Here is a 115,343-nt window from a genome sequence, read left to right as displayed (position 1 = left end):
GTGCATTGGATCACGATTTTCGTGCATTGAACCTTGGGTTTCGTGCATTGAGCCTTGAGTTTCGTGCATTGAACTCGGTCCGCCCCTCTAGTTGTGCATAGGATTCTTGGTTTCGTGCATTGGATCACGATTTTCGTGCATTGAGCCTTGGGTTTCGTGCATTGAAATTGGCGCACCCTTCTGTTTGTGCATAGAATTCTTGGTTTCGTGCATTGGATCACGATTTTCGTGCATTGAACCTAGGGTTTCGTGCATTGAACTCGGTCCGCCCCTCTAGTTGTGCATAGAATTCTTGGTTTCGTGCATTGGATCACGATTTTCGTGCATTGAGCCTTGGGTTTCGTGCATTGAACTCGGTCCGCCCCTCTGTTTGTGCATAGAATTCTTGGTTTCGTGCATTGGATCACGATTTTCGTGCATTGAACCTAGGGTTTCGTGCATTGAACTCGGTCCGCCCCTCTAGTTGTGCATAGAATTCTTGGTTTCGTGCATTGGATCACGATTTTCGTGCATTGAGCCTTGGGTTTCGTGCATTGAACTCGGTCCGCCCCTCTGTTTGTGCATAGAATTCTTGGTTTCGTGCATTGGATCACGATTTTCGTGCATTGAGCCTTGAGTTTCATGCATTGAACTCGGTCCGCCCCTCTGTTTGTGCATAGAATTCTTGGTTTCGTGCATTGGATCACGATTTTCGTGCATTGAGCCTTGAGTTTCATGCATTGAACTCGGTCCGCCCCCTCTGTTTGTGCATAGAATCCTTGGTTTCGTGCATTGGATCACGATTTTCGTGCATTGAACCTTGAGTTTCATGCATTGAACTCGGTCCGCCCCTCTAGTTGTGCATAGAATTCTTGGTTTCGTGCATTGGATCACGATTTTCGTGCATTGAACCTAGGGTTTTGTGCATTGGATCACGATTTTCGTGCATTGAACCTAGGGTTTTGTGCATTGAACTCGGTCCGCCCCTCTAGTTGTGCGTTGAATTCTTGGTTTCGTGCATTGGATCACGATTTTCGTGCATTGAACCTTGGGTTTCGTGCATTGAATTTGGCCCACCCTTCTAGTTGTGCGTTGAATTCTTGGTTTCGTGCATTGAGTCTTGGGTTTCGTGCATTGTGCTTGACGTATTTCCACCCGAGCCACGCGCAAATAACTTAGTTCGACTAGCAGCTAACATTATGACAGCTTTTTGCCATTTCCATGATATCCGTCTCAAATTGTGACAAATATCATACACTTTTTTCTTTTTTAGTTTTCATCGAATCTTCTATGCTACTATAATAATGCTTTCATTTTTGTCTATTTTGTAACAAATTATTGTCGAAAAGAGGAATTCATCATGGTTTCATCAAAAATACATCAAGAATCATCTCATCTGTCGGTGCGTAATTACGCAACAATCGGCATTTTCAGTGTGCTTATGATTATTTTGGCGATTGCCGTGGCCATTCCGGCAATGTCCGTAGTCTATTTCTCAATGTTCATCAGCAGTCCGTTGATTGCCTTTCTGTCTGCACCTCTATTTACTTTTATGGTCTTGAAAGTGCATAAGCGTGGAACTGTCTTGGTCTACTGTCTGATCATGGCAATTCTGTATTTGATCAGCGGAACGCCTTATCTCGCTGCATGGTTTGTCCTTTCCGCTATTCTGGGCGAACTCGCTATGACCGGACATGATGCGTATAAAAATTTCATTCGAATCACGATCAGCTGGATCATTTGTTCGCTGTTCCGTGCGACAAACGGGATGATCGATATTTGGTTTTTCTCTAAGCAATATCTTGCTTCCGGTGTCAGCAAGGCACACTTTAATCAGGTTGCTCATTATTACTACTCAGTGCCATGGGTCATTTTTATCCTGCTGCTGACTGCCATTGGCGCCCTGCTTGGCGGACTTGTGTCGGCGAAGCTGATGAAGAAACACTTTGTGAAAAGTGGGCTGCTTCGATGAGACGTTCCGCTCTTCATGTGGATTTCCGGGCAAAGCTGGCCGTTTTTGCGCTGATGTTCGTGCTGTCTGCCCTGCTCACGCATGATGGATCGGTTTGTCTTGCCATGCTTTTCATGATGCTTTACCTTTGCGCGCAATCCTTTTACCGCGCAGGCATTATCTATTTTTTTGCCGGATGCGCAATTGCTCTTCTGCGCAGTTTATCCGGATCTGAGGGAATCACCATTTTTCTTCCCGATGTTCTGCTTTTCGCAATCTTGCGTATTTCGCTCGTCATGATGGCTGCTTTTGCAATGGTACGTATGCCGCCTGGGGAAATTACAGCGGCATTTATGAAAATGCGGCTGCCCTCAGCTCTCGCATTGCCAATCACGTTCATGCTCCGCTTCGCACCGACCGTCCGTGGAGAATTTCGGACTGTACTGGCGGCGCTCCGCATGCGTGGTCTGTTGTCTTTGGCTCATCCGCTGCGGGCATTCGAATATACACTGATCCCAATGATTACTCGCAGCTCGGTCATTTCAGATGATTTAGCCGCTTCTGCTGAACTGCGTGGGATCTCCAATCCGGGAACACACAGCTCGCTGCGGTTGATTCGTTTTCGACTGATTGACGGCATTCTACTCATTTTAGCATTCGTTTTTTCGGCGATCTGTCTCTATGTTGACAAGTGGGTGATGATTTGATTGAACTTCAACAGGTTTCATTTTCTTATGGGAACGAGCCTCCGGTTGTTCGCGATCTGAATCTTACTGTAAATAAAGGAGAGCTTGTCGTCATTACCGGCAAAAGCGGCTGCGGGAAAACAACGGTTACGCGCATCATCAATGGCTTGGCGACACACTTCTATAAAGGTGAACTGAACGGCCAGGTTGTGATTGACGGTAAGAACCAACGCGACCTTCCCTTTTGGGCCATTGGGAAGCGGATCGGTGCTGTGCTCCAGGATCCGAGCAGCCAATTCTTCGCAGATCAGGCCATTGACGAAATTGCCTTCGGCTGTGAAAATTACGGACTGGAGCGTCATGAGATGCAGCAGCGTATTTCTCGTGCTGCTGAGAAGACAGGAAGCACTGCGCTGCTTGATCAGCGGCTTCATGATCTTTCGAGCGGTCAGCAACAGCGGCTGGCCATCGCCAGCATCTATGCGATCAATCCGGATACCTATGTATTCGACGAACCATCCGCAAATCTTGATTCAGAGGCAGTTGATCAGCTGTGCCGATTGCTAGCCGCACTAAAAAATGAGGGAAAAACCATACTTATTGCCGAGCATCGTTTGTTCTATTTAACCGAGATCGCTGATCGAATTCTGTATATGGAAAACGGTGTAATCACTGAGACTTTTTCCTCAGCAGAGCTGTCCCGCCTGAACCATGACGATTTGCGCCGACTCGGTCTGCGCTGTGCCAGCCTGCCCGATCTGAATACAAGCGAGCGAAGTACAAATAAGGAAGAAGCCATGGTGATTGAACACCTTTCTTTTGCCTATAAAAAATCACCGGTCATTCACGACTTCAGTCTGCGCATCGGCAAAGGCGACGTGGTCGCTCTCATCGGTCCGAATGGCGCCGGCAAAACAACATTGGTAAAAATTCTGAGCGGATTGATTACGGAAAAATCAGGCCGCATTCTAATAAACCACCGTTCGACTGGTCGCAGACTGCGAAGACGGCACGCTTTTTTTGTCATGCAGCATGCTGACAGCCAGCTGTTCGCCGAAAGCGTGCTTGAAGAAATCCGACTCAGCGCACAAGTTCCTGAACAGGCAGAAACTCTATTGCAATCGTACGGGCTGTTTCCGTTCAAGGATGCTCACCCATCAACATTATCCGGCGGTCAAAAACAGCGATTGCTCCTTGCTGTCGCTGAGAGTATGGAACCCTCAATCCTAATTCTCGATGAACCGACCAGCGGACTTGACGGGGAAAACATGCGGCTGCTTGCAACAAAGCTGCGTCAATTGGCCGCTCAACGAAAAACAGTGCTTGTCATCACGCATGACAAGGAATTCATTACACTGGCATGCACGCGTCTTATTAGGATAGAGCATGGCAGGAAAGTCACTGATGCAGCGATTATACGTTAAAATGCGCCGGAAACGGCGCGTTTTTTATACTATAAGTATATAAATTTTAAGGAAAATGGTATAAGTGCAACTAAGTCTTCGCCTTCGTCAGAGGCTTGGCGAAGCCAAGTTTTCTAATACCGATTCCGTTCCGCGCCTCTTGATCTTGTTTTTAACAATTCACCTAAAAACAAGGTCTGCTCGTCTTGCTTCGAGCCAAGTTGTTAGACGCTCATGTTGATGAATGCTACACTAATCGTGAATAGCGAAAGGAGCGATCATTATGAAAATCGGTTTTATCGGCAGCGGCAATATCGGCCGAACCGTTGCCTCTTGCTTTCTCCGTGCCGGTCATTCCGTTGTGATGTCCAATTCCCGCGGTCCGGAAACACTGTCCGACTTGGTCAAAGAATTAGGTCCTAAGGCAAAAGCTGCCACTGCGGAACAAGCAGCACATGAGGGTGACTTGATTGTTGTGACGGTACCGCTTTATGCGCTTCCTAAATTATCAACCTCCGGAACGGATGGCAAAGTAATTATTGATACCATGAACTATTATCCATTCCGAGATGGGCATATCGCATCGCTTGATGACGGAACGGCAACGACCAGTGAATTGACGGCGGAACATTTTCCGAATGCACGCGTAGTCAAAGCGTTCAACTCAATCATTGCTTCAGAAATTCAAACAACTGCCAAACCGCAAGGCGATCCGCAACGACGAACGCTCCCGATTGCCGGAAACGACGCGGAAGCAAAGAAAACAGTCATCGACTTGATTGAATCCATTGGTTTCGATGTCTATGACGCCGGCGCGCTGCATGAAGGCTATCGTTTTCAAAATGGCACTCCTGCTTACTGTGCCCGTGCGAACCGTGACGAATTGATTCATCTTCTGCAACAAGCGTGATTTCTATCTAGTTGACATAAACTAAAGGCGGCACAGCGAAAAAAAATCGCTGTGCCGATTTTTAACGTCCTGGATAAAATGTGATTTGGCATCCATTCTTCGGTTAGGCGCGATTATTTCTGGATTGACTTGAATTTTCCCCCGATTGATGCCGAATTTGTCCTGATATAAGTTGCCATGGGCTCGATTCCCGGAATAGATGCACTTTTCCCCAGATTGGCCTGAAGTTTTCCCGGATTAAACTGTTTTTTCCCTGATTCATTCCGAGTTTGATTGGATAAAAGTCGCGGACACACTCGATTCCCGGATTAGGTGTACTTTTTCTCTGATTGTTTCGGACTTTCCCCCGATTAAATTGATCGTTTCCCCAATTAATTCCGAGTTTGTCCGCATGAATTTTTGCGCAAGTAAAAACCCCCTCGTTAGAATTTCTGCGAGGGGGCTGTTTATTTATTTTACATCGCCTTAAGCCGTTCGATTCTGCTTTCGGTTGATGGGTGAGTCGCAAACCAGTTGGTTTTCTTACGTTTCTTGCCAAACGGATTGGAAATGTACATTGAAGCCGTTGCATCCTTAACATGCTTCATACCTTTGTCATCACTGCTGATCTTGGTCAGTGCGTTGATCAACCCCTGCGGATCGCGTGTCAGTTCCACCGCCGATGCATCGGCTAGATATTCACGGTTGCGCGATACCGCGAGCTGCACGAATTGCGCGACGAGCGGCGCGAGAATGATCAGGACAAGGGCAATAATCATGAAGATCGGATTCGATTTTTCATTATTACGCTTATTGCTCCGGCCGCCGCCCCAGAAAAACATACGCTGGCCGATGTCTGCCACAACAACGATTACGCCGACAAGCGCAATACAGAGTGTCATTAAGCGAATGTCGTAATTTCGAATGTGGGAAAATTCGTGTGCGGCGACTGCAGCGATCTCTTCACGGTTAAGACGTTCGAGCAAGCCGCTCGTAAATGCAATGACGCTGGACTCCGGTTTCATGCCGGTCGCAAATGCGTTCGGCGATGGATCATCGACAATGTAAATTTTCGGCATTGGAACGTTCGCCGCAAGCGCCAGCTCCTCAACCACGTTAAACACCATTGGATTGTCGCTTTTCTTGATCTCTCGCGCGCCAGCCATGCTCAGAACTTGAGCACGAGCACTTGCAAACGTAATGGGCACATAAAATGCGAGTACCACCGCCGCAATGATCGGTCCTGAAAGCATGTCCCCGTTCAGAAAATAGCCGACCGCCCAGCCGATCACAAGGACAAGAAAACAGAAAAAGGTGAGCAGCACGAGCGTTTTTCGCTTATTTTGTTGGATTTGTTGATAGAGCATGAGCAGCCTCCGTTAAAAGGTAACCTTAGGCACGTCGCGTTCAGCCTCAGGGATTGTGAGCAGCTCTTCTCTTTTGAAGTTGAACATTCCGGCGATAATGTTCGATGGGAACGATTCACGCTTGATGTTATAATCCTTCACCGTCTTGTTATACAGCTGACGGGAATAAGCAACCTTGTTCTCTGTTGTCGCCAATTCTTCCTGGAGCTGCAGAAAGTTCTGATTCGCTTTCAAATCCGGATAGGATTCTGCTAAAGCAAAAATTGACTTCAACGCACCTTCAATCTGGTTATCCGCTTCAATTCGCTGCTGCGGCGTCCCGCTGATCAAACCATTTCGTGCTTCAATAACCTGATTCAGCGTTTCTTTTTCGTGCTTCGCATAGCCTTTAACCGTTTCCACGAGATTCGGGATCAGGTCATGGCGCCTCTTTAGCTGCACATCAATCTGACTGAACGATTCCTGCACCCAGTTGCGGAGCTTGACCAAACCGTTGTATTGAGCAATAAAATAAATCACGATAATTGCTAGGATGGCAATAATAATCCATGTTGTCATAAGTTCCCTCTCCTTTTTTTCTGTTGATTTAAGTATAGCATTTGAATGTCATCCATAGCCTATTCATGTAATAATTCCTATAAGAATAGGAAAAAACAGCTCCTCACGGTGTAAGATGCTGCTCAAGTTATGCTTCGTTTTCTTTTTTTTGAAAATACTCGATCATCCATGAGGGTACTGCATGCTTACGTTGTACAACGATTTTTCCACTTTGTATGATTGCTACTGTAGTCGGCATACCTCCAGTATTATCAATCAAAAATGACTCATCCAAAGCATCAATAAGTTTAAGAAAATGGTTAATTGACCGATCTTTTCTGCGAAATACATCTGCTTTGGGAATATTATGTCCTCCATTTTCAACACGATATTTAATTCTTCTTAAATTATACGAATCGTCTTGTAAAAACAAAAAGAACATTTTGATGGTAAATCCTTTTTCTTTTGCAGTCAAAATTTGATTCACTGCAAGTTTCCCAGATAGCGTTGTTTCCATTGAAAAGTTTATTTTCTTTTCAATACACTCGTGAATCATTTGAATTGTTTTTTTCCCTGCTTTTATTTGAGGATTATTCACATGATTTAATTTCATATTTTTGGCTATTAAGTCGGTGTCAACATTGATGTCGGAATCCATTTTATCCAAAATTAAGCTCCGAAAAGTACTTTTACCACTTCCGTTATTTCCGGCAAATACGTACAGTGTGCACATAAAGTTAAGCCTCATTAACGATTTTAATCGTTCCATCCGGATATTCTTCAACCATTTGTCCATTTTTCTTATAAACAATCGGTGTATTATTGGCCTTGCCGTCGATACGTGCACGATCAATGATGTATGGAACCATTCGAAGGATCTCTTTGTCTCTAGAATCAATATTTTTGTTCAAAGTAAACGACCTCCGTTCTCTTAACATGCTTTACTTAAGTATATCCTGTTTTTCTGCAGAATCCACAATAGAAAGAATAAGACGGCTTCTCTTTGCTCAAGCCGTCCTTTTTAAAAAATTATTCCAAACAAAAGTCCTTAATCCGCTCGCGATCGGCACGCGTGATGCCGAACTCTCGTTCCAGGTACTTGCCGAACTTGCCGTAGTTGCCGAAAATGGAGCCAATTGATGCGTCCAAATATTCTTCGTGCAACAAAAAGCCTTCTTCAAAATCTTTCAGTTGCTTGCCAGATACATAGTGTGCAGCCTCGGCAAACGTTTCCTGGTGATAAGCAACCAAGGTTTTATTTGAGAACAGGTAATCCTCCATAATGGTTTCGAAGGAAACGCCAAGGGTTCGCAAAAGCAGCATTGCGCCAACCCCGGTCCGGTCACGGCCGCCGGCACAGTGGTGAAGCACTGGCAGATTCTCTTCCGGTTTCTTAAACAGCTGCATCAATCGTTTATACGAACCGTTCTGAATCGGCATTTTCCGATAGACTTGCGCGAATTTTTCACGTGTAAATGTTTTATAAAAAAGCTCCGGATCCCACTCTTCTCTAGCGGTTGATTTATCTTCGCCGTTTACCGCAATCCGTTCATGCCGTTCATTTCCGATTTGAGGATCCGGTTTAATAATAGCCTCTGCTTTATCACGGTAATCATAGATGAGTTTGAGATTCAAAGGCTTAAGATTTTCTTTATCGCCATTCGTCATTCCGGTCAGTTCCGCAGAACGAAAAAGAAGTCCCTTTTTCACTTTCCGTCCGTCTCGTGCTTTTATTCCGCCCATATCGCGAAAATTATATACACCTTCAAGCGGCAGCACGCGCTCCATCAATACATTGCTTTCCATCAGCATCCCCTCTTCCCATTCAGCTTCTCTTTTTCATTTATTTTATCATAGTTTGTTATTCAGTTTGTTGCGACAATGCTAACGATCTGTCAAACTTTTATTTACTTAGTCTTTTTAAATGGAGATGGTGCAACCTGCGCGTACTTCCTATTGACCGGGTTCAACAATTGCGCAAGAACCGTATTTTGAAACTTATTCCTTGGGTTCATCGAATGGTTCTTAAAGCGACAAAATAACAGGAGGTAAAGAATGATCTTTTTCGAAAAGTTCTTTAACTGGTTGTTTTTTATTGGAATTATTCTGCTTTTCGGCCGACTGCTGACGCTGATTTTCCGGTTGATGCATGTGCCGTTTACAACCTTTTTCAAGGATTACAGTGTCATTTCTCTGGTCATTTTAATCGTTGGCGTGATTGGCTCTGAACGAATGAAAGGAATGAAGAAAACGAAAAAGTAACGTGCTCAGTCGAACTCTGCGACCCAATTTTGATCGCTCGCCGCTTTAAAGCACAGCTTGATTTGTTCCGAAGTATTCTTTTCCTCAGCTAGCGGCGGTAGTTCGTCAATCCCGAAATATCCGATCTCGGTTGTCTCGATGTTTTCCTCAAATTTTCCGCCGATCAGCGAGCAAAGTACGAACACTTTGCAGACGCCATAAGCATACACCGGAAGATTATGTGCATTGCGGTCTTGAACGGCAATAAGCCGGATCGGAACGACGTCCAGTCCAGACTCCTCCTTCACTTCCTTGACCGTATTCGATTTAATCGATTGATCCACATCGACCCATCCTCCGGGCAACGACCATGTGCCGGCATTCTCTTTCACCAGCAAAATCCGGTTATCTTGAAAAATCGCCGCACGTGTATCAAGCTTCGGTGTTTGATAGCCGGTTTCATTGCAGAAAATCGCTTTGACATGGTCGAGCGAGAAACCGGTTTTCAGGCTCAGCATTTCCGCTGCAATTTCGCGAATACGCGCGAATCGTTCCTGATCAAAGCGATCCTTTGAATAGGCGAGACCGGCCTGTGCCAGGGCTTGAAGCTCCATCGCCCAGTTCAGCCAAGGTTTATCGCTAAATCGTTCGCTGTTTCTCTCATTCATGCAAATCCCTCCAATGGGTATGTATCTATGAAAAGCGGAAATAATCGTGTACGATGATGGAAAGCACTTAACTAATTTTGAAATGAGGAATCAGGATGAACAACACTGATAAATTTACCGGCAAGGCTTCCATTTACGCACGCTTCCGTCCCGACTATCCGCAGTTGCTGCTGGATGATCTGCTTCTCCATCCGAGTGCGCAATTTACGGTGGCCGACATCGGATCAGGCACTGGCATTCTGACCAGACAGCTGCTCGATCGCGGCGTCAAGGTGATCGCTGTTGAACCCAATGAAGATATGCGTACCGCCGCGGAGACATCGCTTAGCGCATATTCTCAGTTCACATCAGTCTCCGGCAACGCCGAGCACACGCAACTTCCGGACCATTGCGCGGATCTGGTCACGGTCGCACAGGCGTTTCATTGGTTTGACGTCAATGATTTCAAGAAAGAATGCTGCCGCATTTTAAAGCCGGATCAAAAAGTTGCCCTTATTTGGAACAGCCGCATACCGAACGCACCGCTCATTAAAGAAACCGCGAAAATCTGCAAGACATTCTGCCCAAATTTTCGCGGCTTCTCCGGCGGTATTGATGGTGACCGTTCAAGTTTTTTACGCTTTTTCCGAGATGGCGAGTATTCTGTTAAAACCTATAGTCACCCGCTCCGGTATACGCTCGATGCCTTTATCGGCCGGCATTTATCGGCTTCCTATGCCCCTAAGCCGGACGATGCAAGCCGCCAGCCGTTCGTTCAAGCGTTGACGGAACTGTTCTCTCGTTATGAACAAAACGGTGCTGTTTCGTTTCCGAATGAAACACGATGCTATTATGGATGCGTATAAAGATCAGCCGTTTCCTTCTGAAAATTCCGGATAAAGTGACATACCACCATCCACAAAAATAGTCGTACCGGTCACATAACTTGATTCATTTGAGGCGAGCCAAGCCGCTGCGGCCGCAACTTCTTCCGGCTTGCCGATATAATTGATTGGAATCAGGTTCAGGGTACTTTGTTTTTGTTCGGGATCCGCAAACTTTTCTGCGTTGATTGGCGTTTGAATGGCACCGGGTGCAATTGCATTGACTCGAATGCCGCGTTTGGCGTATTCCAAAGCAATTGTTTCCGTGAACAGTTTGACGCCTCCCTTGCTGGCGGCATAGTGTGCAAAAGTCGGCCACGGAATTCGTTGATGAACGGAAGACATGTTGATGATTGTGCCTTTTTTATTGTGTGCCAAATAATGGTTGATCGCTGTCTTCGCACCGAGGAATACTCCGGTCAGATTGACATTCATAACCTTCTCCCAGTCTTCAAGACTGAGCTCATGCGTCTGTGCCCGATTTTCCATCCCGGCATTATTAATCCATACATCCAATCCGCCAAAATGTTCTACTGCTGCATCCAGCAAGGACTGGACGCCGCTCTCGGTTCCCACATCCGCTTGCACTGCAATGGCTTTCCCACCGGCCTTGTTTAATTCTTCAACCGTTTGTTCTGCCTGCCCGCTGTCACTGTTGTAGTTGATGACCACCGACATCTTTTCTTCGGCTAATCGGCGCGAAATTGCATTCCCAATTCCTTTAGATCCGCCTGTGACAACAGCTGTTTTTCCGAATAGATCTGAATACATAGTGCTCCCTCCAATTTTTCGTGTTCCTTTTATTGTGAGAAAAATCAGCGGGAATATCAAGTCAGACCGGTTGGCGATATTTACGCAGCCTCAAGCAGGCGAGCCAATTTAGTTTATTTTATTAAAACATGGAGACTATAATAATCTCTGTGAACATGATGGATGTTTCTGACTGTGACCGAGTTGTACGCGAACCTAGGAAGCACTCAATTCGGATCTATTTCAACATGAAGGAAGAGGAATTAAGTCATGAATCAGACCATGAACAAGGAACAAGTTAAAGAAAACATTTTATCCGCATTTCAATTCAGGCACGCCTGCAAGCAATTCGATCCGGCAAAGAAAATCAGCGATGAAGATTTTCAGTTCATTTTGGAAACCGGTCATTTATCGCCAAGCTCATTCGGTCTTGAACCGTGGAAATTTGTCGTCGTACAAAATAAAGAGCTGCGCGCCAAGCTTGCCCCGGCAGCTTGGGGGGCAACCGAAAAGCTGAAGACTGCAAGTCACTTTGTGCTGATTTTGTCTCGGCTGCAATCCGGACTGGATGCACATTCCGAGCACGTTCAGCACATGATCAATGACATTCAGCAATGTCCGTCGGATGTTGCCAAAATGATGACCAATGCGATCGCTAATTTTCAAAAGGTGGATTTCACCCTGGCTGAAAATGAACGTGTCTTCTTCGAATGGGGTTGCCGCCAGTGCTATATTGCGCTTGGTAATATGATGACTGCAGCTGCTGAAATCGGCATCGATTCCTGCCCAATGGAAGGCTTCAACAAGGATCAGGTGGAAAAAGTCTTAAGTGAAGAAGGCATTATTAAGGGCAACGATTTCGGGATTGCCTGCATGGCGGCTTTTGGTTATCGCGCCAAGGACCCACGTCCGAAGACAAGACAGCCGATTGAGGACGTTGTCGAGTGGAAAAAATGACTTTTATTATAGAAGAAACCTGCGTGGATTCGTTTGCGCAGGTTTTTTTTACACTTCAAGAACAATCCTTTGACTTACTTTTTGTAAGAAAATAAACTATAGCTATCAACTGAAAGAGGTGGGACCATGACCTATTTATATAAAATCAGTAAGCCTAAAACAATGACCGAAATGACGCCGATTCTTTTTACCATGCATGGTGTCGGCTCCAATTATCACGATCTCAGCTCCATTCCCGGAGATGGTGAGAAAAATTTTGTACAGATAGATGTACAAGGCGACCGGCCATATGGCTCCGGATTTACGTACTATGTGCCCGACTTTTCACGACAGACTGAAGAGGAAGTGATTAACGGCACCTTGCATGATCTTGATACATTCTTTGATGAAGCGATTCAAAAAGAAGGGCTCTCCGAAAAACAACCGAGATATTATCTTGGCTTCAGCCAAGGTGCCATTTTGGGCCTGTCCTACACTCTGCTTTATCCTGAAAAATCGAGTGGTGCTGTGATTTTGAGCGGTCGTCTGCCCGGTTATGTCGCTGAAGCTGCCCGAACAACAGAATTTGGCACGCAGCCAGCTTTCTTTGTCGGACACGGACAGTTTGATCCTCTCTTTCCGGCAAAAATCGGTCAGGCGACGCAGAGCTTTCTCGAAGGTAAGAAGCTGAGTGTCACCTATAAAGAGTACCCCACTGCTCATGGTGTCATTATGGATGAAGTCAACGATATTCAGAACTGGCTGAAGGCTCAGTTCGAGGCATAAGGTTGAACCCCCATTCGAGAACAATTCGAATGGGATTTTTTTAGCTTTTGCCAGAATGACAACCAGCCAAAAGTGTCACTGTCCAGATTCGATCAGTGTCACTCTTTTCTGTTCGATCATATCGCGCTGCTGCTTCAGATCGGTAATTTGCGCGTCTAAAGTGCTGAGCAGGCTATTGGTTTGCTGCAGAATCTTTCTAGTCTGCGATTCTGAGTTCTGAATCTTGCTGTGCACCATCCAATCGGTCACGATGTTATCAAAAAAGTAATCGGCGAAGTTCAGGAGTTGATCATTTTCGAGATCGGTTAGCGCAGTATCGGTAATGTCGCTCAATTCGTTTTGGAACTGTCTCAGTGCTTGCTGCGCTTCATGAATATCGCCATGCGCGTCATCCATCTTTTCATGTTTTATCGCTGTCGAAATGAAGCCCCCACCGAACATGTCCCAGTTCGACCAACCTTCCGCAGATCCTAACGATTTAAGTGCGCGTTCAAGCGCGTTGCGTGCCTGATTTCCAGCAAAGATCGCCTCACCATATTCTTTGATGCTGGCGCGAAGCTCCGCCTCATGGTCCATTAATTTGTACAGCTCCTCACCTAGCGGTGATTGGGCGTCATGAATCAGTTGCTCTTTTCTCTGCATCCACTCTGAATAGCGCTCATCCGCATTTCGCACGGATGCTAACTGGCTTTCTAGCTCAGCCATTTCTTTTTTCATATCCTCCGAAGTGCGACAAGCCTCCTGATACTTCAGCTCTGCCGCCACTGCTTCCTGCTTCTCCTTATCAATTTTTTCCAGTTTTCGTCCAATAATTGAATAAAGAATAGCGGGCACGCTGAACGACTCCATACGCTCTACATCTCTTTGTTCCTTATGAAGCATGGATTTAAGCATATGCACTTTTATTTCCTGCTGCTCTGCCTCATCCTGCAGACGCCCAAGCTGATCTTCCCATTTCCGTTTGTACTTCACTTGTTCTTTGATTTCTAGAAGTTCTTTGTCGAATCGATCAAGCATTGCGATTTCCCCCTTTTAATAATGAATCAGTGTTCCCGCAAGTCGAAACAGCAACGGAATAGCCAATAGCAAAAGTGCAGCCATGATCCCTGTTGCGCCAATTAAATCGGCAAGTGACAAGAGTTTTATTTGAAAAACTCTTGTGATCAGAAGCCCATTCACCGGCACAAGCACCAAGAGTCCTGTCATCAATCCCGGCGAATATCTTCTTTCAAGAATCGTTGATGGCAGATGAACAAGGAAAACGTTGAGGATCATTGCACCGACATAACCAAAATAAGCATATTTCAAAAACCATTGATCGGGATAGAAAAGATAGAAAGCCGTGATCAAAACCGCAAGAGCTGTGACAAAAAGAACAGCGAACAAAAATTGATCTTGCGTAGGCTTTGGTTGCCTTTTTATTTTCGACGGCTGCGCAGATTTTCTCACAAGCCAAATGGCTTCCTCAGCATTATGAAGGAAGAAGGCAAGTATGAAAAGTAGTAAAAGATATGAGGACATGGCGGCCTCCTAAAAGTTAGTAACCGGCTGCAAGATACTTGAGAGTGCGGACATCCAATCATCATCAAAGTCGTTGATTCCATTTTATTCGTTATGTATTGCGAGGGTCCTATATGAAGTGACAAGAATTGTGCGATAGGTATAGATTTTCATTTGTTAGCTTTCTTGTTTTTCTTTGCTTTCCACTCGGAATCAAGTATTCCGTACACGACATGATCCACGTAATGATCGTAAAGCCATTCGGCTTGGCGGATGCAGCCTTCTTGCTTAAATTCGAGCCGTTCAGGCACGGCACGACTCTTTTTATTGCCTGAAGCAGCGCGAATTTCCACCTTGTGCATTCCGAGTTCATTGAACGCGTAATCAGTCATTGCGGCAGCCGCGCGTGTCATGAGCCCCTTTCCTTGGTAACCGGCACCAAGCCAATAGCCAATTTGCGCAGTCTTGTTCATCATATTCAATTCATTGAACCCGATCACTCCGGCAGTCGCTCCATTGAACAGAATGACCGTTGTCAAGCTGCGATTCTCACCATAACCTCTTTGCGCGCCTTGAATGAACGCACGCGTATCGTTAACGGTTCTTGTCATATCCAGCCAAGGCAGCCATTCGCGCAAATGATCGCGCGACTTATCGGTCATCTCAAAGATTCGCTCTGCGTCACCCAGATCAATGAGTTTCAATGAGATCTCATTATCAATTTTATGAAGGAACATAGGACGCATCCTCTCATTTTTTTCTATTGTATCATCACTTGAACGACAATATGGTTTAGAATGGAAAAAAAAGCACTGGAGGAATCTAATGAAAATAGTTAGATGGGTAATTTTGTGCGTACTGCTTTTGTTTGCTGGGGGCACACTTTTATCTAAACATGAACCGCCAACTGCCATTGTCACGGTGAATCATGCTCGGATAGAAACGGTAGAAAAAAATTATAATTGGTACTATGGATTATTCTATCTTAATCGAGTATCCGGTCATTCAGACATTATATTTAACATGTTGCACACCAAAGTGATCAAACCAGGCACAAAAGCGAAAATTAATTTTGCCGATCATTCCAATCCAAAGCTTATGGCGTACATCTGGCGTGACCGTAAAACTGGACCGGAACTGGCTGTCCACAAAAGTCAAATCACACTTCCGAAAAAACCAGGAACCTATGTTATCCTCCTCCAATCACAATGGACGCGCGGCAGTTCTGATTATGTATTCTCTGTTAAGGTACAATAACGGACTTTATTTAAAGGAGATTTCTATATGAACGAGCATCCGAAAAAAAACGTCATCTTCATAACGGGTATGTCCGGCACCGGAAAATCCACCACGTTGATTGAACTGGCGCGCAGAGGATACACCGTTGTCGACACCGACTATGATGGATTCAGTATGGAGGTGCCGCTTGCCGGTGGGCAGGGTTTTGAACAGCTGTGGCATGAAGAGCGCATAAACGAGCTTCTTTCAAAGCATGATGAAGGCATAGTGTTTATCTCCGGCTGCGTCCGCAATCAGAGCAAATTTTACCCTCAATTCGATGTCATTGTACTCTTGTCTGCACCTCTCGAAACCATCCTTGAGCGTGTCAAAACGCGTAATAATAATCCCTTTGGAAAAACGTCAGAAGATCGAGAACGGATCATAAGTGACTGTACCGCAGTTGAACCGCTTCTTCGTGCCGGGGCCACTTTGGAAATCAATACGCAAAAACCAATTCATGCTGTTGTTGATGAACTTGAGGCAATCGCTAAAGCCATTTACTAACACATTTATAAAAACTCAGTAGAACGCGTCAGGTCTTTACTTCCGCAGGATACGGTAGCTTTCGTGTTGCGTGCAGGACGTGATGTTTTCGCGTTCTTAGCGAAAGTTTCTTTGCTACAAATGCAGTATTGAATCATCCACCTTGTGCTTGAACAGACATCTCGATTTCAAAAGGCAATGTGTCCTTAATTAAGTAACGAGTAAAATAAGCGGAAATTTTCCGCTTATATGCATCATGGCACTTGCTTCGCGGGTAAATAAGGGTAATTTTTCCGGTTATGCAAAGAAAAAGCCTCCATTTTCACGTTCTTCGGTTCGATAAGCGGAATTTCTCCGTCTATTTATGCAATTTTTTCATTCATTTTCTAATTAAACGGAATTTCTCCCTTTATTTCTCAGATTGGGCGCTACCTGATCGTCCACACCATTCGCTAACGCATGCATAGAAAAAAAGCGGCCCAAGCATTCGATTTGAATGCCAAGCCGCCTTTTTTGTTTCATCTATCTATTTTTCAGATCACATAGTCATTTTTATTTTTTGTGCAGCATCTCATATACTTGCTTCACATCTTTATCGCCGCGGCCGGAGAGGTTGACGATGATGCTTTCATCCTTCGGCAGCGTCTTTGCAAGTTTCATTGCATAAGCTACGGCATGCGCGCTTTCCAGCGCCGGAATAATTCCCTCAACCTTAGAAAGATTCAAGAACGCATCAAGCGCTTCTTGACCGGTCACAGTCACATATTCACCGCGGCCGGATGCCTTCAAATAGCTGTGCTCCGGTCCGACGCCTGGATAATCCAGGCCAGCAGCAATGGAATAGGTTGGCTTTGGATTATTATTTTCGTCCACCAGGGCGTAACACTTAAATCCGTGGATAACCGCCGGCACTCCTTCAGCAATGCTTGCTGCTTCAATGGGCTCCACACCGACAAGACGGACACTCGGTTCGTCAATGTAATGGGCAAACGCGCCGATCGCGTTGCTGCCGCCACCAACGCAGGCAACAACTGCAGTCGGCAGCTTGCCTTCTTTTTCCAAAATCTGACGTTTCGATTCCTCACTGATTACCGATTGGAAATGGTGCACCATCGTCGGATAAGGGTGCGGCCCGACCGCCGAACCAAGCAGATAGTAGGTCGTCTCATGGTTTTGAACTAAGTCGCCTAATGCAACATCAACGGCATCCTTCAGGCGTCCTTGCCCTTTTTCTACAGGAACGACTTCGGCGCCAAGCAGTTCCATCCTGAAGACGTTCAATGCTTGGCGTTCGGTATCATATTTACCCATATAAATCGTACATGGCAATCCAAACAGAGCGGCTACAGTCGCCGTTGCGACACCATGCTGTCCGGCACCGGTCTCGGCAATAATCCGTTTTGCGCCCATCCGTTTCGCCAGTAAAATCTGGCCGATTGTGTTATTAATTTTGTGCGCGCCAGTGTGATTCAAATCTTCTCTTTTCAGATAGATTTTCGCGCCGCCCGCTTGTTCCGTCAGATTCCTCGCAAACGTCAGCGGATTTTCACGCCCCACATATTCTTTCAAATAATAATGCAATTCCTCGTTGAATTCAGGATCATCCTTGTACCTGTCGAACGCTTCGGCAATCTTCGCCAAAACCTTCTGCAATTCCTCCGGTACATAGCTTCCGCCGAATTCACCAAATGTTCCTGCCTCTGTTACTACGCTCGTGCTCTTACTCATCTCTACTCAGCTCCTGTTCTTTTTTTCGCATCTGCCCTATGGAAGATGCCGAAAATGTAGTGCTCTATAAGTTTCTGATAAATTGCTGATAAAGTCAAGGTAAATTAATTGACTGGCACAAATTTTCCAAACTTTTGCATCAATCGTGATACTGCACGTCTGCGTTCTCTGATTCACGCGTAAAGCCTTGAAATCTGGTTCCTTGAAAATCAAGCATGCCACGATCTCCTTCGGCTAGTTCACCGTATTCAGAGCCGTTTAGGCGAAACTCCATCCGATCTCCGCTTTCGACTTCAAATGTGGCATAATAGTTTGTGGAAACCATTGTTTGATTTCCGCCTGAAGTCTGTGTTCGTTTCGCCACCACCGAGGCATGTACGCGGAGTCGTGGTTTTTGCTCATTCGAAGACCACGTCGCCATCCCTTTTACAGCACTTACTACGATGATTGCAATAACAGCGAAAAATCCAATGTAAAACAAAATCTGCATGCCTTGAAAACTGGCATCAAATGAATTGCCAATCATAAAATAACCTCCTGGCTTGGATTTGCACGTTCTCTTTTGGGGTATTAGGATATGAGCTTAAATCATATTTTTTCCATTATAGCAAAAGATTTTATGTAAACGGCTTAGCAAAAAAGAAAGTTAGGGTGTTTGTAATGATTCAAGATAAATACTTGAACTTAAAATTAAGTGAGCGCGGCGCAATCATCAGCATTATTACCTATCTCGTTCTATCAGCACTGAAATTATTTGTCGGTCTCACCATGGGATCACGGGCACTCAGCGCCGACGGATTTAATAATGTGACCGATATTGTTGCATCAGCTGCCGTGCTGGTCGGCCTGCGTCTTTCCCAGCGTCCGGCAGACAGCGACCATCCATACGGTCATTGGCGCAGCGAAACCATTGCTTCGTTGTTTGCCTCTTTTGTCATGATGGCTGTTGGCGTTCAGGTATTCTTCGACGGTGCAAAATCAATTTTTACAGGGCATGAGGAAAGGCCGGATCTTCTCGCTGCATGGGTCGGCTTATTTTGTGCCGCGGTCATGTTTTTCGTTTACGCGTACAATAAACGATTATCCATGCGGACAAAGAGCGCGTCCGTGCTGGCGGCAGCTAAAGATAATTTGTCTGACGCATGGGTCAGTGTCGGTGCGAGCGCCGGTATCATTGGCACGCAGCTCCATCTTCCATGGCTTGATTCGGTTGTCGCTCTTTTGATCGGCGTCCTGATCTGCAAAACGGCGTGGGATATTTTCAGAGAGTCATCCTACAACCTGTCCGACGGCTTTGACGATGAACTCTTAAGCTCGTTTGATCAGATTGTTCATTCTGTCTCGGGCGTTGAAGGTGTTCGCGATATCCGTGGCAGGACCTATGGTAACAATACGGTCATCGATTTAGTCATCGTTGTCCATCCGGACATGGGGCTTAGGGAAGCACACCAAATCTCATCGCAAGTCGAGAAAGTGCTGATGGACAAGTACGATGTTTTTGATGTACATGTTCACGTTGAGCCGAACGAACAGAATTAATTTGGAATAGAGGAACCCTCCATCATGCCTTGTCATACGGTATAGCGTTTAGCCCATTAAAAATGGAGGATGACGCGCATGCAAGTAAATCCATCTGATCCCGCTTTCCGCTTATCCGCAGACTCGACAAAAACGATCACAGAACGGCGTGATACAAAAAATTACATCAGCCAATTGTTCGGTCCGCAATTTCCGGAAATAAAAAACGGTTTTTTTAATGCCCATATGACCCGTGGCATCATTATTCAGCCTCACTGGCATCCCAATGCTTCAGAAATGGTCTACATGATCAGCGGTTCCGTGATTACGTCGGTGTTCAACCCCTTCACGCAAAAGTTGATGAGTTATCAAATCGGTCCCGGCGAGGTTTCGATGCTTCCGAGGGGCTGGTTTCACTGGATTATCGCTTTGACTGATGATGTCCATCTGCTCACTATTTTTGACGTGCCCACTCCTGATGTTGTTTTAGGTTCTGATTTTCTGCGATTTACACCGGCAGAGGTGATGAACCGAGCTTATTGTATTGACCCAACTGCCTACGCGCAAACCGTTGCGCCGATTCGCAAGTCAACCATTCTCGGTCCCCCAACAGACTGTGCAAGCGCCAATGTACCGAATGCCCATCCCGTGCAGCCGAGCACCCAGCAGCACCAGAGTTATTTTGCCGGTCCCGCTGCAGCGAATCCGAATCCGAGTACGTTCTCATAAGATTAATGCGGGTGAGGAATTTCATTAATAAGAAAAACCGAGCAAAAAAACGCCCGGTTTTTATTCTCCATCCATATGTGATTGGTTTGTGTTTTTACGGTGCTGAATCATCGCTTCGGTTGCTCGCTGGTACGCGATCAACAGGACCGCACCCGCAGGCGTCTCGCACCTCTGCTTTGATTCTCGGCCAAGACACTTGTTTATCCGTTTAAATACGGGGCAAAATTTTATACTTTTTTTACTTGTAAGAAAAACCGGGCAAAAAACGCCCGGTTTTTTATTAATTCCAGCAGATGGCGAGCATTTTGACCAGCATCTCCAAGGACAGGTGAAACGAATGATTTGCGATATGAACACATCAAAAATGATTCGACTTTAGTCAATTTCTGCGTACTGCTGAACAAGCACATCCATCGGTACTCCGTCTGATAATGCACGCAAATACTCGGTTGCGGGATTGGTCATCCGATCAGCTCGGTCATAAAGCGGTTCTAAAAAAATCGATTCTTTTTTGCCACGTCTTTCAAGACCGATTTGAGCAAGATCAAGAATGGACAGGATCAAATGTTGCAATTGATCTCTGTCAATGAATTCCAACATCATCCCCTTGCAGAAGGCCTTACGCAGCGCCTCAGCATCCTGCCCATGACCGTATAAGACATGATCTTGCGCAAGCAGTTCTTTTAGTTGCGGAAGCATTTCAACAAGACCAACATGAAACGCTGCTACGGTCATGTTATCCTTGATAGGCTGGCAGCAGCAGCTGCGAAACTCAATGGTACCGCGATACGTTAAATCTTCCAGCTTGAATGTTCTTAGATACTGCAAATCTTCAATTTCCGGTGTAAAAGCGATTTTTTGATAGTCTGAACCGTTCCAAAATTCACCAACCCGATCACCGCCGCTGAAATAGTCAGAGACAGGAGTCGGCGTAAAATTAATATAGATTTCATTCCGCATCACACAATAAATGCTCTCCTGCTGCATATAATCAAGCAAATCCTCTACGGAAGTCAAATTCTGCTTATAAAAACCAACGTTCTTCGGATTCAGCCCATGCATACTGTTTTCCCACAACATATCACGAACGCAAATCGCATTGCCTTCTTCCTCAGGCATGACCGAATTCGAAAAGAGCAGTGCCTTAATCGGTTCCAGCTTTTCGAACGTTTGAATGGTATCTAACAATTCTGATTCGTAAATATCAATTTGCACTTGCGATGCATTGGAAAACATTCCAAAATTAGGATAGGTATGAAAGAAATCGGGATGCGTATAGTGCTTATAGAGTCCTAAAAAATGATACAGCATCCGATAACGTTCATTAGGAATTGGGGTGCTGTGGTTACTATTACGATAAGGATTTACACCCATTCCTGTCAGCGAATGACGAAAAGGTCGAAGAAAGCGGTTGATAAAGCGATAGTACGTGCTGAACCGCTCATTTAAAGCGAAAAGGTCTCTTCCCTTTCCAAGTGAAATCTCCAATGTGTTGTAAGAGCAATCATACGATAGTGAATCACCAAATTCGAGATTCTCAAGCAAATAAACATGTCCTTCATCATCTCTTCCCAATGCTTCCATGTGAAAACGATCGGCAAAGGCTGAGGTCAGTTGGTGTACCACTGAAAAATTGACGGGCTGCGCATCCATATGAATAATTGGCATTTCAATTTCAATGCCAATAGATCTTTCTCTCTTGTCAGTAGTTGGCGTAATATAGCGATCATACAAGGCGTTTATGATGACAGATTTGTTCATTGTTTATTCTCCATCTTTTTGATTGAACATTTCACCAACAGTCTTGATTTATAAACAGCATCAATTCAAATAAGATCTACGACACCCCAACCCAGATATACCATTTCAATCAACATTAACTATTGGTTGACGTATAATTATACGTCATAGTATTTACAGCCTGTTCATCAACTATCATTTCTCCATAAAAATCAGCCCACTCAGTCCTTACTGCACCATGCGAGGATCTTTATAAAAATGTTCCCGTTCTAAGATGATCCGCACCGTTTACAAATCTTTAATAAAAGAAATCGTTCGATTCGCTTCGTGAAAGCCGGCTTCAATATGAAACGAATAGCCGGGCTGATTCGACAGCTCCGTGTCCGAACCGATTTGCTTGCAGCCCTTGGCCTTCGCCCACAGCTCTGCTGCTTCCACCAAATTTTGTGCAACACCCTTTCGTCTGAAGTCTGACTTCACATAAATTCCTTCTATATATCCGGTTAGACTCGCAACTGCTCTCTCAACATAACCCTTTCGGATCGACATATGGATAAACGCAATAAATGATCGTTCTTGTTTGATCATGTAAAACACATGATCAGCGGAATGAAGCTGCTCCTGCGTTTTCTCAAGCAATTGATCGCGCGTGTCATGCGGCCACAATTCGAGCTCCAGATCGACGAGTGCGTCCAATTGATTCATCGTTCCTTTAAAAATTTCCATAGCCCATCGTCTCCCCTAACTTTCTTTTCTCTTCATTTTATCGTGAAATCAGAAATGCGAAAGCGGAAAGCAATAATTTCTCTGTTAATTCCTGCTAAGTTGCCTCTCTTCGGTTGAACTTTTGATGGCGTGGGGTCAACTTTCCGAGTGTTCGGTTGAACTGCTTCTTTTCGGTCTAACTTTCTCACTCTTTGGTTTAACTTTTTATGCATTCGGCCTAACTTTTCGAGTGTTCGGCTCAACTTTTTCTCTCTTCGGTTGAACTTTCACTTGTTTATCACTTTTCCTATAGATTTGCGATTTTATTCAGTCATTAACGTAAAAGAGGCCATCCGCAAAGGACAGCCTCTTTATTCAGTCCACATTTAAGACAAATTTTCACTTTCGTGCGATTTTGCTTCATTTTTCACTAGAAATGAAACGACAATCAAGATCACCATAATGGCCAGACAGGTCAGCGTTCCTACCCGATTGGCTGCATTGAGGACGAATGTCACAAAGATTAATGACAGTGAAACCAAGCCGACAATGGTCATATACGGGAATCCGGCCATTTTGAAAAACGGAAGCTGTTTATAGCTAGGGCGCAGCTTCAATTCAGCCGCGCAGATGGCGATCCAGACAAGACAAATGGTGAATCCGGGAATGCTCATCAATTGATTGATAATCTGACTTGGCGATAAGTACGCCAGCACAACACCAATAGCCAGGAAACTTGTCGTCAACGCAATCCCGCCAAGCGGCACACCACTTTTTGACAGCTTGCGCACAAAGCCTGGCGCTTCGCCGCGTTCAGCCATGGCATACAGCGTCCGCGTTGTCGCATAAATTCCTGAATTTGCTGCCGAAAGCACGGCTGTCAGCAACACAAAGTTCATCAAATGCGGTACGCCGGGCAGACCGACTGCTTCAAACACTTGAACGAACGGACTGCTTTCCGTGGCAGAGACACTGCTCCACGGCATCATGCCGCAAATAATGATGATCGGCAAAATATAGAACATGATCACCCGAGATACAACGCTCTTTATGACCTTCGGCAGAACATGTTCCACGTCTTTGGCTTCCGTTACCGTCAAACCAATCAATTCGGAGCCGCCATATGAAAAAATAACAACGAGAAGTGCAGAAATCATTCCGCCGAACCCGTGCGGGAAAAAGCCGCCGTAACCGAACAGGTTCTTCATCGGATTGGCCGGACTCGGAATGATGCCAAACAGAATCAACAAGCCGAGAATAATAAACACGATAATCGCACCGATTTTGATTCCGGCGAACCAGAATTCGAATTCCCCATATAAACTGACTTGAAACAAATTAATTCCGACAATGAACAAGCCGCACAAGCCCGCGAGTATCCAAAGCGGGACACTTGGGAACCAGTACTGAAGAAAGCTGCCCGCTGCAAGCACTTCAACAACGGTCACAATCATCCAGTTGATCCAGTACAGCCAGCCGATCATGATCGACGTGCGGAAACCGAATGCTTTATGCATCAAATGCTGCATGTTCAGCCCCGGATAAGCGATCGCCATCTCCGCAAGTGCCACCATAACAATAAACAAAATCAGACCGCATACCAAATAAGCGATCGTAACACTCGGGCCGGCGATATTCAGGGTATCGCCGCTTCCTTTAAAAATACCTGTGCCGATCATTCCGGCCATAGCCATAAGCATAATGTGGCGCGGCAATAATCCGCGCCGGAGTGATTCCTTCTTTCCTTCTGTTGCAGCCATTTTTTCTTATCCTTTCTCTCTATGGTTTACAATCCCGCTTTAAAGTGATAAAGCGGGCGGTATTTTCAATTATAGTCGTCTCCCTTCGACTGTCAAGATCCCATTTTTTCAAAGAGTCACTCCAAGTCAAAGCCCTTTCCTCTTACATAATCTGTCCAGAAGCCACGTGGCAAATCCGCTGTGAGCATCCGCATGTTTTTTTCCGACCGGGTTCATTCGAAAAGAGAAGCGTCCCGATAATAAGAAAGAGATTTATTTCTCGACATCTCAGGATGGCGAGCTGGTGGCTGATTGTCATCAGGCGATGCACATGGAAATGGATCGGCAAGGTATGGCATTAATGAACGAGTACACAGCGGATGACCTTAATTTAATCGCCGGCTTTCTAGAAAAATTGGCATCTCTTCGCCGACCTTAATCATAGAAAAATTTCATACTTTTACCGAATGGGGTGAGTGATTTGTCGGGTGTCCTTTATAAAAAAAGTCAGCGCCCACGTCAGAACGCAAAATCCGATTGCGACAAGAAACGCGGCATTCACACCATTCAATGCTGCATCCGTTTTGAGTAAATGGAATAAAGCCGGATCAGATCCATAGATGCTCTTTTCCGGCAATTCGCTTTTAGTTACATCGGACATCACACTGATCAGAATGGCGGTACCGATTGAACCGATAATGGTACGAATGGTATTGGTAACTGCTGCCCCATCGCTCATAAGCACATTAGGTAATGTATTCATGCCTGCAGTAGTCATGGGCATCATGACCATGGAAATGCCAAGAAAACGTACCGCATAGAGAATGATGATCGCACCTAATTGTGTGCTCATCGTCAGAAAAACGAAGGGAATCGTCCCCAGCGTTAACAGCCCCATACCTGTAATAGCAAGCTGACGAATGCCGATTTTATCGAAAATAACGCCGGACACCGGAGACATGAGGCCCATGACAAGAGCGCCGGGCAGCATCACAAGGCCGGAAAAAAAGGCACTTTCTCCCCGCACATTTTGAATATAAAGCGGCAGCACAAGCTCTGCACCGAACATGACGACCATCAAGATTCCACCGACAACAACAGAAAGGCTGAACAGTGGTGATCGAAAAACACGTAGATTCAGCATGGGATTGTCTATGGTCAGTTCTCGATAGATAAAACCAATAAGACCGATTGCTCCAAATGCGAGCGCTGCGATTACAATCGGCGAAGACCAGCCGTGATGACCAACACTGCTGAATCCATAAAGCAAACCCCCAAAGCCTAAAGTTGACAGCATGATTGAGACAAAGTCAATGCTCTTCTGTTCAAGAGGAACAATTTTTCGCATGGCTGCCGGCGCAAGGAGTGCCGCCAACAGTGCAATAGGAATAAACGCACAAAAAAGAACACGCCAGTTGAAATGGTCGATGATCAGTCCGGCACCCGTTGGTCCGATCACACGTGCAAAAGCAAGCACAAGACCGTCCAGCCCCATCGCCACTCCTCTCTTACTCTTTGGAAAAATGAGCAGAAGGATTGTCTGCATTAAGGGGATCATGATGCCTGTTGCAACCGCCTGAACCAGACGCCCAATTAAAAGCGTCGGGAAATTAGGTGCGGATATAGCCAGAAAGGTTCCAGCCAGAAAGATCAGCATCGCGGCCATATATAGCTTTTTTGAACTGACGCGATGCATCAGCAACCCCGTAATCGGAATCATAATTCCATTCATCAACAAGAATCCGGAGGTGAGCCACTGCCCGGTGTCCGCATCAATATGAAAATCGCGCATAATACCCGGAAGGGCCGTTGTGATGGCCGTATGGTTGGCAACAACACAAAAAGTACCGACAAGCAGAATAACGATCAAAAAAAATCGATTGTACGGTTTTCCGTCGCAATCGATACTGCGCATAGATTCAGTCATTACATCATTCTCCTTCAAAAAATCCGCACCTATTCTTCATTCTTATTTTTGTAGTATGGCTCATTCGGCACCTGTTCACTCATTGCAGCAACGAATACCAAGCGAATCCCATGAAACAAAAAACACCCACCTTTAACGGTGAGCGTTTCCTGTTGGTGCCGTCCCATTCAAGATTGGAGTCGGCTTTTATTTTTTCGCTTGCTTCTTTTGCATTTCTTTTTGCATTTTCTTCAGTTCTTTGACACTCATCACCTGATGATTTTCAGGAACATAGAAAACATTTTGCGTTGAAACGAGAACATTTTTATTTCCGCTGAACGCAAACAATTTCTTATAAAAATCGTTTTTAAACACGCGCCGTTTCTTCTCAATCGCAAGATAAGCCGACTGATCCGTATTCTTCACCGCATTTTTGTCGGTGATTTGCGTATGCTTCATTTTCGGCTTGCCCTGCTTCTCCGTATTATAGATGTAAATCCGATCTTTACCCGCATCTTGATGAAGCAGCATAAACGGAACCTGCGGATTCGCTGCCGCACCGGTTGCAGAGTAGATCGAAACTTTTTTTGTAAATACCTTCGTCTTCATTCCGAAATGGCTATGCTCGTTCATAACCAACAAAGTCTCACTGCCGAGAAACACGATCAAAGACAGAGCAACTAAAAGATACTGAAGCCATCTATGCTTTGAGAACAGCTTTGAACCGCTCGTGAAGATGAATATGACGAAGAGTATAACACTTATAATTAACGTATATAAAATCACATCATCACTTCCCATTTCATAAAATCAGATCTATTCAATTAATCTGCGCCTTGAGCCGCCGGATTCTTCTCCTTGCCTTTAATGAAAAAGGTCAGAACAAGCGTCAGCAGGCAGAAGATAATGGCAACCATGAATGCGGTGTTCATGCCATTTAGTGCGGCATCAATCGATTTATGCATGAATTGTGCCGGATCGGTGTGCTTCAAACTGCTGCTTGGCGCGTTGTGCTTGGTCACATTGGTTAGAATACTGATCAGCACAGCCGTTCCAATAGAGCCGGCCACCGTACGAATTGTATTATTGACCGCGGTGCCATGGCTCATCAGCGAGTCAGGCAACGCGTTCATCCCAGCCGTTGTTACCGGCATCATGACCATGGAAATTCCTAAAAAACGTACGGCATACAGAACAATAATGGAAGCATAGCTCGTATGCTGCGTCAAGAACATGAACGGCAAGGTTCCGGCTGTGAGCAGAAAAATTCCGGTGATCGCCAATTTGCGTGAACCAATCCGGTCGAAAATCAAGCCGGTAACCGGACTCATCAAGCCCATGATGATAGCGCCAGGAAGCAGGATCAGCCCTGAATGCAGAGCGCTCTCGCCCCTGAGGTTCTGAATATAAAGTGGGAGTACCAGTTCCGCACCGATCATTGCCATCATAACAATGCTGCTGATGACAACCGACAGCGTGAAAATCGGCGATTTGAATACTTTCAGCTCCAGCATCGGTTCCTTCATAACCAGCTGCCGCCAAATGAATAGAACGATAAAGATGCAGCCGACAATAAGCGGCCATATCACTCGGCCATCCGACCAGCCATAGTTACCGACACTGCTGAAGCCATAGAGCATACCACCGAAACCAATTGTCGATAAGACAATGGACAAGTAATCAATCCGCGGATTCGTAAGCGGTACAACTTTTTTCATAGCCGCGAAGGCAAGTACAATGACTAATGCCACAATCGGAATCATCATGTAGAAAAGTACGCGCCAGTTGTAGCTGTCAACAATCCATCCGGAAAGCGTCGGGCCGATCGCCGGTGCAAAGGCGACAACAAGTCCGCCAAGCCCCATGACAATACCGCGTTTTTCTCTAGGCACAATTAATAGAGAAATGGTCTGCATCAGCGGCATCATAATTCCTGCACCCGCAGCCTGAATAATTCGGCCGGTTAAGAGTAGTGAAAAATTCGGTGCGACAGCCGCCGCAACCGTTCCAAGCAGGAAAATGGTCAAGGCACTGATATACAGAACCCTGGAATTGATTTTATTAATAAGCAGCGCGGTAACCGGGATCATTACACCGTTCATCAGCAAAAATCCTGAGGTCAGCCACTGTCCAGTCGCTGCCGTGATATCGAAATCTTTCATGATATCAGGGAGCGCTGTCGCAAGCAACGTCTGGTTCAAAATCGTACAGAACGCACCGATCAGCAAAATAATAATTAAAAAGGTCCGATTATACGGTTTTCCGTTAATATCAACGGTCGTATTTTTTTGGGTCATGCATCTAACTCCTTTACTTAATTCAGATGAATTTTCATTGCAATTCGTCTCAATTATTTTTACACAATTTCTCGCACATCAACCAAACAGCCGAATTGTCCACAGTCGATGGTACCCCCCGATTATGAACTTAATATGAATGATGCAATTTTTTTCATTAGTTAAGGAAAATTATTTCGATCTATGAACAAGAAAAAAATGTGATCGAGTCAAATTGCCTATGACTTTTCGTATTGGCACGGCTCTGAGCCCGCGTTTGTGCATGGGGATCGTTGGTTCGTGCATTGAGCTCTGAGTTTCGTGCATTGAACCCCTTTTTTCGTGCATTGACTTGGCTCTGAGCCCGCGTTTGTGCATGGGGACCGTTCTTTCGTGCATTGAGCTCTGATTTTCGTGCATTGAATAGGTTTTTTCGTGCATTGACCCGGCTCTGAGCCCGCGTTCGTGCATGGGAACCGTTCTTTCGTGCATTGAGCTCTGAGTTTCGTGCATTGAATGGGTTTTTTCGTGCATTGATTCGGCTCTGAGCCCGCGTTCGTGCATGGGAACCGTTCTTTCGTGCATTGAGCTCTGGTTTTCGTGCATTGAATGGGTTTTTTCGTGCATTGATTCGGCTCTGAGCCCGCGTTTGTGCATGGGGATCGTTCTTTCGTGCATTGAGCTCTGAGTTTCGTGCATTGAACCCCTTTTTCGTGCATTGATTCGGCTCTGAGCCACGTTTGTGCATAGGGACCGTTCTTTCGTGCATTGAGCGCTAATTTTCGTGCATTGAATGGGTTTTTCGTGCATTGACTCGGCTCTGAGCCGCGGTTTGTGCATGGGGATCGTTCTTTCGTGCATTGAGCTCTGGTTTTCGTGCATTGAATGGGTTTTTTCGTGCATTGACTCGGCTCTGAGCCCGCGTTCGTGCATGGGGATCGTTGGTTCGTGCATTGAGCTCTGAGTTTCGTGCATTGAATGGGTTTTTTCGTGCATTGACTCGGCTCTGAGCCCGCGTTCGTGCATGGGAACCGTTCTTTCGTGCATTGAGCTCTGATTTTCGTGCATTGAATGGTTTTTTTCGTGCATTGACTCGGCTCTGATGGGGATCGTTGGTTCGTGCATTGAGCTCTGATTTTCGTGCATTGAATGGGTTTTTTCGTGCATTGATTCGGCTCTGATGGGGATCGCTTGCTTCGCTTTGCCATGCTTCAACTTTCACAATCGCTTATCCACAAGTCGATAATTTATAATTTTTTTCTAGACAAAAAAAGCCTCCTCCCTGAATTAGGAGAAGGCACTTCATTTTATTTAGTGTGCGAATCCGGCAAGGTACTGCTCCGGAACGGCTGTTTCTTTATGAAGCTTGGCAGCGGCTTCCAAAGTCCAGTATGGATTTCTCAGCATGCCTCGGCCAACAGCAACGAGATCGGCTTCTTCATTGCCAATTACTGCATTCGCCAGCTGCGGATCATCCAGCCGTCCGACCGCGATGACCGGCGTGCCGACAGCTTTCCGAATTTCCCGAGCAAACGGTACTTGATAGGCGGCGTGTGTCCCCGGTTTTCCTGCTGCAGCGATTGGACCTTCGCCGCCGGCACTGACATGAAACAGGTCGACACCCGCTTCCTTATATGCCTTGGCGATCGGAATGCTGTGCTCCAGTCCGTATCCGCCGTTCACATATTCAATCGCAGATATGCGCATGATCAGCGGCATCTCTGTAGGCATTTCCTTCTTAACCGCTTGAACAACCTCTGAGCCAAACCTCGACAGATCCTCGCCATATTCATCCGTCCTTTTGTTGGTAAAAGCAGATTGGAACTGATGAATCAGGTAGCCATGCGCGCCATGCAATTCGATTGCATCAAATCCGGCCTTAACCGCCCGCTTCACAGCTTGTGCGTATCGGCCGGGCATCGCCTTGACCTCATCCGTTGTAAGTGCACGTGGCGTTTTATACTCATCATTGAATGCAATGGCAGACGGGGCAACCGGTACCGGAGCATCCTGCGCTTTGCGCCCAGCGTGCGCGATTTGAATCGCGACCTTCGCACCGTACTTGTGGCAAGCGTCGACAATCCGTGCAAGTGCCGGAATTTGTTCGTCGGACCAGAGCCCAAGATCGTTATCAGTGATCCGTCCATCCGGCTCGATATCGGTCATTTCGATAATGATGAGCCCTGCGCCGCCAATCGCCCGACTGACATAGTGCACGTAGTGCCAATCCGTTGCAATCCCATCCTTTTTTTCAACGGAATACTGACACATCGGCGGCATGACAACACGATTCTTTAGTTCCAAGCCTTTAAACGTCCATGGTGTAAAAAGATCAATCAATGCAGGTCACTCCTTAGTTAATTTTATCTGTGCGAATCTGATCCGTTCCGGTACGGTCTTAATCACGAATCTTCCTGATTGGATCAATGCGCGAATGCGGGCTTCAATAAATACATCACTGACCCATTGATGCTCCCTCACTTCCCCAATGACTGTTCCTATTAAGCGGACACAAAGCATACCTGATTTACAATCAGCTTGACGGCTTAGATCAGTTGCTGCCTTGATAATCTCACGGTCAAAATAGCGATTGGAAACTGCTTGAACATGATTATCTTCCCAAATTCGGAGCAAATCTTCAGTCTGCGAGAGTCTCATCCACTCTTCATCAAGCCTGGAGCGATCCGAATCGCTGAGCGGCACTTGATGCCCATACTTTTTAAACAGCATTTTGAGTATATCGGGTGCCATCTCCCCAATGTGTGAGTAAATGGCACCGCCACCTTCTTCTTCGAATTTTCTTTTAAAGTATGCGGAAGGATTGATGACACGCAATTCATTGGATCGTCCTTTTAAGAGATGAACAATAAAAAAAAGCGCTGTTTGTTCCCAGGCATTGTCAGAGGCCCAGATTATAATCGGCACGTTTTCATGAATGGCACGAATCGCCGCAACAGCAACACTAATTGGGTGTTCTTCTTCTTCATTATCCTCTACGAAATTCTGGCTGATCCAGTCTATTCTTCGACGCATTCCATTTCTTTTATCCAACTGTCCCAACGGTCCGATTGAAAGATCAGAGGATAGAGCGATAATTTTACCATGTTTTACGTTCAGGCTGCTTAGACCAACTTTTAAACTCCCTGCCGCTGATTCACCGCAAACAATATGCACCTGGTTCAAATCCTTGTCATAAAGCGGCTCCTCCGGTTCCAGGTCGATAAACTCATCATAGATGCGGCGGAGTTCATTGAGGAGCGTATCTTGCGCTTTTTTTGACTGATCTGCAGTAGCAATTTCTTTAAAAAGAATCATCAACAAACTCTTGCTTTCTTTCTCATTCAATTGGCTGACACATCGTCGCAAATGTTCGATCATTGAAGTCGTCTCCATTCTAACAAATCATTGAATACTTACCAAACGTAAAGACTTGAAAAAAGCTGAATGCCAAAATGGTCATTCAGCTTTTAACTATTTATTTCGCATAGCTCTCTTCGATGGTGCGAATTCGATCATAGAGAAAATCATTAACCGGTGTCGGAATCCCGTGCTTCTGTCCCAGTTTGCGAATGGTACCCGCAAACAGATCGACCTCGGTCGGGCGATGCTGCAAGGTATCCTGCCGCATCGAAGGCATTCCTTCAGGATTCAGAGCATCATTGATTTTCAACCAACCAGCGATCTCACTTTCTTGAAGCGGCACCCCTTCAGCATTGGCGACTTTGACCACTTCCTTCATCGCGGCGATGACTGTTTCACGCGGCTTGCCCGGCACCTGTATCCCGCCGTAATTGGTCTCGAAGACAGCAGTCGACTGATTTACACCTGTATTGACCATCAATTTGCTCCACATTTTATGGAGGACGCGGTCAGGAATTTCATAAGGAATTCCCGTTTTTTCAAACAGACGGGCCAGGTCGTCCACCTTTTCACTGCGCGTGTCGTCGGCTTCTCCAAAACTGACGAATCCTATATTCTTGTAGGTCAATTCATTGCCGATTTTCGAAGCATCCATACCGGCGACAATACAATAAAGCAGTTGATCAAAGCCAAATGCCTCACCGATCATCTGTTCACTAGAGATACCGTTCAACACGGAAAGCAGGACCGTCTGCTTACCGATTTGGTTTCCGGCACTTTCAATCGCACCTTTAAGCCCGGTGTATTTCACTGCGAAAATCAATAGATCAGCAGGATCGCCTTGTTCGTTTGCATCCACATAGTGAAAATCACATAGCTCCCCATTGCAGTAAATACCTTCTCTTTTGTATCGCGCGATTCGGTCATGATCGGCAACAATCCGTACCGCATCCTTGCCTAAATGATCTGCCATTTGTTTTCCATACATAATTCCTAACGCGCCGAGCCCAATAATCGCTACCGTCTTGATCTCCATTCCTCTTCCTCCGGATCGGTTTGAATTTTTCTGTAAAGTTTCTTTACATCTGATTATAAACGTTTCAATCAATAGCTCACAACTGATCAGCCATACATAGAAAATGGCGCGAATTGCCAAACTATCTTTAAAAAATGGATGAAGGGTTTGAGACTCGTGAATTTTATGATGCGTTTTATTGACTTCCATCCAAGCTGGCTGTGGAAAGCCGTTGTCATTATTCTGTTTGGCATTTTGTTGATTCGGATTTCAGGGCGAAAATCGATTTCACAAATGACTATTCCACAAACGGTCATTATGATTTCTATTGGGACATTACTCGTCCAACCCATCAGTGGGAAAAGTGTTACCCTTTCCTTTGTCATCGGCGCTATATTTGTATTCACTCTTTTTTTGATAGATCTTATTCAATTGAAATGGGACTGGGCAGAATCCCTCTTTTCCGGACACGCTAAAATCATTATAAAAAATGGAAGACTGCGTCCGATTCGTCTGAAAAAAATGAAGATGACGGTGGATCATATTGAGATGCAACTTCGGCAGATGGGCATTGAACGGATTGAAGATGTCGAGATGGCAACCGTTGAACAAAGTGGACAAATCGGCTACTTGCTCGTTTCCGGTCAGAGACCGGCAACAAAAGCAGATATTGCTGAACTTCGAGACGACCTGAATGTCATCGCTCGGGCGCTCAAGGTTCAGCTGCCGTCCGCACAATCGGAAAAACAGCCGGAGGCTAGCCTGTTCACTGAGATTGAGCTGAATCACAAGCGGCCTATTCCACGAAAATTGCACTGACTACCTCATCGTTCACTTGCCTGAGAGCCGTTTTTCACGATACACTTAGGTGAACGAAAGGGGCAAAAATCGTGAGCAGCAAATTGTCGATCAGCCAGATGGCGGAAATTCATAACATTTCGAGACAAACGCTCATCTATTACGATAAAATAGGCTTGTTTCAGCCAGACAGCAAGGACACCAACGGCTACCGATACTACAGCGTGCGACAAATCCCCTTTCTAAGAGAAATCTGCTTTCTAAAGTCAATTGGTGTGCCGCTGGATGAGATCAAGCGAAACATTAAAGGACGCGATGTAACTAGCGCGCTGACCCTTCTTACGTTCCACGAAAAAAAGATCAATGAAAAAATTGACGAGTTACTCAGCATACGTCGTTCCATCAAAAACCGATTGTCGGTTTATCAAGATGTTGATCAGAGCAAGGAAGAACTCTATCGCCCGGTGATTGAGCAATTGCCTGAACGCAAAGTTGTCTTTGTGCCCTTCGACAGTGAAGTCGACAGACCAACATTGCATTTGACGATGATGCGTGCCTGGCGCTTGTTGCATGAACACGGCATTACGCCCTCGGGACGTTTTGGCACACTGATTAAGCACGAAATGATGACCGGTGATACGCCGTTCAGCCAAGCCGGCGTTTTCATTGAAATTCCCGATCAAACGGCTAAGGTCTCAGAAACTATAACACTCCCGAGCGGATCCTACGCTTGCATGTATAAGTATGGAATGCCATACGATTTAAGCTATGCCCGACATCTTCTCGAATGGATCGCAGAGCATAAATTTGAAGTGACCGGTCCAATTATTGATGTCTGTTTGCTTGATGCCACCTTCTACGCAAGTGAACACAATGCCGACCTGTGCCAACTGCAGATTCACATTCACTAAGGTAATGTGAATCGAACGCTGGTGATTAAGCTCGCACCTCCGGCCTTAGGTTGAATTTTCGACTCGTTCGGTTTTACTTTTCCGTTCTTAGGTTGAACTTCTCATGTTCGGTTCTACTTTTCCAATCTTAGGTTGAACTTTCGACTCGTTCGGATTAACTTTTCGCTTATTAGGTTCAACTTCTCATGTTCGGTTTTACTTTTCCGGTCTTAGGTTGAACTTTCGACCCGTTCGGATTAACTTTTCGCTTATTAGGTTGAACTTCTCATGTTCGGTTCTACTTTTCCAATCTTAGGTTGAACTTTCGACTCGTTCGGTTCAACTTTTCGCTTATTAGGTTGAACTTCTCATGTTCGGTTTTACTTTTCTAATCTTAGGTTAAACTTTCGACTCGTTCGGTTTTACTTTTCCGATCTTAGGTTGAACTTCCCCGCCGTTCGCTCTCATTTTTTCTTTTCATAGTTCGTATGCGAAAAACAGGAGTTTCTCTCAATAAGAAGCTCCTGTTCTCTATTGTTTTTATCCGTTCCAGCGTCGGGATCGCGCATTTGGGATGCCCAATTGATCGAGAATTTTCATCACATGATGGTTGACCATATCGTCCAATGTTTTCGGATGATTGTAAAAGGCGGGCATTGGCGGCACGATGCGCACGCCGAGCCGCGCAAGTTTCAGCATGTTTTCCAAATGAATTGCGCTGAGCGGTGATTCGCGAGGACAGAGAATCAGCTTGCGATTTTCCTTAATCATAACTTCGGCTGTGCGCGTGATCAAACTGTCTTCATAACCATTGGCAACTGCGCTCAGAGTTTTCATACTGCATGGAACAATGACCATGCCGTCGGTTAGAAACGAGCCGCTTGAGGTTCGTGCGCCAAGATTCCGATTGTCATAGAGCTCATCCGCCAACTTTTTTACTTCATTAAATGCGTAGTCGGTCTCGATCTCCAAGTTATTTTTTGCCCAGTCACTCATAATCAGATGTGTTGTCACATCTTCTGCCTGATGCAGGGCTTCAAGCAGCTTCACCGCAAAAATGGTGCCAGACGCTCCGGTCACGCCAACAATAATGTTCATTGGTCATCTCCCCGTTCGTTCAATTGTACGCACAAGTCATTGGCAAGCGCCATAGATAGTACTTTTACCTGATCAATTTCCGGTTTGGTAATCTGATCCACATGAATACCGCAGCAGATCACAAAATGTCCGCTAAACCTTTGGCTCAACACTTGGGCAATCGGTTCGGTCACAAAACGCTCCTTGTGCGTACCGAAAGCGAGTGTTTGCGCATCCATACCTTTGGCAGCGATCGTCACAACGCCTAAATGTGGCCGGTCGCCACCCGTCAGCATCACGCATAGATCCTGGCCCATTCTTATTGCAGTTAAATCAATCGTGATGCGTCCCGACTTTTTCGTCAACCGGATCATTTGAACAGCTCCGGTGCGAATCGACTTGGGTCAACATCCATGAATTTAGCGCGTTGAAATTTATTCTTCAAATGATAAGGAACTGTGCAATCAAAAATGGTCTTGCAGGAGATGCCTTTATCACGAATGTACGGATTGTATTCCGGATTCTGAGTCGGATCGAGCGGATGACAGCGGACACCTGGAATAAAAATGGTATCGACATCTCCCTGATAACGCGTGTTCATCGCCCAAAGTACATCGCTCGTATCAAATATGTCGACATCCTCGTCCACGAGCATGACATGCTTCATTTCAGAAAACGCGGCAAAGGTCAGAAGTGCCGCTTGACGCTGACGTCCTTCATCGCTCGGCTGTGTTTTTTTAAATTGCAGAATCGCCATGTATTTGCCGCCTCCTGATGGATGGCAGTACACATTCAACACCTTGCCCGGCATTGCGCGTTCTACCATTTGCAGAATGCTCGCCTCGGTCGGAATTCCGGCCATGTTCACATGCTCTTCGCTTGGCCCAATCACGGTTTGCATAATCGGATTCTTACGATGCGTGACCGCCTTCACTTTGATAAGCGGCACTTGAGCGACTGCCGGACCCGTATAGCCCGGAAATTCAGGCATCGCTTTACCGGTATTTGTATTTTGATCCTCCCGCACATAGGCTCCAGGAATCAGCTCGCCTTCAATCACATATTCCGCATTGGCAATCGCTTTTTCATCAATCGTGAGACATGGAGTAAGCTCCACCGCCTGATTGCGGATCGCTCCAGCGACACTGAGCTCGTTGTAGCCAAGCGGAGTGGTCGGCGGTTCGAAACAAGCGCCGATTTCAACTGCAGGATCGACACCGATGCTGATGGAAATTGGGAGCGGACGCCCTTCTTTTTCCGCCTTTTCACGAAAGACACCGAGGTGGCGCGCACCCGGAACAAAGTACATTGAAATTTCATTCTTGCTTTGGAGACACAGTCGATGAATCGTGACATCCGAATCTCCGGTCTGCGAATCCGACGCATAGCACATCCCCATTGTGACGTACGGCCCGGCATCCTCTTCCGTATTCGTAGGTGCCGGAATCAGCTTGCGAATATCGAATCCCGGCTCATCCGCATAATGTACGACTTCTTGGCATTTCGGCTTTTCATTGATGACAACCGGCTGAATCGGATTCTTGACTGCTTCATTGAGTAGAAAACCGAGGCGCTCCGGCTCCGTTCCAAGCATCATCGCCACACGTTCACGGCTGGCTAGCAAGCCAATTAAGACACGTGCATCCGGATGCCCTTTCACATTATTAAAAATCATCGCAGGTCCTTTTCTCGTTGGACGCATCACGGTTCCGCCCGCACCTACATGACGGTAGACACCGGAAATTTCCGCCTGCGGATCAACTGGTTCATCCGTTTCAATGAGCTGACCGGACACCGACTTTAACAGCTCCAAAGCCGACCGCATATCCGTAATTTTTGCTTCTTTCTCAACCACACGAACTCACTCCTTTTTTGTAATTCATGAATCACACAAAATTAGTCCGTGCTCATTTTACAGTGTATAGCAGCTATACAGTCAACTACGCTCCGTATGGTACAAAAAAAATGCCGCGGCTGATTTCCCGCGACATTCTTATTCTCATCTTAATTAATTCGTTTCTTTGCTTTGCTCTGATTTGTTCTTCTCTTTAAAGAGTCGTTCCCGAAGGCAGTTCATTCATCTCTTTAATTTTCGCCAACAACAATTTTTCCGATCATCTTGCCACTTTCAACCAATTGATGTGCTTCGCGCAGATTTTCTGCGTTCAACGGTGTCAGCTTCTTTGTTACGGTCTGCTTAAGGACACCATTGTCCAGCAATTTCGCAACTTTTGTAAGCAGATTATGCTGCTCAATCATGTCCTCGGTTTCAAACATCGGACGCGTGAACATGAATTCCCAGCTAAACGTGATACTCTTAGGCTTAATCAAGTCCAGATTAATGCCGTCTCCGATTTCCACAATGGAGCAGATATGGCCTTGCGGTTTGATCACGTCATACATGTTCTGCCAATGTCCCTTCGTGTCGTTCAAGCAGAGAATGGCATCAACCGTATCAAACGGAAGCTTCTCAAATTCATCTTTAAAGGATTGTCTGTGATTAATGACCTCATCTGTGCCAAGATCTTTTACCCACTTAATCGTTTCCGGCCGTGACGCCGTAGCAATGACATGAAGGCCAGCCCATTTGGCAAGCTGAATGGCAATCGATCCGACGCCGCCAGCACCATTTATAATGAGCAACCGTTTTCCAATATTTTCCTCATGATGTTCGGCGCTAAACGGCAACCGAGCAAATAGAGCTTCATAAGCAGTAATACTTGTCAAAGGTATCCCTGCTGCAGTCAGAAAATCCAACGTTTCCGGCTTATGTGCAACAATTCGTTCGTCAACTAGATGCTGGTCGATATTCGTTCCTTTTCGCGTAACATCCCCTGCGTAATAGACTTCATCACCCGGTTTGAACAGGGTCACCTTTTCCCCCACTGCCACTACGATGCCACTCGCATCATAGCCGACGATCCGTGCGCCGTTCGTTCGTCCGTTCTGCGCATTTCGCACTTTCGTGTCAACCGGATTAACAGATACAGCCTTTACCTGAACAAGAAGATCATGCCCTGTCGGCTGTTGAACAGGAATCTCTATAGGAACAATACTGTTTGAATTTGAAATATCTGTTGTTTCAAATGTGCCGAATGCTTTCATCAAATCTCTCCCATCCTCATTTCGATTACACTTATAGTATAATGGCACTAAAGCGGATCGGGTAGAACGCACAATGTCGTGACGTAGAAACAAGAATGTAACCTAGGAGGCTTATTAATGCGGAATCGAAAAGCAGGATACGCCTGCAAACATTGCCCTGTTGAAACAACCCTTGATATCATCGGCGGGAAATGGAAAGGCGTCATCCTTTATCATATAATGACGAAAACAAGACGATTTAACGAGATGCGCCGTCTCATGCCGGGTGTGAGTCAGCGTATGTTAACGCTTCAGCTTCGCGAATTAGAAAAAGACGGTGTCATTCATCGAGAAGTATTTCCAGTTGTTCCACCAAAAACAGAGTACTCGCTCACTGCGTTTGGGGAAACCTTGAAACCGATTATTCAAGAGATGAAGCACTGGGGCGATCATTATGAACAGACTCATCAGGACCTCCTAGAAAAATAAGGCATGCGATGCTCTTGACTGAGCACGGGCATAGCCTTATTTATTTTTGTCTAAAATTTTGTCTAAAATTTTGTTTAAAAGATGAGCAAAACTTGCTGTACTTTACGTGTGTCACGTTTTTCCTATTCGTTTAAATCACCTTATGCTCGATTAGAGAGGCATTTCAAAATCCGGATGCTGATTTATTTACTTGAATCAAGGGATCATCTTTCTTTGGGAGCATACTTTCTGAAAATAAATGATTTCATAGACGAATGACATCTTTATTGTTATACTTAATATATAACAGATAGAACAAGAGGCGATTACTGATGCTCCTTTCGATCGATTTCGGTTCTGACCAGCCGATTTATATGCAAATACGCAATGGAATTGTCAACGGAATCGCTTCCGGTAATTTGAACGACGGTGATCCACTGCCTTCTGTCCGTACTCTAGGAGCAGAAATCGGTGTCAATCTTCATACCGTCAATAAAGCCTACCAATTACTTCAAAGCGAAGGGTTTATTGAAATTCAGCGGCGGCGCGGAACCTTTATCAAAGCCGGAGATGCAGCACAAAATGCGGCTGAGTTTCTGGAAAACTGCGGTGATCCGTTGAAAACACTTGTCTCTGAGGCGGTTACACGCCGCGTTGATCGAGCCGTGCTGCATCAAATGATTGATCACATGTATGACGAACTGGAGGGTAATGAATCGTGAACGAAAACATCCTCATTCTTATATGCACCTATGTCCTTGTCGCGTGTCTCATGATTATGCAGCCTTGGTTTTCAAGAAAGAATGTTCTGTTTGGTATCGTTTTTGCCAATCCTTCAATCTGGAGAGATGCTCAGGCAGCATCGATTCGTCGCCGCTACCTAGTTAGATCTGCCGGTACTGACCTTGCGCTGTTCGTTATTCTTCTTTTTCTCTCATTTATCCTAACCGATGAAAAGTGGCTCTTTGGATTTAGCATGGTTATGCTCGCTCTCATTGTAATCGATTCGTTTCTCTTTGTTCTTGCCAACCGGCAGACTCGAAAATTGAAGCAGAGTATGGCTCCGGATGCCCAACTAACTACAAAAAAGATTGTTGTTGACCTGGGCAAAAGCGACCGAGAAACCGTATTGTCTCTCAAATGGGTTCTTCTCTTGGTTCCGGTCTTCGTTGCCACCCTCGCTGTCGTGTGGTTCGGTTATCCGTACATGGCTGACTCAATTCCGACGCATTTCGGAATCAGCGGACCCGACCGATGGGCACCAAAATCATGGCATACCGTACTGTCACCGGTGGCATTGGAGCTGATGCTCGGCGCTCTTGTTCTCTTTACTCGGCGCGCACCCGCGTCAGTTAAAGGAAATCCAAATGCTACTCCGGGTTATGCGCAGTATCGAAAAATGATGACTCTTTTGCTGATCATTTTTTGTCTGTTATCAGAGATTCTGTTCTTTCTGGTTGTTCTCAGCTTTATCACGCCGATCAGTCCGCTGTGGTTTGCAATTCTATCACTTGTTAATTTGGGATTTTTGATTACGATGATTTGGCTCTATATACGCTTTGTTCGCAGCAAACATGTATCGGGGCCGATCCTTGATGACGACGGCAAGTGGATTTGGGGCATCTTCTATTTTAATCGCTCCGATCCCTCGATTTTTGTGGAAAAACGAGTCGGAATTGGATTCACGGTCAATATGGCTCGTCCGATTGCGTGGATTGTCCTAGTTGGGATCATCCTCATCACCATCCTGCTCTCTCGATAAACAGGACGTTCAAAAATTAGCGTTACGATTGGAGTGAATGTAATGATTCAAGACTACCTGCCGTTCCTGATTCCGATTATTGCTCTCGAACTCATTCTTGCCCTCACTGCACTGATTCATATTTTCCGGCACCGATCATTCAGATTCGCAAATCGATTCATTTGGATCGCTATTGTCCTTTTTGTTCAAATCATCGGTCCAATCATCTATTTTGCAATCGGCAGAGGCGAAGATTCATGAACATCTTAGAAATGCGCCACATCAGTAAAAATTTTGGCAAGCATCTCGTCCTGAACGATCTCAACTTCACTGTTCCTGAGCACTCTATTTTCGGTCTGATCGGAAAAAACGGTGCGGGAAAAACGACGGCAATGAAGATGATCATGGGCTTCCTTAAACCAACCAGCGGAAAGATTCTTGTTTGCGGAGAGAACGTTGCCTACGGAAATACGGCAACCAACCGTTTTATCGGATACCTGCCTGATGTACCTGAGTTTTATGGATATATGACTGCTAAAGAATACTTAGTTATGTGTGGCCGGATCACCGGTCTTAAAAAGCTTCAGATCCATGAGCGTGTACAGGAGCTGCTGCCGTTGGTCGGTCTTGACGGAATCAAGCGGGAAATCCACAGCTTTTCAAGGGGCATGAAGCAGCGGCTTGGGATTGCACAAGCATTATTGAACACACCGAAATTGTTAATTTGCGACGAAGCAACATCGGCGCTCGATCCACAAGGAAGGAAAGAAATTCTTGACCTTTTGTCTGTTGCCGCCGATCAGACAACAGTCATCTTTTCAACACATATCCTATCTGACGTGGAACGTATTTGCGACTCGATCGGGCTGTTGCATGAAGGTACGCTCGCTCTGCATGGGAAGCTGTCCGAGGTTAAAAATACGTACCGGAAAGAAGCCGTACGCATTGAAACCATCGATGAAGTACAGGCCAGGCGTCTGTTTGAACACCTGCGCACGCTCTCCTTTATTCAATCTGTTGAAACCAGTCAATGTGCGGTAACGGTGCAGTTGCATGATCCACAAAAGAACGGGCTCAAAATTATTGACCTGCTCTCTGATGAGCAAATACCGATTACGAATTATCAACTTCTTGAACCGACGCTCGAAAATGTCTTCTTGGATGTGATCAAATGAATGGATTCACTGCATTTTTCAAAAAAGAACTGCTTGAAGCGATTCGAAATTACAGAGTCCTTATTTTGTTTTCAGTGACCGCTATTTTCGGTATGATGAGTCCTCTGACTGCCAAAATGATGCCCGACATTCTTGCAAATGTTGGCGTTGAGGGAATGGTTCTCAAGATTCCGGAACCCACATTCATCGATGCTTTTACTCAGTTTTTCAAAAATTTCTCGCAGATGGGCACAGTCGTATTGCTTCTTGTCTTTGGTGGTTTGCTGTCTCAAGATCTTGCCAAAGGGACATTAATCATCCCGCTGTCAAAAGGACTGTCCCGCCATGCGGTCATCCTTGCCAAATATGCTTCCGCTTTGACTTTGTGGACATTAAGCTACGCACTTGCCACTCTGATCAATTACGGCTACACGCTGTATTTTTTTCAAACCATTTCTGTCAGCCATTTGTTTTTCTCGCTTTTCTGCCTCTGGTTATTCGGTGCCTTTCTTCTCGCATTTCTCCTACTGGCAAGTGTCGTCACGCGAGGAGCATTCGGTGGACTTCTTGTAACCGCTGCCGGGCTGGGGATTCTACTCATCTGCCAAGCTATTTTCAGAATGGATCCGTTTAATCCTTTGAAGCTCGTTTCAGAAAACGTTGCCTTATTGACAGGCAAAGCAGCGTTTGATCAGTTACTCAATACCGCTTGGAGCACCTGCGCCCTGATCCTGAGTACGCTAATTCTCGCCATGATGTTGTTTAAGAAAAAAAGCATATAATTTCCGATTTATGCATTACCTTTTTTAAAGGTATTCAAAAAGAATGAGATACAACTCACCTTGGGTACTCACATAAATCTAAAATAACCATAGCCTATAACGAGAAAAAAATAGGTGGTGACTATTCGTGTTTTACGATGATCAGCAGTACCGACAGATCGGCCAAGGCAGCACCTCTTCTACATTTACTTCTGCCGTTCTCGATGCCGTGAAAGGTGAGGCAACGGCTGTCGATTTCTATGGACGTTTGGCTGAAGCAGCACCAAACGAGCAAATGAAGGCAGATATCCTTAGGATTCGTCAAGATGAACACGATCATTTTCAATTATTCAGTTGGCTTTACGTTCAGTTGACTGGCAATCAGCCGGTCTATCAAATCACGCCGGTCCAGTTTCAATCCTTTTCGGAAGGCTTGCGCATTGCTTATCGTGATGAGCTGGAAGATTACGAGACATATCGGAATCTCTATTTAACACAGTCAGACCCGACGGTTCGAAACATTTTATTACGTGCATTTTCAGATGAGATCAAACATGCAATCCGTTTTGGGTTCATGACAACCAATTTAGCTTAACCATTGCAAGTCCGTAAACCCCTGCCTTCTTCCCACGAACATGGAAAACGGCAGGGGTTCTTTACAGAACGTTTATCCATACCTCAACTCATCAATTAAGCTATAATATAAGCTATTAAGAAGAACTTTTATCCATAGAGCTGCTCGGCCATTTTGCAGAAGGAGATTTCCTATGCTTCACATTCAAAATATCACGTTCCCGGAAACCGGACGGGTCATCGTCATTTCCGACATTCACGGCGATTTGAGTCTTTTTCAGGAACTGCTTGAAAAAGTTCATTATAGTACGGAAGATACGCTGATCATCAATGGCGATTTGTGCGAACGAGGTCCTAACAGCTTGGGCGTAATCCGCTTTGCCAGAAGACTGACCGAGGAAAATACCAATGCCTATATAACCGAAGGAAACTGCGACCGGCTGATTCATCATGCCTTCGATCATGATCCGACATTCTTTGGTCATCTGGAACGAAATCCGCATTCGATCATGAATGAATGGCTGCAGGAACACGGACGGACCTATGCCGATTTTAATTCGGTCACAGAGTTGGCGAATTTTTACCATTGCAACTGTGGTGAGGAAATAGACTGGCTGTTTTCCTTGCCGACCGCTCTGGAAGCCGATCATTATTTGTTTATTCACGCGGGGATCGACGACATTAAGGATTGGCGAGAGACGAGCCACCGATCAGCCACTGCGCTCCCTCATTTCTATACACGCAAGCATCAATGCGCGAAGACTGTGGTCGTCGGACACTGGCCGGTCGTCAATTATCGCGCCGAATCCGTCACTTGCCACAATCCGATCATTGATCCCGATAAGCGGATGATTTGCATCGACGGCGGTAATCAGGTGCGTTTCGACGGACAGCTGAATGCCCTGATCATTGAACGCCATCCGCAAGGTGATCGGATCACCTACACCTATGCGGATCATTTTCATCAGACTGCAACCGTTCGAAAAGCTTATACTGCTCCGACGGATTTCATTGGCACGCTGAACTATCCGAACTATGAGATAAGACTGCTTAAACAGGGAAAATATTTCAGTCTCTGTGAAAATGTGAATCTGGGACTCAAGCAATGGCTCAAAAATGAGTTCTTGGTGAAAAAGGGAGCAGCGCTTTTCGCGGACGACGATGTCAGTGCGAGCGGATTGACGGTTGCGGAACATGATCGGGTTGCCGTCATCAACGATACATGTGCGGGCTATACGCTCGTCAAAAAAGACGGATCGGTCGGCTGGGTGCCGAAGGAATGCTTCTAAAAACTGATGTTTTCGCCTACTTTCTGATCACTTTTTTTGTGCAATCTGCAGTTAAGGTTTCGTGATCAGTACCTGCTTAATCGGCGTGTTCACAGCATCTGCCGTTCAGCGCTTGAAGTCGTCAATCGGGTTCATGAGAAGCCTATGCTGCTTGCTGCTGCCGAAATGCATTTTTCAGCACGTTAAGCTTACCTAAAAAAGCAAATAAAGAGGCTGTCCCAAAAGATGGCTTAAATGAAAAGAGGATGTCTCAAAAGTCGATTTTTTGACTATGAGACATCCTCTTTAATTTTTATCAACCTTTTATTTATGCATTGAGCTGACAGGTTCGTGCATTGACACTTGATTTTCATGCATTGAAGTTCAGTTTTCATGCATGAACTCGGCTCGAGCTCTTATTTATGCATTGAGTTGGTGGATTTGTGCATTGACTCTTGATTTTCATGCATTGGACCCTACTTTTCGTGCATTGAAGTTCAGGTTTCATGCATGAACTCGGCCCGGGCTCTTATTTATGCATTGAGCTGGCGGGTTCATGCATTGGCGCTGAATTTTCATGCATTGAACCCTACTTTTCGTGCATTGAAGTTCAGTTTTCGTGCATGAACTCGGCTCGAGCCCTTATTTATGCATTGAGCTGGCGGGTTCATGCATTGGCGCTGAATTTTCATGCATTGAACCCTACTTTTCATGCATTGAAGTTCAGTTTTCGTGCATGAACTCGGCTCGAACTCTTATTTATGCATTGAGCTGGCGGATTTGTGCATTGGCGCTTGATTTTCGTGCATTGGACCCTACTTTTCATGCATTGAAGTTCAGTTTTCATGCATGAACTCGGCTCGAGCCCTTATTTATGCATTGGCGCTTGATTTTCGTGCATTGAACCCTACTTTTCATGCATTGAAGTTCAGTTTTCGTGCATGAACTCGGCTCGAGCTCTTATTTATGCATTGGGCTGGCGGATTCGTGCATTGACACTTGATTTTCATGCATTGATCCCTACTTTTCGTGCATTGAAGTTCAGTTTTCGTGCATGAACTCGGCTCGGGCGACCCTCTCTTTTCATCAGTTACCCAACAATGGCAATTTGCGTTCCAATGCCAATGTCTGGGATCGGTTTGCTTTCAAGGTATAGTGTGCCCGCCAGATCCGCCTTCGTGCTGCCGTCAAATCTCATTGTGATATGACCGAGATCCGCAAGATTTTTCTGAACGAGGCGGCCGACTGCCGTAATTTTGAATTTGCTGTCATCTATAGATAAATATTGACCTGTTTGAATTTTGTCATGTACCGACTCTACATCGATGCCGAAGCAATAGTCCTTTAATCCTTCAGGTGCCTCGTTGCCAAACAAAATAAGCATTCTTTCTTGAAGAAACTCTTTTGCCAGTTTGCCGATACTTTTAATCTCTGTTTTATAGATCTCTGTGCGATCCTCTGATTTTCTTTTCATACCGAACATTTTTCACCCTCCTTTAATACTTAAACACAATGCACGAATACCTTTTTTTTAGACATAAAGTCCGAAACTGCACAACCAAGCAAGAACAACGCGCGGCACACCGGTTAGGAAGCGTGAATAGAGTACTGCCGGAACGCCAACCTCTACTGTTTCCGGTTTCGCTTCAGCAAGACCTAATCCGACCGGAACAAAGTCACAAGCATTTTGTGTATTAATCGCAAAAAGTGCCGGCAATGCTAATTGCGGTGGAATATTTCCTTTGCCAATTTCCACACCGATTAATGTTCCGATAACTTGCCCGATGACTCCGCCGGGGCCAAGCAACGGTGAAAGGAATGGGAGCGAGCAAATGAATCCAATCAGCATCAAGCCCCATATGTTGCCTGCAAGCGGAGACATCACTTTGCCAAACCAATTTCCGATCCCGGAACCCTGAATGATTCCAATGATCATCGCTACAAACGCCATAAAAGGGAGGATTGTGTTAATCATGGTCTGAACGGCGTCACGACCTGCCTGGTAGAGCGTGCTGACTACTCTTCCTGCACCAAGTCCGATTTTCGTAAACAAATCTTGGTGTTCGCTCGCTGCTAAAGTCTCGGAAATTTTCTTATCTGAACTGTATTTATAGGTTTTCTGCGTATCTGATGGTGACGCTTCACTTGCTTCTGAAGAATCGACTGCACCTTCCCATGCAGAAATTTGATCAACACCAACATTGGACACATAGATATGCTCATTAATATATTGAGCTAACGGACCGCTTTTACCGGTTGGCATGACATTTATCGTCGGGATTCCTTTTTTCGGATAAATCCCGCATCGAAGCGTTCCGCCGCAATCAACAATGACGACGGCAGCCTCTTCGTCAGGTACACTGGTTTTAAACCCATTAACAGGAACCCCACCGGTAATTTCAGCAAGCTTATCAACAATCGCGGGTTTATTGCCGCCCCCGACAATATAGACAATTTTATCTTTTCCTTCGGTCGGTGTAATCGTTAGCGGTCCGCCATATCCGCCGCTACCTTTGACAACTCGAGCTGATTTGAACATGCTGTTCACCCTCTCAACTATTTTTTAGATCTGCTGTTTTACTTAATGTCACATTTTGCTGTTTCGATACCCAGCCTGTCATGAAATCGGTAATCCATCCGCAGAAGAAATTGGCGACGAGTCCGACAAGCAAGTATCGGATTGCAAGAGGAGTAGTGTCCAATCCCAGTTGCTGAACTCCTTGGGCGATACCAAGCCAGATAAAGAGTTCGGCCGCATTAATATGCGGAAATACACCGTTGCTTGTATGGCAGAAATAAGCTGCGGATGCAAAGTAACTTGGCTTGTAGTATTCAGGCATAAACCGTCCGAGCGAATGCACCATTGGATTGGCCAGCATAAATGCGCCGAGAAAAGGCAGAACCATGTACCGAAGGAGCGGATTGCTTGCGGATTTGGCCGCCAGCTTGTTAATTCGATCAGCACCAATTAAACCGATTAAAGCGTTCATCGCAACCAATAGCATGAGTACAAGCGGTACGATGCTCGTCATCCACGAAATAAACGTCTTGCCGCCCATTTGAAAAAGATAGATAAATCCCTTTGCAGCACCTACTAACAGATCCATTTTACTCACCCCTGATTATTTGATTTTCGTACTTTCTGAAATAAGCTCTTAATCATTAATGATGCGCCTGCCACTGGAGTTCTCGGAGACTCTTTGATTACCCCGCCATTTGCGACAACCGTGTAATTATGCACACTATCAGCAATAGCTTTCTGGAGCAATTTGTTGCACCGCTTTATTTTCATATCAGGCAATCGCTGAATATTCTCATGAAGAAACTCATTCATTTCATGAAAGCGGGCTAGTATAGTAACTCCCTGCATCTTCCGCGCATCTACTATGTTGCCGTCAGGCTCAACGGTGAAAAAGACAATCGTTCCGGACTTGAAATGTCCCTTTTTTCGTCCAATTGCTACCTTCCCTTTTCGGCGCATCTCCACAAATACATTAGAAAAATGCTTGATTTGAAAGTAACCGAGGAAAATTTGCAATAGGAAGGCCCCACCGATAAAAATCATCAAAGTAAAGTAAAACATAGGGCTTCACTCCCTCAATATGGTTGATGTTGCTGCTGTAGACTTTTTTTAATCAGTCTTCTGATCTCTGAGCATGTTGTCTCTTCAGAAGCTTTATCGAGCAAGTTTTGATTTTTCGCAAGCGCTATCATTTCTTCGTACAACTGAACGAGTAAGGTTTCATTGTGCCGGCTTTCCGGTATACCTAAAAGAAAAATCATACGAATCTCATTTTCTCCGATTTTTTGTTTGGTCGGATAGATGCCTACGGAAAGCACGATCTCCGCACTTCCCAGATTAATCGTATGAGGGAAGGCAATGCCTTGGTCAAAAATGGATGCTCTCATTTTCTCTCTTTTCAAGAGCCGCGCCTTGAATCCAGAATCAACGAGTTGCTTTTTCATTAGGTGGTTAATCATAAATACCAGATTCTCGCTATAGGATTTCTGATCGGACAGAACATAGAATTGATCGTCATTCAGTAAACGATTGATGATCGATGTTGTGGTTTGATTACCCTTGATCTGCAATTTGTCCAGCGCACAGCGTTTCTTAATTTCTTGCGCAAGTTCCCGCTCATCAAAGATATCGTTTACTTCAATAACCGGTGTCTGCACCGTACTTGGCAAAGGGACTGTGGAAAAGATCATATCAAAGTGTTCGAGCAAGTCCTTGGTGACTGCTATAGACGAAAAGAGTTCTTTTTCCACATGGTCAGGCAAGATTTTGTTCAACTGCATCGCTATGATGCGTGCTGATCCTCTTCCCGTATCGCAGACAATCGCAACACGCTTAAGCCTGCGTAGATGCTCCTGATTCTCTGTGATTACAATGCCGAAATAATAGGCAAGATAACTGAGTTCCTCATCCGTCACTTGAATCTGATAACGTTCATCAATTACTTCATGGGCAATGGCGGCAATCTCACAAGCAAGCGGATATTTCTCATGAACCTCATTCATCAGAGAGTTCCGGATGCTCACACCGAAAACTAATCGATTCAGCATGAACATAAGATGATAGCCTAGCTCTTTGGTGATCTTATTAAAGCTGACTTCCATATTCAGTTGTTCTTTTACGCGCTGCTCAATATCTTTGATAAGCTGCAAAATTGATTCAGGCAATGGAGCCGCCGTGGCCGTCGGAAGATGTACCGGCGAACGCCTGCCCAATACCGGAATCGTTAGAAAAGCCCGTTCCGCGGCGGAAAGACTGCCGGAGCGTTTCTCCAGCTGATCTGCCAGCGTATTTACTCTTTCATATTCTTTTGTTTTCACAATGTAGGATTGATCAAAATCATCACTGTTCTGTATCAACGGATTCTGAGCCGAGCGCCGGAGGACAATACTGACATACCGGGCAAATTCACGTTCCGTTGTTTCCGCAAGCGAAAACGTGACGGCGAATTGGCGAACCAAATCATGCATTTTATTGTCCAATGGCTGATCGAGTACATGATCATTGTTTTGCAAAATATAGAGCCGCTTATGCCACTCTGATCCCTGCAATTGGATGCCTTGATTAGGTTTTCCCTTAATTACTAATTCATAGGAATCAAGAGTCACACGCAATCGTGTCAAATCATTGACCAATGTTGAACGGCTGACGCTTAATTGTTCAGATAGATCATCCATCGTTATCGGAACACTAGCTGCCAGCAGCTGTGCGATTAAACGTTTCGCTCTATTTTCAGGCGAGTCCGATGTTTTTTGATCTTTAGTTAATGCTTCTGCAATGCTCCGGTAAGCCTGATCGCGGTAGACATGTATCGCATACTGTCCTTTATTTAATTGGATTTCGGCTGTCTTGCCGAATTCGTGATTGAGCGCTGTTACATCATTTCGTATTGTTCGTTCCGTCACAAACAGTTCTTTAGTCAAATCTTCTATCGACACAAATTCTTTTTTTCGGAGTTCACCCACAATAATTGAGAGACGATCAGTTTGCGTATATCTGCTCATTTTATTCCCCTCTTATTGCCGAACTCGGAGAGGCGGGCGATGATCAGCCTCTCGATTTTCCGCCTGTAATATTAATCGTCGTTCCAGTAATATAATCGGCGCGGTCAGACAGCAGATAAGTGACCAAATTACCGATATCGTCCAGTCGACCCGGTCTGCCTAGAGGAATGGCTTTCGCATAATCCGTTACCAACTGATCAACCGTAATGTTTCTTGTATAGGCAAGCGCTTCATTGTAAGCGTCTGTTGTTAGTCCTGTTTTTTCATTAATTCCGGGTGCCACTGCTACGACACGGATATGATGGCTGCCAAGCTCTTTTGCCCATGAACGCGTAAATCCATTAACTGCCGCTTTTGTTGCAGAATAACAGCTTTGACCATTTGATCCTTCCATGCCGGCTTCAGAAGACGTATTCACCACGACACCGGAGCCTTTCTTTAGAAATTCTCGAACAACGGCCTGAGTCATGAAGAATACACCTTTTTGATTCACGCCGATCATGAGGTCAAATGCTTTTTCATCCAGCTCATATTCCGGCTTTTCACCTTTAAAATCGACCAGCAATCTTGGAAGATTGATCCCCGCATTATTGACAAGTCCGTCAACAGTTCCAAATTTAGCGACTACATGATCAACCAAGTGCTCAACACTTGCCTTTTTTGTAACATCGAGCTGAACATAGTAAATTCCTTCTTCATCCTGCGAACCAGTCTCCGCATTCAGATCACCTACAACAACCTGGGCGCCTGTATCCTTAAGTGTACGCGCAATATGTTTGCCAATTCCGGATGCGCCGCCTGTCACAATGATTACCTTGTTTTTTAATCCAAGCCATGAAGAATTAACCATTTTCAATCTCTCCTCTATTTTAAAACTTTTTTGAATCTTCATATCAGTCATTTTTAACAAATTGACTAACATGATCTTGATTCATGCTTATCTCTTTACGGTTTAATTATAATAGCGCTTACATAAATAATTAATACGGACTTTTTCTCATGTCTTGGAAATGAATTGTATGAATACGTGTCACGAAAATTCTGCTGGATCTCAAGCTGCAAATGAATGAAGACCGTTCGTTATTAAGAAGCAATCACACTGATTAGCAAATTTGAAATCGCTTTTATTATGATTTTTTCCTAACCTTCTCGGAATGGCCGATTTACAAGGGAAAGCAGTCAATTATCATCAACAGCACCTGTGGCAACGATCTATTCGTCTAAAGAAGGCGGACCTGCTAATTGCCCGGAGACTGTCACGAACGCTGAACGTTCAAGTGCCGAAGAAGCTTTCTTAACTTCTCCGGCACTATCTTTCAATTATCCTCCTTGCACAACATTTCCAATCAGAATACCCGCATAAACCGCACATAGGCCAAACACGTAGGAGCAACCTGCATAACAAAAGAGCGACCAATAATGTTTCCGTCTGCTCAACTCAACATTTTCCACATTAAAGGTAGAAAATGTTGTATAGGCACCCATAAATCCCGTACCGAGAAGCAGCGAAAGCGTCGGACTTACACCAACTCCGTTGAGCAAACCCAACGCAAACGCACCGCTCAAGTTAACAATGAATGTTGCCAATGGAAACACACGCGTCCATCTACGCTTTATTTCATTGGAAAGCATCACTCGAGCAAGAACGCCAAATGAAGCGCCTAGCGCAACCATTAAATAATTAATCAGCATGTTGGAGCACGCCCTTTCTTCCACGAATCAGAAGCCACTTACTAAATCGGTAACCGAGCCCGCATGCCATAAATCCGCCCAATCCGCTCATCAAAAGATATAGGAAGGCAGCGAATAGTTGTCCGGTTTGAATTAAGTGCATCGACTCAAGTGAAAACGTTGAAAAGGTGGTGAAGGAACCGACGAATCCAGTTCCAATCGCTGTTACCAATCGGCTTGACAGTTTCGGGATGCGTGACAAAAACTGAGTGATGAATGCAAGTAAAAAACAGCCAAGGACATTGATCAAGAGCGTTGCCAATGGAAACGCCGTGTCGTGAATCACAAGACTAATTGAATAGCGAGAAATCGCCCCAAGTATGCCGAAGATCACAAGAAATACATAATACACCTAAAAATCCTCCCCATTTTAATCATTTCTATTTATTTTCAATTAAGTGAACCGGCGTTGTAAAAATGGTTCCTTCTTCAACAATTGTTTTTAACTCGGCAAGCAATTGATTCAAGTAGTCACCCTTAACAACGCATTCAATCACAACCGGTATTTTGCCGCCCAACGAAAACATTTTCTGAGTATGAATCACTCGATTCCTGCCATAGCCGGCAATTCCTTTGGTCATGGATGTCCATATCGCGTTCTTTTCTTGAAAGAAAAGCAACACTTTTTCGTATTCTTCCTTTTTGAACCATGTATTATCTTCTTTCGTATACACCTTCACTGTATAATAGCGATGTTCATTCATCTTATCACCCTCCAATCCGTTTGTGACGCAAATTTGCCCATGCTTCAGCCGTTCTTTTAATTGCGGCAATATCGATGTAATCAACGTTTCATCCGCTACTGTCTCAATAATAAGTGCCAAATCATTATATAATTGGTCCTCCAGAACACTGACGTGCCGTAGACCCCTTTCATCAAGGCTCATCTCACTTTGTCGAATGGTCAGCCCGGGGAACCCCTTTTCCCATAGGAAACGAAGCAGCCATTGTTTCACTCCCATCTCTTCACTAACAACTATTCTCAGCAACTGTTCCATCTTTTATCGCCTCTATTTTTAACTTGTTTAAATGGTAACAATTAAAAAACGCCTGCCTCAATGACTCCCCATCTTACGGGGAATGAGACAGACGTTATCAGCTGCAAATGTACAGCGGTTAATGGCGAACATCATCACCGATTAAATTATTGCCTTAATTGTAGCACAAATTATGAACTGAATCATGTACCCATTGTGTTCATTTCGTGCAACATCCGCTTAACCTTGCTGCGCTCATTGCGATCTGTCAACAGAATCAGCGTATCCCCTGAATGAATCAACGTATCTCCATGAGGAATCACTTCGCGCTCACCACGACGAATACCAATGAGCAAGACGTCATTTGGCCAATGGATATCACGAATGAGCTTTTTTTCCAATTGGCTGCCGGCAAACACCGGAAACTCCAATCGGTCATTTTTACCGCTCAGCTGATTTAACTTTTTCCCCAGATTCAACCGCTCTAGAAGTGATTCATAGATTGGCGCGCCGCCAAGTACATCGACAATAACATAGGCAACAAATGAGGTTACTGCAAGCGGCATCAAGTGTTCAAGATTTCCCACCATTTCAGTTATTAAAATAATTGCCGTAAAGGGTGCTTTGCCAATCCCCGCAAAATAACCGGCCATGGCAAAAATGACACAGTTCATAATATAAATCTTCGGCATCAATCCGAGCTGCGCCATTAATGTACCATAGACAACCCCAATCAGCGCACCAAGAGTCAAAATAGGCAAGAAAATACCACCGGGAAGGCCCGATCCGTAGGAAACCATCGAAAAGATAAAACGAAGTGCAAACAATGAGAAAAGAATCCAAACAACCGATGGAAGGTTACGAACATCTAAAATCAACTGATTTCCCCCGCCAAGGGTTTGCGGCAAAAAAATTCCAATTGGTATCACAAGCAGCATGGGAATGATTCCGTGAAAATGACGGGGCAGTTTTGGTGCAACTGCCGCATAGGCACGAGGCATAAAAAGCAATACCTTTTGATAAACAAAACCAAGCACGCCCAGCACAACGCCCAGTAAAATAAGGTGCCCATACAAATAAAGTGGGAAACTTGCCTGATAGTGGAGTTGAAGCACCGGAACAAGTCCAAAAAAGTTTGACGAGATAAAATCCGCGCCAATGGCCCCCGCCAAAGACGTCATCCACACAAGGGGAGAAAAATTGTGATAGACCTCTTCCAATACAAACAACGTTCCGGCCATCGGCGCATTAAAAGCTGCGGATAAACCAGCCGCAGAACCGCACGCAATAAAAACCCGCCGCGACGATTCAATTGAGTTTATTCGTTCCGCCACGCCCTGACCAATCGCGGCACCTAATTGAATAGAAGGACCTTCCCGACCCAGAAATAACCCTGAACCAATGCCAAGTATCCCGGTAATCCATTTTCTCCATAAAATCTGCCACCAATTCATTTTTATATCACCGGCAAGCTGCCCTTCTACCTGAGGAATCCCTGAACCCATAATATTGGGTTCAGAACGAACGAACATGCCAATAATTAACGCGAGGATACCATTAATGAGAATAAAGACAGCAATTAACCAAAGATGTGTCGGCACCATCCGATAGAGATATTGCCAAAAATGTAAGGATAATTCAATGAACAAGCGGAATAAACTGACCGCTCCGCCTGCCAGCAAACCGACAAGCAGTCCTTCCATAATGAATAACAGTCGAGTCGCATCAGAATTTCCTCGAATTTTTCTTTCGTTCAATGGTTTCATTTCATCACTTCCCTTCAATTACTTGTAGCATTAGTTCAATTTCATTACTTCATTATAATTCTTCACCTGCCTTGTGACAGAAAAAATTTATCAGCATTTAATCCACAAAAAGATCAGGTGATGGTACCTTGCTTAAAAGAAAGTTTAGCGCTCATCGCCGCTATCTATCACACGGCAGATAAGCAATCGTCGGTTTCACATTCTGCCGGCACTGTTTTTTAACTCTGATCAGCGCCGTCGAGTCCTTCCCTTCTTTTTGCGTGTTGCCAGATGTTCTTCGTGTTGAAACAGCATGTGAAGCCCCTAAGTATTTGTTAAAGAGATAATCCCTTTTTCAATTGTTTCATCTTTATGACCTTGAGCGTCCGCGGCCAGTACGTCTTCCTATTTGGACTTTTCAGTTCACAACGTGCCTGTGAAACAGATATTTTGTTGGGCATAGATTACCTCTCTCAAATAAAATTGATTGCGATTATATTAACGTAAACCACACCACAAAATACAATAGATCGAGTAATCAAAACCACCCTTAAATAAACTGCCCCCCTTAAGTTGAACTTTCATTTGTCCAACTTAAGGGGGGCAGTTCAGGTTTTATGGCTATTTTTTAGTCTATTTAACTGCAAGAGCCGGTTTATATTTCATAGTCTAATAACTATGAATCAAAGAATTAATCTCACATTTATAAGAACATAACTGATTGTGCTATTAGCTCATGAAATGATCAAGTATCAAGATAATAAGGACGTTTCTCTTTTCTCACTCTCCAGAACAGGATCAGCCCGACACCGATAATGATTAGTACCATTGCCAGCCATTGAGAGACACGCAGTGGCCCTAGCATCAGACTGTCTGTCCTTAGACCTTCAATGTACGAGCGACCGAGCGAGTACCAAATGATATAGGACATAAAAAGCTCACCACGGTGCAAATTCACCCGCCTTAGTATAAGGAGGAGGATAAATCCTGCAATATCCCAGACCGACTCATATAGAAACGTCGGAATATAATAGGTGCCGTTAATCAGCATCTGATTGACAATAAAATCCGGAAGATGCATATTCTCAAGCGCAGCTCGGGTCGTCGGACCACCGTGAGCCTGCTGATCCATAAAATTGCCCCAACGTCCAAGTGCCTGTCCGAGAATCACACTCGGTGCAATAACATCGGCAATCTTCCAGAACGACAGATGACGCATACGACAAAATACAATCGTCGTGGCTGCCCCTCCAATCAAAGCGCCATAAATAGCAATGCCACCGTTCCATATAGCAACGATTTGTGACGGATGTTGCGAATAGAAAGACCATTCAAAAGCAACATAATAAATACGTGCACAAATGACGGCAATCGGTACGGCAAACATAATAAGGTCGACATATGTATCCTTGGGAATACCCCTTCTGTCGCCTTCACGCAAAGCAATCATCAAACCAAGCAGCGCACCGCAGGCAATAATAATACCATACCAATAAATTTGAATCGGACCAAGATGAATAGCGACCGGGTTTAACGGTTGAACAGTCAAAGATTTATTCCTCCACTTCAACGATTTTTTGTTGACTTTAGATTTTTCGCCTACTTATCGAATAAATTGTATCATATTAATCTTCTAGTCTATTAAGACTGCGCCATTCTACCAATATAAAACTAATGATCAGAATAGAAAAAACGATTAGAGTAACCACTGTATCAAGATCATCTCTTTCTATGAAAAAGGCGATAATCGCTCAATGGAACACACCTATGAATTAAAAACTGGTTTTTATTAAGCCTATGTACGGTTTTAAAAAAATTTGACGTATTTCTCGTATTATCAAAGACTGTTGTATTATATTAAACAGAAAGACGAAGTGGAGGGAGACGGGAACTATGGATCATGTCATTTTCCATATCGATGAAAAAGAAAAGTCGCCTCTGCTGCTTGGAAATGTTAAAAACCTTCTGGCGGATATGACCGCTGAGGTCGAAGTGCTGGCTAATGGTGTGGCTGTCATTGGCTATAAGTCTGAAGAATTTATCAATCAGATGAACAGTTTGAAGGATCAGGGCGTTCAGTTTGTTGCCTGCCGGAATGCCTTGAATGCGCATCACATACTTAAGGAAGAACTATTTGCATTTGTATCTGTTATTCCCGCAGGAGTTGTTGAATTAGTGGAAAAACAAAGCAGTGGTTACGCATACATTAAGCCGTGAAAGGAGGATACCTATGATTTACTACAGGTGTCCTCCCATTCTTTTAATAGACCAGATCCACTTAATCGGCAGATATGATTGATTTTTATCAGAATCTTGTCACTTTACTTTTTCCGGGAAAACGTTATGGTACAGTTTGTAGCCTCCATCCAGATTCTTTACCGAATAGCCTTTCTGAGCAAGAATACGCGCCGCTAGATAGCCGCGAAGGCCTACCTGACACGTCACAATCAGGTCGCAATTTTTCGGTATCTCACTTAACCGTTCACGAATATCGTCTAAAGGAATGTTCATAGCCCCCTGGATGGTTCCGTTCCCATATTCCTGCTCTGTCCGAACATCAATAAGTATCGTTCCTTGTTTCACAAGCTGATCTACTTCGTTCCATTGAATATTCTGCACATTGCCGTCCAACAAATTTTCTGCAGCATAGCCGATCAAATTAATCGGTGCTTTTGCCGAACTAAATGGCGGAGCGTAAGCTAGTTCCAATTCGGTCAGATCATTGACAGTCATCTGTCCATGAATTGCTGTGGCAAGTACATCAATAGTCTTATCGATTCCCTTCTCGCCAACCGCCTGTGCACCCAGCATCTTTCCAGATTCAGGATCAAAGAGCAGCTTTAGCGTCATCTGCGAACTGCCCGGATAATAGGTTGCATGATCCGGCGGGCTCGTGTGCAGCGCTTCGTAGGGGATATTGAATCGCTGCAATAGTTTCTCACTCAATCCGGTTACAGCTGCAGACAAATCAAAGACTTTCACTATGGATGTACCCAGAGTTCCCTTGTAACTACGTTTCATCCCACTTAAAATATCAGCAACCATGCGCCCCTGCCGATTAGCCGGAGAAGCAAGCGGTATAACTGCTGCCCGACCGCCGACAGTTTGAGCAACCTCTATTGCATCTCCAATGGCATAGATGTTTGGATCACTAGTCTGTAATTGATCATTCACCGATATGCTTCGACGAATGCCAAGCGCCAAGCCCACGTGATCAGCTAAGGATGACTCTGGAACAACACCGACCGATAATAGCGTCAGATCCGTCTGCTTGCGCGTGCCGTCATCGAGAACAAGAACCGCACCTTTTTTCTCAAAGCCCATTACTGTTTTTCCTTTGAGCACCTCAATGTCGTGCTTTTTCAGTTCAGCTTCGATCATAATCGCCATTTCCGGATCAAGCGGAGGAAGGACTTGATGCTCTCGTTCAACAATCGTCACTTTAATTCCGCGTTCTGCCAAATTCTCGGCCATTTCAATGCCGATAAAGCCGGCACCAACGATCACCGCACGACCCGCTTGATGCTGCTGCAGATACTGAACAATACGTTCAGCGTCCGGAACGTCGCGCAGCGTGAACAAATTGTCCGCTTGGTCGATTCCTTCAATTGGCGGACGCATCGGGTGCGCGCCTGTTGAGAGAATCAGCACATCATAGGTCTCTTCATAAGTCTTTCCATGATGACCAATGACCACCTTCTTTTGTTCTCGATCAATACGCGTCACTTCGCTTTCCGTCCGCACGTCCAGACGAAAACGTTGATACAGCTTTTCTGCCGTTTGCACAAGCAGTTTCGACCGTTCTTTAATCACTCCCCCAATATAATAGGGAAGCCCACAATTGGCAAAAGAAACATAAGGTCCGCGTTCCAAAACAATAATCTCCGCATCTTCATTCAATCGGCGCAGACGTGTGGCTGCCGACATACCGCCGGCAACTCCTCCAATAATGACGTATTTCATTGAGTTTCCCTCCTTAAAATTCGATCGGTCCGTGCCAGCTCATCATCCCGCCTGTCATATTTTTGACCTTAAATCCACTTGCGGACAAAATGGCAGAAGCCACACCGCTTCTGCTTCCGGAATGACAAACAATGATATGTTCTTGATTTTTATTGATTTCATTGAGTCGATTCTGGATTCTATTAACCGAAATATTCTTGGCACCAGGAATGTGCCCCTCAACAAATTCGAATGGTTCGCGAACGTCAATAATACTTACAGGCGCATGACTGCGTATCCGTTGCTCTACTTCTTCGGGTGTCCACTCTTCATACATGCAGGTTTCCTCCTTGAAACAATTTTTTATTTTTTATCAAAAACCGCGCATTTGAATACCTATGTGGGTATATCTTTCCCAATAAAAAATTAAAACCAGCGATTCATTCCGCCACGCACATTAGTCACTTTTTCATAGCCTGCTTTTTTCAAAAGCTTACAGGCCATCGAACTTCTCATACCGCTTTGACAAATGACAACCACTTCTTTTTCTTTCGGAATCTTATTGAGATGATTGTGCAGGGTTTGCAATGGAATATTGACAAAACCCGGAATTGACTGACCACTGAATTCTGCTTTTGTGCGTACGTCAAGAAAATAGTTACCCTTTTTACTCGGCAGATAGACTTCCTTTAGCTCTGAAGTACTTATCTTCTTAATTTTGGGTTTACAAAAGAACATGCATCTCATGACTGATTTCCTCCTTATGCCGTTGGATTCACTTCATCATGATCCCTTAACGGCTTTTCACCAGCATTTGAACCGCTTCGTTTATGATTGATTCTGCTGACTCTTCACCGTTTTCAATCTGTTCCCGCAAGCAAGCTTCAAGATTCTTGCCAATGACTAGACCCAGTGCACGATCCATTGCTGACCGTGCAGCCGTCATCTGGGTGACCACACTGCGGCAGTCTTCACCCTGTTCCATCATGTGAATAATTCCACGGATTTGCCCATCAATCCGTTTCAATCGATTGGTCATTTGTGCTGTATACTCCATGAGCTGCCTCCTTTTATACCGATACAGGTATATTATTCAACTTATTTTTTAAAGCCAAGCAAATCGGAGCAATCCCGCAGGAATCTCGCACCTACGCGTTTAATCTATGACCTACCCTTATCAATAAGGGGGCTTATTCAATGATTTGATTTGATTAAATAAATAGGTTCACATTTGATTTTGCTGCTTCGCCTAAATAGCTGGCAACACCGCCAAATTCAACACCATCGATGATTTCTTCACGTGCAACGCCCATGAGATCCATACTCATCGTGCAGGCAACCATTTTTACCCCAAGCTGTTTCGCACGCTCGATCATCACATCAAGACTGTCAACATTCTTGCCAGCCATGACCTTTTTAATCATTTTCGGTCCCATGCCGGCCATATTCATTCGCGACAGTGGCAGATGATTCGCATTTTTCGGCAGCATCATACTGAACAGTTTATCGGTTCCCGACTTGCTGATCTTCGTATTGGCATGCCGCTTAATAATATTTAGCCCCCAGAAAGTGAAGAAGAGTGTAACCGGTTTGCCCATTGCAGCCGCTCCGGTCGCAATAATAAATGTTGCGATCGCTTTATCCAAATCGCCATCAAAAACCACCATCGTCGTGGCGCCGCCAGCACTGGATGCATCTTGTATCATGGTTGGTGCTGGTTCGCTATTGCTTTTCGGCCCCTTCCTCAACGTCGCAACAACTTTACTTCCGACAATGTCGTTGGTCAGCAATTGATTGCCTGTTGCATTTGCCCAGGAGACAATGTCCTTATGAAAACCAAAATCCGACGCTTGAACTTGTAGCAAATCGCCATTATTCATTTTATCGATGGATTGTTTTACTTTGAGAATCGGACCCGGACACTGCAGCCCGCACGCATCGACTTCAATTTTTGTACACTGTGGTGCTTGCTCAGCTGCCGCTGAAGCTGCTTCTGTTTTCACGGCATGTGACACACGAGACTGCGATGCACCTGTTTGATATTTAGCCTGTTCATAAGTCTTCAATCCACCGTCAAGATTGTACACATCAAAACCATTCAGATCTAAAATACGGGCCGCATTATAGCCGCGAAGCCCAACAGAGCAGTAAACATAAATCGGCTGATCCTTAGGAAGTTCATTAAGCCGTCTTCTTAATTCGCCCCGAGGAATATGATGACTACCCGGCAGTTTTCCTGCAGCAAGTTCAAAATCTTCGCGCACGTCTAAGAAATACGCCTTTTTATCTAGAAGCGCATCGACCTCATGCCACTCAACGGTTTTCACTAAACCTTTTCGTATATCCGCGCCGATATAACCTGCATAATTGACAGGATCTTTCGCTGATGCATAAGGCGGCGCATAGGCCACTTCGATCATTTGAAGATCTTCAATCGATCCATTCATGCGCATTACCGCAGAAATCATATCAATTCGTTTGTCCGCACCCTCCGTACCGATCGCCTGCGCTCCGAGAATTCTTCCTTGTTCATTATAAATAACTTTTAATTCTATTGGCGCTGCACCCGGATAGTAGCCGGCGTGTGAATTCGGGTGTAAATGAATCACCTGATAAGCGATGCCGTCCTTCTTCAAAAGGCGCTCATTTTTTCCAGTCGTCGCTACTGTGAGTACAAAAACCTTGGCCACAGCTGTTCCTTGTACAGGAGGATTCTTAGCATCCAATCCATTCAGATAGTCAGCGAGAAATCTTCCTTGACGATTGGCTGGGCCAGCGAGCGGAATTAACGTTGGATTTCCTGTAATGAAATCTTTAACCTCAATCACATCGCCAATTGCAAATATATCTGGAACACTTGTTTCAAAATGCTCGTTAACGACAATCGCGCCTTTAATGCCCGTCTTCACACCGGCCTTTTGTCCCAACCTGCTGTCAGGCAAAACACCGATGGACATCACCGTCAGGTCTGTGTCTATTTCTTTGTCACTGCTTAGCACAACCTTATGGCCATTATCAGAAAAGCGAGCAACCCCATCGTTTACGATGAGCTTGACACCATTAAGTTCGATCTGTTCATGGACAAATTGCGCCATTTCAAAATCAAGCGGTGCCATAACTTGCGGACTGGCCTCAATAATTGTGACCTCAAGTCCAAGATCAACGAGATTTTCAGCCATTTCCAATCCGATGAAGCCGCCGCCAATCACAGTAGTCTTGCTCACTTTATGAGTATCGATATAATTTTTAATACGTTCAACATCGGGTATATTTCGTACAGAAAAAACATTATCCGCTTGATCAAGTCCTGGAATCTTAGGCACAATCGGCCGGGCACCTGTTGAAAGAATTAAACGATCGTAATGATCCGTTGACTCCTCTCCATTCAACACGTCCTTCACAGAAATGGTGTGTTTATCCGGATCTACATCAATCACTTCTGTGTTGTTGTGCACCTCAATATTGAATTCATTGACCATGTTCTCAACCGATTCGACAAGCAGCGCATCTTTTTCACGGATCGTACCGCCGACATAATATGGAAGCCCGCAATTAGCAAAAGAAATGTAAGCGCCTTTTTCATACATGACAATTTCATTTTCTTCATTTAATCGCCTGAGCCGTGTCGCTACACTTGCACCGCCGGCAACGCCGCCGACAATAATGATTCGCTGTTTCACAATGAGACCTCCTGGGTGCATGTATTCATGGCGATGAATCCGCCAATGTTCAGCACCATTATACCCCATAGGGTATAATGGTGCAAGGTTTTCTCAACAATCAAAAATTGAGAAGAGGGTTTCCTTTTCTCTTTTTGGTCAATGATTGATTTCTTCAACCTATTGCCGGTCAAGCAAGATTATGCATGAACAAAACTCATGATTCGATTAGGATCAAATCCAAGTACCCATTGACCATTAACACTTGTTTGTGGTACACCCATTTGTCCGGTTGTTTCCACAAGACGTTGGCCCGCAATCTGATCTTGTTGCACATTGATTTCTTTAAATGGTAGTCCCTGTTGTTTCAGAAAATTTTTCACCATATGGCAATAAGGACAAGTATTGGTTGTATACACAGTAATTTCATTCATCGTTCATAACTCCTTTAAAATTTTTTTAAGCTCTTAAAAGATCAGAAATTTAACTGTTCATCACTGGCAAGCTGATGCTAGCCTCATAGCCTCAAGACCAAATATAAAATTTCTATTACATCTATAGTATATACCCATACGGGTATACAGAAAACTATTTTGCTCATAAGATTTTTCTTAATTGTATAATGAATTATTTACTGATGAGTACGAACCACCTATCTTCTCGATTAGATTCAGGAAACATGCCTAAATGAGTTTAGGCTATGAATCGTTTAAAGGAGAGTTAGCCAAGTCGATTTTTTATAATTTTCTAGACAACGAAAAAACCGGTCATCGACTCGAAAAATTCGAGATCTATGACCGGCTCTTTTTTTCACATTCAATTTATTTGAAAACAGAAAGCAGACCCTTGCTCTTGTTCTCCATTTCCAGTACTGTCTCATGCATTCGATGGATTATCTGAGGCGCATCCATTGGATCGGCCATCATTTCAATGATACAAAGTTGTTTGGCACACTTTTTTTCAGCTTCAGCAACGGCCTGACGAAGTTCATTTGTCGTGTGCGTTTGAACGGTAAATGCTTCATGTTTAAATACCTCAGGCAATTTGTCATAATCCCAATCAGGAAAATTGTTATAAACGGTGCTTTTTACTGTGTTAATATATTTTTCGATTGTGTAGCCTTTATTATTTAGTACAAAGATGATTGGCTTGCAGCCGTTTTCCAGCATTGAGCTTAGTTCCTGAACGTTCATCTGCATCGAGCCTTCACCCGTAAAGAGCAGAACACGTCGATTCGGGGCAGCGACACATGCGCCGAAAGCGGCTGGCAGCGCATAGCCGATCGCGCCCCAACCTCCCTGAGTGATATAGGTGACGCCTTTTTTCAGTCGAGTCTCTGCCAAGCCCCATGCAAATGTTCCGGATTCAGTGACAATAATGTCCCGCTCGCGGAACATCGTCTGGAATTGCGAATAATAGTCGTCCGCAGATAGTGCGCCATCATCCGTCTTTTGTTGATCAAAAGGAAACACCGACTGCTGCGGCAATGTCCATGAATGGTCCCCAGCCGGAAACGCGTCGATCATGTCATCAATGATGATGTTCGGATAAATTGTTTTTCCGATTTGAACATAATTAGGCATCACATTAATGATCGCGAGCGGATCAATAGTGTCGGTAAACAGTCCGGTATTGTAATCGTTCCATACCGCTCCGAACGCGAGCACGCAATCAGAGGATTCAACAAGCTTCCGAGTCGCTTCATTACTGCTGAGTTTGCCGCAGTAAAAGCCGGCATAATTTGGCAGACTCTCGTCACAAGCCCCTTTCCCCATCATCATTGTGACAAACGGAACATTCATTTTCTGAGCAAGTTCTTCTACCTGCTCCCCAAGTCCATAATGCATCGCGTAAACATCGGGAAGGATAATGGGCCGTTCGGCGGTTTGCAAGCGAGCAGTAATCATTCGGACCGCTTCTTTTAATGAAGCTTTATCCGTTTTCTTTCGCTTCGGATTTCCCGCTCTTGATGTCATAGGTGCGGTCACAACGTCCGTAGGTATCGTCAAATAAACGGGTTTCTTTGTTTCTCGCGCCTTAGCAATGGCATTGGGGATCTCAACACCGGCATTTTCCGGAGTGATGGCGGCCGCATAGGCTGTAATCTGATCATACACTTTTTTAAACGTGTCAAAATTTCCGTCAAGCAAGGTATGGTGCATCAGCTTGTGCTGCGTCTGCATCATCGCTTTCGGACCTCCGACAATATGAATGATCGGAACCGATTCACTATACGCACCAGCAATCGCGTTGCATGCGCTCATTTCACCAACGCCGAATGTCGTGATCAGCGCGCCGATTCCTTTCACTCGCGCATAGCCGTCGGCAGCGTAGCCTGCATTCAATTCATTCCGGCAATGGACAAAATTAAGTTCTCCATCCTTTTCGAGTTGATCGAGCAGCGAGAAATTATAATCACCTGGTACCCCGAAAACGTCTGTAATGTTTTCGTTTTTCAAGCATTCAAACAAAAATTCACCGACCTGCATAGCTCTGCCCCCTAGATAAAAAAGTTGTCATGCAGCTTATTTTTACCAAGCGGTTGAGAGATATGTATGAGCGTCCATAGCTCCGATTACCGGGTGTTTCGAGATAACGGATCGATGAGTTGTACCACTACGAAACGATCCTTTATAATAAAAAAAACGACATCAGAGATAAGCGTTGCCATGCGTTCGAAGGTAAGGCCGCTTGAAGGAGAAAATGATTCTGTGAACAAATCAGCCTTTATAAAATTGAGCATCGCCATGACCATTTTTGGTTCGATTGGTTTTTTCTCGCGTTTGACTGGTCTTCCGTCTATGGAATTGGTTTTTGTTCGCTGTATCAGCGCGACTGTTTTTCTCACCGCCTTCTGGCTGATCAGCGGGCACTACAAGCAAGAAAAGTGGCAGAAAAAAGAGATGACCACCATCATAATCGGCGGCATCTTTCTTGTCTTGAACTGGATTTTTTTCTTTGCTTCTTTTGAAAAAACGGCAATCACCGTCGCCATCTCAATTTATAACTTAGCTCCAATCCTTGTTCTAGTAATCGGGTGGATCTTTTTCAAAGATCGGATCAAATGGATCGGAGTTGGCGCAGTGACGCTTGCTTTCATTGGCACCGTACTGATTTCAGGGGTCCGTCCAAGCGACCTCATGAACAGAACATCGGTTGCCGGACCGGTTTATGCCTTGATTGCCGCATGTCTTTACGCGCTGGTGATCATCACCGGAAAGTACATCAAGCATGCCAGTCCCTACTTAGTAACGATCATTCAGACGTTTATCGGTGTGATCATGCTGCTGCCTTTTGTCCATTATTCCTTATACGCTCAGCTAACCGCTGCCAACTGGTTCTATAGCATTTTCACCGGCGTCGTCCACACCGGCGTGGTGTATCTGCTTTTTTATGAGAGCATTCGGTCGCTTCCGACTCCTATTCTCTCAGCACTTACCTATCTGGACCCGCTCGTCGCGATCCTGCTTGATGTCGTGATCACCGGATTTGTTCCCACTTTTCTGCAGATCGTGGGTATACTGCTGATCTTTATCGCGTTGTCCTATACATTCATTAAGCGCGAACCTGCAGATTCAGGAAGTAAAACGGACATTCAACAATAGCACCTTATGATCTGAAGAACGTGCATTTAATGTCCTATCAGGCCACTATTTCAATTTGATATGATCTTACTTGTTTTAAAGCAGCGGTTATTAATGATAAAATTGCCTATCTCGATCAAAACTAATTCCTATAGGAACAAAAAATGGAGGGTTCGGGTTTTTCAAAATTTTTGCGTTTTGCTGGAAAATATTTTTCCAAACACTTCTGTTTTCATTAAGCATTCCCTCCTTCATTAACTAACGAGTAAAATAAGCGGAGATTTTCCGGTTATATTCATCATGGAGCTTGTTTCGCCAGTAAATAAGGGTAATTTTTCCGCTTATTGCAAAGCAAAACCCTCCATTTTCACGTTTTTCGATTCGATAAGCGGAATTTTTCCGTCTATTTAAGCTATTTTTTCGTTCATTTTCTAATTAAGCGGAGTATTTCCGTCTATTTCAGGTTTGGCGCTATCTGATCGCCCAACCGATAAGTGCGGATTGGGAATCAGTATTTTATGACCATATCGTCTTGCCAGCAAGGCAAAACGATAGCTCTCTTTCCTTGTTACAAAAAACAGGCAGGAAAATCATCTTTCGATTTTCTCTGCCTGTTTTCATTTTTTACTATCTATAATCAATGTTGCTCTGCCACGACCGGCGCTTTTGAAGATTCTGTTCCGTCGGTATCTTTTTTCGGACGCTTCAGCATGAGACTCAGGATCATCCCGACGATTGCGATCCCCATTAACACAAAGAATGTGTCACCGAAGGATGTGGACAGTGCCTGAAGCGGCTGACTGCCATCTTTCAAGTGCTGCTCCATTCGTTGTGAAAGAATGGTCGATAATCCTGCAACCGCGAAAGACATCATGACCTGCTGAGCAGCGTTTGTCAGCGACGTGACACGGCTGACAATATTTTGCGGGGCAGCCTGGATAATATGTGTATTTAACGGCATCATCGATAAGCCCATTCCTCCGCCAAGCAGTGCCAGTGGAAGAATCAATGCCCTTGATCCATCTTCCGCTGAAATTCCCGACAACAGATAGGCAGCTGATGTAATAAATACTAAACCAGTAATAACGACGGGCCGCGCGCCTAGACGATCAAACAACCGTCCGCCAATCGGCATGAAAATACCGGCTGCGATCGCTTGCGGAAGAACGGCAAGGCCGGATTCAAACGCGCTGAATCCCTTACCCTGCTGAAGAAACAAAGGAATGAGAAACATCGTTCCGAACAACGCAATCTGTGTGATCCATTGAACAATGATCCCTTTTGTAAAGTCAGCGGAACGAAAGACGCGAAGCTCTAATAGCGGCTGCTTGCGCCGCAGTTCCACAATAATAAACAGAATCAGCGCGATGCCTCCAACGACCAATCCTGTAATTGTCTTAGCAGAGGTCCAGCTTGTCCCGCCTTCACTCACACCATAGGCAATTGAAGCAAAAGCAATCGGTGCGAGAATCATGCCCAGAAAATCCAGTGCAGGCACAGATTGACGCTCCAGATTCGGCATCGTACGAATGCCCGCAATAACGGCGAGCACACCCACAGGAAGGTTAATGAGGAAGATCCAATGCCAGCTCGCATAATCAACGAGCCATCCTGATAAAACCGGGCCGAGTGCCGGAGCAAGCAGCATCGGAATACCGATCATGCCCATCACAGCCCCAACCTTATCCCTTGGACTGAGCCGGTAAACAAAGGCCATCGCAATCGGCGCGACCATACCGCCGCCAAGACCCTGAAGCACTCGGAAGATGATCAGCTGCTCAACGCCTGTAGAGAGCGCGCATAACCCGGATCCAACCGTAAACATAATTACCGAAAAGAGAAAAATCCGCTTTGCCCCGAAGCGGTCGGAAAGCCATCCGGCAAGCGGAATAACCGCTGCTTGGGCTAGCGCATACCCTGTTACCGCCCACTGAACAACAGAAATCTTGCTGTCAAAATCTTTTACAAGTCCGGGAAGGGCAACATTCATTGCCGTTCCATCCAAAATAACCATAAACATACCGACAATGATTGCGAGAAGCGGCGCAATAATCGCTTTTATCGACGTTGCCTGATCAGAACGAATGTCTGATGTTTTCTTTAAAGCCATCTTTCATCCTCCATTTTACTTACCATTTATCCCGTGACCTCATTATTGACCTGTTTTCATTTAATGTTTACAGTGAACTACATCGGTACTTAAAGTACCGAGCTTCTGGGAACATTGCAGACTTACTTTTTTGTCCGAGGACGCAAAAGCAGAGGTTACAACTCTTTGACCAAGGCTTGTCCCAAGCCCAAAGTTAAGATGTTTTTTGCAGCGTTAACATCGCGGTCATGGTGCACCCCGCAATGTGGACACGTCCATTCACGGACACCAAGTTCGTGTTTCCCATCATCATGCCCGCAATGGGAACAAATCTGTGAGGTCTTATATGGACTGACGACAATAAGCTGCTTATCGTACCAAGAACATTTATACTCAAGCATTCGGCGAATTTCTCCCCAAGCTTGGTTCGCAATCACCCGTGCCAATTTATGATTGCGAAGAAGGTTTTTGGTTTTCAGATCTTCAATGGCGATCAGATCATAGTTTTTCACTAGTTTTGTGGTGATCTGATGCAAATAATTCTGACGCTGGTTGGCCATTTTTTCATGGAGTTTCGCCACCATTAATCTGGCTTTTTGCACGTTTTTGAAGTCGGCGAGCTGTCTTGGCTGAAGAACCTGATTGTGTTTGTCCCAAGCCATAGCTTTTTGTGCGTGCAGACGACGCCGAGCCAGTCGTTTCTCCCACTCGTGCAGCTTTTTTGCCTGTTTTTTGTCAAAGCGAATACTGGGAATCTTTTGTTCATCCGAACCAATAAGTAAATCAGAGATTCCCAAATCAAGACCAATACGTGCGTTCGTCTTCGTGAAGGCTTGGTTTTCGTCTTCAACAAGAAGAATGGCGTAGTATTTTCCAGTAAACGATTGTCGAATAGTTACCGATTTAATGACCTTTGGAATGGGTTTCCCAGCTTTAAAGCGAAGCCTGCCTAACTTCGGCAATTGGATCGAGTGTGTTGCGACCTGTTTCATATTCTGATTGACGCATTTGCATTGATAGGATTTTTTGAAAGACTTCTTTGACTTAAACTTGGGAAATCCATGTTTTTGTTTAAAGAACTTTTTATAGGCTTCGACTAAATCATGATTGGTGGCTTGAAGGCTGGTACTTTCTGCATCTTTTAGCCAAGGATACTCTTTTTTCAACGCCGGAAGCAAATTATTTAAGGTATAGGCATTCAAAAAAGGAGTTTTTGGATTATTTTTATACCGTTCAATCAGCATATGGAGCATTTGATTCCAAACAAAACGGTTGTAGCCAAAATTACTTTGGATGAGTAGCTTCTGCTTTTTATTGGGGTAGATACGTACTTTAAGTCCTTTTAAGGGCATGCTTTCACCTCTTTTCATAGCTTAATTATAGCACATACGTTCGTGATATGACTATTATTGAAACAGCCTCCTAGCAAAAAGAGTGGCCTTGGACAATGATTAAACCTAACAAAAAGGAGACCAGTTTTGTATGCCTGATCGAACACAGCGCAGAGATGCCAACGAGATAAGCGCATCAATTTTGCAAACAACTGAATCCTTGTTCTCACAGCACGGTGTTGAGAATGTCAGCATGCATCAGATTGCCAAAGCCGCAAATGTGGGCCAAGGCACGATGTATCGACGCTACGCCAATAAAGGTGACCTTTGCATGGAGCTCCTGCATGAGCAGTTCAACCTGATGCAGGCAAAAACCGCCTCTTACTTAGAGAAATCAAAGTCAAAGCCTGCAAAAGAACGATTACAGACTTTGTTGAAAGAACATATCCATTTTCTGGAGACTCATGTTGCACTAATTGAAACCATTCACAACTTCACGTCCTGTATGGGGAAAAAGAAAACATTCTTTGAGTCGAAGCCGTATCTGTTTATGCACAAAACAATTGGTGAGCTGCTCGATGAAGCAATCAAGGCGAACGCAGCGAAACCGATCAATACAGATTTTACTGCTCACACTTTTATCGCAGCGGTTAATCCAAAAATCTATCTTTTTCTGCGCCAAAAGAATGGATACAGCGAAGCAGATATGATCGAAAACATCAAAAAGACATTAATTGATCCGCTATTTTCTTAACATGATCGCAACTAAATGTTGACAATAAGTGAAAAGTCGTTTATATTTTCATTGACCGATCAGTTAATGAAAATATAATTTGATGCCACCTTTACCTTGACGTCACCTACTCAACTTGGCTAACATTGACCATGAGGTGAATGAATCAATGAACGGATCTACAAGAAAAAAGAAATTAACCAGTCGGGATTTGCAAGCTATTGAACGCAAAAAGCAGCTGCTTGACTCTGCGCGGAATTTATTTGCTGAAAAAGGCTTCCACAATACCTCGACAAAAGAAATTAACCGGGCGATCGGCATGGCAGACGGACTCATGTACTATTATTTTCCAGAGGGGAAACAGCAGATTCTTGACGCGGTGATTCAGGAAGCAACCGAAAGCAAGGCAGAATTTATCAGTCAAATCTTACAGAACGTGAATCATGACGATTCGGTTCGCGACATGCTTGTTGGAATATTACGCTCTATGTGGGGCCTGATAACTACTGACAGTAACCGAAAAGCACTTATAATCATGTTTCACGAGCAACCGCTGCTGAAAAAAGAACAGACCTCATGGATCATTGATACATTTCATGCAGTCATTGAGCAAATTGCCGAACTGCTTGAAGAACGGGTGCAGCGCGGAGAACTTCGGCCGCTCAACTGCCGGCTGATGGCCCGCCAGCTGTCCGCCCTCTTTCAGAGTTACCTTTTTGAGCGTGTATTTATTCTGGGTGAGCATGAGCTAAGCGAGGATTCCAAGCGCTACCTTCTGGCGAACATCGACTTTCTGCTTGAATGCTGGAAATGAATGAAACAGCCTCCGGTATTAAATTGCATTTTTATTCACTGATCGATCAATGAATATATAGGAGGCTTCATATGTTACGTATTTTTACTCAGAAATCATTTTGGCTGTATCTTGTCATCGTCGTTTTAGTTCTCTCAATCTTTTCCTTTGCTCAATTTGGTCCATCGAGCACGTCAAAAATTAAAGGATTAAAAGTTGCCCTAGTAAATGAAGATCAGGGACCAAACGGAAAAATCATTAAGGAAAAGCTGCAAGACGCATTCGACAAATCGGACGCACCGATAAAGTGGGTTTCTCGCAGCAGTCTCCATTCAGCCAAAAAAGGAATGGAAAACAAAGAGTATTATGCGGCAGTCATTATTCCAAAAAATTTCACGGAACAGTTGTTAACGCTTCAGACCGCAAAACCAGAAACGGCAAAGCTTGAATTATGGGTGAACCAAGGCATGAATGCCCAAGCCGCGACTGCTATTCAAACGATTTTCGCCAAAGTATCCAATCGAATATCGGCAGCCTTTAGTGATCAAACACTTCAGGCCGCAGAAGCACATCATTTGAAGCTGAGTCCTGCCCAAGCGAACGTGCTGGCTCAGCCAATGACCACTGAGACGCATTTGATAAATAAGGTTGGCACGCATAGCGCAGGCGGTAATGCTCCGGTACTTCTGACAATGCTCGTTTGGCTCGGCGGGCTCACCAGCTCGCTGCTTATGTGGCGCACATTCAAGAAAATGGGCAATGACTCGCTGTCACTGCGCCTCACCATTAGTCAGACGCTGGCAGGTCTTGTCCTCGCCTTCGCTCAAGCGCTCACATTGCTCACTGTGGTCAGCGGCATGATGAATCTTCATGTGCCTGACACATCGAACCTGATTTGGGCACTCACATTCAGTGCATTCGTTTATTACTTGATCCAGACGGCAGTCCTTAACTGGCTCGGATTTAAAGGGTGGCCAATTGTTATTCTGATCTGGTTCTTCGGATCACCGCTGCTCCCTTACCCACCAGAAATGCTGAACCATTTCTTCCGCTACTGGATTCACAGCTGGGTGCCGGTACGCTTTGGTATGGAGACGATCAAAGATGTGCTCTACTTCGGCGCAAAAGCAGATCTATGGACAATGGCTTCAATTCTCGGGTATATCGGAATCGGCGCACTTATCCTCGTGCTCGGTGCCGGATGGTGGCAAGGACGTAAGAAACTCAAATCGGTATAAAGTTAATAAATAAGATGAGGCCGTCCAAAAGGGATGGCCTCATCTTTGTTTTGTGCTACATAAGTTAAAGTTATATAGAGGTTAAAATTACGATGCAAGCAATTTACTTGAGAGCGTGCATGACTTATTCAAAGATCTCCTTTCTCTAGTTTTTTGTTTAATAGCATATAATCATCCTTGTCAAAAGATATTGTTACTCTGTCTAAACGATTCCCGCCCGGATACAAATATAATAGTTCACTGTATTTTATTCCTAAAGGAATTGTCTGATGGATGAGATTTAAAATTTTTACACATTCTAAATCTACGCCTTCTTTCAAATGATTTTTAACATGAATAACGACTACGTCTTCAATATTTTCAAATCTTGGCTTTCGCGGAGAAATATTTCGAGCTTTACAAAGCCTTTTTAATAAGTGTTGATAACTATCATTTTTTTCCAAAAGATCTTCCCACAATCTATTGTATTATACAGAATAATAAAAAAATAGAGGCTGGGAAAAGTATATGAGAAATGATATCTTCGCTGGGCAACGATCCGGAAATTTCCAAAGTTATTTTAATGACTCTAATCGTGGTTCAATAGCAGTTCTAGATGAGGAGCTTGGTTCACGGATTTATAATGACGAAAGAATATAATATTCTCGGACAACACCATGCCAGGGAATTTTTCTAACGCAATACTTCGAATGGGAAAATATATTGTATAATGAGGACAAGGCAATAGATCGGCTTGAAGGGCGGCGTGTCACACCCTGTTACTCGTAGTGTCTCCCGTAGACGACAGAGAACGGAAGGAGGCGCTTTTATCCTTGTCTGCTGTTATGGCTGTGATTGGCATCATTGGGCTGCTCTTTATGAGTATGAACTTTGTGCTGAATTTACTTGACCATATCACAAGGGATAAAAAATAACCGCTCTGAGCCGACACTCATTGTAGCGGTTATCCTTGTGATAGCTTTACACTTGTGATGTGCTGCTCTTAAAGCAGCTTCTAAAGCCTAGGCAGTTACCTGTGCGACAACACAGGTAACTGCCGTTTTTATTATATACACAAGGCAATGTAATTAACCTTATGTATTGCAATTAATCTCGCTTTAACTGACTTCATTATACAGTATATCCTTGAAAATGTTAAGAACAAAAAGCCGCACTATACCTGGTTCTCGGCTCATTGCCGCTAAATACGATCTTTCTGTATTTATTAATTGGCAAATTTTTGTCATCAAGCCATGGATTCCGCTCTGGCCTGATTTGCAGAGATTCTGCGGCACGTTCAAATGCTTTAATTAATTTTTCTGCCGCTTCATTGTTTACATTGGCGAGGAATCGCGTATGTGAAACAAGCATTTCCAGTGCCTGCTCGGAAATAACAATCGAATACCGCCTACTGCTGTTTCCCATTGCGAACCTCATCAGCTGCCTGGCGCATCAGTGAAACCGTCTGGTCTATGGAATACCCCGATTTACCGTTTAACCGTTCCTCTTCCGCAGCAATGAGATGTTCTCTCAAACGCAGCATCTGTTCACGTCTTGAAAATGCGTCAATGTCCATGACCACAAGATCGCCCTCACCATTTTTCGTTAAATAAACTGGCTCGCCGCTTTCCCGGCACAATTCAGCAATTTCATTGTAATTATTTCGTATTGCAGCCGATGGCTTTATGTTCATTGGATCTGCCTCCGTAGCATAATTATAGATATATTATACCATAATATATCTATAAAAATTTTCATTTTAAAAGAAGCTTGATTAAGTTAAAAAGTGCATTTACTTGGCACTGATCCGCTTTCGTACATAGATCTCTAATATTCGTACAACAAAAATCAGTCTCGCATTATTCTGCGGGACTGATTTTCGCTAATTCGTTATGATCCACCATTATTTTAAAAGAGCAACAATCTGTTCGATTGCCTGTTTTGCTTCAGGCAATGGGAAGAGCGGCCATATATGGATCATGGACGGATATTCATAATAGTTAATACGTATGTCCTGCGTGTCGAGCATCCGCTTGAGTCTGCGGGCATCAGGATTGAGCAGATCATGGGTCCCGGTAAACAGGCTGATTTTGCCAAGTCCTTCAAAACTGCCATATATGGGACTGATCAGTTCATCTTTCGGATCTTTATCTGCCGCATACCACTTCCCTATTTGCCTAAGCGAAGGAGCCGCCAGCACCGGATCAAGCTGCTCCGCGGCACCGATCTCCGGATTGCTCATTGACATATCCAATGTAGGAGAGAGGACAACGATATTTCCCGGCTGCGGCAACCCAATATCCTTTAACTGCTGAGCAAGTACCAAGCTCATACCGCCACCTGCGGAGTCACCCATAATCACGAGATCCTGAGACTCAGTCTCCGAATCAATTTGAACATAAAGCGGAGCAATGAGATCAAAAACGTCTTGATAATGGTGCTCCGGTGCCAAAGGATAAATCGGAACCGTGATCGTGCACTGCAAGGCTTCGACCAGCTTGCTTAAAAACACCCAGTGCATCGACTTAATTTCGTATACATAGCCGCCCCCATGCAAATAGAAAATATGTTTTTGTCCCGACCCTTTTTTTGGTTTCATGACATAATAACAATAGCCGTCACTATCTTTTCGTTCAATGGTACATGCTTTATATACCTTTTTGGGAGGGTTAGAATTCTCAGCTAACCGTTTTTTTCGAATGGTTTTCTTTAACTGGAGAGTGAAAAGTTCTGTGTAAATAAAACAAAAGGATAACCCTTAAATGGGATTTTATGGTATCCTCTAATTCACCACAAATAGAGAGGAAAAATCGCCAAGGGTTATCGTTCTTCTAGTTTATCCTGTTCCTTCGCGATTGACTAGTGCCATGTTAAAATTTATCGATTCTATACTTCTGTTATTCCGTTCTTGTTTCCATAGATTCGCCGCATTCAAATGGTTTGTTGTGATCATTACCGGTTTGATGATTCGCTCCGATTCTCTTGGGGTCACTTCCGTGATTCGTGACTTGACCCTCAATCCTAGAGGTTATGAATCGATGATTCATTTTTTTCGCTCCTCTGCTTGGTCACTGGATGATTTACGTCAGAAATGGCTGCACATTGTGCTCCAGTTTGCGCCACTTAAGCGTGAAGGAGAAGCCGTGATTCTCGTTGGCGATGGGGTCAAACAGGCGAAAGAAGCGCGACACATGCCGGGCGTAAAGAAGCTTTATCAAGAGTCCGAGGATGTGTCCAAATCTGCTTTCATCTTTGGTCATCTCTGGGGCGCCGTCGGCGTCCTGATGGGAACCACAGGCAAAGTCCTTTGCCTACCTTTATTCCTTAACCTTCAAGACGGGGTCAAAAGCATCTTTAGCTGGGAGGACGGTCACAAAGCGTGTGACGATTCGCATGTGGTTCAGATGATCGATCAAGGCTATGCCGCAGCTAAAGTTCTGGGGCATGCGCTGTTTCTCCTTGATCGTTATTTTTTATCGGTGCCGGCGCTTCAACGACTCGATCTGCGGAATCAGGAAGGGACGGTGAAACTGGATCTGGTAACCCGAGCCAAAGCTTCCGCAGCGGCCTATGAGTATCCCGTTCAAACGGGGCGAAGGGGGCGGCCAAGAAAGAAAGGGGCGAAGGTCAAGCTGAACACCCTGTTTGCTTCCCGAAGCGACGCGTTTCAGGCGGTCACACTTCCGTTGTATGGTAAAGAAGAACCCGTGTCGTATCTCTGTCGGGATCTGCTTTGGGGTACGGGGATGTATCACGAACTGCGCTTTGTACTGGTTAAGATGTGCGGGCGGCAGGACATTCTGGTAAGCACGGATCTGACCTTGTCTCCCGAAGCGATCATACGTCTCTATGCTCGGCGTTTTACCATCGAAACCACCTTTCGGACAATGAAACAGTCGTTGGGAGCCTTCACGTATCATTTTTGGAGTCGATCCATGCCGAAACTGAAACGTTACCTTAAAAAGGATGAATCTCAGCCGGTGGATCAGGTGGTCGACCGGAACGCCCGGAAACAAATCCTACAAGCGGTGAACGCCATGGAAGGATACATGATGTGCAGTTGTATCGCGCTGGGACTTCTTCAGATGGTGGCCTTACGCTACTCAAAGAGAGTGCCACAACTGTTTTTTCGTTATTTGCGCACGCCATCGAAAGGTATTGTCTCTGAAGCGACCGTTATGGTCTATTTGCGCCGTTCGATTTTTTGCCTGTTTGCCCGAAACCCACGTTTAACCATAACGCAAATAATTCGAGAAAAGCAGGAAACACCTGAAGTACAGGACGAATTACGAATTTCTTAGCAGCTTAGAACTTTTGACTGTCGAGTTCTTTAAGTCATCGTTCGTTAATTGCCAATCCTTTTTTATTTGCACGATTCTGAGCAATGCTTTAACCAGCTTGCTTCGCATACTTTCTTTGTTCTTCTCCAATAAACCTCCCCCTTTTATATGATCATTTGATCCGTCACGCGTGATTATTCCGCTAACTCTAGAATTCTTTTTTTACGATCGATATTTTCCACGCGATTACGTTGAACCGTCACGGCTAGTACAGATACGACCAGCGTTACCACCACGTTCACAAACAGAGCTTGCACATCATGCTGAAGACCCGTTCCTCCATACACGAAAAGGTAATAGGCGTTCGCCACATAGGCTGCCGGATATAAGAAGCTGATTTTATAATAAAACGGTGCGAGTACTGCCTTTGGAATAATTGCTCCGGAAGTCATCAGCTGCATCGGAGTCCCCAGAACATTGATCGCGTTTCCCGCAAACCCGAGCACATACAGGAACATTTGCGACAGATTCATGAATGAGAAATAGCTTAATATTTGGAACAGAAACACACCAAATCCATTCACATGCAGGTGAAAATCGAAAATCTGCAAAGCAAGCATTACGAGCGCCGCCAAGACAACTGAAGCTGCTAAATTAATGCCCACATGAGCCAAATAGACGCGCCACTTATTATATTTTTTGCGTAGTTTAGTGACAGCTGCATAAATGTTCATCTGCATCACCATCGCACCTACATAGGATACAAGCACAATGCATAGCGGAAGAACAGAGGCAGGAAAGCCTTTAACATTGTTTGATTTCGTCACTTTTGACGTGACCGTATTCAGATTCAGCGACTGAATCGCTTTATCGAATACGGTTGTTACTTGCTGTGCTGCTTGAGGCTGTGGGAGTCCCTGTTTGATCGCAGCGGTTGCTTTTTCACTCACCGCTTGCTGCTTTAACGCATACATTTTCTGGTTCATTGACTGAGTGATCTTATTCGACGCTTGATTCATGATCTGCTTTGCCAGGCTCGAATTCGCTTGATTGATATAATAGTGCAGTTCTGCTCGTTTGTTGCTTGATATCTGCTTCGTAAAGTTGTTAGGAACAACCATGATCATGTCGACTTTATGTTTATTCATTACCGATTTTGCATGATTCAGTGATTGATACACATGGACCTTAAAAGGTATTTTATTCTTTAATGTGACTACCTCTTTTTGACTCATTTTCAAATCCTGATTCACTAAAGCGACATGGAGTTGATCGGAGCGATCATCTATATTCTGATATACCGTCATCCAAACACCGAAAAAACAAATTAAAAATAACAGTCCTGCAGCGAGTCCTATTTTTGTTTCTTTAATCTTGAAGAAATCTCTAACTACATTCATCTAAACGCCTCCAAAGCAAGTACTTGCTTACATATATTTTAAAAAATTTTACTGAGCTTTAAGAGCCTCAGCAAAAAAGATAATACTCTCTTTAAAAAAAGTTTCTTTTGGAATCTTTAATTCCGTATCCTTAAACCGTGTTTGGGTAAGAAAATAGCCAAAATTAAGCCAAATGAAATTCATCGCCTGAATTTCGATGTTAATCTTTTCTGCAAGTTTTCCACGTTTTTTCATCTCGGATAAGTAGTTAATAATAATCGTTTTTAATTTGATTGGAATTTGCGCAACCTCTTCATTGATCTCAGGAAAATCTACGGTTTCTCTGATACCAATCAAAATCAATGCTTCATATTTGGTAACGAAGCTGTGATACAGTTTTGCAATGGTGAGTAAATCACTTTCCAAATCCCAAGCCATATCATGTTCAATGATCGGTAATAATTGCATTCTGCTTGAAAAAGTTTGAACCGCTGCTTTTATGATGCCTTTTTTATTTCCAAAATGGCGAAAAATCGTCACTTCATTGACATTAGCCTTTTCTGAAATGGCGCGTGTGGTCGTCCCTTTATATCCTTTTTCTTGGACCAATTCAAGAAATGCCGCAATGATTTTTTCAGCTGTTTGATTTGCATCGACCATTTTTTATCATTCCCACAATGTAAGTGATTGCTTGCATTGATATCATACGGCAAACTGATTTATTTTGCAACGCCTATATTAGAAAAAAATTTCTAAGAAAAACCGAGCAAAAAGCGCCCGGTCTTTAATCTCCAGCCGTGTGTGATTGGTTTGTGTCTTTACAGTGTTGAATCATCGCTTCGGTTGCTCGCATCAACAGAGCACGACCGCGGGCGCACCGCGAGCCTCCTCAGACAAGCAGAAATCTGCGGGGTCTCGCTGGCACGCTGATCCCGCAGGCGTCTCGCACCTCCGCTTTGATTCTCGGTCAAGACACTGGTTTATTCGTTTAAATATGGGGTAAAATCTTATACTTTCTTTACTTGTAAGAAAAACCGGACAAAAAGCGCCCGGTCCTTAAATCATGCCGGATTTTGATTACGCTCCGGTTGCTCGCATCAACTGAGCGCGACCGTGGGCAGTCCGGGAGCCTCCTCAAGCAAACTAATACCTGCGGGGTCTCCCCTGGCCTGCGATCAACAGAACCGCTCCGCAGGAGTCTCGCACCTGCGCGTTTGGCTCACAACCTTTGGCTTTGGCAAAAATCATATACTTTCTTTCCTTGTCAAAAAAACCGGGCAGACAGCGCCCGGTCCTTACTTCCGCAGAATGCGGTGGCTTTCGCGTTGCATACAGGACGTATACGTAGTTTGCGAAAATTTTTTTACATACGAAAGCTCCCTTGTTCCAAATGCGGTTTTTAATCATCAGCTTTGTACTTGAACTGACAGTTCTATTTTATAAAGCATCTTGATCCTTAATTAAGTATCGAGTAAAATAAGCGGAATTTTTCCGGTTATATGCAGCATGGCGCTTGTTTCGTGGGTACATAAGAGTAATTTTTCCGCTTATGCAAAGAAAAGCCCTCCATTTTCACGGTTTTCGATTTGATAAGCGGAATTTCTCCGTCTATTTATCAGATTAGATGCCTACCTAATCGCTCAACCGATCAGAGCGGATTGGGAATTAGCCTCTTATGACCATATCTTCATACTAGCAAGGCAGAAATCGTATATTTTCTAAAAGAGAAGTCCTTCATGCAGAAATGGCCATCTTTTCTAAGGAAAGGAGCGAACGGCTACTGCATTAAAAATTTGCCCTTCACTTCGCCAACATTCTGAATGGTGATAAATGATGAGGAATCGGCTTGATGGATGAGTGCCGCCAGTTGCGGAAGTTCATCGCGTGTAATCACGGTATAAATGATCTGTTTTTTATTATCGGTGTAGCCGCCTCTTGCTTCGGTATAGGTCAGGCCGTGTTTCGTATGCTGAAGAACAAGACTCCTGACTGCATCCAGCCTCTCACCGTCAATCACTATAGTCAGTTGAATTTTGAATTTACTGGTGTAAATCGTGTCAACAACCTTGGCATTCGTATACAAGCTGATCAATGTATACAGCGACTTTTCCACCCCGAACAGAATCCCGGCGATGACCGTGATCATCACGTTAAAGCTCAGACTGATCCGTCCAAATGAAAAATTGGTTTTGCGAAGCAGGACAAGCGAGATTACATCAAGCCCGCCTGTTGATGCGCCCGAACGAAGCGTCAGCGCAACACCGGATGCACAAAAAATGCCGCCGAAGATTGCATTCAAAAGTATATTTGAAGAAAAATCAACATTCGGTATAAAATGCAGCGCCGCAGAGCACGAGAGAACACTTAAGACCGTGTAACTGACAAAGGTTCTTCCAAGTACAAACCAACCTAAGACAAGAACAGGAATATTGAATAAAAGATACAGCACACCGACCATATTTGAAACTGTCAGTGTTGGAAATGCGTGGTGCCCGACAGTCGCGATGAGCTGAGACAAACCACCGAATCCGCTCGAATAAACATTCGCCGGAATGAGAAACCAATTAATGCCGATGCCGTACAGAATCGAGCCGATAATTATGATCGTGATCGTAAAAAAAGAAGATTTAATTGTACTCGCCTTCCCTTAAGCTTTAAATATAATCCAAATCATGAGCGATCGGTGTCTGAAGCATTCTTTTGATTTCCGATAGATCCGTAGTTTGCGAGAGAATCCACATCAGCTTCGCAACGATCGCTTCTGTATTCATATCACCGGCTGTGATCCCGCCGGCCTCTTCGACCCGTTTTCCAACCTCATAAAGGTCCATGTTCTGGCCTTCTTCAAGACATTGGGTCGTAATAACCACGGGTATTCCCTTCTGCACCAAATTTCTGACCCCAGCGACCAGATCTCTTTTTTCGAAGGGCAGACCGCCATTTCCAAAACTTTCAATAATCAGGCCCTTTGTATGACTCTTAAGAAAGTCGAAAAAGGCAGGCGAGAGTCCCGGAAAAATTTTCAGCAAAAAGACATCCGGACAGATATCGATTTTCCGGGAAAATGAATCTGTATCGTTTTTTGGTTTGAACTGAATATGAATCTTTGTGTCGTCAATCGAAGCGATATATGGATAATTTATACTTTCAAATGCGTCGTAGCTTTTTGTTCTCATTTTAATTGCTCGTGTCCCAAGAATCGCCTTTCCATCAAAAATAATGAATACACCGGAAAGATCTGCCTTTTGCACAAACGTCAGTGCATCCTTAATATTTTTCTTGGCATCGGTACGCTTAAAACTGACCGGAACCTGCGAACCGGTAATGACAATTGTTTTTTTCAGTCCATGGAGCAGATAGGACAATGCTGCTGCCGTATAGGCCATGGTATCCGTACCATGTGTGATAATAAAACTGTCATAGCGATGCTGTTGTTCATCAATAGTCTTAGCCAAAGTGAGCCAGTCTTCCGGCTGCATATTGGTACTGTCCTTATTCATTAACACACAAAAATCAACGGACACATCCGAATTGTGCTCAAAATAGCCGGCCAATTGATCAATGGTCATGCCCGGTGCCAAACCATCCTGATGAGGCGTTGAGGCAATCGTTCCCCCTGTAGCAAGAACTAAAATTTTTTTCATTAATAATTCCTCGTCTTGTGTATTTTATACGATCATTATAACTTTTTCTCCATATTTTTCAACAAAATGTTTACTATACGTGTATCTAGAGGTAAACTGACTACTGGGGGAGTGTTCGGATGCTTGATCAATTAATTACATTAAGAAAGAAAAAAAAATTAACGATCCAGAACATGGCCGATATTCTCGGAATCGCTAAAAGTACATACGCCAGCTATGAAACCGGCTACCGTCAGCCACCGATTGACGCGTTGATTAAAATAGCTGATTTTTTTAAGACTTCTCTAGATACATTAGTTGATCGGCCTTATAAACCAAACATTCATCTCGACCAACCCCAAGAAGCGAACTGCTGTTTAATTATTGATGGGGAAGCACTCACAGAAGAGGAACAAAAAGAAATCGTTGCATTTATTAAAGTGAGGCGTAACCTCGATTAATCTCTTTCTTCAAAAGACCAGCTCCCATTTTTCCTCCGTAATCACGTGATTTGTCCATGTTTTATTCGGGTATGTCGGACAACTTGTGACCCGATCCACCGTTAAGTTCTTCCAATCTTGGAATCTGCCGCAATTTCTTATTCAATATCCAAATCAGCGACGTGACCAGAACAACCCCTCCTTGAAAGAGAAACAGAGGCGTACTGCCTAGCCAAGGTGTGATTATGCCGCCGAACAATGCTCCAAGCGGCATTGCGGCCGCAATCAGCGTTTCGATAACCGCAGACACACGTCCGATCATGTCCTGAGGCGGCATCACTTGGAAAAAAGTACTGAACAGGATATTCGTTGCCCCGACCGGGAAATTAGCCAAAACAATAAAAACGCAGCAAAGCATAAAGAAACGATCCGCTGCCCACGCAGCCAGCAGCCACATGATACCGGACCCGGCATAACCGAAAATCAGTGCTATGCCCATCGTCATTTTTCGAGATAAAAAGGATGAGGTCAGCGTTCCAAGCAAAAATCCCAATGTGTAACAGGTGAGCAGAATTCCATATTTCCCCGGGCCGCCTAGCTGATTTGCGAACGACGGCAGGGCCGCGAGTACGGCACTTAAGAAAAAGTTTATACCCAAAAGCGGCAGCAACAGGCTGAGATTCAAAGGTTGCATTACAAAGCGAAACCCAGCAGCCAAATCCGCCCGGTAAGACGAAAAATTAAATGAAGGCTGTGCTATTTGATTCGACACCTTTAAACGTATGGTCGCAAAAAATGCTGCCGCAATAAAGAAAGTAAACGTGTCAATAAGATACAGATTCACCGCGCCGGTGAACAAAATCAGAAAGCCGCCGCACATACTGAAGATCAGATCCGTTCCCTGATAGGAAAAGCTCATCGCACTATTTGCCGCAACCAGTTGCTCTTTCTTCACCAATCTTGGAATCAGCGCGCCTTCGGCAGGATAAGGAAATAAATCAATTAAAGCGATCAAGGGCATGATGATCAGCACACCGGTAACCGTAAGTAAATGAGTCATGTATAGAGTGGGGACAAGCAAAAGAAGCATCCCTTGAAAAAGCGAAGGAATGACGAGCACTTTTTTCAGATTCATCCGATCCACAATTGGACCAACTAAAAAGGAGAGACATTCCGGGAGGAGCGTCAAAAAGCCGGCAAGCCCCGAGTAGAAAGCGGAGCCGCCCAAATTATAGGCAAGCCACATCGCAGCGATATAATAGAGACTATCACCGATATTGGAGATTAATCGTCCAAAAAAGAGTGAAACAAAATTTTTATTTTTTATCAGGTCGTTCATGATCCATCCTCCGCATCGCTCGTGTTTTTGCGATTGCGGCATGTTGGTGAACCCACCCGCCTGATTTGGCCCTGATCTTCAAAAGTGAACATTGATCATGCTTTATCCCGCAATCGCTGCTTAAAAAAGGGCGCAAATCTCCCGTTTTTAGCAGCAATCAATGTGCGCACACAGGATAAAGTCAGCTTCATAAACCTTTCTCACCTCCAAATTTCAATTATTTTCATCATACCGCGCATGAATCATACAGACAAGGCTAGAGTTTAAGTAAACGTTGGTTTAAACTGTACTCTTCGCTTTAATTATATCTATAAGCGGAAGATACCATTCATAACTTTGGCTCTTCACTAAATATATTGGATTAGTGCTCTGCTCTCATTTATTTTTTCTAAATTCCATTCATATTCCAAAGAAATCAAATCAATAATTGCACCTAATAAATTGATTAACAACTACTCGAGCAACGAAAATCAACTGCTCCTAATAAAAACAAGTCGTACACTTGCTCATTTTTCCAATAAAAAATTGAAAATGAAGAATGAGCAGTACGACTTATAAACAAATTGATTTTGTGTCGTAATTATGACAAACAATAAATAAGTTTTCCTTAGTAAACTTCAGAAAGATCCATAGTGCAGTCGAATTATTTATTTTCCAAAGACATACCCTCTTGTTTGGTATTACTTGAAAATTTATTTACACATTTAGATATAACATAGTATAAAATTGCTGACAGTGCAATGGTTGGAAAGGTCACACCAATTGTTGATGAGAATAGTCCGATTCGATTTCCTATCAAATAAAATCCAATACAGATACCCCAAGAAAATACAGATGCGAGATTGAATCCATGAAAATACCAGTATTTTCCACCTTTTTTATCAAGCTCCTCTACACAATAGTCTATCTTCTTTAGTAAAAAGAAATCAACAATCATAATTCCGAAAATAGGGCCAAAAACCATATTGATATAATTGAGCAGCGTTTCAAAAGCGCCAAGGAAATTGCCAAAATATAGGGGTACAACAGTAAGTATTCCAGCCAAGATTGTAGAAATAAACAATGCTGGTATGGATTTAAACTTTTTATTCAAGTTAGTTATGGATATACCCGCACCCATTAAATCAATGGCATTTGCTGTTGTACTTGTAAATATTATAATTAGAAATGCAATGACACCAAGTCCTAACTTACTTGCAATGGTACTCGGATCTGAATTATTCGGATCATACACACCTGTGGACAAAGCTGTTCCGATGGTTGAAACCAGTCCGACAAAAACAAACCAGAACAATCCTATATTTGCGCCAACCAGTGGTGCAATTGTGGCATCCACCTTTCTTTTTGTATAGCGTGTAAAGTCAGCAATGACTGGAATCCAGCCAAGACTGAATGCAGCCATGGTGTCCATTGCCGTTCCTATTGGCATATGTGATGTTTCTTTAGGCTGCCAATGTATGATTTGTTCTAGTGAAACTTGACTGAGTACCGCAACCATCTCCCATACACCAAGAATTAAGATAAGAACCATACCAATTCTTTCTACAAATTTTACAGACTTGTGACCCATCATTATGGATAAGAAATGTAAAATAGTCATAATGACTATTCCAATAAGCATTGTTTTATTACCACCGGATGCTCCATATGGTGGAGCCTGGATTAGTTCACTCAGAATAAAGCTAATGGAAATTGCAGCCAAAAATGTATTTATTGCTGTCCAACCAATGTACTGTAAGGCATTAAAAATAGATAAAATATAGCTTCCTCTTATCCCAAGAGATGGGCGTACCAATGACATTGTTGAAGTTCCGATTTTATAACCCATAAACCCAATAATCGCCATTAATAAATATGCAATCGGATTGGAAACAAGAGTAACAATAAGTGCACCGCCGAATCCTGCAGCGCCAACTACCCCTCCAACATACCAAGTCCCATTGTTAGCATTGGCACCCGTCCAAGTAGCCAGCATGTCAAAAAAATTCATTGTACGACGATTCTTTGGAACAGGGTCAAGTGCTGAATATTCAATAATCTTTTTATCGCTCATATTGTGACCTCCTCCATACCATTGATCTTCAGCATTTTGTGCTGTTGCCTATGATAAATAATCTTCCCTTTATGCACAGACAAAATGACAGGACTAAGCATACGTACTGCATCAAATTCGTTTTCATCATCTATTACAATGAAACTTGCTGGTTTTCCTTCATCCAATCCATACTCGCTTTCAATACCCAGCGTCTTCGCACCATTATCTGTAATTAAATCCAAAGATTTAGCGATTTCTTCATGGCCCATCATTTGACAAACATGCAGTCCCATATCAAGAATTCTCATAATATTTCCAGAACCGGCAGGATACCAAGGATCCATGATCGAATCCTCTGCAAAACAGACGTTTAATCCACAATCATGCAGCTCCTTAACCCGAGTAATTCCTCTACGTTTTGGATAACTATCAAATCTTCCTTGAAGATGAATACTTTCAGTTGGGCAGGAAATAAAGTTAATATTCGATTTCTTCAGAAGTGAAAATAATTTATAGCAATAGGCATTATTATAGGAGTGCATTGCCGTTGTATGACTAGCTGTCACTCTTGATCCTAAACCATTTACATAGGCATTTGCAGCTAGTGTTTCTATAAAACGAGATTGTTCATCATCAATTTCATCACAATGGACATCAATTTTTTTATCATATTTTATGGCAAGATCAAAGATTTTTCGGAGAGACTTTAGTCCATATTCTCTAGTGATTTCATAATGTGGGATACCCCCAATTACATCTGCACCGTGTAGAATTGCTTCTTCAAGAAGCTTTTCTCCATCCGGGTATCCATAGATACCTTGTTGAGGAAATGCGACAATTTCAATCTTAATTATATCTTTGGCTTCTATTTGAACTTCTTTAATGGCTTCTAATGCCAATAAACTTTTATCACAAATATCAACATGTGTGCGCACAAATTGGATCCCATTTTTAATTAATAACCGTAATGCTTTCCATGCATTTTCCTTTATTTCTTTCTTCGTAAATGGTTTCAGCTTTTTACGATCTGCCCAAATTTGAATTGCTTCAAACAAACTTCCTGTTTCATTATTCCGAGGATACCCTGCCGTAAAAACATAATCTAAATGAATATGCGGTTCTACAAAAGGGGCGGTAACAAGTTTTCCGCCAAGATCAACAATTTCACTATGATTATTAATCACTTTGTTGCTGCCAGCTGTATAAATTTTTGAAAAAATGCCATTTTCAATTTCAATGTCCCATAAACCGTTCTTTTTCCTTAAACGACAGTTTTTAATAATCATTTTTTCAACTCCTATCAAATTATTGTTTATTATTTTATAAATAGTCTAATATTTATAAAAATATTTTTCTTTAGTATCATGTTACAATTTTTAACCCATTTCGTTATGAATGATGCATAGTATCCCCTATGCTTAAAATTGAACGTGTTATGATAACTAATATCACATAAATTTTTGAGCTAAGTCATTTAAATTAGGATAGGATACAAGGAGATGATAATGATTATGGTTACTGTGAAGGATATTATGCGCATTGAAGCATTTAATAAAATTGATTTTCTTGCGGGGAAAAGTGGATTAAATCGACAGGTCCGATGGCCCTATATATGTCAAAATCTTGATGTAGAAAAATGGGTTCAAGGATCTGAGATTCTATTTATGACCGGTGTAGGTATGAAGATGAATGAAAATAGTCTAAAACAATTTATCTATAAATGCTATATTAGTAACATTTCCGGAATAATTATTCTTCCAAGTCCAGATTACATTCCAGTAATACCAAATTCAGTAATTGCAGCTTGCAATAAGTTTGCTATTCCGCTGTTCTCCATGCCGTGGGATATCCCAATGATTCACGTCACAAAAAGCATTTCCGATTATCTCTACGCAAATAATAAAGATAACAAAATTGATCGCGGTTTATTTGAAAAAATGATTAAAGAGCTAAATAAGAAAGATAGAACTATTGGGGAAATAATTAGTGAAATCCATTTACCTAAATTCGATCATTATGTTTTGATTATTATTAATGGCCGTTCAAAAAATGAACAGACACATAGTTATGCAAAGTTCATTTCAGAAAATTTCTTAAGAACCGGTTTATTCGCAATTAGTGGCTGTTTAATTTATTTTCTGGCAGAACTAGATACAAATATTGATCATACATTTTTCTTAAATATCATTCGTTATTTTCGTGTTAAAACTCACAATAATTCAACCATATTTATTGGTTATAGTAATAAATTATCCTTAAAATCCTCCCTAAACCAGTCTGTTATGGAAGCAAAGTGTGCCCTATGGGCAGGACAATTAAACAATCAAACGATTTGTTCATATCGTAATAGCGGTATCATTAAACTTTTCGCACAATGTAGATTGGACTCTTTAAATGAGTATTTCTCAAATATTTTAGAACCTATTATTTTATATGATCAAAAACATCAAACAGCATTGTTGGAAACAATAGAATGCTTTTTAAAATCAAATTGCAATTATAAAAGTGCGTCTGAGCTGCTATTTATTCATCGAAACACATTGACCTATCGGATCGAAAAAATAGAGGAATTACTGAATTGTAATTTTAAAGACCCTCAGGATATTTATAATTTGACTACAGCTCTACTCACCAGACAATTTTATTCTAATAGACTTGATACACAGTGACATCAATAATTTAACTTATTTTCGTTTTTTATGCATATTCTCCAACCTCACATGGTTTAAACAAAAACGCGAAGGAACCTAAGCTCCTTCACGTTTTTTATTCTTATATTGGCAGCGTCACCGGCTGCAAGAATCAGAGATATTTTTCTGCATAGGCTAGAAGTTGATGAATTTCTTCCTTGGCAGCTTTCGTGAGTACCTTGTTGTCATTGAGCATCTGCTCGCCGCGGGCTTTAATAAAGCGCAGATAATCTTTATTTCTTGTTTTCGCGTAGCCTTTTTTGGCTTGGTGCATATCAAGAAAATCTCCTGCAGCTTGTTTGGCCAGCATGTATCGTCCGATCAGTAAGGCGACCGCAAGCGATAAGGCGACCAAGGTTCCCCACCCGTCAGTGATTGTGTAGAGCAGGATACCGATCACCATTAGGATCGTCACCCACTTTGAAGAACTGTACACATAGCCTTCAGGTCTATTGTTTGGATGTAGAAATGCTTTCAAGCTGTTAAACATCGAAATCCCTCCTAGCCGATTTACAAAAAAGTTATGAATGAATCATGCACAAGTGACGCGCAACCGTATCAGCCATCTTACAGTCCGAAGATACCAGCCCAGTATCCGAGAATACCGATTGCAAACATACCGAAGATGATCCAGATCGCATTGACTTTGTGCTTGAGCAGCCACATGCAGCCGAAAGTCATCAGTAAGGCAACAAGACCTGGAAGCAGTGAATCTAAAATCCCCTGCATGGTTGTGTCAACGACTTTCCCTGCTTGTTTGTACGATACAAGAACAAGCGGCATTTTAATGCTGGTCCATTTTGATACCAGTGATCCCATAACGAACAAACCAAGTACAGAAGCCATTTGCGTTAATTTCTTAAGACGGTTGCCGGCAACGTCTTGAACAATGTCCGTACCTTGAGTATAACCGACCTTAAATCCGTACCATCTCGTCAACATACGGATGATGTTAATTCCGAAGAAAAAGAGCAGCGGTCCGAGAATACTTCCGCTCATAGCAAGCGAAGCGCCAAGAGCTGCAAGGATCGGGCGCGCCGTTCCCCAAAAAATTGGATCACCGATACCGGCGAGCGGTCCCATCAAACCGATTTTTACGTTGGTAATTGCGGCTTCATCAATATCGCCGCCTTCTGCCTTTTTTTGTTCCATAGCAGCGGTAACACCGAAGATTGCTGATGCCGGCCATGGCGTCGTGTTGAAGAATTCAAGGTGACGCTTCAACGCAGCGGCCTGATCTTCTTTTTTATGGTAAAAGCGTTTGATCGCCGGAATCATTGTCACCGCGACACCAATCGCTTGCATACGTTCGAAGTTGAAGGAACCTAGCATAAATGTGCTTCGAAAATAAGTACTGATGATATCTTTTTTCGTTAACGATTCTACTTTTTTCACTTCTGTCATTTTTTTCACCCTCCTTATCCTAATACATCGTCGTCATCGGATCCGACATTTGTGGCAGCAGCTGGAGCTTTAATTGAGTCATGAAAATCCGGGTTCAACTGAACATAGACAACCGCGGCACATGCACCGAGAATACCGAGACCAACAAGGTTGATGCCTGTCATAAATGTAGCAAGGGTAAACCCAATGAAGAAGAATGGCATCAGCGAACGTGCCTTCATCATGTTAATAACCATCGCGTACCCGACAACAACAATGAATCCGCCGGAAACCTGCAGGCCGTGTGTAACGACCGGAGGAATGGCATCCAGCCACTGGCTGACAAGACTAGTTCCGGCAATTGCAGCTACTGCTCCAGTTGGAATGGCAACACGTAAGCCCTGCAGGAACAAGCCTCCTATATGACACCATTCAACCCCTCGAAAATTTGCCTCAGCCGCAAAGTGATCGGCTTGATGTTGGAAGAACACAGTAATCGTACGAACAAAAATGGTTAATACTTGGCCTGCTGCAGCAAGCGGTACAGCAATCGCAATTCCTTCACCAATGGATTGGTGACCGACAATAACAACGATTGCTGAAATTGTTGAGGCTAGTGCTGCGTCCGGCGCCATTGCGGCACCAACGTTCATCCAGCCGAGTGCGATCAATTCAAGACTACCACCTAGAATAATACCGGTATGCAAATCTCCTAAAACGAGTCCAATGAGTGTACATGCGACAATTGGGCGGTGGAATTGGCGCTCATCGAGCACACTCGCCATCCCGCAGATAAGTGCTACAAGAATAACTAAAATAAATTGCATGGTATTCATAGTCTAAAACCCTCCCTCTATTTTGTTTTTATAATAGATTTTTGCTTTTCAGCCGATTCATAAAGTCAGACGCGTTTGTGTTCGGCAATTGTTGAAGAATCAGCTTAACACCACGTTTGTCTAACTCTTTAAACGCTTCAACGTCTTCCGGGCTGACCGATACTGCTTCAGAGATTAACGTCATGCCCTCTTTAAAGGTAATTCCTCCGACATTCACCTGAGTGACTTCCACACCAGCATCCATCAGGCGAAGTACATCTTTAGGCGTTTCAACAACCAGCAGTACATCCAAATTTTCATAGGATGGATTCTTATAGCAGCGCGCTGTTTTATCAATCGTCATGACATAGGACTTTGTTCGTCCCGGAGCTACCTGCAGAAGCAAAGTTTTTCTCAAATCATCTTTGGCAGCGCTGTCATTTGCTGCAATGATCGTTCCGGCACCCACATGGTTTACCCAGTTGTTTGCCACCTGTCCGTGAATTAATCGTGAGTCAATACGTAACCATTTAATTTTCATCCTAACTCATCTCCCTCGTCTTCTTTGGCACTATTTGCTAATGTTTGATGTGAAAAAATTTCTTTGAATGATTTAATACCGTCCGCTCCGGCAGTCTTGGCTGTTTGTACGAGTTCCTCAAGCGTTCCGCCGGCCAAGCGTTTACCGAGAACTTCCACAAACATCGGAAGGTTAACGCCGGTTACAATATCCATATTTTCCTTTCTTGCAACAAAGCGGCTCGCCGCGTTGTAAGGGCTCCCACCAAACAGGTCGACAAGGAACAGAATGTGATCATCTTCCAAGCTTTCACTGGCTGCCTGATATTTGTCGAGCAGATTTTCAATACCTTCCCCTGGTTTAAATGTGACCTGAGCAACATTTTCAATAGTTCCGAAGATCATCTTAGCAGTGCCCATTAACGCATCTGAAAGATCTCCATGTGTAGCAATAACGATTGCGACCACTTTTTTCTCCTCCTTTCTCTCTGTACACTTTTATATAAGCAAGTATCGTGCCAATTTTGTGTTTTAAAAAAAAAGAGCCGTAAATAGGCTCTGATAAACGTTTTTTCTATTATGCTTCCAAAAACCAACACACTAAATTTCAAAAATAATACACTGTTCTGTTTCATAACTCACTAATCATTGAAATCGTCGAAAACAACACACTGTGTTTTGAACGGTACTCAAAATAACACACTAGATTTGTGAAGTACGAGCAAATAATACGTTTTTCCCCAATTCATCAATCAACATATCAATAAAATAATAAAATTCGCCTTCACTCAGTTGAATATTTAATTTGAAGTTGAGCACTTCTAGCGTTTTCTCCAGTTGATGAAACAGCTGTTTCTTTTCGCTGCTCAGCTCGCCTTCATATTTCAACGGTGTGTGTGCAACCTCACGTTCGAGTGCGAAGGCCAAATGCATGATGATGCGGATCTGCGTCGCATTTTTAAAATGAAGATGCAGCGCTTTTTCTACTGCATCATTAAATTCAAGAATGGCTGCGACTGCTCGTCTTGGGTTAAGATACATCAGCATATCCTGCAAACTGTCTTCACAAACGCCTTTAACAATAACATGCGATGGATTATCCTTAATTGGCAGAGATTTCCCCGCTAAAATAGATTGGAGTATTTCTTGTCCTTCGCCGCCGACAAATTGAGACAGGGTAATATAAGGAACACCTTCAAGCTTGGGGTTCTTCGCGCCGATACTCGCAACAATATCATATTTCGTCTGCATTCTCTGTGCTACGTCATATAGTCCTTCAATAGAGATGGGAATCACACTGATTTCTTCATCCGTAATATTGCGAATATACATGCTGACAATATTTTTAATTCGCTTTGCGATACCGCTTCCTGTCGTGCAGATGGTCAAAATGGCTTTTTGACGCAGACTGTTCGTCGTTTGTCGTTCCATGCCAACCGTTTGACGCAGTTTGAAGAGTGAATCAACAATTCCTTTTAAGTCCATATGCAGGTAGTTGGCGTTTTTAACTGCGTCCAGAATCATCGGTGTCGATACCATATCGATCGCTTTGACACGTACCTTTGCACCATGCGCAATTTTTTCTTCAAAATAGTAAAGCGATCCCATATCGACCATCATTAAGACGCCCGCACCTTGATCAACGGATTGAACAGCTTGAATAATGTTTTCAAAGATATCGCCGAAATTCAAGCTGAGCGGCATGTCCACGGCTTCAATCGGATAATCCCCCATCAATTCTTTTACAACGCTTACCATTGAGCTTGCCGTATGCGGACCATGCGCTGCAACAACGATACCGACATTGCGCTGCTGCGACAGTTCAACGAACGAACCAAGCAGAAAAGCAATATAAATAATCTCTACCTCAGGCAGTTCCACATGTAGCCGCTCATCAATTAGTTTTGCTATATTTCCTGCCGCCTCATAATCCTTTTGCGCATAGGTAAACATCGTCTGCTTCACATCGGGAGAACAGTCAATTTTGCGCAACGGATGCTCAAGAAATGAAGAAAGGTGGACAGATAATAGGGAAACAAATTGACTGCTTAAGTGTTCGCCAAGTACCTGTGTGCAGATTGCCTCCAGATCTTTCGAGAGTCCCAGAATCCGTTGATCCACAACCGCCGTCAACATATCTTTCGCTGTCTTCTGATAAAATTTCTTCACCTGATCTTTAATATCCTCGGCAATAAACTTGCGCACATCGTGCGTGGACAAGCCTTCTTGTGTCAGTGAATCGTATTTTCCCGAAATCATTTTGTATAAATCAAAAGGCGGTTCATACTGATCGATGTCAGTAAGCAATGGATCCTTGCTTCCGGTTACAATGAGAAATAGCGGGAGCTGTTTATTCAGTTGCTGGTTGATTTGAGGCTGATGCGAGATTCGATGCAAGCCTTCCTGCATTTCCGCCGGCAGCATTTTTGCATCAAGCTGGACAAAGTCGTTATTCATACTGTCGAGAAATCCTTGCGCGCAGATCAGTTGCACATTCGATTTCAGCTGACCGATATTTCCAAAGGTGACGCTGCCGATCAGTGCCTTGATCACATCGGAGCTTACATGAAACTTATGGCTTGTGCGATGTGCTTCTCTGGAAAGCAGGAATTTAGTCAGCTCTATTTGCTCGCTTATACTTCTGCTTTGGAAGTTCGGAATGTTGATCATGACCGGTACTCGTCTCAAGAAGGTTTGCAGCAGTGCCGATTCCGGATCAGCAGTCGTCGCCCCGATAATCAGAACATGTGCCTCTCGCTTATTCCCCGTCTCGCCTAATTTACTGTAGCGGCCGGTATCCATAAAATAGAACAGCATTTCCTGTCCTTCCGGGGGCAGACGGTGAATTTCATCAAGAAATAAAATTCCTCCGTCTGCCTTGGCAACTATTCCATCCTGATCACGTGCCGCACCTGTAAACGCACCTTTTATATAACCGAACAGCTGCCCAATCAGCAGCTGCGGATTATTGTAATAATCCGCACAGTTAAAATCGACAAACGGTGCTTTCTCATTGATTCTGCCGATGGATTGCGCATAATTATACATCATATGTGCAAACAGCGTCTTCCCGGAACCTGTGGGACCAAGAATCAGCGTATGCAAACCTCTCGGCGGATAGACAATCGCCGATTTTGCCTGCTTCACGCTGTTTTTTAAGCTTTTATCTGCACCAATAAGATGTGAAAAGGGATCCTCATTTTTATCATGAGTGTTCTCTTGATTCAATAATTCCTTGAGAGAAGCAGCCTTTACCTCATACTCTCTAACCACATCGCCAAATTGTGATCGTATGAGTTCAGCCGGCACGTACAGTACCGGGCGAGTAACAAACTTGATGACACGCTTTTCTCTGACCAGCTCATTCAGTTCTGAACTGACATTGCTTCGCATGATGTCAAGAACCTCGGCAAGGTCGGAAGCTGTGATTCCTGAGGTTTCCATAAGCGCCTTTTTATCAAACTGAGCGCATCGTTTGGCTAATTCACTATAAATTCTTTCACGTCGCCGTCCCATTGGGTTCACCTCTCTAAATAATTCTTCATGATTGACATGTTTTCCTTCATTATATAATAAAAACGCTTTCATGCGAATTTTTGTAAAAAGAAAAAACGATCCGTATCGTCAAAAATGAAGATACAGGTCGTCTTTTCTACTTAGCATTTTCTTATTTTTTCGGTTCAATCACTTGCTCGCCTTTATACGTGCCGTCTTTACTGACGCGATGGGACAGATGATATGCTCCTGTCTGTGGATCACGCGAAAGCGTCGGGACACTCAAGCCTTTACTCGTTCTGCGCTTGTTTTTTCGTGTCGTCGATGTTCTTCGTTTTGGTACAGCCATGCTGAAACCTCCCAAGTATTCGTTAAAGGGGTCATCCTTTTTTCAAGTGTTTCATTTGCTTAATCATTTTGAGCGCGCGTCGATGCGTCTTTTTGTTTGGACTTTTCAGTTCCCTGCGCGCACTCGAAAGTTTAGTTTTGTTTGCCATGACAGGTTCCTCCTTAATATAAATCGTAATTGTTACGATTTATATTAACGTACGTTTAGCCAAAACACAATAGATTGAGCTTAAACCATAGCTTATTAGGAAAAAAAATATCGGAACAGCACGCCGATCAGTACACCGATCATTACAGATGGCAAAAAACGTTTCGTCAGCAGGATCATGGCAGCCGTGCCGATGCAGCTGAGTAAAACAGGAATCGATAGAGTTAAGCCGCCATGAACGGGCAGCACGATCTGTTTCACGAGCAGTGCCGAAATAATTGCGATCGGGACATAGGTGAAATACAGACGAAGCGTCGCATTCATTTTCCAGCGCGACATAAATTCAAGTCCGATCACACGAGACAAATAGGTGACGAGCGCAAGCGCACCGATCAAAAGCCACTGATTAAGCATGCGCACGCCCCCTTTTATGTAAATAGAGTCCGACGAGCGGTGCGAAAAGACCGGTCATAATAATCGTGAGCTCATTCCCCGGTTTAATAAATTCAAGGACAAGCGCAATAACCACCGCGGCGAGCGCTGTCCCAATGACCGGTTTTCCCTTCAATCCGGGTACAAGCAGTGCCGCGAACGTTGCCGGAAAAGCGAGATCAAGACCCCATTTCTGCGGATCAAGCTGATTGCCGATGAGCGCTCCGAACAGTGCCGCAAGGATCCACGCAATGTAAAAGATACCGGCAACGACAGCGAAATAAAAAGGATCCGGGCCGACTTTCTTGAAGCGCGCGCTCGCTAAGACAAACGGCTCATCCGATATACCGAAAGCGAGCAGGCGTGTCCATTTTTTCGCGGGTGCAAGCCCCTCCGATAATGCCGCTCCATAAAGAAGGTTGCGCAGATTCAGTAAAATAACGGTCAGCAGAACGCTCGCTGTCCCTGCCCCACCGGCCAGCATTGCCACTGCAACCAACTGAGCAGATCCGGAAAACACAAACACAGACATAGCAACGGTCGTAAGCAAAGTAAAGTTCACTTGCGTGGCAAGAACACCATAGGACATGCCATAGGCAGCAATCGCAATAGCCAGCGGCAGTGCCTCCGCGCCCGCTGTTTTCAACGCCGACTTTTTTCGATGAAGCATCTTCATTCCCTCGCTTCTCTATTTTTTCCGTGTGAATATTATCTGAAAATAGTATACTAAAATTAACTTATTGTACATTATAATATAATCACCACGTGAACCTCCCACGACTAAAGTCGCGGGCTTCTGATCTCTCAATCAAAAGTTCCTGCGAACAATAAGCTTGCCCAACACGACTTATCATTGGGTAGCGGCTCATTTCTTTGAGCAGGCGAACCCCGTCGTTCCGACGGTTCTTAGCTTTTATTCAGCCCTCAATTGAAGGCTTTATTAGCCCTTCATGCAAGATGTTGAGAGCTGCATTGACATCTCGATCGTGGTGAGCCCCGCATTGCGGGCAGTCCCATTTCCGGATGTGAAGCGCTTTCTTTCCATCCTGGTGCCCGCAAGTGGCACACCTCTGGCTAGAGGGAAAGAAGCGATCTATTTTTATCAGTGTTTTGCCATACCATTGAGCTTTATACGTGAGTTGACGCACAAATTCTGCCCAACTGACCTCACTAATGGTTTTGGCTAAATGATGGTTTTTTAGTAACCCTTTGACGTTGAGGTCTTCGACCACCAACTGGTCGTGATTTTTGACCAGTTTCGTGGACCATTGATGTAAAAAATCTGTCTTACGGTTACTGATTTTTTCTTTAAGACGAGCAACCTTAATCTTTTGTTTCTGATAGTTGCGCGCATCCATTAAGGTTAGATTCTTTTGTTTTAGGATTCGCTTTTTCGCTCCCTCGTAGCGATGAGACAGCTTTCGCTGCTCACGGCGAAGCTTTTGTTCCATGGAACGCCCAAACTTGGGATTGGTGATTTTTTCTCCGGTAGACAAAGTCATGAAGTCCAGCAAACCTAAGTCAATGCCGACTGCTTTGCCGGTTTTCGGATGTTCTTTTACTTCCGCTTCCGCAACGAGCGAAATAAAATACTTGCCGCTCGGCACATGCCTGATAAAGGCAGATAAAAGGCGTCCTTTCACCTGACGAGAGCGGGCGTAACGCACCCAGCCCAGTTTAGGAAGTTTGATTGTTTGATCCGTCACCTCAATATTGCGATTGGTGAAGCAGGTCTTATACGCCTGATTCGGATTCTTTTTACTCTTAAAGCGAGGATGCTTGGCTTGTTTTTTAAAGAACCGGTCATAAGCCTTGGAAAGGTTCTTTAAGCTATTCTGTAAGGCAAACTTATCCGGCTCTTTGAGCCAAGGCAGCTCGGCTTTGAGCTGCGTCAGGGCTTTACTGCAGGTGTTATAGGTTAAGCCCTTCCCGGTTTGTTTATAGGTCTTTTCCCAACAGTCTAAAAAATGATTGTAGACAAACCGGCTGCATCCAATGGACTTATTGATTTGAACGGCTTGTTCTTCCGTAGGGAAAAGCCGAAACTTAAACGCCTTTTGGATGAGCACAGCCGTTCCTCCTTTTTTGTAAAAAATGGTTACCTTAAATATAGCACAAATGTTCGTTTTTTTACAAAAGAAGGGCGTCCTTACTCATGACTGAAGTCACGAGTAAGGACGCAGGAAATCAAGTATATATTAATTTATCTTTTGTCACTAGCGTTGCATAAATATTGACGAATTATTCAGAATTTGTATTTTTTCTACCAAAGCCAAAAAAGTTAATGTCCACCTAAAAGGTGACTCGATCCATTTTACAATTTTATCCAGTTAATCAGTGTCCAAGTGTCAACAGCCTTTAAGGTGCCTTTAGGTTACTCGTTTCCTTTTATTCATTTGAAAACGAATACGGCGGAACCATTGCTCACAGGATTTCCAAAGCACAGCTTTGAACCATCGGTTCAGTTGAAGTACTGAACTCGTCGTTTTAAGTTTCTGCTGAATCAAAACGAATAGACTGTAATGAATCAACGCCAAAAGTAGTTGATTCTGGACAGCCTTCTCACTTTGTCCGTAAAATGTTTGGATCCGAACATGTTGCTTCAGCCATTTGAAAAAAAGTTCGATGGCCCATCGATGACGATAGACATCACTGATTTCTGTCGCCGACAAGTCAAAACGATTGGTGATGATCCGAATGTTCTTCCCCTGATCGTCTTGCGCCACGATGAGACGGAAGGCATTTTCCGTTTGGTTTTGAATGCTGCCCAGCAGGATCATTTGATCCGATAAAAGAGAACTTTTCTCGGGGACTTTATAGTTGTGCAGGACATGGATAACGGCATTCTTTTTTAAACGGGAAGCAAAGAACATCCCCTCTTCGGAAAAACGATCAAAGGCCTGGTAATCCACATAGCCTCGATCAAAGACATACATGGCTTCTTTCTCGTCAACGAGCACATCGAGTTGCGAGCGGTCATTGACTTGAGCGGATGTAAGGACTGCTTTTTCCGGAAACACTTGCCCTTTTCCCATAAAGACAAGGCGAAGGTGCAGCTTGACGCCGGCTTTGGTTTTGCGAAAGTGAGCCCATGGATAGCGCTGAGCATTCAGGGATATCGTCGTCGAATCCACAACCCTAAGCTGTTCATCCATTTGGGGTGCTCGTTTGCCTTTAATCTTGGCGACCAGATCAAGAAAGAGCATCATCAACAGTTGCGGGTCAACCGAGTTATTTTTTCTTGAGAGTTGTGAGGCGCTGATCGACGAGAGACCCGTTGCTTTCTGAAGCTCTTCACTTAAGACGCAGTCCGAAATCGAACGCAGACTGTCTTCTTTCTGGAGATGAGCATACAGAAAAAGGGTCATATAAGCCTTTGTCGTCAGCTTTTTCACGTACTTGTCACCGCCGGTTTGTCCGAGGGTTTCGTCAAGCTGTTTAAAGTTTATCTGATTTAACCATTGCGAAAATGAAGAGAGATGTGTATTCTTATCCATGCGTGAATCCTTTTCTTTGGATTTGGATAGAATCACCTATCCTTCCATTGTAAAGGATTTTTTTGTTGGCTAGCCTCTTTAAATTCGACTATTCCTAGTATTTTGAATCATCAGTTTTGATTGCTGCAACGCTAGTGATCTTTTGTATATTAAAATGTACCAAGGAGATGATAGTCTTGCAGAACAACCCTTGGGAAGACGGCAATGCCGGTAAGCGAATTGGAGCCAATCTGCGCCAATTTCGGACAAGCCGAGGCATGAGCCTTGAGCATTTGGCGACCAAGATCGGTATCAGCAAACTTACACTCATGAACGTTGAGCGCGGTGACGGCAACCCAACCCTATCCGTCATTTGGAAGATTGCGAACGGGTTGAATATCCCGGTCAGTGCGCTTCTGTCTATAGAGTCCGATGTGTCAATCGCGCGCAAAGAAGACAGCATGAAGCTAGCCAGCTCAGATAAGATTTTTGTTGCCGAACCCCTCTTCCAATCGCATGGACTCTATGAATTATATCGCGGTTACCTTCAGCCGAATGCCGAGTATCCATCCTCCGCACATCAATTTGGCGTAAACGAATACGTCACTGTCATGTCCGGCGAATTGGAATTGGAAGTGGGCGGTGAAACGTATCATCTAAACGCGTATGATTCGATTAAATTCAAAGGCGATCTGGATCATAAATACATTAACCCTTCTTCAACACTAGCCATCCTGCATTTTGTTATATCCTATCATTCCATGTAGTGAAGCCCCCTCTAAAAAGAGTTGGGTTTTTATTTTGGCTTATTGGTGTGCATCTGTATTTTAATTCTGAAATCAATACACCTGCGATTTAATAAAAAAATATAGTAATTAGCCTCCATGTATGTTAACCTATTATTTGCTTGGGTTAACATATAAACGAAGGAGCTTATTCATTATGAATCATACACGATTAAAGAACCTAATTTTATGCGCACTATTTGCGGCAATTACTGCTATTCTCGCGCAGATCACCATTCCGTTACCCATTATTCCGATAAGCGGTCAGACGCTGGCTGTTGGACTTACCGCCACTGTTCTCGGAAGCAGATATGGCACAGTATCAATGATTGTTTACGCCGGACTCGGTGCCATCGGCCTTCCTGTTTTCGCAGGAATGAGCGGCGGATTCGGCGTTATTCTTGGGCCATCCGGAGGTTATATTACCGGATTTATCGTTGCCGCACTTGTTACCGGATTGATTCTCGAATACACGAAATTCACTACACCAATGGCGATCATCGCCAACATTGTCGGCATGTTCGTCACCTTAGCAATCGGCACGATCCAATTGAAATATGTCCTCGACCTTTCTTGGGCGAAGTCATTGGCTGCCGGTGTTTATCCATTCCTCATTGTGGGTGTGGTTAAAGCAGTCATCGCCAGCGTTGTCGGCATTCAGGTTCGCCAGCGCCTGACCAAATTTGGACTATTGAAATCCGGAAATCAGCAAACAACAGCTTAACTAAGCGTAAAAAAACAGCTCTCAGGCGGTACGATCCCCAGAAGAGCTGTTTTTTCGTTCACACGAGCATCAACGTTTCATTTAAAACGTTTCCGATCCGCTTCATGCCCTCAACAATTTTTTCTTCAGACATGTTCGAGTAGTTCAATCTGAATGCGTTGATCTTTGCATCATTTGGGAAGAACGAATCCCCCGGCACGAAGGCAACCTTGTTGTCCAAACACTTCTTAAATAAATTTTGGACATTAATCTCTTCAGGAAGCTCCACCCAAATGAACAGTCCGCCTTCGGGAGCACTGTGCTTGAGTTGTTTTGGAAAAAACGCATCAATGCATTCCATCATTTTTTCCCGACGCGCACGGTAGACACCCTTAATTTTTTGAATATGCTCCTCCAGATCAAAAAGCTCCATGTATTTTGCCGTGACTCTTTGCGCAAAGCTATCTGTATGCAGGTCGGTCGCTTGCTTGAACGCAACGTATTTGTTAAGAATGGATTCATCAGCACAGATCCATCCCAGACGCAGGCCAGGAGCGAAGATCTTTGAGAAGGTGCTCAAATAGATCACTCTGCCCTCGGTATCGAAATGTTTTACAGGTGGCAGATCCTTCCCGACAAAACGAATCGCACCATACGGATTGTCTTCTAATATCACAATATTGTATTGATTCGCAAGTTCGACCAGCTTTTTTCGTCGTTCAAGCTTCATCGTTCGTCCGGTCGGATTCTGAAAGTCAGGGATTGTGTAAATGAATTTAGCATTAGGATTTGCCTGGAGCGCCAGCTCAAGTTCATCCATTCTCATACCGCCATCGTCCATCGGTACTTCGACAAATCGGGGGCTGTACGCCTTAAACGCATTGATCGCCGCAAGGTAAGTGGGGCTCTCGCAGATCACAACATCTCCTTTGTCCAGAAACAGCTTACCAGTCAAATCAAGCCCTTGCTGAGATCCCGTGAGAACAAGCAAATGTTCCGGAGTCGTGACGATTCCAAGAGTACGCATCCGCTCGGCAATAGCCTCACGCAGCGGAAGATAACCTTCAGTTGTACTGTACTGAAGCGCTTGTTCCCCTGCTTCATCGAGCACCGCCTCACAGGCTGCTTTAATACCTGCTACCGGAAATAACTCAGGCGCCGGAAGCCCACCTGCGAAGGAAATAATCTCAGGCTGCTCTGTTACTTTTAATATTTCTCGTGTTGCTGAATTGGATACGCTTCTCGCGCATTCTGAAAAGTTAAGTTTCATCATGGGATCTTCCTCTCTTTTTTAAACGATTGGGCGTACGCCGGTTTCCTTATCTGATGGCTCATTCTGCACACTTAGCTTCTTTATCGCCTTAATGAGCAGGTTCAGCCCTTCAGTCAAGCGTTCTATCGTCTCATAGGTGTAATTCAATCGCAGCCAGTGCTCCCCATCGCTTTCTTGAGGGAAAAACACCGTTCCCGGCGTATAGATCATTCCTTGATCCGCGCATAACGCAAGTAATTTCTTTTGCGGTACAGAGTAAGGAATTCGGCACCATAAGTAAAAGCCGCCTTCGGGAGGTTCAAAATGAACGAGTCCCTTTTCTTCGTTAAGCACTTTAATAGCAACGTCCCTTTTCTTTTTATAGATCGGCAGAATCTTTTTGAGATGTGGTTCATAAAGTCCTTTTCTGAGATATCGGTTAATCAAGATCTGACTATCCGTATTCACATGCAAATCGGTAATCTGCTTGAGCAGCACAAATTTTTTCATGACTGGCTCCGGCGCAACAACCCAGCCGATCCTTAAGCCTGGAAAAAGAACCTTCGATAAGGTACTGAGATAGATCACATATCCATACGGATCAAGTGCTTTAAGCGGCGTCAATTTTTCTTGATCAAACGCAATATCTCCATAAGGATCATCCTCAAGAATCGGCACTTGAAAATGATACGCCAATTTCAGCAGCCCCATTCTTCGTTCCATGCTCATCGAAACACCCGTTGGATTATGAAAATTAGGGATTGTATAGATAAGTTTAGGCTTATACCGTGCCAACTGTGCCTCGAGGATGTCTAGCCGAATACCTTCCTCATCCATAGGAATGCCAATAATCCTTGCGCCTGTTGCCCTAAAGCATTGAATCGCCTGCAAAAAAGTTGGTTCTTCAACAATAACCGCATCACCGGGAGACAAGAATGTTCGCGCCGCGAAATCAATGCCCTGCATCGATCCGGTCACGATCATTGTTTCTTTTGCAGTAACGGATAAGTTGCGAGAACCCATCAATTGGGCAATACTTTTGCGGAGCGGATAGTAACCTTCAACAGGACATAAATTCAGATGATCACTGTCGATCGGCAGCTCATTTTGAATTTCTCGAAGCTCATCGACTGGATACAAACTCGGATCGCCGATACCTGCCGCAAGAGAAATCATATTGCCTTGATTGCCGATATACATGATCTCACTCACCGTATCGCTAACATTGGTGATTTTTTTATCGAAGAGCGGATACCAAGACATCGGAAAAATAAGCGGTTCCGATCCATTCGTTGCAGGAAGTTTCCTTTCAGTGACCACAGTCCCTTGTCCAACTCTGGACATCACGAGCCCCAATGCTTTGAGTTCTTCATAAGCCTTGATGACAGTTGTTCGGCTAACGTGATGATCATCCGCCATCTTTCGTTCAGGCGGTAAAACAAAGCCTTCCGGAAGAATTCCCGACAGTATTTGTTCCTTAATTCGATTCGCCATTTGCAAATAGACAGGCATCGGATCCTCTCGGTTAATCTCCAGTCTCATAGCTGCCTCCTTTTTTATTAAGTATGAAAAGTGATTATTCTTATCATATCCATACCAATGTCCGCCGAAAAGATCCAATTGGATCTAATGCTGTGAATCCAATTCTGATGAAAAAAATTGTTCAAATCTAGTGCATAGTTGACGAACTGTGAAGCATAAAAGTTTAAAACGATTTATAGGTCATACTGGGAAGCAATCTGGGAAACTCGTCATTTTATCCGAGAAAAATCCAGAACTATAGGATAGACATGAAGATCTTTTCGAATACAAAAATCACGCAGTATATGATCTGCGTGACGCATTTTTCCTTCACTTAAATAGTTGTTGTTTGTTTACACGATCCGATGAGCAGCTTTTCTGTATACCTTGAAATCTTGCTTCCTATAAAATAGCTCTGCTGCTTCATTGTCCGACCAATAATCAAGATCAATCTCATTTATCCCTTTGTTTTTTGCCAATTGGCCGATATAGTTCATCAAAAAAGTCCCATAACCCTTTCTGCGTTCGGTTCGCATGATGCAGAATTGATGAATCTCGAGTGCAGTTCGAGCTATCATAAACGGATTTTCTTTTCGACTCAAAACTTGAATCCAAGCATAGCCTGCGATTAAGTCTTCGTCTTCAATCACTAAAAACGTTGAATCAGAATAACTCGTAATGACCCTTTCATACCATTGACGAATTTCATTAAAACGATACGGCTTAAAGTACTCAGGATACAGCTCGGCATGTAAGGCTTGAACTGGTTCATTCAGCCTGGCGATCAGTGCGGCATCCTTTGTTTGTACAATCTCCATGAGCTGACCTTCTTTTTAGCTTTCAACAGCCACTTTGTTAACTTGATGCTCGCTCCGACCTGTTTTCAAAATTGCGAGCACATCATTCAAGCTGATTTCAACCATATTCTGCACCGCTAGATTTGTGTAAAAACCGATGTGCGGCGTAATTAATACATTTGGCATCGCGCGCAGTGTTTTCAGCTGCTTGCTTGGAATATCCTTGCCACGCAAATCCTGATTGAAGAAGTGTTCTTCGCCGTCTAATGTATCTAGCGCAGCTCCGGCAACTTTTTTATTAGTCAACGCCGCAATCAAAGCATCTGTGTCAACGACTGGTCCGCGTGATGCATTCACAAGGAACGCGTCGCGCTTCATTAACGCAAGTGCATCCGCGTCAATCAAATGGGTGGTTGATTCCATCAGCGGAACATGCAGCGTTACAACATCCGCTGTCTTCAAAAGTTCTTCTTTTGAAACATAGTTGAGTACGTCACGCAAATCATCACGTTCAACGATATCATTTGCGATCACTGTCGCGCCAAGCCCTTTAAACAGGCGGGCAACCGTTCCGCCGATTCGTCCGGCACCAATAACGCCGACAGTCAGTGAGCGGATTTCCCGTGCTTGAAGTCCTGCCCATCGAAAATCCTGTTCGGCACCTCGCGCGTCGAACAGCGGCAGATTGCGGATCAGCCGCATCGTCTGCGTTACGGCCAATTCTGCAACAGAATTCGGCGAGTAGGCCGGAACATTCGTCACAGCCAAACCATGCGCCGTCGCCTGTTCAAGATCAACCATATCAAAACCCGCGGTTCGTGATGTGAGCTGCTTCAAGCCGAATTTTTCCAGAGTCTCATAGATCACCGGATCACTAATACGATTACGCTGCTGAATGACGATGCCATCATAACCCTTGACCCTCTGCACGGTTTCCGCATCCAGTTCCAAATCGTTAATGTCGACGTGAACACCGGTTTTCTTTTCCCAATTCCTAATTGCTGCTTCCTCATCGTCTCGTACACTGAACATAATCACTTTCATCGCTGCACGCTCCCTTGTTCTTCACTAATAGTCGCCGCATAGTTTGCGATTCGACTCATCGCTTCCGTCAACTGTTCCATACTTGCCGCATAGCTGATTCGAATATAGCCTTCACCACCGGGGCCAAAAGAACCGCCGGGTATCACAGCGACCTTAGCCTTGTATGCAAGATCCGTACAGAAATCAAGACTTTTTTGAATCATGGTTTCCGGAATTTTGGCGAACAGATAGAAAGCGCCCTCCGGCTTCACGCAAGCAAAGCCCGCTTTGCTCATTTCTTCATAAACAAAATCGCGCCGTTTTTCATATTCCACACGCATTTCCGCACCGTCATCCATTCCATTTTCAAATGCTTCCTGAGCCGCGTCCTGGGCCATCGTTGTCGCTGAGGTAATTGTGAACTGATGAATCTTGCTCAACTCCGTCGTAATCGCGGCCGGTGCACAAATGAAGCCGATTCGCCAACCGGTCATCGCATGTGATTTTGATACGCCGTTAAGCAAAATTGTTTGTTCCGGCAGATATTCAGCCATGGAAACATGGCCTTCGCCATAGGTGAGTTCACTGTAAATCTCATCACTAATGACAAAAAGATCATGTTTTTCCAAAATCGCGGCAAGCGCCTTCACATCTTCTCTGCGATACGTCACACCAGTTGGGTTGGTCGGAAAATTGAAGACGATCGCCTTAACCGCCTCGCCGTGCTTTGCAAGTGTTTCTTCGAGTAATTCAGGCGAAAGAACAAAACCATTTGATGAGGTATCCATGAATACCGGTTCCGCTTTCGCTAGAATCGTATCCGGAATGTATAAAGGAAAAATCGGTGTCGGAATCAGCACCTTATCGCCAGGATTCAAAATCGATGTGAGCACGGTGTAAATCGCTTCCGTCGCACCGGCAGTCACAAGAATTTCGTGATCCGGATTGTAAAATAAATTATATTTTTCCTTGAGAAAATTGCTGATTGCTTTTCTTAAACCTGGTGTTCCTGCAGGCGGTGCATAGTGGCTCCGGTTATTGTCAATGCTGCGTTTTCCCGCTTCTTTAATATGCTCGGGGGTGTTGAAATCCGGTTCGCCCAACGTTAATTTAATGATATCCGGGATTCCTGAAATATCCTGATCGAATTTCAGAATGTCCGAAGGCTTAAGCAAGCTCAATTCTGTTTTCATTTTGCCAACTAATGAGTGGGTCATTTTTCGTTACCTGCCTTTTATAAAATTTTTGTGCGAAAAAAATCACCCACGGCTTCAATAACCGTGGGCGATCGGAATTTCTCGCGATAAATTAAAACCACACGGATTATTGATTCTTAATCCATGTGGTTATTTTTCCAAGTCAAATCGTACCGCCTTGGCTTCCGCATGGATGCAACCTTCTGCTGAAGTGTTTGCACCCTGTTGAAGCGAATGCAAACACTAACGAAAGAAACCAAAGTAGTAATAAAAGTTATTCAATTGGAGTTTGCCTGATTTGATCATGACTTAAAACTCCCTTTGAGTTGGTGATTCTATTTATATCAGACTTTTTAAAAAGTGTCAACTGTATTTTATACCCATTCACAAAATACAGTGCAGGTATGTTCGCTAAATACCACGTCATTGCAGAAGAAATTCAACTTCCCGTTAAACAACAAAACCCGATAAGCCCTAAAGCTTAAGGAAATTATCAATTATAAGAGTAAATAAAATTGTATCGACAAGAATTACCGTGGTTTTAATCGCTTAGCATCCAATCAGCTTTCTTAGACAGCAAAAAAATGGAACCTCGTGCTCCAAAACAATTCTTGGAACACGAGGTTCCATCTTCCCCTGTACTAGCAAATATGGCAGGCGGTCATTCATTGGGTGAACTCTATAATTCGGCTCATTCACCGGTGATTTCCATCGATTTAATCGCTACTTCACTCAATCCGGTTAGCTCGCTGATTTCAGCATGACTCATTCCTTTTTGCAACAGTTTTCGGACGAATTGTTCTTTTGCTTTTCGTTCTCCTTGTTCAATGCCTTGTTCAATTCCTTGTTCTATGCCTTGTTCTATGCCTTGTTCAATTCCCTCTTTTTTTCCGCGATCATAAAAAGAATTGGGCCACTTGAGCACTTCTTCACGAATTTCTTCCGGGAGTTTTTTTGCTTGGTCCATCAATTGATCCACCTCTTCCTTGTTTAATTGAAGATAGGTTTCGAAAAATCCATTGATCATGCTTTCACGTGCTTCTCCAAGATGCATTGTAATCATTTGCCTGATAAAAGCAAGTCGTACTTGCACACGTTCCCTTTTTGAGTAGTTCATCCTGCTCATTAGCGCGGCGGCGGCAGGATTATTGCTGTACATAAATTTTCGCCAGCTCATTCTGGAAAGTTCAAGTTTCAGAAAATGGAACTCGTTAACAACCATTAGATGCGGTACTTTTACCACAAATTCGTCCGGTTCATCTCTAACTCCATCATAACTGAAAATAGCGATGGGTAAAACAGGTTTTCGAAATTTCAGATAGATCATGCTGTAGTAGATGTACATCCGTTCGGAAAAATTATCTTGGTAATAATTCTGTGCTTCAAGATGGACAATCAGGATGACATCTTTATTGGATTTCAGCTTTGTTTCCGCGATAACATCTGCCCGTTTTTTGTCGCCTTCGACCATATCCGCAAACAGTTCCTCGGAAAGAAATTTCTTGTCGGAAAGATCAAGTGCCTGGTATATCTTTGGGAAGAAGGCTTCGAGAAATTCATCAAAAAACTCGTGAAGCAGGACTTTAAAGCGTCGATCGTGGTCTATAGACATAGGAAGCCTCCTTGCGGGGTATGTTTCGATCAAGAGGAATGTGTGAAGCAAATCAAGAAGAGAACAAATGGTCGTGTTTGCTATAAGTATACCTTATATCGAAAAAAAATACTTCAAGTATTTTAGAGAAAACAGTGCCACGGATGACGTTACCGAACACTCGGCATCGGTTGTGTCTTCAATCGAGCATAGGTACTGCATTCGAACCCTTCATAAAGGCGACCAGAGATCAATTCACCTGCTCGAGATACCGTTTACCTAAATCAACCAAAGTGGTTGTTGAGGATCCCGCTGCTTCATATAGCCAGGTTCTGTTTCTCCAGAAGTTTTAAAACGAGTTAACCAAAGATTTAGTTATCCACAAGTTGATATATGATCAATTCCTAACCAGCAAAAAAGAGCCCTGAATCAGGCTCTTCTTATCATTTTCACTTGTTCAATCAAATAATCCAAGCTGTTCGGTTTCGCCAAGCCGTTCGAGAACCTGGGGATCATGGTCTTCGAAGAAGGCTTTGCGGATCCATTTTTCCTTGGTCATGACTTGTTTGCCCGATCCGGACGAGCCCCTTAAGCGGCAGCTGTAAATCACTGGAAAGTAGTCTTGCAGGAATTTTCCTTCGGCAAGGGCTGTCAATGCAATAATCTGAAAGCCGAGTTGTTGCGCGACAAAGAATACCGGACTCAGCACGTGATCGCTGGATGCCTGTCCAAACGGGTTGTCGAGAATAACGGCACGGTGCAGCTTGGCACTTGATTGGATATGTTTCTTTTTCTCGGCGACATAATTGAGAATGCCTAAGAAAAGCGTCATATTCTTACTCCACTTCTCTCCTCCTGACCAGATATTGCTTTGTTCCCATGAGTACGCGCGCGTTGTTACTGTATTGTCATTGGCCACTTTGCGGCAGCTGACCTTCAGCACCTCATTGTCCATGACGATACGCAGCAGCTGTTTGGATTGGAGCCACATGTCCAGTTCCTTCCGAACCTTTCCGCTGTCCTGCCGACGCTCTTCGTCCAAGAAGCGCTCGTCTTCGAGCTGAGTCAAAATCCATTCGATGTAATTTCGGATTCGCGTTTTGCCTTCCTCTTCGTTCCAATCAGGAATTTTAAAGGCGTAGATCGGTTTCCAGTCGTCCTGTACCTTCACCTTGGTTTTCTTTGGAATCTGTCGCAATTCTTCGGCCAGCGTACGCAGATGCGTGTGAATCTGGTCGATGAAAAGTTGGAGATCCTTATCACTTTGGCGGATATGTTCATGCGCATAATGGGAAATGCTCTCAATGCGCGTTGCCATATTTTTCTTGAATTCAATGATGGCTTCGTAGCTCTGTTTCGTTTCAATGCCGCTGATTGCCATCTGCCGCAGCTTCACATCGGAAATATTCGCCCGACAAAACGCGCGGAATGCGCGCTGCGCGCTTGAGACCTCGCTCGCGCCTTCCGCAACGCGGCCTTGATTTTCCTTCAGGCTGTGCTTTGTCGCAGCAACAACTTTCTTGCGATTGTACGTAAAGTCAAGAATCTCCTCATTCGTCAAAGAAATCGGCGAAACATCCGGCGCTTTAAAATGATGCGCTTCCTCAAACATCTCAAGATTATACTTTGCAGACTCAATCGCTTTGCGATCCTGTTCAATTCGGACGGCTTCCTGATCAATATAAGTTTTTCGTTCATTCAAGTGTTTTATCTCTGCGGCCAGATCCTCTTCGACATTTCCGTCATAGGTATCAAAAGCAATCCGTTCTTCATTTGGATAACTTTTTTCAAACTGGATGACGAGCGTGTCCAGCTTTCCTTCTTGCTTATTTTTTTCAGTTTCCGCCTGCCGAACGTCATCGCCGCATGTTTTCTCTTCCTTGATCTGGGCGAAAATACGATCCTGCAGCGACTGAATCTGCTGCTTGCCGTCAACAGGAAACGCGCGCGATTCATCAATCGTTCCCTCGCTGCGGCGCAGCAGTTCCATTTCGTCCGTGAGCCGCTTTATATTTCGAACAGCTTCGTCACGTTTGGCGATCCATTCGCCTCGGGCCGTATCAATTTCGCGCAGCTTCAACCGTAAAATGTCAATCTTATCCTTAATTACTTTCTTGCTTTCATTGGTTGCAGCAGGTGTCAGCTCGCTCAACGATTGGTAGTCATCATCCTGGCGCAGCAACTGCAGTTGCAGCTTGATATCTGCCGCCCTGCGTTCAAGGGTCCCGCGCTCAGCATTCAATCGGTTCAGCTTTTGGTTCACCGCATCGAGTTCTTGCTCCACAAGCTGCAATTTTTCTTTTAGTTGCTGCTCAAGGCTGCGTCCCTCTGCAACCATTTTCTCAACACGAAGGTACTCATGACCCTTTTCAATATAGCGAGCCAGTCCATGCCGCTCCTCACGATATTGGTCGGTTTTTTCGCGGCCGTTGCTGATCTGGGCATCCAAATCATTGAGCATTTGTTCTTCACGTCGAAGCTCCAGGGCAAGCTGCTCATTCTTATTGGTCAGTTCGCCGAGCTTTGTTTTCTTTTCATCAGTTGATTCATAAGGATAGTCCATTAAAAATTGGCGGAACGCCCGGAGCGCATCCTTCCATTCAGCGAGCTCCTGCTCCTTTGCCACGCGGTCTGCGGTCACCTTTTCCGCCTCAATGCCAATTTGCTTCTTCCATTCAGCGAAGGTCACCGCGTCCGTGTTTCCTTGCCAATGACTCGGCGCCACCCATGAACGGACTGCACTCCGTTCATGCACCTCAAGCGCTTCTTCGGTTGTGAGCACCGTGATCGGATACTGAAGCCGATCGGCAACGTGGTTCAGTTTATCAACCACTCTCGGCTTATCTGTATTGGTGGTCACCAGCGTCAATGGCCAGAGCGGGTAACGCAGGCGGTTTTTGCGTTCCTCCTCACTCATCGACTGGAGATAGTCTACGCCGCTGACAAGATAATCAACTTGATTTTTCCACGAGAACAGCTGTTTTTCCATAAATGTGTCGCCGAAAAAGACGCTCTGGTCGGCATGGTCGTCGACAAACCGTCGCGCGATCCGCTCTTTGTGGAAAAGCGCTTCGCGATCCGCCGTGATTTGATTCATCTTCTCAAGCATCCGCTGTTCAATGGAATCCGGCTCAAGATAGACGGTTTCAAGCGCGGACCATTGACGGCGCAGCGCGGACAGCTGCTCAATCACTGCGCGCTGCGCTTTCTCCATCGCGGCAAGCTCGGCGCGCAGCCGATCCATTGCCCGATTGGTTTCAATACGATCCGTTTGTACAGCTGCTTTCCGCTCTTCAGCCTCTTTTTTATAAATCAGCGCTTCCTTCTCCTGCTGATTGAATTTGATAATTGTTTCATCAAGAAGCTGATCACGTTCCTGCCACTTAACCAGCTGTTCTTTAACCGTTTCTTGTTCCGGATTCGAAAGCAGTTCCCGTTTCAATTTTTCTAGTTGCTCAAGGCGCGTCTTCACAGCACCCTTGGTTTCCGACAGACGGGCAAGCAGCCCCTTTTCCTTGCCGGACGCATTCTTCTTTGTCTGCTCGTCCGCCTCAATCTGCTTAAGAATCGGCTGCAGCTGCCCGCCTAGTTCCTGCTCGATCTTCGCAAGTTCTGCCAGATCTCGCTCGTAGCAGCCGAGCAGTTCCCGCCGCGCCGTCTCCAGCTGATCACGAAGATTGCCGGCGTCGTCCTTCTGATCAAATTGTGCCAGCTGCTGCTCAAACAAACGTAGCGCGTCTTCCTGTTCCGTGCGTTCCTGCTTAGCTTTCGCCCATTTCAACGCATGAAGTTCATGCCTGTTTTGCTGCAACGCTTCCTGAATTCCTGTTTGTGCCGCGAGCGCCTTCTTATACTTACTTTCACGCGCGCTCAGTACCGATTGTTCAACAAAAATGGTATACGAATCCGACTTCAGCGCGTGAGCAGAGCTGTCCGCCTTCCATTCTTGCAGACTTGCGCTGTTTGCTTCCTGCGCTGCGATCTGCTTGCGATGCTCCAAAATAATCTCGTTCCATACGCCCTTCGCCCGCTGCTTCGCTTTCTCATAGTCCATTTGGTACTCATGCAGCGTCTCATAGGTTTCGCTGTATTTTTCCAGTTCGCCGCTGATCTGTTTATTTTCCTCAATCGTTTCTTTCAGTTTTTTGTAATTCTTCAAACTCGCCAGCTGTTGTTCAAACAAATCGGCGAAGAGGTGGCTGTCGTGACCGACAATCGAATCTTCCACGGTCGGAATCAGCAAGCGGTCGAACAGTTGATTGGTATTCTTACATTCATCAAAAAAGGCTTCGACGCCGCCTTCCGAGCTGTTGATTTTGACAATGCTTTCCCATTCGCTCGAAATAATGGTGTACTGTTCCTCGAGAAATGTCTTATATTCTTTAATCGTTTTGAAGGTTTGCGCGCTCAGCGTCTTCTCGCGCATGCCGGCGTAGTAGTCTTGCATTTCGCCGCGTTCGGCTGCCCGCTTACCCTCACGCGTCTCTCGGACAAAAGGAATGCCCTCGATTCCGTTTGGATCGTTTTCGTTGTATTCATAGACATAGCGCAGCGAATCCAAGCCATTTTTCACGGTGTAAAGCGAGACCGCCGTGACCACGTAGCGTCTCGGCCGCTCATTCGTGATCCATTCAATCGCGATGTGCGCCGGGGCATTTTCCAGCATCAGCGTATTTTTGATCTTGCGGTCGGCCAGATCGGTGTGCGGCAGAATCGCCTGCAGCGCAGTTTGAATGAATACCGTTTTCCCGCCGCCGTTCTCAATCAGAATCGCGCCGTTGTGCCCGTCAAAAAGGAACAACTCATCATTATAGCGTTTGTTTCCTTCTTCATAGATCACGTTCGTCAAGCGAATTTTACTGATCGTCGGCATGCTCTGCACCTCCTTCAAAGCCGTAAATGAATTCAAAAATCCCCTTATTGTATTCGACTTCCATAAAATAGCGTTGGATAATCGTCTTCGCCTTTTCCGTCAGCCGAATCTCCTCATTACCGATGTCCTGCACCAAGTCTTGATCAACCAAGAATCGTTTCACCGTATCAATAAAACTCATTCGGCTGATTGTATTGCCGCTCTGCTTTTTTGCCTGTTCCTTAATATCATCCATGTCGTCCCATTTCTGAATAATCAATCGCCAGTTATAGAAAAATTCATTTTCCAGCTGCTTGAGTTCATCCTCGTCATGCGTTTTGAGCTGATCAATCCGTTCCTGAATAAAACGGATCCATTCATCCATGCGCAAAAAAAGACGCGTCGGCTCCTGGCTTTGGTACGTGTCGTAGAAACTGCCGAACAGGATCAGTGTCGCGAAATAGAGCAGATAAAGATCTCCGTTCGTCGCCCCGCTGCGCAAATAGTTGCGCTTGATCCATTCGTTGCTGACATGGAATGGCGAGAGCTTCGTCTCCGGCACAAGAAACAGCTGCTCGCTTGTACTGATGATCACACAATCCACCTCATGGCTGAACGTATCAAGAAGACTTCGCAGCTCGTCATCCGCCCGATAACTTTGCACCGCGTCATCTCCCGCCACGCCATCGCGGGCGAGCACGGTATAAAGGCGAAATGCCTTGACAACTTTATGTTCAGAATAGTTCATTTTCTTCGCCCTCCAAATGGATTTGCAATTCTTGGATGGAAAATCGCTTGGATTTTCGAATCAGTCCTTTACCCTCACGCACATGCAGCGTTCGGTTTTCGAGTAGTGCGAGCGCTTCGTCAAGGATGGCATTACTTTCCTCATCCTCTGATTCGCCGTATCTGATTGGCGAGCGTTGATGAAGAATCAGCCAGAATTGGTAAAAATAGCGTCGTTCCAATAATTCCGCATGTTCATGTGCTTCAAGAAAATTCATGAACCGGGACAAATTTTGCCCCTGCCCTTGTTCATAGGCACTCAGAAAAAGACCCATGAGCTGTTTGTATTTTTCAGCCAGCGCGTGCCGGTAGGATTGATCCTCTTCATGCTCGTCCGCTTCAACAAATCCCTGATCATCGCGTTCCTCACGTTCTTCATTGATTTTTTGGTCGGCAAGGACCGTGAGCGGCGACCATGTTTCATTCTCTTCTACGTTAAGAAACGGTTGCAGGACTCCGATCATTGCTTCGGCAGGCAATGGCGTAGCCAGGATTTTCGCGGTAAGATCCTGATCAAAATTGAATGCTTGAATACCGGTGTAGTACAGGGATTCCTGAGCGGTAAGCAGCGTCGTATTTTTCAAATCTAGGGTTTGCTCCAAAAGCCGCGAATGGTCATAATGCACAGACTCCAGTTCGCGCGCGATCGTCAAAACCAAATCATAGGTACGGATCTCCCGCTTATGCACATCCTTTGCATACAGCCGATCACGTGTTTCCTTAACAAATTGGCGCAGCTCTTTGAATTCTTCGTCCTCACGTTTGAGCCGTCCATAGATATCTTCCAGCAGCTGCTTGTAGCGCTCAAAGGTCTCTTCCGACACAATACTGCGCTGAATCTCATGCTTCAGCCGCCCCATGCGCTCCTCAAGACTCTCGACATCGATCCTCATTTCATTAATCTGCCGCAGCGCGCCTTTGAACTCACCCTTGTCCAGCTGTTTCCGAAGCATCAGCTGATTAATCGACAGTTGAAATTCACTGTAAAACTCCTTGGTGGCGAAAACGAGTTCGAGTCCATCCTCGTCCAAAGTGTAATATTGCGTGTTCGTTTTCAAGTCGAATGAGTTCGCCTTCAAGATCGAATAGTCGATGCTGTCCTCTTGATTTGTTTCCCAATTAAAAAAGGTATAACGCCGTTTTTTCCCGGTTGTGGGACGGAAGGTTTGAATAATTGATCGGGCGATACGTTCATAATCGGTCTCATCCAACTGATACTGAGCCGCAATCACCTTTTCCAAAAAAGCGGCCAATTGTTTCGCCCCGGCCTTGTACTGGCGCATCAATTTCTGCTCAAAAAAGAAAAGTAGCGAAAGCAAACCCAGTCCCTTCATATCAACGTCATTCTTTTCGTGGTCCTGTTCGCGCTTGCGCTCCAGCTCATATAGGGGATCGAACAGAGCGAGCCGCCGCATCCGTTCCTTATAGCCGTTTACGATTTCGCGCAGATCAAGCTCTTCCAATCCGTTCCCCTCCATATATGTTGTAATTCTCTCGTCTTCAGAATTTCTTGCGGATAGTACTTTCCATCATGAAGCATCGTGCGTATTTGTTCTGCCTGTTGTTCTGAGAAACATGCAAGGAATTGATCCTCTGCAACGCTTCGAGATCGCTGATACGCTTTGCCAACGGCAGGTGCCTTTTTTAAGCAGGCTTGATAAAACGGTAATGCCGGTCGCGCTGCTTGTTTCTGATTAAGAGAGTACCAGATTGACAGTCCTTCCCTGTCCAAATCACCAAAGTACAAGAAATGATGCTTGGCGCTGATCGGATATTGCATGGGAAACTGTTCGATACTCTTAACCACTGCCTTACCGCACCCATAAATCAGTGTCGCACAATCTGTCTCTTTTAATACCGGCAGAAGGCCTTGATAGGTTGTTTTATTTTCAACAATCAGATGATACTGTTCTTTTTCATTTAGTTTAAGCGGATTGATTGCGAACATTAAAGGATCTGAGACGGGGATAATAGTAAGGCGAGCATACAAACCAATTTTTTCTAATAGTTCCTTCCCGCCCTTCTCGTCAATCCACTTCTCATCCTCAACTAATTCATAACTCCGTTCCGGCGCTGGAACGAGGTCCGTCGGAAAACCATGTGTTTTGAGATAATGATCAATTTTGAGGATAAACGGGAGATGTCTCTCCCACAATGAAGGATCCGCGCGATAATACCAGTCCAGGTTGATCTCCTTGTGCAGCTTCGCCCGATAGCGTTGAAGCTCTTTGTGATAATCCCCGATTAGCGCGCTTTTATTG

At 44.4% G+C, this 115,343-nt stretch carries 114 protein-coding genes and 1 riboswitch (1 of these 115 cut by a window edge); of the genes, 33 read left to right on the top strand and 81 right to left on the bottom strand.

Annotated features, from left to right (window positions below):
• The first annotated feature begins 1,339 nt into the window (after nucleotides 1-1,339).
• The 4 genes from AC6F33_RS02430 (at nucleotide 1,340) to AC6F33_RS02415 (ending at nucleotide 4,929) form a co-directional block, all read left to right on the top strand.
• On the top strand, nucleotides 1,340-1,951 hold the full coding sequence (locus AC6F33_RS02430; protein WP_255747395.1) for an MptD family putative ECF transporter S component: 612 nt from the start codon (nucleotides 1,340-1,342) through the stop codon (nucleotides 1,949-1,951).
• The gene (locus AC6F33_RS02425) at nucleotides 1,948-2,637 is read left to right on the top strand and encodes an energy-coupling factor transporter transmembrane component T (RefSeq protein WP_255747396.1); all 690 of its coding nucleotides are present in this window, start codon (nucleotides 1,948-1,950) and stop codon (nucleotides 2,635-2,637) included. Before AC6F33_RS02430 ends, AC6F33_RS02425 begins: the two co-directional genes overlap by 4 nt.
• Nucleotides 2,634-4,040 (top strand): ABC transporter ATP-binding protein, encoded by a 1,407-nt coding sequence (locus AC6F33_RS02420; RefSeq protein ID WP_255747397.1) that lies wholly within the window; start codon nucleotides 2,634-2,636, stop codon nucleotides 4,038-4,040. The genes AC6F33_RS02425 and AC6F33_RS02420 overlap by 4 nt, the downstream gene beginning before the upstream one ends.
• Nucleotides 4,041-4,302: 262 nt before the next feature.
• Nucleotides 4,303-4,929, top strand: coding sequence for an NADPH-dependent F420 reductase (locus AC6F33_RS02415; protein WP_500777640.1), 627 nt, complete (start codon nucleotides 4,303-4,305; stop codon nucleotides 4,927-4,929).
• A gap of 455 nt (nucleotides 4,930-5,384) precedes the next feature.
• On the opposite strand, the gene htpX is transcribed toward AC6F33_RS02415, so the two are convergent.
• From htpX to AC6F33_RS02390, 5 genes are all read right to left on the bottom strand, one after another.
• On the bottom strand, nucleotides 5,385-6,275 hold the full coding sequence (gene htpX, locus AC6F33_RS02410; RefSeq protein ID WP_500777639.1) for a zinc metalloprotease HtpX: 891 nt from the start codon (nucleotides 6,273-6,275) through the stop codon (nucleotides 5,385-5,387).
• A 12-nt stretch (nucleotides 6,276-6,287) separates the two neighbouring features.
• Nucleotides 6,288-6,833, bottom strand: coding sequence for a LemA family protein (locus tag AC6F33_RS02405; RefSeq protein WP_253063526.1), 546 nt, complete (start codon nucleotides 6,831-6,833; stop codon nucleotides 6,288-6,290).
• A gap of 127 nt (nucleotides 6,834-6,960) precedes the next feature.
• Nucleotides 6,961-7,545, bottom strand: coding sequence for an ATPase (locus AC6F33_RS02400; protein ID WP_500778129.1), 585 nt, complete (start codon nucleotides 7,543-7,545; stop codon nucleotides 6,961-6,963).
• Nucleotides 7,546-7,549: 4 nt separating this feature from the next.
• Entirely contained in the window at nucleotides 7,550-7,723 is a 174-nt protein-coding gene (locus AC6F33_RS02395) for a hypothetical protein (RefSeq protein WP_255748341.1), read from the bottom strand.
• Between the two features lie 118 nt (nucleotides 7,724-7,841).
• Nucleotides 7,842-8,618, bottom strand: coding sequence for a tyrosine-protein phosphatase (locus AC6F33_RS02390; RefSeq protein WP_500777638.1), 777 nt, complete (start codon nucleotides 8,616-8,618; stop codon nucleotides 7,842-7,844).
• Nucleotides 8,619-8,867: 249 nt separating this feature from the next.
• Here AC6F33_RS02390 and AC6F33_RS02385 point away from each other — a divergent pair, with 249 nt between their 5' ends.
• Nucleotides 8,868-9,074, top strand: a complete 207-nt coding sequence (locus tag AC6F33_RS02385) for a hypothetical protein (protein ID WP_500777637.1) — start codon at nucleotides 8,868-8,870, stop codon at nucleotides 9,072-9,074.
• Between the two features lie 5 nt (nucleotides 9,075-9,079).
• On the opposite strand, the gene AC6F33_RS02380 is transcribed toward AC6F33_RS02385, so the two are convergent.
• Nucleotides 9,080-9,721, bottom strand: a complete 642-nt coding sequence (locus tag AC6F33_RS02380; RefSeq protein WP_500777636.1) for an NUDIX hydrolase N-terminal domain-containing protein — start codon at nucleotides 9,719-9,721, stop codon at nucleotides 9,080-9,082.
• A gap of 95 nt (nucleotides 9,722-9,816) precedes the next feature.
• Between AC6F33_RS02380 and AC6F33_RS02375 the strand changes: the two genes are divergently transcribed.
• Nucleotides 9,817-10,566 (top strand): class I SAM-dependent methyltransferase, encoded by a 750-nt coding sequence (locus tag AC6F33_RS02375; RefSeq protein WP_500777635.1) that lies wholly within the window; start codon nucleotides 9,817-9,819, stop codon nucleotides 10,564-10,566.
• 3 nt (nucleotides 10,567-10,569) lie between these two features.
• On the opposite strand, the gene AC6F33_RS02370 is transcribed toward AC6F33_RS02375, so the two are convergent.
• Nucleotides 10,570-11,355, bottom strand: coding sequence for a glucose-1-dehydrogenase (locus tag AC6F33_RS02370; RefSeq protein WP_500777634.1), 786 nt, complete (start codon nucleotides 11,353-11,355; stop codon nucleotides 10,570-10,572).
• A gap of 249 nt (nucleotides 11,356-11,604) precedes the next feature.
• Here AC6F33_RS02370 and AC6F33_RS02365 point away from each other — a divergent pair, with 249 nt between their 5' ends.
• Both AC6F33_RS02365 and AC6F33_RS02360 read left to right on the top strand, forming a co-directional pair.
• The gene (locus tag AC6F33_RS02365) at nucleotides 11,605-12,291 is read left to right on the top strand and encodes an NAD(P)H-dependent oxidoreductase (protein WP_500777633.1); all 687 of its coding nucleotides are present in this window, start codon (nucleotides 11,605-11,607) and stop codon (nucleotides 12,289-12,291) included.
• A gap of 126 nt (nucleotides 12,292-12,417) precedes the next feature.
• A complete protein-coding gene (locus tag AC6F33_RS02360; protein ID WP_500777632.1) occupies nucleotides 12,418-13,056 on the top strand; it encodes an alpha/beta hydrolase in 639 nt (212 codons plus the stop codon).
• Between the two features lie 75 nt (nucleotides 13,057-13,131).
• On the opposite strand, the gene AC6F33_RS02355 is transcribed toward AC6F33_RS02360, so the two are convergent.
• The 3 genes from AC6F33_RS02355 to AC6F33_RS02345 form a co-directional block, all read right to left on the bottom strand.
• A complete protein-coding gene (locus AC6F33_RS02355; RefSeq protein ID WP_500777631.1) occupies nucleotides 13,132-14,073 on the bottom strand; it encodes a hypothetical protein in 942 nt (313 codons plus the stop codon).
• Between the two features lie 15 nt (nucleotides 14,074-14,088).
• Nucleotides 14,089-14,577 (bottom strand): HXXEE domain-containing protein, encoded by a 489-nt coding sequence (locus AC6F33_RS02350; RefSeq protein ID WP_255748332.1) that lies wholly within the window; start codon nucleotides 14,575-14,577, stop codon nucleotides 14,089-14,091.
• A gap of 149 nt (nucleotides 14,578-14,726) precedes the next feature.
• On the bottom strand, nucleotides 14,727-15,293 hold the full coding sequence (locus AC6F33_RS02345) for a GNAT family N-acetyltransferase (protein ID WP_255748331.1): 567 nt from the start codon (nucleotides 15,291-15,293) through the stop codon (nucleotides 14,727-14,729).
• Nucleotides 15,294-15,381: 88 nt separating this feature from the next.
• Here AC6F33_RS02345 and AC6F33_RS02340 point away from each other — a divergent pair, with 88 nt between their 5' ends.
• Together AC6F33_RS02340 and AC6F33_RS02335 are read left to right on the top strand one after the other, a co-directional pair.
• On the top strand, nucleotides 15,382-15,813 hold the full coding sequence (locus tag AC6F33_RS02340; RefSeq protein WP_255748330.1) for a hypothetical protein: 432 nt from the start codon (nucleotides 15,382-15,384) through the stop codon (nucleotides 15,811-15,813).
• A 27-nt stretch (nucleotides 15,814-15,840) separates the two neighbouring features.
• Nucleotides 15,841-16,341, top strand: a complete 501-nt coding sequence (locus AC6F33_RS02335) for a shikimate kinase (RefSeq protein WP_255748329.1) — start codon at nucleotides 15,841-15,843, stop codon at nucleotides 16,339-16,341.
• Between the two features lie 531 nt (nucleotides 16,342-16,872).
• Here the strand turns inward: AC6F33_RS02335 and trpB are convergent.
• Together trpB and AC6F33_RS02325 are read right to left on the bottom strand one after the other, a co-directional pair.
• On the bottom strand, nucleotides 16,873-18,048 hold the full coding sequence (gene trpB / locus AC6F33_RS02330; RefSeq protein ID WP_500777630.1) for a tryptophan synthase subunit beta: 1,176 nt from the start codon (nucleotides 18,046-18,048) through the stop codon (nucleotides 16,873-16,875).
• Between the two features lie 139 nt (nucleotides 18,049-18,187).
• On the bottom strand, nucleotides 18,188-18,574 hold the full coding sequence (locus tag AC6F33_RS02325) for a DUF2500 domain-containing protein (protein WP_500777629.1): 387 nt from the start codon (nucleotides 18,572-18,574) through the stop codon (nucleotides 18,188-18,190).
• Between the two features lie 134 nt (nucleotides 18,575-18,708).
• On the opposite strand from AC6F33_RS02325, the gene AC6F33_RS02320 reads away from it, so the two are divergent.
• Together AC6F33_RS02320 and AC6F33_RS02315 are read left to right on the top strand one after the other, a co-directional pair.
• Nucleotides 18,709-19,587 (top strand): cation diffusion facilitator family transporter, encoded by an 879-nt coding sequence (locus tag AC6F33_RS02320; RefSeq protein ID WP_255748327.1) that lies wholly within the window; start codon nucleotides 18,709-18,711, stop codon nucleotides 19,585-19,587.
• 78 nt (nucleotides 19,588-19,665) lie between these two features.
• Nucleotides 19,666-20,295, top strand: a complete 630-nt coding sequence (locus AC6F33_RS02315) for a cupin domain-containing protein (RefSeq protein ID WP_255748326.1) — start codon at nucleotides 19,666-19,668, stop codon at nucleotides 20,293-20,295.
• Between the two features lie 375 nt (nucleotides 20,296-20,670).
• On the opposite strand, the gene AC6F33_RS02310 is transcribed toward AC6F33_RS02315, so the two are convergent.
• From AC6F33_RS02310 to AC6F33_RS02300, 3 genes are all read right to left on the bottom strand, one after another.
• The gene (locus AC6F33_RS02310) at nucleotides 20,671-22,056 is read right to left on the bottom strand and encodes a hypothetical protein (protein ID WP_500777628.1); all 1,386 of its coding nucleotides are present in this window, start codon (nucleotides 22,054-22,056) and stop codon (nucleotides 20,671-20,673) included.
• A gap of 267 nt (nucleotides 22,057-22,323) precedes the next feature.
• Entirely contained in the window at nucleotides 22,324-22,761 is a 438-nt protein-coding gene (aac(6'), locus tag AC6F33_RS02305) for an aminoglycoside 6'-N-acetyltransferase (protein WP_480947990.1), read from the bottom strand.
• A 365-nt stretch (nucleotides 22,762-23,126) separates the two neighbouring features.
• Nucleotides 23,127-24,500 carry an amino acid permease gene (locus AC6F33_RS02300; protein ID WP_480947992.1) on the bottom strand — a complete coding sequence of 458 codons (1,374 nt, stop codon included), beginning with the start codon at nucleotides 24,498-24,500 and terminating at the stop codon, nucleotides 23,127-23,129.
• A 283-nt stretch (nucleotides 24,501-24,783) separates the two neighbouring features.
• Between AC6F33_RS02300 and AC6F33_RS02295 the strand changes: the two genes are divergently transcribed.
• A complete protein-coding gene (locus AC6F33_RS02295) occupies nucleotides 24,784-24,918 on the top strand; it encodes a hypothetical protein (protein WP_255748322.1) in 135 nt (44 codons plus the stop codon).
• Between the two features lie 21 nt (nucleotides 24,919-24,939).
• Here AC6F33_RS02295 and AC6F33_RS02290 read toward each other — a convergent pair whose 3' ends face one another.
• The 8 genes from AC6F33_RS02290 to AC6F33_RS02255 form a co-directional block, all read right to left on the bottom strand.
• Nucleotides 24,940-26,406, bottom strand: coding sequence for an MDR family MFS transporter (locus tag AC6F33_RS02290; protein ID WP_255748321.1), 1,467 nt, complete (start codon nucleotides 26,404-26,406; stop codon nucleotides 24,940-24,942).
• 186 nt (nucleotides 26,407-26,592) lie between these two features.
• Nucleotides 26,593-27,171 (bottom strand): DUF4811 domain-containing protein, encoded by a 579-nt coding sequence (locus AC6F33_RS02285; RefSeq protein ID WP_255748320.1) that lies wholly within the window; start codon nucleotides 27,169-27,171, stop codon nucleotides 26,593-26,595.
• A 38-nt stretch (nucleotides 27,172-27,209) separates the two neighbouring features.
• Complete coding sequence (locus AC6F33_RS02280) at nucleotides 27,210-28,682, bottom strand: MDR family MFS transporter (protein WP_500777627.1); 1,473 nt, start codon at nucleotides 28,680-28,682, stop codon at nucleotides 27,210-27,212.
• 181 nt (nucleotides 28,683-28,863) lie between these two features.
• Entirely contained in the window at nucleotides 28,864-29,409 is a 546-nt protein-coding gene (locus AC6F33_RS02275) for a hypothetical protein (protein ID WP_500777626.1), read from the bottom strand.
• A gap of 27 nt (nucleotides 29,410-29,436) precedes the next feature.
• On the bottom strand, nucleotides 29,437-29,883 hold the full coding sequence (locus AC6F33_RS02270) for a hypothetical protein (protein WP_500777625.1): 447 nt from the start codon (nucleotides 29,881-29,883) through the stop codon (nucleotides 29,437-29,439).
• 89 nt (nucleotides 29,884-29,972) lie between these two features.
• The gene (locus AC6F33_RS02265) at nucleotides 29,973-31,001 is read right to left on the bottom strand and encodes an NADH:flavin oxidoreductase/NADH oxidase (RefSeq protein WP_480947996.1); all 1,029 of its coding nucleotides are present in this window, start codon (nucleotides 30,999-31,001) and stop codon (nucleotides 29,973-29,975) included.
• A 6-nt stretch (nucleotides 31,002-31,007) separates the two neighbouring features.
• On the bottom strand, nucleotides 31,008-32,039 hold the full coding sequence (locus tag AC6F33_RS02260) for a DUF1835 domain-containing protein (RefSeq protein ID WP_500777624.1): 1,032 nt from the start codon (nucleotides 32,037-32,039) through the stop codon (nucleotides 31,008-31,010).
• A 97-nt stretch (nucleotides 32,040-32,136) separates the two neighbouring features.
• Nucleotides 32,137-33,057, bottom strand: coding sequence for a ketopantoate reductase family protein (locus AC6F33_RS02255; RefSeq protein ID WP_500777623.1), 921 nt, complete (start codon nucleotides 33,055-33,057; stop codon nucleotides 32,137-32,139).
• A 165-nt stretch (nucleotides 33,058-33,222) separates the two neighbouring features.
• On the opposite strand from AC6F33_RS02255, the gene AC6F33_RS02250 reads away from it, so the two are divergent.
• Nucleotides 33,223-33,855, top strand: coding sequence for a DUF421 domain-containing protein (locus AC6F33_RS02250; protein ID WP_500778128.1), 633 nt, complete (start codon nucleotides 33,223-33,225; stop codon nucleotides 33,853-33,855).
• A 71-nt stretch (nucleotides 33,856-33,926) separates the two neighbouring features.
• Nucleotides 33,927-34,745, top strand: coding sequence for a MerR family transcriptional regulator (locus AC6F33_RS02245; protein ID WP_500777622.1), 819 nt, complete (start codon nucleotides 33,927-33,929; stop codon nucleotides 34,743-34,745).
• A 519-nt stretch (nucleotides 34,746-35,264) separates the two neighbouring features.
• Here AC6F33_RS02245 and AC6F33_RS02240 read toward each other — a convergent pair.
• The 4 genes from AC6F33_RS02240 to AC6F33_RS02225 all read right to left on the bottom strand — a co-directional run bounded on the left by AC6F33_RS02240 (nucleotide 35,265) and on the right by AC6F33_RS02225 (nucleotide 38,906).
• Nucleotides 35,265-35,822, bottom strand: a complete 558-nt coding sequence (locus tag AC6F33_RS02240; protein ID WP_500777621.1) for a UbiX family flavin prenyltransferase — start codon at nucleotides 35,820-35,822, stop codon at nucleotides 35,265-35,267.
• The gene (lpdD, locus tag AC6F33_RS02235) at nucleotides 35,819-36,175 is read right to left on the bottom strand and encodes a prenylated flavin chaperone LpdD (protein ID WP_480947999.1); all 357 of its coding nucleotides are present in this window, start codon (nucleotides 36,173-36,175) and stop codon (nucleotides 35,819-35,821) included. Before lpdD ends, AC6F33_RS02240 begins: the two co-directional genes overlap by 4 nt.
• Nucleotides 36,172-37,656 carry a UbiD family decarboxylase gene (locus AC6F33_RS02230; RefSeq protein ID WP_500777620.1) on the bottom strand — a complete coding sequence of 495 codons (1,485 nt, stop codon included), beginning with the start codon at nucleotides 37,654-37,656 and terminating at the stop codon, nucleotides 36,172-36,174. Before AC6F33_RS02230 ends, lpdD begins: the two co-directional genes overlap by 4 nt.
• A gap of 230 nt (nucleotides 37,657-37,886) precedes the next feature.
• Complete coding sequence (locus tag AC6F33_RS02225) at nucleotides 37,887-38,906, bottom strand: zinc-binding alcohol dehydrogenase family protein (protein WP_500777619.1); 1,020 nt, start codon at nucleotides 38,904-38,906, stop codon at nucleotides 37,887-37,889.
• A gap of 117 nt (nucleotides 38,907-39,023) precedes the next feature.
• On the opposite strand from AC6F33_RS02225, the gene AC6F33_RS02220 reads away from it, so the two are divergent.
• The 8 genes from AC6F33_RS02220 to AC6F33_RS02185 all read left to right on the top strand — a co-directional run bounded on the left by AC6F33_RS02220 (nucleotide 39,024) and on the right by AC6F33_RS02185 (nucleotide 44,871).
• Nucleotides 39,024-39,374 carry a winged helix-turn-helix transcriptional regulator gene (locus AC6F33_RS02220; protein ID WP_500777618.1) on the top strand — a complete coding sequence of 117 codons (351 nt, stop codon included), beginning with the start codon at nucleotides 39,024-39,026 and terminating at the stop codon, nucleotides 39,372-39,374.
• Nucleotides 39,375-39,685: 311 nt separating this feature from the next.
• Complete coding sequence (locus tag AC6F33_RS02215; protein ID WP_255748309.1) at nucleotides 39,686-40,075, top strand: GntR family transcriptional regulator; 390 nt, start codon at nucleotides 39,686-39,688, stop codon at nucleotides 40,073-40,075.
• Nucleotides 40,072-41,115 (top strand): DUF5808 domain-containing protein, encoded by a 1,044-nt coding sequence (locus AC6F33_RS02210; RefSeq protein ID WP_500777617.1) that lies wholly within the window; start codon nucleotides 40,072-40,074, stop codon nucleotides 41,113-41,115. Before AC6F33_RS02215 ends, AC6F33_RS02210 begins: the two co-directional genes overlap by 4 nt.
• A gap of 42 nt (nucleotides 41,116-41,157) precedes the next feature.
• Nucleotides 41,158-41,355, top strand: a complete 198-nt coding sequence (locus tag AC6F33_RS02205) for a PLDc N-terminal domain-containing protein (protein WP_255748307.1) — start codon at nucleotides 41,158-41,160, stop codon at nucleotides 41,353-41,355.
• Complete coding sequence (locus AC6F33_RS02200) at nucleotides 41,352-42,269, top strand: ABC transporter ATP-binding protein (protein WP_255748306.1); 918 nt, start codon at nucleotides 41,352-41,354, stop codon at nucleotides 42,267-42,269. Before AC6F33_RS02205 ends, AC6F33_RS02200 begins: the two co-directional genes overlap by 4 nt.
• Nucleotides 42,266-43,030, top strand: coding sequence for an ABC transporter permease subunit (locus tag AC6F33_RS02195; RefSeq protein ID WP_255748305.1), 765 nt, complete (start codon nucleotides 42,266-42,268; stop codon nucleotides 43,028-43,030). The genes AC6F33_RS02200 and AC6F33_RS02195 overlap by 4 nt, the downstream gene beginning before the upstream one ends.
• Nucleotides 43,031-43,157: 127 nt before the next feature.
• Nucleotides 43,158-43,604, top strand: a complete 447-nt coding sequence (locus AC6F33_RS02190; protein ID WP_255748304.1) for a ferritin family protein — start codon at nucleotides 43,158-43,160, stop codon at nucleotides 43,602-43,604.
• Nucleotides 43,605-43,776: 172 nt separating this feature from the next.
• Complete coding sequence (locus tag AC6F33_RS02185) at nucleotides 43,777-44,871, top strand: metallophosphoesterase (protein ID WP_255748303.1); 1,095 nt, start codon at nucleotides 43,777-43,779, stop codon at nucleotides 44,869-44,871.
• A gap of 1,069 nt (nucleotides 44,872-45,940) precedes the next feature.
• On the opposite strand, the gene AC6F33_RS02180 is transcribed toward AC6F33_RS02185, so the two are convergent.
• The 11 genes from AC6F33_RS02180 to lgt form a co-directional block, all read right to left on the bottom strand.
• Entirely contained in the window at nucleotides 45,941-46,333 is a 393-nt protein-coding gene (locus tag AC6F33_RS02180; protein ID WP_255748302.1) for a PTS glucitol/sorbitol transporter subunit IIA, read from the bottom strand.
• Between the two features lie 48 nt (nucleotides 46,334-46,381).
• Nucleotides 46,382-47,389, bottom strand: coding sequence for a PTS glucitol/sorbitol transporter subunit IIB (gene srlE, locus AC6F33_RS02175; protein WP_255748301.1), 1,008 nt, complete (start codon nucleotides 47,387-47,389; stop codon nucleotides 46,382-46,384).
• A gap of 13 nt (nucleotides 47,390-47,402) precedes the next feature.
• Nucleotides 47,403-47,957: a PTS glucitol/sorbitol transporter subunit IIC gene (gene srlA / locus AC6F33_RS02170; protein WP_255748300.1), complete on the bottom strand. Its 555-nt coding sequence runs from the start codon at nucleotides 47,955-47,957 to the stop codon at nucleotides 47,403-47,405.
• Between the two features lie 5 nt (nucleotides 47,958-47,962).
• A complete protein-coding gene (locus AC6F33_RS02165; protein WP_500777616.1) occupies nucleotides 47,963-48,433 on the bottom strand; it encodes a transcriptional regulator GutM in 471 nt (156 codons plus the stop codon).
• 14 nt (nucleotides 48,434-48,447) lie between these two features.
• A complete protein-coding gene (locus tag AC6F33_RS02160) occupies nucleotides 48,448-50,373 on the bottom strand; it encodes a BglG family transcription antiterminator (RefSeq protein ID WP_255748298.1) in 1,926 nt (641 codons plus the stop codon).
• Nucleotides 50,374-50,416: 43 nt separating this feature from the next.
• Nucleotides 50,417-51,223 carry an SDR family oxidoreductase gene (locus tag AC6F33_RS02155; protein ID WP_500777615.1) on the bottom strand — a complete coding sequence of 269 codons (807 nt, stop codon included), beginning with the start codon at nucleotides 51,221-51,223 and terminating at the stop codon, nucleotides 50,417-50,419.
• A gap of 470 nt (nucleotides 51,224-51,693) precedes the next feature.
• Nucleotides 51,694-52,065 (bottom strand): fluoride efflux transporter FluC, encoded by a 372-nt coding sequence (locus AC6F33_RS02150; protein WP_255748296.1) that lies wholly within the window; start codon nucleotides 52,063-52,065, stop codon nucleotides 51,694-51,696.
• Nucleotides 52,055-52,456 (bottom strand): fluoride efflux transporter CrcB, encoded by a 402-nt coding sequence (gene crcB, locus AC6F33_RS02145; protein WP_255748295.1) that lies wholly within the window; start codon nucleotides 52,454-52,456, stop codon nucleotides 52,055-52,057. Before crcB ends, AC6F33_RS02150 begins: the two co-directional genes overlap by 11 nt.
• Before the next feature lie 28 nt (nucleotides 52,457-52,484).
• Nucleotides 52,485-53,102 (bottom strand): DUF190 domain-containing protein, encoded by a 618-nt coding sequence (locus tag AC6F33_RS02140; RefSeq protein ID WP_500777614.1) that lies wholly within the window; start codon nucleotides 53,100-53,102, stop codon nucleotides 52,485-52,487.
• Between the two features lie 81 nt (nucleotides 53,103-53,183).
• Nucleotides 53,184-53,250, bottom strand: a riboswitch (Fluoride riboswitch).
• A gap of 34 nt (nucleotides 53,251-53,284) precedes the next feature.
• Nucleotides 53,285-54,847, bottom strand: coding sequence for a ClC family H(+)/Cl(-) exchange transporter (locus AC6F33_RS02135; protein WP_255748292.1), 1,563 nt, complete (start codon nucleotides 54,845-54,847; stop codon nucleotides 53,285-53,287).
• 724 nt (nucleotides 54,848-55,571) lie between these two features.
• A complete protein-coding gene (gene lgt, locus AC6F33_RS02130; protein WP_255748291.1) occupies nucleotides 55,572-56,375 on the bottom strand; it encodes a prolipoprotein diacylglyceryl transferase in 804 nt (267 codons plus the stop codon).
• Between the two features lie 344 nt (nucleotides 56,376-56,719).
• Between lgt and AC6F33_RS02125 the strand changes: the two genes are divergently transcribed.
• Nucleotides 56,720-57,043 carry a DsrE family protein gene (locus tag AC6F33_RS02125; protein WP_255748290.1) on the top strand — a complete coding sequence of 108 codons (324 nt, stop codon included), beginning with the start codon at nucleotides 56,720-56,722 and terminating at the stop codon, nucleotides 57,041-57,043.
• A gap of 99 nt (nucleotides 57,044-57,142) precedes the next feature.
• Here the strand turns inward: AC6F33_RS02125 and AC6F33_RS02120 are convergent, their stop codons facing one another.
• The 7 genes from AC6F33_RS02120 to AC6F33_RS02090 form a co-directional block, all read right to left on the bottom strand.
• Nucleotides 57,143-58,789: an FAD-dependent oxidoreductase gene (locus AC6F33_RS02120; protein WP_500777613.1), complete on the bottom strand. Its 1,647-nt coding sequence runs from the start codon at nucleotides 58,787-58,789 to the stop codon at nucleotides 57,143-57,145.
• A 13-nt stretch (nucleotides 58,790-58,802) separates the two neighbouring features.
• Nucleotides 58,803-59,105 carry a rhodanese-like domain-containing protein gene (locus AC6F33_RS02115; RefSeq protein ID WP_255748287.1) on the bottom strand — a complete coding sequence of 101 codons (303 nt, stop codon included), beginning with the start codon at nucleotides 59,103-59,105 and terminating at the stop codon, nucleotides 58,803-58,805.
• Nucleotides 59,106-59,194: 89 nt separating this feature from the next.
• Nucleotides 59,195-59,515, bottom strand: a complete 321-nt coding sequence (locus AC6F33_RS02110) for a rhodanese-like domain-containing protein (protein WP_255748286.1) — start codon at nucleotides 59,513-59,515, stop codon at nucleotides 59,195-59,197.
• A gap of 46 nt (nucleotides 59,516-59,561) precedes the next feature.
• A complete protein-coding gene (locus tag AC6F33_RS02105) occupies nucleotides 59,562-59,825 on the bottom strand; it encodes a metal-sensitive transcriptional regulator (protein ID WP_255748285.1) in 264 nt (87 codons plus the stop codon).
• A gap of 154 nt (nucleotides 59,826-59,979) precedes the next feature.
• The gene (locus AC6F33_RS02100; protein WP_255748284.1) at nucleotides 59,980-62,448 is read right to left on the bottom strand and encodes an FAD-dependent oxidoreductase; all 2,469 of its coding nucleotides are present in this window, start codon (nucleotides 62,446-62,448) and stop codon (nucleotides 59,980-59,982) included.
• A 179-nt stretch (nucleotides 62,449-62,627) separates the two neighbouring features.
• On the bottom strand, nucleotides 62,628-62,861 hold the full coding sequence (locus AC6F33_RS02095; RefSeq protein WP_255748283.1) for a glutaredoxin family protein: 234 nt from the start codon (nucleotides 62,859-62,861) through the stop codon (nucleotides 62,628-62,630).
• 387 nt (nucleotides 62,862-63,248) lie between these two features.
• Nucleotides 63,249-64,916: an alpha-keto acid decarboxylase family protein gene (locus AC6F33_RS02090; RefSeq protein ID WP_255748282.1), complete on the bottom strand. Its 1,668-nt coding sequence runs from the start codon at nucleotides 64,914-64,916 to the stop codon at nucleotides 63,249-63,251.
• Between the two features lie 258 nt (nucleotides 64,917-65,174).
• On the opposite strand from AC6F33_RS02090, the gene AC6F33_RS02085 reads away from it, so the two are divergent.
• Entirely contained in the window at nucleotides 65,175-66,032 is an 858-nt protein-coding gene (locus AC6F33_RS02085; protein ID WP_255748348.1) for a DMT family transporter, read from the top strand.
• 616 nt (nucleotides 66,033-66,648) lie between these two features.
• Here the strand turns inward: AC6F33_RS02085 and AC6F33_RS02080 are convergent.
• The gene (locus AC6F33_RS02080; protein WP_255748281.1) at nucleotides 66,649-68,121 is read right to left on the bottom strand and encodes an MDR family MFS transporter; all 1,473 of its coding nucleotides are present in this window, start codon (nucleotides 68,119-68,121) and stop codon (nucleotides 66,649-66,651) included.
• A gap of 155 nt (nucleotides 68,122-68,276) precedes the next feature.
• Nucleotides 68,277-69,452 carry an RNA-guided endonuclease TnpB family protein gene (locus AC6F33_RS02075; RefSeq protein WP_255748280.1) on the bottom strand — a complete coding sequence of 392 codons (1,176 nt, stop codon included), beginning with the start codon at nucleotides 69,450-69,452 and terminating at the stop codon, nucleotides 68,277-68,279.
• 130 nt (nucleotides 69,453-69,582) lie between these two features.
• On the opposite strand from AC6F33_RS02075, the gene AC6F33_RS02070 reads away from it, so the two are divergent.
• From AC6F33_RS02070 to AC6F33_RS02060, 3 genes are all read left to right on the top strand, one after another.
• Entirely contained in the window at nucleotides 69,583-70,185 is a 603-nt protein-coding gene (locus AC6F33_RS02070; protein WP_255748279.1) for a TetR/AcrR family transcriptional regulator, read from the top strand.
• Between the two features lie 148 nt (nucleotides 70,186-70,333).
• A complete protein-coding gene (locus tag AC6F33_RS02065; RefSeq protein ID WP_500777612.1) occupies nucleotides 70,334-70,978 on the top strand; it encodes a TetR/AcrR family transcriptional regulator in 645 nt (214 codons plus the stop codon).
• Between the two features lie 71 nt (nucleotides 70,979-71,049).
• Nucleotides 71,050-72,195, top strand: coding sequence for a YhgE/Pip domain-containing protein (locus AC6F33_RS02060; protein WP_500777611.1), 1,146 nt, complete (start codon nucleotides 71,050-71,052; stop codon nucleotides 72,193-72,195).
• Nucleotides 72,196-72,323: 128 nt separating this feature from the next.
• On the opposite strand, the gene AC6F33_RS02055 is transcribed toward AC6F33_RS02060, so the two are convergent.
• From AC6F33_RS02055 to AC6F33_RS02040, 4 genes are all read right to left on the bottom strand, one after another.
• Nucleotides 72,324-72,638 (bottom strand): hypothetical protein, encoded by a 315-nt coding sequence (locus AC6F33_RS02055; RefSeq protein WP_255748276.1) that lies wholly within the window; start codon nucleotides 72,636-72,638, stop codon nucleotides 72,324-72,326.
• Nucleotides 72,639-73,329: 691 nt separating this feature from the next.
• Nucleotides 73,330-73,599 carry a type II toxin-antitoxin system RelE/ParE family toxin gene (locus AC6F33_RS02050; RefSeq protein WP_255748275.1) on the bottom strand — a complete coding sequence of 90 codons (270 nt, stop codon included), beginning with the start codon at nucleotides 73,597-73,599 and terminating at the stop codon, nucleotides 73,330-73,332.
• Complete coding sequence (locus AC6F33_RS02045) at nucleotides 73,583-73,867, bottom strand: type II toxin-antitoxin system Phd/YefM family antitoxin (RefSeq protein WP_255748274.1); 285 nt, start codon at nucleotides 73,865-73,867, stop codon at nucleotides 73,583-73,585. Before AC6F33_RS02045 ends, AC6F33_RS02050 begins: the two co-directional genes overlap by 17 nt.
• A 210-nt stretch (nucleotides 73,868-74,077) precedes the next feature.
• Entirely contained in the window at nucleotides 74,078-74,875 is a 798-nt protein-coding gene (locus tag AC6F33_RS02040; RefSeq protein ID WP_500778127.1) for an alpha/beta hydrolase fold domain-containing protein, read from the bottom strand.
• Between the two features lie 166 nt (nucleotides 74,876-75,041).
• Here AC6F33_RS02040 and AC6F33_RS02035 point away from each other — a divergent pair, with 166 nt between their 5' ends.
• Nucleotides 75,042-76,475: a transposase gene (locus tag AC6F33_RS02035; protein ID WP_255749378.1), complete on the top strand. Its 1,434-nt coding sequence runs from the start codon at nucleotides 75,042-75,044 to the stop codon at nucleotides 76,473-76,475.
• Here AC6F33_RS02035 and AC6F33_RS02030 read toward each other — a convergent pair.
• The 5 genes from AC6F33_RS02030 to AC6F33_RS02010 form a co-directional block, all read right to left on the bottom strand.
• On the bottom strand, nucleotides 76,461-76,604 hold the full coding sequence (locus AC6F33_RS02030) for a hypothetical protein (RefSeq protein ID WP_500777610.1): 144 nt from the start codon (nucleotides 76,602-76,604) through the stop codon (nucleotides 76,461-76,463). The two genes, AC6F33_RS02035 and AC6F33_RS02030, sit on opposite strands and share 15 nt — an antisense overlap.
• Before the next feature lie 44 nt (nucleotides 76,605-76,648).
• The gene (locus AC6F33_RS02025; RefSeq protein ID WP_500777609.1) at nucleotides 76,649-77,854 is read right to left on the bottom strand and encodes a YhgE/Pip domain-containing protein; all 1,206 of its coding nucleotides are present in this window, start codon (nucleotides 77,852-77,854) and stop codon (nucleotides 76,649-76,651) included.
• Between the two features lie 48 nt (nucleotides 77,855-77,902).
• Nucleotides 77,903-78,493 (bottom strand): TetR/AcrR family transcriptional regulator, encoded by a 591-nt coding sequence (locus AC6F33_RS02020; protein ID WP_255748271.1) that lies wholly within the window; start codon nucleotides 78,491-78,493, stop codon nucleotides 77,903-77,905.
• A 1,117-nt stretch (nucleotides 78,494-79,610) separates the two neighbouring features.
• The gene (locus AC6F33_RS02015; protein WP_500778126.1) at nucleotides 79,611-80,432 is read right to left on the bottom strand and encodes a YitT family protein; all 822 of its coding nucleotides are present in this window, start codon (nucleotides 80,430-80,432) and stop codon (nucleotides 79,611-79,613) included.
• 55 nt (nucleotides 80,433-80,487) lie between these two features.
• Nucleotides 80,488-81,477, bottom strand: a complete 990-nt coding sequence (locus AC6F33_RS02010) for an asparaginase (protein WP_255748270.1) — start codon at nucleotides 81,475-81,477, stop codon at nucleotides 80,488-80,490.
• Nucleotides 81,478-81,596: 119 nt separating this feature from the next.
• On the opposite strand from AC6F33_RS02010, the gene AC6F33_RS02005 reads away from it, so the two are divergent.
• Nucleotides 81,597-81,917, top strand: coding sequence for a helix-turn-helix domain-containing protein (locus tag AC6F33_RS02005; RefSeq protein WP_255748269.1), 321 nt, complete (start codon nucleotides 81,597-81,599; stop codon nucleotides 81,915-81,917).
• Between the two features lie 61 nt (nucleotides 81,918-81,978).
• Here AC6F33_RS02005 and AC6F33_RS02000 read toward each other — a convergent pair whose 3' ends face one another.
• From AC6F33_RS02000 to codA, 3 genes are all read right to left on the bottom strand, one after another.
• On the bottom strand, nucleotides 81,979-83,235 hold the full coding sequence (locus tag AC6F33_RS02000) for an MFS transporter (protein ID WP_500777608.1): 1,257 nt from the start codon (nucleotides 83,233-83,235) through the stop codon (nucleotides 81,979-81,981).
• Nucleotides 83,236-83,878: 643 nt separating this feature from the next.
• Nucleotides 83,879-85,288 (bottom strand): cytosine permease, encoded by a 1,410-nt coding sequence (locus AC6F33_RS01995; protein WP_093672151.1) that lies wholly within the window; start codon nucleotides 85,286-85,288, stop codon nucleotides 83,879-83,881.
• Nucleotides 85,285-86,556 (bottom strand): cytosine deaminase, encoded by a 1,272-nt coding sequence (codA, locus tag AC6F33_RS01990; RefSeq protein WP_093672149.1) that lies wholly within the window; start codon nucleotides 86,554-86,556, stop codon nucleotides 85,285-85,287. The genes AC6F33_RS01995 and codA overlap by 4 nt, the downstream gene beginning before the upstream one ends.
• A 225-nt stretch (nucleotides 86,557-86,781) precedes the next feature.
• On the opposite strand from codA, the gene AC6F33_RS01985 reads away from it, so the two are divergent.
• A complete protein-coding gene (locus AC6F33_RS01985) occupies nucleotides 86,782-87,939 on the top strand; it encodes a PucR family transcriptional regulator (RefSeq protein ID WP_177184721.1) in 1,158 nt (385 codons plus the stop codon).
• A 133-nt stretch (nucleotides 87,940-88,072) separates the two neighbouring features.
• Here AC6F33_RS01985 and AC6F33_RS01980 read toward each other — a convergent pair whose 3' ends face one another.
• From AC6F33_RS01980 to AC6F33_RS01925, 12 genes are all read right to left on the bottom strand, one after another.
• Nucleotides 88,073-88,450 (bottom strand): hypothetical protein, encoded by a 378-nt coding sequence (locus AC6F33_RS01980; protein WP_093672145.1) that lies wholly within the window; start codon nucleotides 88,448-88,450, stop codon nucleotides 88,073-88,075.
• 77 nt (nucleotides 88,451-88,527) lie between these two features.
• Nucleotides 88,528-89,364 (bottom strand): PTS system mannose/fructose/sorbose family transporter subunit IID, encoded by an 837-nt coding sequence (locus AC6F33_RS01975; protein ID WP_093672143.1) that lies wholly within the window; start codon nucleotides 89,362-89,364, stop codon nucleotides 88,528-88,530.
• Between the two features lie 14 nt (nucleotides 89,365-89,378).
• A complete protein-coding gene (locus AC6F33_RS01970) occupies nucleotides 89,379-90,179 on the bottom strand; it encodes a PTS mannose/fructose/sorbose transporter subunit IIC (protein ID WP_093672141.1) in 801 nt (266 codons plus the stop codon).
• Nucleotides 90,180-90,207: 28 nt separating this feature from the next.
• On the bottom strand, nucleotides 90,208-90,699 hold the full coding sequence (locus AC6F33_RS01965; RefSeq protein WP_093672139.1) for a PTS sugar transporter subunit IIB: 492 nt from the start codon (nucleotides 90,697-90,699) through the stop codon (nucleotides 90,208-90,210).
• Nucleotides 90,696-91,145 carry a PTS sugar transporter subunit IIA gene (locus AC6F33_RS01960; RefSeq protein ID WP_255748267.1) on the bottom strand — a complete coding sequence of 150 codons (450 nt, stop codon included), beginning with the start codon at nucleotides 91,143-91,145 and terminating at the stop codon, nucleotides 90,696-90,698. Before AC6F33_RS01960 ends, AC6F33_RS01965 begins: the two co-directional genes overlap by 4 nt.
• Before the next feature lie 234 nt (nucleotides 91,146-91,379).
• The gene (locus tag AC6F33_RS01955) at nucleotides 91,380-94,193 is read right to left on the bottom strand and encodes a sigma-54-dependent transcriptional regulator (protein WP_177184720.1); all 2,814 of its coding nucleotides are present in this window, start codon (nucleotides 94,191-94,193) and stop codon (nucleotides 91,380-91,382) included.
• 151 nt (nucleotides 94,194-94,344) lie between these two features.
• Nucleotides 94,345-94,521, bottom strand: coding sequence for a 50S ribosomal protein L32 (rpmF, locus tag AC6F33_RS01950; protein WP_500777607.1), 177 nt, complete (start codon nucleotides 94,519-94,521; stop codon nucleotides 94,345-94,347).
• A 31-nt stretch (nucleotides 94,522-94,552) separates the two neighbouring features.
• The gene (locus AC6F33_RS01945; protein ID WP_093672131.1) at nucleotides 94,553-94,669 is read right to left on the bottom strand and encodes a putative metal homeostasis protein; all 117 of its coding nucleotides are present in this window, start codon (nucleotides 94,667-94,669) and stop codon (nucleotides 94,553-94,555) included.
• A 95-nt stretch (nucleotides 94,670-94,764) separates the two neighbouring features.
• A complete protein-coding gene (locus tag AC6F33_RS01940) occupies nucleotides 94,765-95,082 on the bottom strand; it encodes an AzlD domain-containing protein (RefSeq protein ID WP_093672129.1) in 318 nt (105 codons plus the stop codon).
• Nucleotides 95,075-95,770: an AzlC family ABC transporter permease gene (locus tag AC6F33_RS01935; RefSeq protein ID WP_093672350.1), complete on the bottom strand. Its 696-nt coding sequence runs from the start codon at nucleotides 95,768-95,770 to the stop codon at nucleotides 95,075-95,077. Before AC6F33_RS01935 ends, AC6F33_RS01940 begins: the two co-directional genes overlap by 8 nt.
• Before the next feature lie 247 nt (nucleotides 95,771-96,017).
• Nucleotides 96,018-97,169, bottom strand: a complete 1,152-nt coding sequence (tnpB, locus tag AC6F33_RS01930) for an IS200/IS605 family element RNA-guided endonuclease TnpB (protein ID WP_500777606.1) — start codon at nucleotides 97,167-97,169, stop codon at nucleotides 96,018-96,020.
• Nucleotides 97,170-97,469: 300 nt separating this feature from the next.
• Nucleotides 97,470-98,597, bottom strand: a complete 1,128-nt coding sequence (locus tag AC6F33_RS01925) for an IS4 family transposase (protein ID WP_480947342.1) — start codon at nucleotides 98,595-98,597, stop codon at nucleotides 97,470-97,472.
• Between the two features lie 176 nt (nucleotides 98,598-98,773).
• Between AC6F33_RS01925 and AC6F33_RS01920 the strand changes: the two genes are divergently transcribed.
• Together AC6F33_RS01920 and AC6F33_RS01915 are read left to right on the top strand one after the other, a co-directional pair.
• Nucleotides 98,774-99,343, top strand: a complete 570-nt coding sequence (locus AC6F33_RS01920; protein ID WP_370646029.1) for a helix-turn-helix domain-containing protein — start codon at nucleotides 98,774-98,776, stop codon at nucleotides 99,341-99,343.
• Nucleotides 99,344-99,518: 175 nt separating this feature from the next.
• Nucleotides 99,519-100,085, top strand: coding sequence for a biotin transporter BioY (locus AC6F33_RS01915; RefSeq protein WP_255748261.1), 567 nt, complete (start codon nucleotides 99,519-99,521; stop codon nucleotides 100,083-100,085).
• Nucleotides 100,086-100,143: 58 nt separating this feature from the next.
• Here AC6F33_RS01915 and AC6F33_RS01910 read toward each other — a convergent pair whose 3' ends face one another.
• From AC6F33_RS01910 to AC6F33_RS01865, 10 genes are all read right to left on the bottom strand, one after another.
• The gene (locus AC6F33_RS01910) at nucleotides 100,144-101,337 is read right to left on the bottom strand and encodes an aminotransferase-like domain-containing protein (protein ID WP_255748260.1); all 1,194 of its coding nucleotides are present in this window, start codon (nucleotides 101,335-101,337) and stop codon (nucleotides 100,144-100,146) included.
• An 18-nt stretch (nucleotides 101,338-101,355) separates the two neighbouring features.
• Entirely contained in the window at nucleotides 101,356-102,858 is a 1,503-nt protein-coding gene (gene pdxR / locus AC6F33_RS01905; RefSeq protein WP_093673259.1) for a MocR-like pyridoxine biosynthesis transcription factor PdxR, read from the bottom strand.
• Between the two features lie 332 nt (nucleotides 102,859-103,190).
• The gene (locus AC6F33_RS01900) at nucleotides 103,191-103,655 is read right to left on the bottom strand and encodes a GNAT family N-acetyltransferase (RefSeq protein ID WP_500777605.1); all 465 of its coding nucleotides are present in this window, start codon (nucleotides 103,653-103,655) and stop codon (nucleotides 103,191-103,193) included.
• Nucleotides 103,656-103,670: 15 nt separating this feature from the next.
• Nucleotides 103,671-104,678 carry a D-2-hydroxyacid dehydrogenase gene (locus AC6F33_RS01895; protein WP_093673255.1) on the bottom strand — a complete coding sequence of 336 codons (1,008 nt, stop codon included), beginning with the start codon at nucleotides 104,676-104,678 and terminating at the stop codon, nucleotides 103,671-103,673.
• Nucleotides 104,675-105,874: a pyridoxal phosphate-dependent aminotransferase gene (locus AC6F33_RS01890; protein WP_500777604.1), complete on the bottom strand. Its 1,200-nt coding sequence runs from the start codon at nucleotides 105,872-105,874 to the stop codon at nucleotides 104,675-104,677. The genes AC6F33_RS01895 and AC6F33_RS01890 overlap by 4 nt, the downstream gene beginning before the upstream one ends.
• A gap of 670 nt (nucleotides 105,875-106,544) precedes the next feature.
• Nucleotides 106,545-107,465: an RpnC/YadD family protein gene (locus AC6F33_RS01885; protein ID WP_093673251.1), complete on the bottom strand. Its 921-nt coding sequence runs from the start codon at nucleotides 107,463-107,465 to the stop codon at nucleotides 106,545-106,547.
• A gap of 436 nt (nucleotides 107,466-107,901) precedes the next feature.
• Nucleotides 107,902-112,317 (bottom strand): coiled-coil domain-containing protein, encoded by a 4,416-nt coding sequence (locus AC6F33_RS01880; RefSeq protein ID WP_093673249.1) that lies wholly within the window; start codon nucleotides 112,315-112,317, stop codon nucleotides 107,902-107,904.
• A complete protein-coding gene (locus AC6F33_RS01875) occupies nucleotides 112,301-113,044 on the bottom strand; it encodes a DUF6063 family protein (protein WP_093673247.1) in 744 nt (247 codons plus the stop codon). The genes AC6F33_RS01880 and AC6F33_RS01875 overlap by 17 nt, the downstream gene beginning before the upstream one ends.
• Entirely contained in the window at nucleotides 113,031-114,545 is a 1,515-nt protein-coding gene (locus AC6F33_RS01870; RefSeq protein ID WP_500777603.1) for a replicative DNA helicase, read from the bottom strand. The genes AC6F33_RS01875 and AC6F33_RS01870 overlap by 14 nt, the downstream gene beginning before the upstream one ends.
• Nucleotides 114,515-115,343: the 3' portion of a Wadjet anti-phage system protein JetD domain-containing protein gene (locus AC6F33_RS01865; RefSeq protein WP_500778125.1), read on the bottom strand. 197 nt of this gene lie beyond the right edge of the window; 829 of the gene's 1,026 nt are visible here — the last part of the coding sequence; the start codon falls outside the window, past its right edge — the gene reads right to left on this strand; the stop codon is at nucleotides 114,515-114,517. The genes AC6F33_RS01870 and AC6F33_RS01865 overlap by 31 nt, the downstream gene beginning before the upstream one ends.

This window comes from Sporolactobacillus sp. BBK16-2, from assembly GCF_059878335.1.
The sequence above is the reverse complement of the archived record's forward strand: the minus strand, read 5'-3'. Positions and strand labels throughout refer to the sequence as shown.

Bases quoted from the DNA above. Each gene is read 5' to 3' on its own strand.
- AC6F33_RS02020 (WP_255748271.1), bottom strand. From the start codon at position 78,493: ATGGTCGATGCAAATCAAACAGCTGAAAAAATCATTGCGGCATTTCTT.
- AC6F33_RS02380 (WP_500777636.1), bottom strand. From the start codon at position 9,721: ATGAATGAGAGAAACAGCGAACGATTTAGCGATAAACCTTGGCTGAAC.
- AC6F33_RS02425 (WP_255747396.1), top strand. From the start codon at position 1,948: ATGAGACGTTCCGCTCTTCATGTGGATTTCCGGGCAAAGCTGGCCGTT.
- AC6F33_RS02315 (WP_255748326.1), top strand. From the start codon at position 19,666: ATGCAAGTAAATCCATCTGATCCCGCTTTCCGCTTATCCGCAGACTCG.
- AC6F33_RS02290 (WP_255748321.1), bottom strand. From the start codon at position 26,406: ATGACTGAATCTATGCGCAGTATCGATTGCGACGGAAAACCGTACAAT.
- AC6F33_RS02275 (WP_500777626.1), bottom strand. From the start codon at position 29,409: ATGCACAAACGTGGCTCAGAGCCGAATCAATGCACGAAAAAGGGGTTC.
- rpmF (WP_500777607.1), bottom strand. From the start codon at position 94,521: ATGGCTGTACCAAAACGAAGAACATCGACGACACGAAAAAACAAGCGC.
- AC6F33_RS01985 (WP_177184721.1), top strand. From the start codon at position 86,782: ATGGTTACTGTGAAGGATATTATGCGCATTGAAGCATTTAATAAAATT.
- AC6F33_RS02045 (WP_255748274.1), bottom strand. From the start codon at position 73,867: ATGAACATAAAGCCATCGGCTGCAATACGAAATAATTACAATGAAATT.
- lpdD (WP_480947999.1), bottom strand. From the start codon at position 36,175: ATGATCCGGTTGACGAAAAAGTCGGGACGCATCACGATTGATTTAACT.
- srlA (WP_255748300.1), bottom strand. From the start codon at position 47,957: ATGGATCTGTTAGTAGGTGCTGCAAAGGGATTTATCTATCTTTTTCAA.
- AC6F33_RS02090 (WP_255748282.1), bottom strand. From the start codon at position 64,916: ATGCAGGTCGGTGAATTTTTGTTTGAATGCTTGAAAAACGAAAACATT.
- AC6F33_RS02205 (WP_255748307.1), top strand. From the start codon at position 41,158: ATGATTCAAGACTACCTGCCGTTCCTGATTCCGATTATTGCTCTCGAA.
- AC6F33_RS02005 (WP_255748269.1), top strand. From the start codon at position 81,597: ATGCTTGATCAATTAATTACATTAAGAAAGAAAAAAAAATTAACGATC.
- AC6F33_RS02385 (WP_500777637.1), top strand. From the start codon at position 8,868: ATGATCTTTTTCGAAAAGTTCTTTAACTGGTTGTTTTTTATTGGAATT.
- AC6F33_RS02320 (WP_255748327.1), top strand. From the start codon at position 18,709: ATGATTCAAGATAAATACTTGAACTTAAAATTAAGTGAGCGCGGCGCA.
- AC6F33_RS02125 (WP_255748290.1), top strand. From the start codon at position 56,720: ATGGATCATGTCATTTTCCATATCGATGAAAAAGAAAAGTCGCCTCTG.
- AC6F33_RS02035 (WP_255749378.1), top strand. From the start codon at position 75,042: ATGTTAAAATTTATCGATTCTATACTTCTGTTATTCCGTTCTTGTTTC.
- AC6F33_RS01885 (WP_093673251.1), bottom strand. From the start codon at position 107,465: ATGTCTATAGACCACGATCGACGCTTTAAAGTCCTGCTTCACGAGTTT.
- AC6F33_RS02095 (WP_255748283.1), bottom strand. From the start codon at position 62,861: ATGAATGAAATTACTGTGTATACAACCAATACTTGTCCTTATTGCCAT.
- AC6F33_RS02075 (WP_255748280.1), bottom strand. From the start codon at position 69,452: ATGCCCTTAAAAGGACTTAAAGTACGTATCTACCCCAATAAAAAGCAG.
- htpX (WP_500777639.1), bottom strand. From the start codon at position 6,275: ATGCTCTATCAACAAATCCAACAAAATAAGCGAAAAACGCTCGTGCTG.
- AC6F33_RS02345 (WP_255748331.1), bottom strand. From the start codon at position 15,293: ATGTTCCTTCATAAAATTGATAATGAGATCTCATTGAAACTCATTGAT.
- AC6F33_RS01955 (WP_177184720.1), bottom strand. From the start codon at position 94,193: ATGGGACGGCGACGTGAAAGAATTTATAGTGAATTAGCCAAACGATGC.
- AC6F33_RS01980 (WP_093672145.1), bottom strand. From the start codon at position 88,450: ATGTTTAACAGCTTGAAAGCATTTCTACATCCAAACAATAGACCTGAA.
- AC6F33_RS01910 (WP_255748260.1), bottom strand. From the start codon at position 101,337: ATGATGAAACTTAACTTTTCAGAATGCGCGAGAAGCGTATCCAATTCA.
- AC6F33_RS01995 (WP_093672151.1), bottom strand. From the start codon at position 85,288: ATGAGCGATAAAAAGATTATTGAATATTCAGCACTTGACCCTGTTCCA.
- AC6F33_RS02250 (WP_500778128.1), top strand. From the start codon at position 33,223: ATGATGCGTTTTATTGACTTCCATCCAAGCTGGCTGTGGAAAGCCGTT.
- AC6F33_RS02105 (WP_255748285.1), bottom strand. From the start codon at position 59,825: ATGGAGTATACAGCACAAATGACCAATCGATTGAAACGGATTGATGGG.
- AC6F33_RS02080 (WP_255748281.1), bottom strand. From the start codon at position 68,121: ATGGCTTTAAAGAAAACATCAGACATTCGTTCTGATCAGGCAACGTCG.
- AC6F33_RS02050 (WP_255748275.1), bottom strand. From the start codon at position 73,599: ATGGGAAACAGCAGTAGGCGGTATTCGATTGTTATTTCCGAGCAGGCA.
- AC6F33_RS01975 (WP_093672143.1), bottom strand. From the start codon at position 89,364: ATGACAGAAGTGAAAAAAGTAGAATCGTTAACGAAAAAAGATATCATC.
- AC6F33_RS02135 (WP_255748292.1), bottom strand. From the start codon at position 54,847: ATGAAACCATTGAACGAAAGAAAAATTCGAGGAAATTCTGATGCGACT.
- trpB (WP_500777630.1), bottom strand. From the start codon at position 18,048: ATGAGTAAGAGCACGAGCGTAGTAACAGAGGCAGGAACATTTGGTGAA.
- AC6F33_RS02325 (WP_500777629.1), bottom strand. From the start codon at position 18,574: ATGATTGGCAATTCATTTGATGCCAGTTTTCAAGGCATGCAGATTTTG.
- AC6F33_RS02115 (WP_255748287.1), bottom strand. From the start codon at position 59,105: ATGTATGAAGAGTGGACACCCGAAGAAGTAGAGCAACGGATACGCAGT.
- AC6F33_RS02085 (WP_255748348.1), top strand. From the start codon at position 65,175: ATGACCATTTTTGGTTCGATTGGTTTTTTCTCGCGTTTGACTGGTCTT.
- codA (WP_093672149.1), bottom strand. From the start codon at position 86,556: ATGATTATTAAAAACTGTCGTTTAAGGAAAAAGAACGGTTTATGGGAC.
- AC6F33_RS02200 (WP_255748306.1), top strand. From the start codon at position 41,352: ATGAACATCTTAGAAATGCGCCACATCAGTAAAAATTTTGGCAAGCAT.
- AC6F33_RS02150 (WP_255748296.1), bottom strand. From the start codon at position 52,065: ATGCTGATTAATTATTTAATGGTTGCGCTAGGCGCTTCATTTGGCGTT.
- AC6F33_RS02335 (WP_255748329.1), top strand. From the start codon at position 15,841: ATGAACGAGCATCCGAAAAAAAACGTCATCTTCATAACGGGTATGTCC.
- AC6F33_RS01915 (WP_255748261.1), top strand. From the start codon at position 99,519: ATGAATCATACACGATTAAAGAACCTAATTTTATGCGCACTATTTGCG.
- AC6F33_RS01935 (WP_093672350.1), bottom strand. From the start codon at position 95,770: ATGCTTCATCGAAAAAAGTCGGCGTTGAAAACAGCGGGCGCGGAGGCA.
- AC6F33_RS02180 (WP_255748302.1), bottom strand. From the start codon at position 46,333: ATGTTCGGTATGAAAAGAAAATCAGAGGATCGCACAGAGATCTATAAA.
- AC6F33_RS02355 (WP_500777631.1), bottom strand. From the start codon at position 14,073: ATGCTTGATCGATTCGACAAAGAACTTCTAGAAATCAAAGAACAAGTG.
- AC6F33_RS02140 (WP_500777614.1), bottom strand. From the start codon at position 53,102: ATGGAACAGTTGCTGAGAATAGTTGTTAGTGAAGAGATGGGAGTGAAA.
- AC6F33_RS02300 (WP_480947992.1), bottom strand. From the start codon at position 24,500: ATGGCTGCAACAGAAGGAAAGAAGGAATCACTCCGGCGCGGATTATTG.
- AC6F33_RS02060 (WP_500777611.1), top strand. From the start codon at position 71,050: ATGTTACGTATTTTTACTCAGAAATCATTTTGGCTGTATCTTGTCATC.
- AC6F33_RS01970 (WP_093672141.1), bottom strand. From the start codon at position 90,179: ATGAATACCATGCAATTTATTTTAGTTATTCTTGTAGCACTTATCTGC.
- AC6F33_RS02065 (WP_500777612.1), top strand. From the start codon at position 70,334: ATGAACGGATCTACAAGAAAAAAGAAATTAACCAGTCGGGATTTGCAA.
- srlE (WP_255748301.1), bottom strand. From the start codon at position 47,389: ATGTTCAAATCAGCTCGAGTTGTCAAAGGTAGCGGCGGATATGGCGGA.
- AC6F33_RS01875 (WP_093673247.1), bottom strand. From the start codon at position 113,044: ATGAACTATTCTGAACATAAAGTTGTCAAGGCATTTCGCCTTTATACC.
- AC6F33_RS02155 (WP_500777615.1), bottom strand. From the start codon at position 51,223: ATGGTTAATTCTTCATGGCTTGGATTAAAAAACAAGGTAATCATTGTG.
- AC6F33_RS02375 (WP_500777635.1), top strand. From the start codon at position 9,817: ATGAACAACACTGATAAATTTACCGGCAAGGCTTCCATTTACGCACGC.
- AC6F33_RS01945 (WP_093672131.1), bottom strand. From the start codon at position 94,669: ATGGCAAACAAAACTAAACTTTCGAGTGCGCGCAGGGAACTGAAAAGT.
- AC6F33_RS02215 (WP_255748309.1), top strand. From the start codon at position 39,686: ATGCTCCTTTCGATCGATTTCGGTTCTGACCAGCCGATTTATATGCAA.
- AC6F33_RS02160 (WP_255748298.1), bottom strand. From the start codon at position 50,373: ATGAGCAGATATACGCAAACTGATCGTCTCTCAATTATTGTGGGTGAA.
- AC6F33_RS02370 (WP_500777634.1), bottom strand. From the start codon at position 11,355: ATGTATTCAGATCTATTCGGAAAAACAGCTGTTGTCACAGGCGGATCT.
- AC6F33_RS02120 (WP_500777613.1), bottom strand. From the start codon at position 58,789: ATGAAATACGTCATTATTGGAGGAGTTGCCGGCGGTATGTCGGCAGCC.
- AC6F33_RS02280 (WP_500777627.1), bottom strand. From the start codon at position 28,682: ATGACCCAAAAAAATACGACCGTTGATATTAACGGAAAACCGTATAAT.
- AC6F33_RS02340 (WP_255748330.1), top strand. From the start codon at position 15,382: ATGAAAATAGTTAGATGGGTAATTTTGTGCGTACTGCTTTTGTTTGCT.
- AC6F33_RS02405 (WP_253063526.1), bottom strand. From the start codon at position 6,833: ATGACAACATGGATTATTATTGCCATCCTAGCAATTATCGTGATTTAT.
- AC6F33_RS02365 (WP_500777633.1), top strand. From the start codon at position 11,605: ATGAATCAGACCATGAACAAGGAACAAGTTAAAGAAAACATTTTATCC.
- AC6F33_RS02025 (WP_500777609.1), bottom strand. From the start codon at position 77,854: ATGAATGTAGTTAGAGATTTCTTCAAGATTAAAGAAACAAAAATAGGA.
- AC6F33_RS02255 (WP_500777623.1), bottom strand. From the start codon at position 33,057: ATGGAGATCAAGACGGTAGCGATTATTGGGCTCGGCGCGTTAGGAATT.
- AC6F33_RS02070 (WP_255748279.1), top strand. From the start codon at position 69,583: ATGCCTGATCGAACACAGCGCAGAGATGCCAACGAGATAAGCGCATCA.
- AC6F33_RS02110 (WP_255748286.1), bottom strand. From the start codon at position 59,515: ATGAGATGCATGTTCTTTTGTAAACCCAAAATTAAGAAGATAAGTACT.
- AC6F33_RS01900 (WP_500777605.1), bottom strand. From the start codon at position 103,655: ATGGAGATTGTACAAACAAAGGATGCCGCACTGATCGCCAGGCTGAAT.
- AC6F33_RS01895 (WP_093673255.1), bottom strand. From the start codon at position 104,678: ATGAAAGTGATTATGTTCAGTGTACGAGACGATGAGGAAGCAGCAATT.
- AC6F33_RS02260 (WP_500777624.1), bottom strand. From the start codon at position 32,039: ATGATCGAACATTTGCGACGATGTGTCAGCCAATTGAATGAGAAAGAA.
- AC6F33_RS02225 (WP_500777619.1), bottom strand. From the start codon at position 38,906: ATGAAAGCATTCGGCACATTTGAAACAACAGATATTTCAAATTCAAAC.
- AC6F33_RS02000 (WP_500777608.1), bottom strand. From the start codon at position 83,235: ATGAACGACCTGATAAAAAATAAAAATTTTGTTTCACTCTTTTTTGGA.
- AC6F33_RS01925 (WP_480947342.1), bottom strand. From the start codon at position 98,597: ATGGATAAGAATACACATCTCTCTTCATTTTCGCAATGGTTAAATCAG.
- AC6F33_RS01890 (WP_500777604.1), bottom strand. From the start codon at position 105,874: ATGACCCACTCATTAGTTGGCAAAATGAAAACAGAATTGAGCTTGCTT.
- AC6F33_RS02360 (WP_500777632.1), top strand. From the start codon at position 12,418: ATGACCTATTTATATAAAATCAGTAAGCCTAAAACAATGACCGAAATG.
- AC6F33_RS01880 (WP_093673249.1), bottom strand. From the start codon at position 112,317: ATGCCGACGATCAGTAAAATTCGCTTGACGAACGTGATCTATGAAGAA.
- AC6F33_RS02240 (WP_500777621.1), bottom strand. From the start codon at position 35,822: ATGAACATTATTGTTGGCGTGACCGGAGCGTCTGGCACCATTTTTGCG.
- AC6F33_RS02390 (WP_500777638.1), bottom strand. From the start codon at position 8,618: ATGGAAAGCAATGTATTGATGGAGCGCGTGCTGCCGCTTGAAGGTGTA.
- AC6F33_RS02430 (WP_255747395.1), top strand. From the start codon at position 1,340: ATGGTTTCATCAAAAATACATCAAGAATCATCTCATCTGTCGGTGCGT.
- AC6F33_RS02415 (WP_500777640.1), top strand. From the start codon at position 4,303: ATGAAAATCGGTTTTATCGGCAGCGGCAATATCGGCCGAACCGTTGCC.
- AC6F33_RS02310 (WP_500777628.1), bottom strand. From the start codon at position 22,056: ATGAACAAATCTGTCATCATAAACGCCTTGTATGATCGCTATATTACG.
- AC6F33_RS02350 (WP_255748332.1), bottom strand. From the start codon at position 14,577: ATGTCCTCATATCTTTTACTACTTTTCATACTTGCCTTCTTCCTTCAT.
- AC6F33_RS01965 (WP_093672139.1), bottom strand. From the start codon at position 90,699: ATGAAAATTAAATGGTTACGTATTGACTCACGATTAATTCACGGACAG.
- AC6F33_RS02195 (WP_255748305.1), top strand. From the start codon at position 42,266: ATGAATGGATTCACTGCATTTTTCAAAAAAGAACTGCTTGAAGCGATT.
- AC6F33_RS01940 (WP_093672129.1), bottom strand. From the start codon at position 95,082: ATGCTTAATCAGTGGCTTTTGATCGGTGCGCTTGCGCTCGTCACCTAT.
- AC6F33_RS02185 (WP_255748303.1), top strand. From the start codon at position 43,777: ATGCTTCACATTCAAAATATCACGTTCCCGGAAACCGGACGGGTCATC.
- AC6F33_RS02010 (WP_255748270.1), bottom strand. From the start codon at position 81,477: ATGAAAAAAATTTTAGTTCTTGCTACAGGGGGAACGATTGCCTCAACG.
- AC6F33_RS02165 (WP_500777616.1), bottom strand. From the start codon at position 48,433: ATGTTTTACTTTACTTTGATGATTTTTATCGGTGGGGCCTTCCTATTG.
- AC6F33_RS02400 (WP_500778129.1), bottom strand. From the start codon at position 7,545: ATGTGCACACTGTACGTATTTGCCGGAAATAACGGAAGTGGTAAAAGT.
- pdxR (WP_093673259.1), bottom strand. From the start codon at position 102,858: ATGAGACTGGAGATTAACCGAGAGGATCCGATGCCTGTCTATTTGCAA.
- AC6F33_RS02220 (WP_500777618.1), top strand. From the start codon at position 39,024: ATGCGGAATCGAAAAGCAGGATACGCCTGCAAACATTGCCCTGTTGAA.